Origin of the sequence: Tissierella simiarum (assembly GCF_018917865.1) — a bacterium.
Lineage (GTDB): Bacteria > Bacillota > Clostridia > Tissierellales > Tissierellaceae > Tissierella_C > Tissierella_C simiarum.
Map to the genome: position 1 here is coordinate 115,344 of NZ_JAHLPM010000005.1, position 97,342 is coordinate 212,685.

Genomic DNA, 97,342 nt, shown 5'->3' on the forward strand with positions numbered 1-97,342 from the left:
GGCTATTTAATTACGTCAGTAAGTGAAATTGCTCAATTTACAAAGGCTAGTGTTCATGACGTTGAAAACGTTTTAGCTGTTATTCATAGTTTTGAACCCTTAGGAGTAGGCGCAAGAGATTTAAGAGAATGTCTATTGATACAAATAGATGAACTTAGAATTAGAAATCCACATATTAAAAAAGTTATAGAAGATTATCTTGAAGATGTAGCCCATAATAGGATGCAAAAAATAGCCAAGGAATTAAATATTGATTTAATAGAAGTACAGGAAATTTGCGATTATATAAGGAAATTGGAGCCAAAACCTGGGAGATGTTATAGTGGTAACTATGATGAAGTAAAATATATAACTCCTGATGCAGCTATTCAATTGATAGATGGAGAATTTATTATAATATTAAATGATATAACAGGCCCAAGATTAAATATTAATAGCTTTTATCGTGAATTAATGAGGCATGGTGGTGACCAAAGTACAACGGATTTTCTTACAGAAAAACTTAACTCGGCTATGTGGATTATTAGAAGTATAGAACAGAGAAGGATGACTATATACAAAGTAATAGAATCTATCTTGAAATTTCAACTAGACTTTTTCAAACAAGGGGATAAGGCTTTAAGACCCTTAACCTTAAAAGATGTGGCTGACGATATTGGAGTTCATGAATCTACTGTAAGTCGTGCAACTAATGGAAAATATGTTCAAACACCTAGGGGATTATTTGAATTGAAGTATTTTTTCTCCAGTGGCATATCTGGAAATGACGGAGATATATCTGCAATAAGTATTAAATCAACAATAAAGGATTTGATTGATAGAGAAGATTCAAAGAAACCTTATAGTGATCAGCAAATAGCCGATTTACTTAAAAAGAAGGGAATAATTATATCTAGGAGAACTGTTGCAAAATATAGAGATGAATTAAATATACCATCGTCATCTATGAGAAGACGATATTAATAGCCCAAATTAATAGGGCTATTTTTTTTGCAGGTATTGTAAAAGAAATTTTATTGGTATATAATATTATTAGGCAGTGAATTCACTCCTAATTTTTTTAATAAATGTGGGATGGATTATGCACATGTGGGACGCAATGAGTCCCTGGGCTATTTTTCTGAAATTAGGATAGCATAATAGGTAAGAGGTGGTTTACTATGAATTTGCTTGAGTTAGAAAAGAAAATTGTTCCAGAGATATTAGAAATAATGGAAAAGAGATACATCATTTTAAGGACCATATATTATAACCAGCCTATAGGAAGAAGAACTTTAGCCAATAACTTAGGTTTAGGAGAAAGAACCATAAGGACAGAAGTAAATTTTCTTAAAAATCAGGGACTATTAAATGTGGAAACTATGGGTATGTATGTTACTAAAGAAGGAAAAGATGTATTGGCTAATTTAGGTAGTGTCATTCATGAATTTAAAGGTATTTCACAGCTTGAAAAAACCTTGGAGAAGATGCTAAATGTAGAGAAGGTAATTATTCTACCAGGAAATTCTGCTGAAGATGGATTAGTATTAAAGGATATGGGTAAAATTACATCAGCAAGTTTAAAAAAAATTATTAAAGATAATTGCATTATTGGAATTACTGGTGGAAATACTATGGCAAGTGTAGCAGAAGAAATGATACCAGGTAAAATAGCAGATAATGTATTAGTGATACCTGCTAGAGGCGGTTTAGGCAAAGACGTAGAAACTCAAGCAAATAGTATTGCTGCTAAATTAGCTCAAAAACTAGGAGGCAATTATAAACTTCTTCATGTACCCGATAGCCTAGAAAAAGAGGCTTTGGAAGTTATTAGAAAAATAGAAGATGTAAAAGAATCCATAGATTTTATAAATAAAATGAATATTTTAGTATTTGGCATTGGTAGAGCAGATACTATGGCTGAAAGAAGAAATTTGCCAAAAGAAAAAATAGATGCCCTTACAAAAGATGGAGCTGTTGCAGAAGCTTTTGGTCATTATTTTGATATAAAGGGTAGAGAAATATGGGAATACTTAACTGTAGGATTGACTATAGAAAAATACAAAGAAATAGATCATGTTATAGGAGTAGCAGGAGGAGAAGAAAAAGCAGAAGCTATAATTGCAGTTTCTTCTTTAAGGAAAAAGATGACTATTGTTACTGATGAAGAAGCTGCTAAAAAAATAATTGAAATAGTGAGTAAAGCTACATAGTAGCTATAATAATTAATAAATATTAAGGAGGAATATTTATGGCAATGAAAGTTGGATTAAGTGGATTTGGAAGAATTGGTAGAGACGTTTTAAGAATCTATGCAGAAAAAGGAATAGAGGACTTTGAAATAGTAGCATTAAATGCATCAGGTGATTTACATGACTTAGCCCATCTATTTAAATATGATACACTTTATGGAAGATTTAAAGGAACCGTAGAAGTAGAAGAAGATGGCTTTGTAATTAATGGCAAGAAAATTAAGGTAGTTGCACACAGAGATCCTGAGCAAATTCCATGGAAAGAATTAGGCGTAGAATTAGTAATAGACTCTACAGGAGCTTTCAGGGACAAGGAAGGATTATCAAAACATATTACTGCTGGAGCTAAAAAAGTTATGATTACTGCACCAGCTAAGAATGAAGATATTACAATAGTAATGGGAGTAAATGAAAAAGACTATGATCCAGCAAATCATCACATTATTTCAAATGCTTCATGTACAACTAACTGTTTAGCACCAGTTGCTAAAGTAATATTAGATAACTTTGGAATTAAAAAAGGTTTAATGACAACAGTTCATGCTTATACAAATGACCAACAAATTCTTGATAAGAGACATAAAGATCTTCGTCGTGCTAGGGCAGCTGCAGAATCTATAATACCAACTACTACAGGTGCTGCTAAAGCTGTAGCATTAGTAATTCCTGAGTTAAAAGGAAAATTAAATGGATTTGCTATGAGAGTACCAACTCCTACTGTTTCAGTAGTAGACGTGGTATTTGAAGTAGAAAAATCCACTACAGCAGAAGAAGTAAACAAAGCATTAAAAGAAGCTAGTGAAGGAGCAATGAATGGCGTATTAGGATTCTCTGATGAACCATTAGTATCTATTGATTATAGAGGAGATTCACATTCTTCAATCGTTGATGGACTTTCAACTATGGTTATAGATAATATGGTTAAAGTTGTATCTTGGTATGATAACGAATGGGGATATTCAGAAAGAGTTGTTGACCTAGCAAGCTATATTGCTAATAAATAATTATAAAGCCCGGTCTTGATATCAAGACCGGCTTTTAAAAACTATATTAAGTAAAAAGGTGGGTTTAGTATGTTGAATAAAAAATCATTAAAAGATTTAAATGTAGAAGGCAAAAAAGTATTAGTAAGATGCGATTTTAATGTGCCTATGGATGAAGACAGAAACATAACAGATGATATAAGAATAACAAGTTCCTTGCCAACAATAAATTATTTAATTGAAAATGGAGCAAGAGTAATACTTATGTCTCATTTAGGAAGACCAAAAGGAGAACCTAACCCAAAATATAGTTTAGGACCAGTAGCAAAAAGATTATCAGAGCTTTTAAATAAAGATGTTGTATTTGCACAAGATGATATGGTGGTTAGTGATAAAGTAAAAGAAATAGTTAATAATATGAAAAATAGTGATGTTGTGCTTTTAGAAAATACTAGATATAGAAAAGAAGAAGAAAAGAAGGAAGAGAATTTTTCTAAAGAGTTAGCTTCTTTAGGAGAACTTTATATTAATGATGCTTTTGGAACGTCTCATAGAGCTCATGCTTCTAACGTTGGTATATCAACTTATCTACCATCAGCTGTAGGTTATTTAGTACAAAAGGAAATAGAAATTATGGGTAAAGCTTTAGAAAATCCAGAAAGACCTTTTGTTGCTATTTTAGGTGGAGCTAAGGTATCGGATAAGATTGGAGTAATTGAAAATTTGTTAAATAAAGTAGATACCATATTAGTTGGTGGAGGAATGGCATATACATTCCTAAAAGCTCAAGGATATGAAATTGGTACTTCAATATTAGAAGAAGATAAAATAGATTTAGCAAAAGGATTACTTAAAAAAGCTGAAGAAAAGAAAGTTAAGCTTTTATTACCAGTAGATGTAGTTGTAGCAAAGGAATTTAAAAATGATACAGAATTTAAAACTGTTAAAATCAATGAAATACCATCAGATATGATGGGATTAGATATGGGAGAAGAAAGTATAAAATTATTCTCAGAAGAAATTAAAAAAGCTAAAACTGTAGTTTGGAATGGACCAATGGGTGTTTTTGAAATGGAAAACTTTAAAAAGGGTACTGATGCAATAGCTAAGGCTATGGCAGAATCTAGTGCTATAACTATAGTTGGTGGTGGAGATAGTGCATCTGCTGTAGAAAAAGCAGGCTATGAAGCTGAAATGACTCATATTTCAACAGGAGGAGGAGCTTCTTTAGAACTGTTAGAAGGAAAAGTTCTACCAGGAATTGCAGCTATTACAGATAAATAAGGGGGAAGATAAATGAGAACTCCGATTATTGCAGGGAATTGGAAAATGAATAATACTATAAGTCAATCCCTACAATTAGTTGAAGAAATAAAATCCTATGACCTAAACGAAAGGGTAGAAGTTGTCCTTTGTGTTCCTTTTACTAATCTTCAAGAAGTTAAAAAATCTATAGAAGGTACTAGTATTAAGCTTGGAGCACAAAATATGCATTGGGAAGAAAGTGGAGCATATACAGGGGAAATTTCACCTTTAATGTTAAAGGAATTGGGAGTAACCTATGTAATAATAGGTCATTCAGAGAGGCGCCAATATTTTAATGAAACTGACGAAACGGTTAATAAAAAAATAAAGGCAGCTTTAAATCATGAATTGAAACCTATTGTATGTGTAGGTGAAACTCTAGAAGAAAGAGAAGCAAATATTGAAAAAGATATAGTAAGAAAACAAGTATTAAAAGCTTTTGATGATATAGAAGGAAAAGAAATCAAAGACATTGTGATTGCCTATGAACCAATATGGGCAATAGGTACAGGAAAGACAGCATCTAGTGAAGATGCTAATGATATGATTGGTTTTATTCGTAAAATAATTGGAGAGAAATATGGTGAAGAAGAAAAGAACATCATAAGAATTCAATATGGAGGTAGTGTAAAACCAAGTAGTATAAAAGAATTAATGGAGAAATCTGAAATAGATGGTGCATTAGTTGGTGGTGCCAGCTTAAAGGCAGAAGATTTCCATAAGTTAATAAACTATTAATTGGAGGAATAACTATGACTAAAAAACCAGTTATGCTAATAATACTAGATGGTTGGGGCATAGGGAAAGACTATCCAGGTAATGCAATAAAACTAGCTAAAACACCTATATTTGACAGGCTAATGAATGAATATCCTAATACTACCTTAGAAGCTAGTGAATTGGCAGTAGGACTTCCTAAAGGGCAAATGGGAAACTCTGAAGTAGGTCATTTAAATATTGGTTCTGGTAGAATTATATATCAAGAGTTAACTAGAATTAGTAAAGCCATAGATGATGGAGATTTCTTTGAAAAGAAGGAATTTTTAGATGCTATAGAAAATGTAAAGAAAAATAATTCTAAAATGCATTTAATGGGTTTAGTATCTGATGGTGGTGTTCATAGTCATAATACTCATTTATATGGATTGCTAGAATTATGTAAGAAGCAAGGTTTAAATGATGTATATGTTCATGTAATTTTAGATGGTAGAGATGTTCCACCTACTATAGGTAGGGAGCATGTAAAAAAATTGGAAGCTAAAATGGAAGAATTAGGTGTAGGTAAGATTGCTACAGTATCAGGTAGATATTATTCCATGGATAGGGATAAAAGATGGGAAAGAATTAAATTAGCTTACGATGCCATGACTTTAGGAGTAGGTAATGAAAACAGTTCACCAGATTTAGCTATTGAAAAATCTTATGATGAAGGTGTAACAGATGAATTTATTATACCAACGGTTATAAAAGAAAACAATTTACCTGTTGCAACTGTAGATAGTAGAGATTCAATAATATTTTTTAACTTTAGACCAGATAGAGCTAGACAAATCACTAGGGCTTTTGTAGATGAAAATTTTGATGGTTTTGCCAGAGAAAAGAAAGTTAATCCTTTCTTTGTAACTATGACAGAATATGATAAGACTATTGAAAATGTTCATGTGGCTTATAAAAATCAGCCTCCTGTAAATACTTTAGGAGAATATATAAGTAAGAAAGGTCTTAATCAGTTAAGAATTGCTGAAACTGAAAAATATGCTCATGTAACTTTCTTCTTTAATGGAGGAGTTGAACAACCTTTTGTTAATGAAGATAGGGCATTAATACCGTCACCAAAAGTAGCAACTTATGATTTAAAACCAGAAATGAGTGCTGTTGAAGTAAAAGAAGAAGTGCTAAACAGACTTAGAATGGATAAATATGATTTAATAATTTTAAACTTTGCTAATCCAGATATGGTAGGTCATACTGGAGTAGTTTCTGCAACAATAAAAGCTATTGAAACCGTAGATAGCTGTCTAGGTGAGATAATAAGTTTATTAGAAGAAAAAGGTGGCAATGCTTTAATAACAGCAGATCATGGAAATGCGGAGATGTTAATAGATGAATCTGATAGCAGTCCAATTACTGCTCATACAACTAATAGGGTCCCACTAATATTAGTAGGAGAAAAAGATGTTAAATTGAAAGAAGGAATTCTAGCAGATTTGGCACCTACTATATTAGAACTAATGAACTTAGAAAAACCTGAAGAAATGACTGGAAATTCATTAATAATCAAGGAATAAAGGAGGAGTAATATATGAGTATAATAACAGATGTATATGCAAGAGAGGTATTGGATTCAAGAGGTAATCCAACAGTTGAGGTAGAAGTATGGACAGAAAATGATGCTTTTGGTAGAGCTTTAGTACCATCAGGAGCCTCTACAGGTGCATTTGAAGCTGTAGAACTAAGAGATGGAGATAAATCTAGATATTTAGGAAAAGGTGTATTAAAAGCCGTAGATAATGTAAATAATATTATTGCAGACGAAATAATAGGTATGGATGTATTTGATCAAGTAGCTATAGATAATTATTTAATAGAGCTTGATGGAACAGAAAATAAAGGTAAATTAGGAGCTAATGCAATCTTAGGGGTATCTCTTGCAGTAGCTAGAGCAGCCGCTGATGAATTGGGTATGCCGCTATATCAATATATTGGTGGAGTTAATGCTAAAGTATTACCTGTTCCAATGATGAACATTTTAAATGGTGGAGAACATGCTGATAATAATGTAGATATACAAGAATTCATGGTTATGCCTGTGGGAGCAGCAAACTTTAGAGAAGCATTAAGAATGGGAGCAGAAATATTCCATAACTTAAGATCAGTTCTAAAAGCTAAAGGATTAAACACATCTGTTGGTGATGAAGGTGGATTTGCTCCAAACTTATCAAGCAACGAAGAAGCTTTAAAAACTATAGTAGAAGCTATAGAAAAAGCTGGTTATAAACCAGGGGTAGATGTATTCTTAGCTTTAGACGTAGCTGCTACAGAAATGTATGATGAAGCGAGAAAAGTTTATAAACTTGAAGGTGAAGGAAGAGAATTATCAGTTGAGCAAATGATAGATTATTATGCAGAAATGGTAGAAAAATATCCAATTATTTCTATAGAAGATGGTTTAGCTGAAGATGATTGGGATGGTTGGAAAGCTTTAACAGAAAGATTAGGTGATAAAATTCAACTTGTTGGAGATGACCTATTCGTTACTAATACAAAGAGATTAGAAAAAGGTATAGACTTAGGAGTATCTAATTCAGTATTAGTAAAGCTGAACCAAATTGGTACTTTAACTGAAACTTTAAATACTATTGAAATGGCTAAAGTAAATGGATATACAGCAGTAGTATCCCATAGATCTGGAGAAACAGAAGATACAACTATTGCAGACTTAGTAGTAGCAACTAATGCTGGCCAAATAAAGACTGGTGCACCATCAAGAACAGATAGAGTTGCAAAATACAATCAATTATTAAGAATAGAAGATCAATTAGGAGATATTAGCGAATATAGAGGGAAAAAAGCATTCTATAACATAAAGAAATAAAAAATTAAACTCAAATAAGGAGATAATAAGACATTTTATTATTTCCTTATTTTTATTTATAAATTTATATTATTGTAATATATAAGATTAAAACTACATAAAGAACTTTTAAAGTTGATTTTTATTAAAATAACAAATATAATAAGATTAATGGAAAATTTATCTTTTTAAATAACAATTTTTGCTTTTATTCATTTTTTAGAAATTACAACCAAATACATAAATAGGTGTCAATTATGTTTTAAACATAAACATGAATTGGTGAAAAGGGAAGATGGGTGAAACTCCCACGCGGTCACGCCACTGTATAAGAAGAGTCTTTCAAGTGATACCACTGATTTTTTAATCGGGAAGGTTTGGAAGATGATGATACTTAAGCCAGGAGACCTGCCTATTTGTTACACCATTATACTCTGCGAGGGATAGGGAGGTGTTATTATTGTATATAAATAATTGTTTTTATAATACTTAAAAACCTTTTAACTATCTTAGTTGAAAGGTTTTTTCTATTAATTAAAATAAAGTAAGGAGGTGCTACATTGAAATCTGATAATGGAATTAAGTTGAACGAACAAGAAGAAAACCTGATAGATTTAATTAGAGAAACAGAATTTGGAGAAATTAAAATTATTATTCAAAATAGTATTCCTATAAGAGTAGAAGAGGTTAAGAAGTCTATAAAACTTTAATAATATACTGACCAGAAAACTGGAGGTAGCCCAAGATTTAAAAGAGCTTCCTGTAGTTTTTTTTATTTCTATAACTAAATATTACATAGTAAAGGAGAGATGGTATATGAAAAGGTACAATAAGATATTATCAATACTGCTTATATTAAGTATTCTAATGTCACCTATTTCAGGTTTATTTAACAGTTACATCGTTAATGCAGAGAGTCAAGTTCCAGCAGAAATGCCAACCAATTTGATAGATGAAATAGGTGATTTAGAAAAGTTGGATGTTCAGGAGATAACAGATAAAACAGGGTCTCAAGAATTAGTTGATGAAGTAAGTATGTCAGAAGAAACAGATGAAAAAAAAGAAAATATATCAGAAAGTATAGATGAAAATGTACCAGTAATCGACCATATTACACTTGATTCTAGTGAAGATAAAGAACCAAGAATCGAAACTAACTTAGAAGATATGGCAACAAAATCAGATAAACTGACATTTGATTTATGGGTAAAAGATAGCAATGGAAATAAAATAGATGATTCTTATGTTAAGGTCACAAATAATGGAGAACCTGTTAGCGCCACTTGGGACGATCTAGAAAAGACCAGCTATACTTTAGATTTAAGAGTAGGTACAAATAATATTGAAATTAATGTAACTTATAATGAAAAAAACTACTTAGCAGAATACACAATAATTCGTGAAGAGGCAGAGGATGAAGAAGTAATTGGTACTATTACCTTTACTATGGAAGCTTTCACAATAGGTATAGGATATTTAATAGAGCCTATTCAAGTTGATATTCACAAAGGGCGAAATGCAGCTCAGGAATTAGTTCAAATATTAAAAGACAATGGATATGACTATGATCATAGTGGAAACCTCGAAAGTGGTTTTTATTTATCATATCTTTTGGATGATACAAATACAATTTATAAGACAACCCCTAGTATTCCAGAAGTACTGAAAGAAAAGTTAGAAGGAGTTTATGATGAAGAGGATTACTCATATGGAGAGTTAGGAGAGTTTAACTTTAACTCTATGTCAGGCTGGATGTATGCTGTAAATAACGTGTTTCCAAATGTTGGTTTTTCTGATAAATATCTTCAAGATGGAGATATAGTGCGTGTACAATTCACATTAGCCTATGGTAACGATATTGGTGGTTCCGATGCTTTAGGCGGAGGAAGTGGAAGTGAATTTTTCCCTAAGGTAAATAAAGGTGAATTGATTAAAAAAATAGCTGAAATTAATAGTAGTGGCGATAAAGAAGAGTACTTATCAAGCAGCAGAGTAAAAGAGGCTTATGACAATGGGATGTATATTCTTCAAAAAATAGATGCTACTCAACAAGAAATTGATGATGCATATCAAAAGTTAACTAATTCATTATCAACTCCAAAAGACATAGAGCCACCAGTAATGACAGTGAAAGGATTAAATAATGGAGAAACAGTAACAGAGAAAGAATTAACTTTCATAACAACTGCAATAGATGATGTAGATGGAAAGATAACTCCAGTAATTAAACATAATGGAAGTATTGTAACGGGAACAGATGGAAAATATTATGTTTTATTAACAGATGGTGAAAATACTATAACAATAGAAGCAACAGATTCATCAGGAAATAGGTCTGATTACATATATAAATTAATATATAAACCTTTGATTAAAGTAGATTCAATAATTCTAGATAAATTAGATATTGAACTATTAGAAGGAGAAGCCTTAGAATTAAATCCAACTATAATCCCTAATAATGCAACAAATAAAAATATTATCTGGGAAAGTAACAATGAAGAAATAGTAAAAGTAAATAGTAATGGAAAAGTATCAGGAATAAAAAAAGGAACAGCGACAATTATAGCAACAACGGAAGATGGAAATAAGAAAGCAACTTGTTCTGTAACTGTAAATAGAAAAGATAATAAAGTATTAACACCAAAAGAACAAGTTCAAAAGAATCTTAAATATATTTTAAAAAACACCCAAGATCCAATTTTTGGAACAGGTGGGGGAGAATGGTCTATCCTTTCATTAGCAAGAGGTGAATATCCAGTACCTAAAGGATACTATGATACTTACTATAATAATGTGGTTAATGAAGTAAAAAGATTAATGGAACAAAATAAAGGTAAACTTCATAGAGCAAAAGGAACTGAACATTCTAGATTAATATTAGGACTTAGTTCTATAGGAAAAGACATAACTAATGTAGGTGGCTATGATATAAGAGAAGCTTTAGCGGATTATAATTATGTGATTAAACAAGGAATAAATGGACCTATATTTGCTTTAATAGGATTCGACACAAATAATTATGAAATACCCATAGTAGAAGGAGTGAAGGTTCAAACTACAAGAGATAATCTTATTAAGTATATCTTAGATGAAGAAATAAATAAAGGAACTGAAAATGCAGGTGGATGGGCATTGGGAGGAAATACACCTGATCCAGATATAACTGCAATGGCAATACAAGGACTTACTCCGTATTATAAGTCTAATCCAAAGGTAAAAGCAGCAGTAGATAGAGCAATTACTTGGCTATCAAAAGCTCAAAAAAATGACGGTGGATACTCTAGCTGGGGAAGTATAAATTCTGAGAGTATAGCTCAAGTAGTTGTAGCTTTAACAGGATTGGAAATTGATCCTCATACAGATCCAAGGTTTGTTAAGAATGGTAATTCAGCTATAGATGCTTTAATGACTTTTGCATTGCCGGATGGTGGATTTATGCATGTAAAAGCAGGTCAAAATACTGGAGGAGGACCATCTATAGGGGGACAAGTAGATGGCATGGCTACAGATCAAGGGACATATGCTCTTATTGCATATGATAGATTTATAGAAGGTAAGAATCGTCTATATGATATGAGCGATGCAAAAGAGGCAAAGCCAGAACAGCCAAAGCCAGAACAGCCAAAGCCAGAACAGCCAAAGCCAGAACAGCCAGCACCAGGGGCAACAAAAAAATATGTTACTCTATCAATAGATAAATTAACTATTAATAAAGGTCATGTTCTTAAACCTACAAAAGTAGAGCTTAAAACAGGTGATACAGTTTGGACACTATTGAAAAGAGAGATGGATAAGCGTGGTATAGAATATACCTATGTTTGGACTCCAAAGTATAATAGTGTGTATATAGAATGGATAGATGGAGATGGAGAATTTGACCATGGTAGTGGTAGTGGCTGGATGTATAATGTAGATGGCTGGTATCCTAACTATGGGGCAAGTGCATATAAATTAAAAGATGGAGAAGTTGTACAGTGGAGATATACTACTAATTTAGGAGAAGATCTTGGAGAAGATATTACTAAATGGGATCAGCCAACTATAACTGTTGAAGGTATAAAAGATGGAAAAGAAGTAACAGAAAAGGAATTAACATTTAAGGTTATAGGGAGGGCAACATATGGACCTATAAAAGGTGAAAATACAACTTTAATAGTTAAGTTAAATGGAGTAGAAGTAAGAGGAACAAATGGGAGCTATAAGATTATATTAAAAGATGGAGAGAATATAGTAGAAATAACAGCTATAGATTCAGAAGGAAATAGAAGGGATGAGACATATAAGGTAACATATAAAATACTAGGTTCAGTAAATTCCAATAACTCAGCATATCCAAATAATTCAGTAGATACGAATAAATCAACAAATTTAGAATGGAAAGCTGGAAACAAAAGTCTAACGGATGTTAGCATAAACAAACTATACTCAGATTCAAAATCTATTTCATCATGGGCTTTCGAGTATGTTAAAAAAGCTACACAAAAAGGATTTATAGAAGGTAGCAATGGTAAATTTAATCCAAAAGCTAATATTACAAGGGTAGAATTTATAAAGGTAATGACGTCTATATTAGGCCTCGATCTTAAAATTGATAATGTTATTAACTTTATAGATGTTAATCAGAAAGATTGGTTTTATCCTTATATAAATGCCGCATATAAAGCAGGTATTGTAGAAGGGAACGAAAATAAATTTAATCCAAAGGATAATATTACTCGTGAACAAATGGCAGCTATAATTGTAAGGGCATTGGATTTAAAGTATGTCAAGCCAAATATCATAATTAAAGATATAGATAAAGTATCTGATTGGGCAAAAAAAGATGTAGAAACAGTTGTGGTTCTGGGATTAATGACTGGAGATAATGGAAAATTTGATCCAAAATCTTTTGCTACAAGAGAAATGGCAACTGTAGTAGCCATGAGAGGGTATAATTACAAGCATTTAAACAAACTAGAGGATAAAAAAATAGATGTAGATAAAGTAGAGCATTTAGATGTCAAGGAACAGATTAATAAAACAGCAGAATTTATGCAAAAAACAATTACTGATCCAATTATAGCCAGTGTTGGTGGAGAGTGGACAGTCTTTGGACTGGCTCGTTCTGGTGTTGAAGTTCCTAATAGCTACTACAGCAAATATTATTCAACTGTAGAAAAAACTTTAAAGGAAAAAGAAGGAAAGCTACATCATATAAAATATACAGAATACGACAGAGTTATTTTAGCACTAACATCAATAGGGAAAGATGTTACAAATGTAGCTGGATATGATTTAACAAAACCTCTTGCAGATTTTGACACTTTAATAAAACAAGGCATCAATGGACCAATATTTGCTTTAATAGCGCTTGATAGCAATAACTATGAAATACCTATAGACAGAGAAGTAAAAACCCAGACTACAAGAGATATGCTTGTGAAATTTATCTTAGGTAGAGAGATAAAAGGTGGAGGATGGGCATTAGGAGAGAAACCTTCTGAGGCAGATCCAGATATAACAGCAATGGCTATACAAGGACTTACTCCATATTATAATAGACCTGAAGTTAAAGCAGCAGTAGATAGAGGACTTGAATGGTTATCAAAAGCTCAACATGAAGATGGTGGGTATTTTAGCTGGGGATCTATTAACTCCGAAAGTATAGCTCAAGTTGTTGTAGCTTTAACAGGATTGGGCATTGATCCACATAATGATCCAAGATTTATTAAAAATGGTAATTCAGCTATGGATGCACTACTAGGATTTGCTGTATCGGAAGGAGGATTCTACCATGTAAAACCAGGTGGAAAAGGTAATGGTGGAGCAAAACCAGGAGATGTTGACCCTATGGCTACAGATCAAGCAATGTATGCTATTGTAGCATATAATAGGTTTGTTAATGGACAAAATCATTTATATAATATGACAGATGTAAAAAAATAGTATTTTAAAGAAGGGTAAAGTTTCTTTACCCTTCTTTAAAAATTAAGGTGGTAATTAAATGAGAAAGAAGAAAATTCAATTAACACTATTTATAATGGCTATATTGACCATAGCATTTTTTGGGGGAGGAAATAAAGAAGTAGTTCCCCTAAGTATGGAGCAAATGGAAAAAGATGCGGGAATTGTTGAAGATACATCTCCTTCTAATAATGATATTAGTATAGAAGCTAATGAGAAAAATGAAGATATCAGAGACATAGAAAATAGTGAAAAAGAAGAAAGCAAATTACAAGGGGATTTAGTAAAAGAATCAGAAGAAGAATCTCTAGGTTTAGAAATAGATTCAGAGAAAAAATACATAGATAAAAAGGATAATGATAAGAAAGCAGATAAGCAAAAAGAAATTAAAAGAGAACAAACTAATAAAATAGAAACCAAAGAAGAAAATGCTAAAAAGGGGAAGAATGAAAAAGCAAAGATAATAGCACAAGATAAAAAAAATATAGATGAAAAAGATAAGTATCTAACAGACCCAGTTCCAGAAGGGAAACCTGAACCAGTTGAATGGCAAGACATAACAATAAATAAAGAAAATACATTAACTGCTACATTATCAGTAACCTGCAAAACCATATTAAATAATATGCATTTATTTAATATGGATAAACTTGAAGTATTGCCTGAAGATGGTATTATTTATGCTACGAAAAAGGTTGTTTTCTATGAAGGAGAGTCTGTATTTGATGTTTTGCTAAGAGAAATGCAAGAAAATAAAATCCATATGGAATTTGTAATGACACCTATATATAACAGTAATTATATTGCAGGAATTAACAATATATATGAATTTGATTGTGGAGAGCTTAGTGGTTGGATGTATAGAGTAAATGGTTGGTTTCCAAACTATGGTGCCAGCAGATATCAATTACAAGATGGTGATAAAATTGAGTGGATTTATACATGTGACTTAGGGCGTGATATAGGTGGAGATTGGGCAGTTACGGGAGGAGAAGAATGATGAGAGATAGTTTCTCTACTTTCCATCCTATTATAAATTTTACTTATTTTATAGCTGTAATAGTCTTTAGTATGTTTTTTATGCACCCAGCATTTCAGGGTATAGCATTTATAAGTGCTTTTACTTATTCTCTTATGATAAAGGGGAAAAGTGGGCTTAAGTTTAATATTTTATATATGTTACCTATGCTCCTATTTATGGCTATGATAAATCCTGCCTTTAATCATGCTGGAGTAACTATTTTATTCTATTTAAAAAGTGGAAACCCAATTACATTTGAATCTATAATTTATGGCATATCAGCAGCTTTTATGTTTATAACAGTAATTTTATGGTTTTCTTGTTATAATTCAGTAATGACATCAGATAAATTTATTTACTTATTTGGAAGGGTTATACCAGCGTTATCATTAATTTTTTCAATGGTACTTCGTTTTGTTCCTAGGTATATAGAACAAATAAAAGTAATTTCTAATGCTCAAAAATGCATAGGGAGAGATATATCTCAAGGTAATATAATTAAAAGAGCTAAGAATGGTATTAAAATCTTATCAATCATGGCTACATGGGCTTTGGAAAATGCTATTGAAACAGCAGACTCTATGAAATCTAGAGGCTACGGATTGCCAGGAAGGACTAGCTTTTCAATATTTCGTTTTGATAATAGGGACAAAGTAATTTTTGGAGTTATGATAGGATTAATCGGCATTGTCTTAGTTGGGGCTGCAATGGGACAAAATACAATTCGTTTTTTCCCTTCTATAAAAATTGTAAATATTACAGTATTTAGCGTGTTGATATATATATCTTATTTTATATTATGTATGATACCAGTCATTATTAATATTCAGGAGGCAATCAAATGGAAGCATATAGAATCGAGGATCTAAGTTTTTCATACCCTGAAAGCTCTAAGAAAGCTCTTTCCAATATAAATCTTAGTATAGATAGTGGGGAATTTATAATCATATGTGGGAAATCTGGTTCTGGGAAGAGTACATTATTAAAACAATTTAAAACTATTCTTACACCTCATGGAAAAAGTGAAGGAGAAATATATTTTTATGGACAACCTCTATCAGAAGTTAAAAGTTCTAAACAAGTTTCTGAAATTGGTTATGTACTTCAGAGTCCTGACAATCAAATTGTTACAGATAAAGTATGGCATGAACTTGCATTTGGATTAGAGAGCTTGGGCTATGACAATAGTACAATTCGTCTTCGCGTAGCTGAAATGGCAAGTTTTTTTGGAATACATACTTGGTTTCATAAAAAAGTTACGGAGCTTTCAGGAGGACAAAAACAAATTTTGAATTTGGCAGGGATTATGGCTATGCAACCTAAGGTTCTAATACTTGATGAACCCACATCTCAGCTAGATCCTATTGCAGCTTTAGATTTTCTAGAAACAATAAAAAAAATAAATAGGGAACTAGGTATAACAATTATCATGAGTGAGCATCGATTAGAAGAAATAATTCCTATGGCAGACCGTCTAATAGTCATAGATGAAGGCATGATTATTGCCAATGATTTGCCACAAGTTGTAGGAGATAAATTAAGTAAAATGAAACACCCTATGTTTTCTGCTATGACATCAGCTATGCAAATTTATAAAGGGGTAGAAGATGATAAAAACTGTCCTATTACTATAAAGGAAGGAAGAAAATGGATTAGTAAATTTATGGACGGAAAGACTATTAAAGAGGAATTATGTATAGTGGAAAATTTAAATAAATCAAGAAATATAGCAATAAAATTGAAAGATATATGGTTTAGATATGAAAGAAATATGCCTGATACTATAAAAGATCTATCCTTAGAAGTTAGGGAAGGAGAATTTTATTGTATTGTAGGAGGTAATGGAACAGGTAAGACGACGGCGTTATCCATAATTAGTGGTATAAATATTCCTTATAGAGGCAAAGTTTTAATAAATGGTAAAGATATTAGAAAGATGAGTACTAAAGAACTTTTTAAAAATAATTTGGGAATACTTCCTCAGAATCCTCAAAATTTATTTGTAAAAAAGACAGTAGAATTAGATTTATATGAGATACTATCTGATACAAAATTGAATAAAGAAGAAAAGTCATATAAAGTAAAGAAAATAGTAGAAATTATGGAGTTAAATAATTTACTAGATATGCATCCCTATGATTTAAGCGGAGGGGAGCAGCAAAGGGCTGCTCTTGCTAAGGTTCTTTTATTAGAACCTAAAATATTATTATTAGATGAACCAACTAAAGGATTGGATAATTTCTTTAAGGAAAAATTAGCAGAAATTTTAAAATCTCTAATTAGACAAGGAGTAACTATAGTTATGGTATCTCATGATATTGAATTTTGTGGGAAATATGCAGATGTTTGTGCAATGTTTTTTGATGGAAGTATAATCACTGTTAATAATACAAGAGAGTTTTTTTCAGGAAATAGCTTTTATACTACTTCAGCTAATCGTATAGCTAGGCACATATGTAGAGAGGTAGTAACTATAGAGGATGTGATTAAACTATGCAGGAAGAACGATTAAAAAATAATTCTTTAAGTCGTAGAACTTTAATATCATCAATTCTTATTTTATTTATAATTCCTGTTACTATTTTATTTGGTATATTTTTCTTAAATGATAGAAAATATTATTTTATTAGCCTTTTAATTATAATTTATACTATGATTCCTTTTGCTATGATTTTTGAGAAGAGAGAACCTCAAGCACGAGAATTAATTATTATTGCAGTATTATCAGCCGTTGCTGTTGCAGGAAGAGGAGCTTTTTTTATGCTGCACCAGTTTAAGCCTGTTGTGGCTATTGTAATTATATCAGGTGTTTGTTTAGGAGCAGAATCTGGTTTTCTTGTAGGTGCAATTACAGGATTTGTTTCTAATTTTTTCTTTGGACAGGGACCATGGACACCATGGCAGATGTTTTGTTTTGGAATTATTGGATTCTTGGCTGGCATTTTATTTAAGAAAGGAATTCTTAAAAAAAAAGATTATCTTTATGTATTTATGGTGGATTATCGACATTTTTCATATATGGAGGAATTATTAATATAGGAAGTCTATTAATATTTACATCTCAATTTTCATGGAAGGCTTTGTTAGCAACTTATATTTCAGGATTTTGGTTTGATATGGTTCATTCTATTGCTACAGTTTTTTTCTTGTTTTTTATTTCTGAGCCTATGATTGAAAAATTGGACCGAATTAAAATTAAGTATGGCCTTATTGATATAGAGTAGATATGTAGGGGTATATTATTTATGAACTTGGCTTAAGATATAATGTGTAAAAATAGTAAGGCATCTCCCTTACTATTTCTTACCTTATAGAATTAATCTGTCTATTGATTTTATAGTGTCACTATGTTAAAATATTGTTGTTTATGGCAATGATGAAGTTAATATTCATTTCACATATAGGAGGTGTAAATATGACAATTTTATTTTCAATTTTAATTCTTTTATCAAGTTTAGCATTAATCATTAGTGTACTATTACAGGAAAGCAAGTCAGAAGGATTAGGAGCTATAGGTGGTGGATCTACTAATTCTTTGTGGGGTAAAAATAGAGGAACAAGCTATGAAGATATGCTTAAAAGAATTACTACAGTTTCGGCCGTTATTTTTATAATATCTGCTTTAGTTTTAGCGGCAGTGAAATAAATAGAAATAAATAAAAAGGAGGTATGTTAAATGGAGTTCGCAGTAACAGCTGCACCAATAGTCGGTATAATAGCCCTGTTATTTGCTTTTTATAAAGCGAGTACAATCGATAAAGTTAGTCCTGGCAATGATAGAATGAAAGAAATTTCGACTTATATCCAAGAAGGTGCTATGGCTTTTCTAAGGAGAGAATATAGATCCTTAGCTATTTTTGTTGTTGCACTATTTATTATTTTAACATTTGTAATTAATCTTAGCACAGCAATTTGTTTCGTACTAGGAGCACTATTCTCAATTTTAGCAGGATATTTTGGAATGAAGGTAGCTACAAAGGCTAACGTAAGAACTGCTAATGCAGCAATGGAAAGTGGAATGACAAAAGCTTTAAATGTAGCATTTTCAGGTGGAGCAGTAATGGGAATGTGTGTTGTAGGTTTAGGTATTTTAGGTGTTGGGGAGCTATACATAATATTTAGGGACCCTAACATTATAACAGGATTTGGTTTAGGAGCTTCATCAATAGCTTTATTTGCTCGTGTTGGTGGAGGAATTTATACTAAAGCAGCAGACGTTGGTGCTGACTTAGTAGGTAAAGTAGAAGCAGGAATACCTGAAGATGACCCAAGAAACCCAGCTGTTATAGCTGATAACGTTGGAGATAATGTAGGAGACGTAGCTGGTATGGGTGCCGACTTATTTGAATCTTATGTAGGAGCAATAATATCAGCGATCACTTTAGGATTAGTAGCTTATGGAGAAAATGGAGTTACTTTTGCATTAGCTTTATCAGCATGTGGAATAATTGCTTCAATAATAGGCGTTTATTTTGTTAGAGGGGACAAAGATCCTCAAAAAGCTTTAAATAATGGTACTTTAGTAAGTTCAGCTATTACTTTAATAGCAGCATTTTTCTTAAGTAATTCTATTTTAGGATCATACAAGCCATTTATAGCTATATTATCAGGATTAGCAGTAGGACTTATAATTGCAAGAATAACAGAATATTATACATCTGGAGATTACAAACCAGTTAAGAGAATTGCAAAAGAATCAGAAACTGGAGCATCTACTAATATTATAGGTGGACTATCTATAGGTATGATGTCTACAGCTGGACCAATAGTTGTAATTGCAATAGGTATATTAGTAGCTTTCTATGTATCTGGTGGAGCAGCTGAGACAGCTGTTGGATTGTATGGAATTGCTTTAGCAGCAGTTGGAATGCTTTCTACAGCAGGTATGACTATAGCAGTAGATGCTTATGGTCCAATCGCAGATAATGCTGGTGGAATTGCTGAAATGTGTGAATTACCATCAGACGTTAGAAAAATTACAGATAAATTAGACTCTGTTGGAAATACGACAGCAGCAGTAGGTAAAGGATTTGCTATAGGTTCAGCAGCTTTAACTGCTTTAGCTTTATTTGCATCCTATACACAAGCTGTACAACTTAGTGGAATTAACTTAACAGAACCATCTGTTATAGCAGGATTATTCATTGGAGGAATGCTTCCGTTCCTATTCTCGGCTATGACTATGGATGCTGTAGGAAAAGCAGCATTTAGTATGATTGAAGAAGTAAGAAGACAATTTAGAGAAATTCCAGGTATTATGGAAGGTAAAGCTACTCCTGAATATAGTACTTGTGTTGATATCAGTACAAAAGCAGCATTAAGAGAGATGATTATACCAGGTGTGCTAGCAGTAATAGTACCAATAGCTGTTGGTTTATTATTAGGACCAGAAGCTTTAGGTGGATTATTAGCTGGTGGTTTAGTAACAGGAGTATTAATGGCTATATTCATGGCTAATGCTGGTGGAGCGTGGGACAACGCTAAGAAGTATATTGAAGAAGGACATCACGGTGGAAAGGGCAGTGAAGCTCATAAAGCAGCTGTTACTGGAGATACTGTAGGAGATCCATTTAAAGATACATCAGGACCATCATTAAACATATTGATAAAATTAATGACTATAGTAGCTTTAGTATTTGCCCAATTGTTTGTAAATTATGGTGGAATATTATTTTAATTAAATAGAATAAATTTAGCCCATATCTTTATAAAGATATGGGCTTTTTAAGTAAAGTTTTATTTTATTTATAAATGACTAACATATTATATCAACTTTTTTCTGCTTTTTTATAATACCTTGTCCGTTAGTTTTGTATGCCAAAAGATTTTCTTTAGCATTTTCTACTGATAAAGAATCTTCTTCTGTATTATTGTACTTTATTTTCTTATATTTATTGGCTTCAGATTTCAATTCTAATTCCTTTTTAACAGTTTCATTTAAGTCTTTCTGGATATCTAAAGATTTATTTACAATCTTATCTTCAACTTCTTTAGCTGCTTCATAAAAACGCTTTGCTCTTAACTCTAATTGACGTTTTCTAAGGGGATTACATTGGGCAAGATTATTAGTAGCTGAGATTAAAGTTTTGGCTCTTGAAGAAAAAATAACTTCATCTTCATCTTTATATTTTAATTCATCCTTTTCCAATTTTTCTTCCATCTGTTTTTGTGCTTCTTCTATTTCCTTCTGTCTTTCTTGTAAAATAGCTTGTTGTATTTGACCTTGAAGACCCTTTATCTGTTCTTCAATCTCTTTTATTTTCTCCATTTTTATTTTAGGATCTTCATTGCTTTCTCTAATAGTGTCAATTTGTTTTTGTAAGGCTTGAATTTGTTTTTCCATATGACTAGCAACATTATTGACCTTTGGAGCAATAGCTTTGTTATAAGGCATATTTTGAATTTTCATATCTTATCTTCATCCCCTCTCTTTAGCTAGATATATATTGTTATCGACTCTAAGAGGTTACACCTTTAATATTTGTCTAGGATTTTTGCAGGGTACAGTTGAAAAACCCAGATAACATAAAAATGAATCTATGATATAATATATATTAATAGGCAAAGTAGATTATTGACTATATAAATATTATTAAAATTCTTAAGCAACGGTATGTTAATTACACTATAAAACCTAACATTTATATGATATAATCTTATAGTCATTGGCTATAAACAAAAAAATAGCTATATATGTTATATTACTACATAGATAGTTAATAATATTTAATATAATAGTTTGTGAGGAAGGTTTTTATGAAAATAAACATAGATAGATTAGAATTAAATTATATATGTGAAGGTAATGGGGATAATGTTCTACTTTTGCATGGTTGGGGTGCAAATATTAATACAGTAGTTCCTATTTTAAATGTATTAAAAAATAACTTTAAAGTATATGCTTTAGATTTACCAGGTTTTGGTGAAAGCCAAGAACCTTATGAGGTATTTGATTCTTTTCAATATGCTGAAATAGTTAAAAAATTTATAGATGAAATGGAAATGCAAAAACTTGTTTTAATAGGTCATTCCTTTGGTGGAAAACTATCTATTATATTAGGGACAAAATATCCAGAAATAGTAGATAAAATAGTTTTAGTAGATAGTGCTGGATTGATACCAAAAAGAGGCTTAAAATATTATCTTAAAGTTTATAGTTTTAAATCTGCAAGATTTATCTATAAAAACCTTTTTTTCTGGATGAGTAACGAAAATAAAATGGAAAGATTTTATAAAAAATTTGGCTCTACAGACTATAAAAATGCTTCTGGTATAATGCGGAGGATATTAGTCAAAGTGGTGAATGAGAACTTAAAACCTATTTTAAAGGATATTAAAGCACCAACTCTTCTTATTTGGGGAGATAAGGATACTGACACACCTTTATATATGGGCAAGATAATGGAAAAGGAAATACCTGATAGTGGCCTGGTAGTACTAGAAGGTACAGGACACTATTCTTACTTAGATAACTATCAAAGATTTGCAACAATATTGAAAGCTTTTTTATTGCCTTAAAAGAAGTAGTTAAAAATTATGGAGTAGTAGATTTATATGTTGATTGTGGAGGTTGATAAAGTGAATTGGTTTGGTATAGGGATATTCCTTTTACTTAGTTTAATAGGCTTATTACTCATATTGAAAAGAGCTAAATATTTTTTACATATGATTCAATTAGAAGGTTATAAAAATGAACAATATATAAAATGGATGGAAAATAACAGTAGAGTTTACTCTAAAAAGATGAAGAATACTCTTTTACTTGGGACTATAGCAACATTTATATACCTAATTGTAGGTATAATACTTATTAATACAAAGTTAAGTGTTTATTTGGCTTATATATATTTTATTATTTGGATGGCAATTATGCTTATGTCTATAGAAAAGAATATAGATGAACCCAAGAAGCCTTTAGTCTTAACTAATAGGGCAAAAAGATTATATTACACAAATATAGCTTTAAATATTATTACTACAGTTGTTATATATTTTATCTATAGTTTATTTACCTCTCATTTTATGCTATTTTTACCTATAGTTATATTTATGGAAATGCTATTATATTATTTCCAACCTTTAATCATGCTTTTATCAAATATTATAATAAAACCGGTAGAAAAAAGTATAAATATGCATTTTTATACAATGGCTCAAGAGAAAGTAAAATCTATGGGAAACTTAAATGTAGTAGGTATTACAGGAAGCTTTGGAAAGACTAGTACAAAATTTATTATAGGTACTATATTAAGTGAGAAGTTTAAGGTTTTAAATACGCCAGAGAGTTATAATACCCCTATGGGATTAAGTAAGATAATAAACAATGATTTAAAAGAGGACCATGAAATATTTGTTGCAGAAATGGGAGCAAGAAATATTGGAGATATAAGGGAATTGGCAGAACTAGTGTCTCCTAAAATAGGAGTTATAACGTCTATAGGACCTGCACATATAGAAACCTTTAAAAATATTGATAACATTATGAAAACTAAATATGAGTTGATTGAGGAATTACCTACAGATGGAGTAGCGATTTTTAATTATGATAATGAATATATCAAAAAGTTAGCAGATAAGACCTTCAAGGAAAAAATTCTTTACGGATTAGAGGATAAAGAGAGTTTAGATATTTATGCAGAAGATATACAAGTTTCAGAAATAGGATCAACTTTTATGGTAAAGGATAAAGAAGGAAATAGTATTAGATGCACAACTAAATTATTAGGCAAACATAATATTTATAATGTATTGGCAGGAGTAAGTGTTGCACGATCCATGGGAATGTCTTTCGAAGAAATAAAGAAAGGCATAGAAAAAATTGAACCAATACCTCATAGATTGAATATGATAAACCCTGGAACTGGTGTAGTTATAATAGATGATGCTTTTAACTCTAATCCTATAGGAGCAAAGGCAGCTTTAGAGGTATTAAGTCAATTTAAAGAAGGTAGAAAAATTATAGTTACTCCAGGAATGATTGAATTAGGATCTATGGAAGCCGATGCAAATAGAGAGTTTGGAGTTAATATTGGTAAAGTTTGCGATTATGTTATACTTGTAGGAGAAAAGAGAACTACTCCTATATATGAGGGATTAATGGAAGTCAACTATAATAAGGACAATGTATTTATTGTCAACAATTTAGATGAAGCTTCAGCTCAAATTCAAAAAATAGTTAAACCAAAAGATGTAGTTTTATTTGAAAATGATTTACCGGATAACTACAATGAATAAGTTTATATGAAGGAGGTCTTTTATGTGAAAAAAAAGGTTGCCGTGATCTTTGGTGGACGGAGTGTAGAACATGAAGTATCAGTAATCACTGGTATGCAGGTTATTGAAAATATTGATAAGACAAAATATGAAGTAGTACCAATCTATATAAACAAAGATGGAAAATGGCTAACTGGAAATAGCTTAATGGAATTCAAGAGTTTTAAAGAAAATAATCTTAAAGATTTAAAGGAAATTATTTTATCACCAAATCATGGAGATAAAAATATTTATGCTCATCCAGAAAGTCTTGGACTTTTTGGAAAGAAAATAATAGATAAAATAGACATAGTATTTCCAACTATTCATGGTACCAATGGAGAAGATGGAACTATTCAAGGTTTATTTGAGTTAATGAACATCCCTTATGTAGGTGGAGGAGTTTTAGCATCTAGTGTAGGGATGGATAAGATTCTTATGAAAGATGTTTTTAAAGCTAACAATCTTCCAATCGTTGATTATACATGGTTCTATAGATCAAGATGGGAGAATAATAAAGATGATATTATAAAAAATATTGAGGAAAAATTAGAATATCCTTTATTTGTGAAGCCGGCTAATTTAGGATCTAGTATTGGTATATCTAAAGCTAAGGATAGGGAAAGTCTTATAAAAGCTAGTGAAGTTGCTATAGAATATGATAGGAAGATTATAGTAGAAAAATCAGTAGAAAACCCTAGGGAAATAAATTGTGCTGTAATGGGTTATGATGAAGAGATAATTACTTCTTTATGTGAAGAACCTTTAGGCTGGGAAGAAATTCTTACTTTTGAAGATAAATATGTAAAGAGTAATGCAAAAGGTGGAAAAAGCAGTGGTGAAAGGAGAATAATTCCTGCAGATATTGAAGAAAATATCAGAATACAGATAGAGACTATAGCTAAAGAAGCATTTATATCTATAGATGGTAGAGGAACATCGAGAATAGATTTTTTATTAGATGAGAATAATAAAGTTTACATTAATGAAATAAATACACTTCCTGGATCTGTAGCTTTTTATCTTTGGGAAGGTAAAGGATATCCATTTAAAAAATTAATTAATGAACTAATAGATATCGCTATTAAAATTCATGAAGAGAAAAATGAAAACATGTATTCTTATGATGCAAATTTATTTAACAGAATCCAATATGGTGGTAAAGTCAGAGCTAAATAAATCAGCAGCAAAGTAAAAGTGTAAGATATTAAAAGTATCTTACATTATTTTTATAATCTATAAGATTAATTTTAACAAAAAATCTAATGATATTAGAACTAAAAGGTCATAATAATACTAAGATAAAAACCCTTTGAAGGGAGGACAAAGATGAATATTAGATCAACTATAATAGATTTTATGGAAGAAAAGATATATAAACCTATGTTAAAGGAAGAGTTAGCTGTTCAATTTGACATAGATCTTAAAGATTTAGAAGATTTCTATAAAGTTATAGAAGGCATGGAAAAAGAAGGCATAATTATAAAGACTAGAAATGAGAGGTATGGACTAGCAGACAAGATGAATCTGCTAGTAGGAGTACTTGAAGGAAATGAAAAGGGCTTTGGTTTTGTAGTTCCAGACGACAAAACTAAGGGGGATGCATTTATTTCTCCAGAAAATATGAATGGTGCTCTTCATGGAGACCGTGTAGTGGCTAGAATTATAAAGAGACAAGAAGTTGGAAAAAGAGAAGAAGGAGAAATAATAAGGATTTTAGAAAGAGTAAACAAAACTATTGTTGGTACCTTTGAAAGTAATAAAAGTTTTGGTTTTGTAGTTCCCGATGATCATAAGATAAGTTATGATATATTTATACCAAAAGCCTATATGAAGGATGCTAAAACTAATCAAAAAGTAGTAGTAGAAATAATGAAATGGCCAGATCAAAGGCGAAATCCCGAAGGAAAGGTAGTTGAAATATTAGGATTTTTAGATGAAAAGGGAACAGATATTTTATCTATAATTAAACAATTTAAATTACCTGAAGAATTTCCAAAGAAAGTTCAAGAACAAGTATTAAGCATTGAACAAACTGTAGAAGAGAAAGAAATTGAAAGAAGAGTAGATCTAAGACATCTAAATACTTTTACTATAGATGGTATAGATGCTAAAGATATAGATGATGCTGTGTCTATTGAAGTCTTAAAAAACGGAAACTATAAATTAGGAGTTCATATAGCTGATGTGGCTCATTATGTAAAGGAGAAATCTGCTCTTGATAAAGAAGCATTAAAGAGAGGTAACAGTGTTTATTTAATAGATAGAGTAATACCAATGCTGCCTAAAGAATTATCCAATGGTATATGTAGCTTAAACCCCAATGTAGATAGATTAACTTTAAGTGTAATTATGGAAATAGATAAAAATGGCAGTGTAATAGATCACGAAATAGTAGAAGGAGTTATAAATAGTAAGCAACGACTTGTTTATGATGATGTGTCTAATTTATTGGAAAATGATGATGAACAGGCAAAAGAAAAATTATCAAAGGTGAAAGATGATCTGAAATTAATGGAAGAGCTATGTCATATACTATATGCAAAAAGAGAAAGAAGAGGAAGTATAGACTTTGATTTTCCAGAAGCTAAAATAATATTAGATGATAAGGGTGTTCCTGTAGAAATCAGAAAAGATGATAGAAGAATTTCTAATAGAATGATAGAGGAGTTTATGCTAGTATGTAATGAAACTGTAGCAGAGCACTTTCATTGGGCAGATGTTCCATTTTTATATAGAATCCATGAAGAACCTTCTGAAGAAAAGATAAGTGATTTTAATAAACTTATTCATAATTTTGGATATATTTTAAAAGGGAAACAAGAAATTCATCCAAAAGAATTACAGCTTTTAACTAAAGAAATAAAAGGAAAAAAAGAAGAAACACTAATTAGCACCCTTTTATTAAGGTCATTGAAAAAAGCTAGGTATAGTAGTGAATTAGATATTCACTTCGGTTTAGCGGCAAAATATTATTCTCATTTTACAGCACCTATTAGAAGATATCCAGACTTAGTAATCCACAGAATAATTAAAGCATATATTAATGGAAAACTTACACCAGATAAACAAGATAGATTGGAAGTTTTACTTCCAGAAATAGCAGACCATACTTCTAAGACAGAAAGAAAAGCTGAAGAAGCAGAAAGAGAAGTTGAGGATTTAAAGAAAGCTCAATATATGAGTGAAAGAATTGGAGAAGTATATGAAGGAATAGTATCTTCCTTAACTCATTTTGGGATGTTTGTTCAACTAGATAATACAGTAGAAGGACTAGTACATTTTAGCAATATGATAGATGATTATTATCATTTTGATGAAGATAAATATTATATAATTGGAGAAAGAACCAATAAACAATATAGACTTGGAGATACAGTAAAAATTCAAGTTATAGATGCAGATGTAATGAAGAGAAATGTTGATTTCCAAATTGTTCCTTAGAACATTGACAACTGTGAGAAAATTTGTTAAACTACAATATAGATTAAAAATTATAATGTGGTGATTGTATGAAAAAAATAGGTACAAAAGTGGTGGCTACCAATCGAAAAGCAAGATATGAGTATTTTATAGAGGATACTTTTGAAGCTGGCTTGGTTCTCACAGGAACGGAAGTAAAATCAGTAAGGCAGGGAAAATTAAATATTAAGGATAGCTATGCCATCATTGAAAATGGAGAGGCCTATATTAACAATATGCACATTAGTCCTTATGAACAAGGAAATATATACAATGTAGATCCTTTAAGGAAAAGGAAACTCTTACTTCATAAAAGGGAGATAAGAAAACTTTTATCTTCTATAATGCAAGATGGATATACCTTAGTTCCTTTATCTGTATATTTAAAAGACGGATTAGTTAAATTAGAGTTAGCAATAGCAAAAGGTAAAAAATTATATGATAAAAGAGAAAGTATTGCTAAAAAGGATGCAGAAAGAAGGATACAGAAGCAAGTTAAAGAAAGATATTAATTATCTTATAAAACAACATGAAACTATTCATTTTAATTTTTTAAATATTAATATGGATAGTTTTTTATATTAATGAATAGGCAACTTAAAATTGACATAATATTGTTATTTTGTTATAATATAAAATAGACTAAAATTCAAATGATTGATCAAACTAATCATATTGAGAAATAAAATTAAATATGGGGGCGAATTTGGTTTCGACGGGGATGCGGAATCAGGAGTAGCGAGTCGTTGATGCCAAACAACGTTAAAAGTGGCAACATAAAATAAACGCAAACGATAATTACGCATTAGCTGCTTAGTAAAGTAGCTCGTTCTACCTAAGAATCCCACGCCTTGGGATAGAACGTCAATATAGTGGGGAACCGAGCCTTACAAAGCTTTGAGTAGGGAACGGAAATTATGAAGCTACTGAAACTTGAACCTTGTCAGTAAGGGTCAAGTAGAGGGAATGTTAAACTACTGAATGCACTCGGAGAAGCTCTTGTGGAAGTGTTTTCGGACGTGGGTTCGATTCAATAAGGAGTCGCCCTATAGAGTGATCTATAGGTGAAAATCTGGCTTTATCGGTGAAGGCTTAGGCTTTTTTTAAAGGTTATGCTGATACCGAGGGGTATGAGGAGAAATCTTACAGCCCTGTATCGACTTATAGGCTGCTAAGTTCAATTTGAATATGCAGTACTAGGATGGAAGGTTTTAAAACTATAATATACTTCCATAATACGCCAGGAAAGTTAAGTAGTAAGTCTACTAAACTTTAAGATATAGTCAGTGCCATTAGGAAACTATTGGATAACATGTCCCACCGCCTCCACCATACATAAGTATAAAAGCCTTGATTATTATAATTAATCAAGGCTTTTATAATGCCATAAAATCCATATAAAATTGCTCTTTTTTCTCTCTTAATTCATCAGAATATTTCCCGTTCCTAGGGGTCACTTCTTTATATTTCTTTAAAATATGATATAGGAAGTATTTATGAGTTATTATCCAAATTTAGTAGGTAATCTGCATTTTTATTAATTTAGTGCATTAAGTAAATCAAAAATAAATGATGTTTATATGAATAAATCAATCTTACAGCTTTGTTAAGAGAGCAAAATAAGGTATAATTTTAAGTGGGGACAAATATTTTAAAATGAAATATTATATTAAAAATGTTATTTTAACTAGTAATATCACTCAAACATATTAAGGAGGAAACTATGGAGATAGCAGTAATTGGTATAAATCACAATACAGCACCTATTGAAATTAGGGAAAGAGTTTCTTTCACTGAATCTATGAAAATTGAAAGTGCCAATAGAATATTGGATAAATCTACAGAAGAAATAATTATTATTTCAACTTGTAATAGAAGTGAAATATATATATCAACTAATGATATCGATAAGGCCGTAGAAGAGATTAAAGAATTTTATAGGGAGTTTTTTGAGTTTGATGAAGTAAAAGATTATATCTTTACTAAAAAAGGAAGGGATGTAGTAGTTCATCTTTATATGGTGGCTTCAGGATTGGATTCTATCATATTAGGAGAAGATCAAATACTAGGTCAAATAAGGAAAGCTATGATGTTTTCTATGAACTTAGGATTTAGTAAAAAGGTTTTAAGCAGATTGTTTATGGATGCAATATGTGAAGGTAAGAAAATAAGGAACAGTATAAAAATATCGGAAATTCCTTTATCTACTAGTTATATTGGGATAAACTTACTTAAAGAAAAAATGGGAGGATTAAGAGGGAAAAAAGCTTTAGTTATTGGAGCTGGAGAGATAAGTACTTTAGCCATTAGGTATTTATATGAAGAAGAATTAGAAAAAATATATGTTACCAATAGAACTCATGGTAAAATAAAGGAATTATTTAAGGAATTTGATGGGTTAAATCCTGTAGAATATAATAATAGATATGACGTTTTAAGGGAAGTAGATATTTTAATTACTGCAACGGGAGCACCTCATACAATTATATCTTATAATAATGTAGTGGATTTAAATAATCAACTATATATATTAGACTTAGGTCTTCCTAGAGATGTAGATTCACAAATTGGTGAAAAAGAAAATATAGTTTTATATCATAATGATGATTTAAAGAAAGTGTCAGAAGAAAACTTATTGAAGAGAAAAAGACTTTCAGATGAAGCTATGGAGATTATTAATGAAGATGTGGACAAGTATATGAAATGGATTAGGAATATAAGTGTTGATCCCGTTTTAGAATCTCTAAATAAAAGATGTTCTTCTATAAAAAGTGAAACTATGGACTACATTAATCGGAAGATTGATTTAGATAAAAGAGAGGAAAAAATAATAGACAAAATGATTATGTCTGCATTAAAAAAAGTTATACGAGAGCCTATAAAGGCATTAAAGAAATTAGATGAAGAAAATATAGAAGAATATATAGAGGTTATTGAAAAACTATTTGAAATTTAGGGGTGACCTATGTTTTATCCTATAATGTTAAATATTCATGAGAAAAAAATATTAGTAGTAGGTGGAGGAGAAATAGCCTATAGAAAATCTGAGAAACTATTAGAATTTGGTGGAAACTTATTAGTCCTAAGTCCGAAGATCAATAATAAGTTTAAAATGTTAAAAGAAAAATATAAAGATAATTTAAATTTTAGATATGATTTTTACAATAAATTATATCTTCAAGACGTCTTCTTAGTGGTAGCTGCCACATCTTCAAAAGAAATAAATAAGCAGATTTCAATCGATTGCAAGGACTTAGGTATTTTGGCCAATATTGTAGATAGCAAGGAAGATTCTGATTTTATATTTCCTTCTATTATAAATAACGATAATTTAACTATAGCCATTTCTACAATGGGAAGTTTTCCTTATTTAAGCAAAACTATTAGAATGGATATGGAAAAAAAGTATAAAAAATTTAATAAAGAATATATAGATACTTTGGAAAAAATAAGATATTTAGTTCTTGATCAGCATAAAGATAAAATGAAAGAAATAATGGACTATGCTTTAAAATTAGATATAGATGAATTAAAGAATTTCCTTATAAAACTAGAAGTTAATGATTTAAAATAAAGGGGGATCAGAAATGAAAATAGTAGTAGGTACCAGAGGAAGTAATCTAGCCTTGACTCAAACAAATATGGTTATAAATGAATTGAAAGAAAATCACCCAAATATAGAATTTGAAGTAAAGATAATAAAGACAAAAGGAGATATTTTAAATAACATTCCCATAGATAAAATTGGTGGAAAAGAAATATTTATAAAAGAAATAGAGAAAGAATTATTAGATGGAACTATAGATATGGCTGTACATAGTATGAAGGATATGCCCGGGGAGCTTCCAGAAGGGTTAAAATTATCTTTTACGCCAAAAAGAGAAGATTGTAGAGATGTATTAATATTAAAAGAAGGAATAACAAATATAGATGATATTCCTATAGGAGGTAGAATAGGTACAGGCAGTAAAAGAAGGAAATATCAAATACTAAAATATAGACAAGACCTAGAAATAGTAGGAATAAGAGGAAATATAGAAACTAGAATAAAAAAGATAGAAACAGAGGATTTAGATGGAGTAATACTTGCTGCTGCTGGAGTTAATAGATTAGGGTTGGAATTAGGTGATAGGATATTTTATTTAGATAAGGAAGTAGTATTGCCTTCACCAACTCAAGGAATACTTGCTATTGAAATTAGAGAAAATGATATTAAGCTTCACAATATATTAGAATCTATATCTCATACGGAAACAGAAATTCAATCGAGAGCTGAAAGAGCGTTTCTTAAAGGAGTAGGGGGGAGCTGTCATATTCCGGTAGGAGCTTATTGTAATGTTATGGATAAAAAAATATATTTAGAAGGACTCTTAGGTACAGAAGATGGATCTATTTTAATAAGAAAGTCTGTAGAAGGAAATTTAGATTCACCAGAGGAATTAGGATATAATTTAGCTAAATATATGGTTAAGGAGATAGATAGAATATGAATGGAAAAGTATATCTTATAGGAGCAGGACCAGGAGATCCGGGGTTAATAACATTAAAGGGATATGAATATTTAAAAATTGCAGATGTAGTAGTCTATGATAGATTGGCTAATCCTAGATTACTAGAAAACATTAAAGAAGGATGTAAACTTATTTATGTAGGTAAAGCGTCAAAAGAACATACAAAAACACAAGATGAAATAAATGAAATAATATTTCAAGAGGCTAAAAAAGGGAACATAGTTGTAAGACTCAAAGGTGGAGATCCTTATGTATTTGGAAGAGGTGGAGAAGAGGCAGAATATTTATACGATAGAGGTATTGATTTTGAAGTAGTACCAGGTGTTACTTCTGCTATTGGTGGACTTGCCTATGCAGGAATACCTATTACTCATAGAGGTATATCTACATCTTTTCATGTAATTACTGGACATTTAAAAGATGAAGGTCAAGAGTTGAACTGGAATGCTTTAGCAGGGCTAGATGGAACAATGGTTTTTTTAATGGGTGTTTCAAACTTAGAAGATATATCAGCGAATTTAATAAAACATGGGAAAGATAAAGAAACACCAGCAGCTATTATAAATTGGGCTACTACCAATCAACAAAGAGTTGTAGAAGGAAATTTATCTAATATATATGAAAAAGCTCTTGAAGAAGATATACAACCTCCTAGCCTAATAGTAATAGGTGATGTAATAAACTTAAGGGAAAAATTAAATTTTTATGATAACAAGCCTTTATTGGGAACCAATATAGTAGTTACTAGAGAAAAACGTTATGCGAAGGAGACTGTAAGGAAATTAGAAGAATTGGGAGGAAACGTTATATCTTTTCCTACTATAAAAATAGAAGAGATAACTCCTAATAAAAAATTAGATGAATCCATTATAAATATTGATAGATATTCTCATATAGTATTTACTAGTGTTAATGGAGTTGAAATATTTTTCAAAAGATTTTTTGAGTTAGAGAAAGATATACGAAGTATTTCTGGAATAAAAATTTCTGCAGTAGGGCCTAAAACGGCAGCAGTTATTAAGAAATATGGCATTAATGCTGATTTAGTTCCAAAAGAATTTGTAGGGGAAGGTTTAGTCGAAGAACTTAAGAAAGTGCTCTCTAAAGAGGATAGGATATTAATACCAAGAGCTGAGATAGCTCGCAAGGAATTGGTAGACGAATTATCTAAAGTTTGTTTAGTAGACGAAGTAAAAATTTATCGTACTTCTAAAAGTATAGAAAGTAGAAATGAGATAATAAATTCTTTAAAAGACTTAGAATCATATTATTTAATATTTACATCTTCCTCAACTTTTATAAACTTTATTGAAATACTTGATCAAGACACTAGATGGGTGTTAGATAAAGGAAAAGTAATATCTATTGGACCCATTACTACAAAGACTATTGAAGAAAAGGGATATTCTATATATAAACAATCTGAAATCTATACCATAGATGGAATACTAGAATTACTCATAAAGGAGAGTAGATAAAATGAATATTATAAATAGGACTAGAAGACTTAGAAAGAATCCTACAATAAGGAGCATGGTAAGGGAAACTAAATTATCAATAGATGATTTTATTTATCCTTTATTTATTGTAGAAGGAGAAAATATAAAAAAAGAAATCTCTTCTATGAAAGGTGTTTATCATTTTTCAGTAGATATGGTTTTAGATGAAGTCAAAGAACTTTTAGAATTAGGAATAAAATCTATATTGCTATTTGGTATACCAGGTAGTAAAGATGAAATAGGATCAGAGGCTTATTCAAGTCAAGGTATTGTTCAGAAAGCAACGAGAGAAATCAAAAAAGCATTCCCCGAAATCTATATAATTACAGATATATGTATGTGTGAGTACACATCACACGGTCATTGTGGAATATTAACGGATAAAGGTGAAGTAGATAACGATATGACTTTAACATATTTAGGGAAAATTGCTCTTAGCCATGTAGAAGCAGGAGCAGATATGGTAGCACCTTCAGATATGATGGATGGTAGAATCGGATATATAAGGAAGGTTTTAGATGAAGATGGATATGAGACTATTCCTATAATGTCATATAGTGCTAAATATTCATCAGCATTTTATGGACCGTTTAGAGAAGCAGCTGATTCTGCTCCAGCTTGTGGTGATAGGAAAGCCTATCAAATGGATTGTGCCAATTCTGATGAAGCTATGAGAGAAATAATGTATGATATAGAAGAGGGTGCAGATATTGTAATGGTAAAACCTGCTCTTTCTTATCTTGACATAATAAGAAGAGTTAATGATAACTTTAATATGCCTATTGCAGCCTATAATGTAAGTGGAGAATATTCAATGATAAAAGTGGCTATAGAAAATGGGATTTTAGGAGAAGAAGTAATAATGGAAGTTTTAACTTCTATAAAAAGAGCTGGTGCTGACATTATTATTTCATATTTTGCTAAGGATGTGGCGAAATTTCTAAAATAGAATCTAAGTATAATTTGAAAGGAGTTTTGGAATTGAATCTTGAAAAGTCAAAGAAGGTATATAAAGAGGGTATAAAATATATTCCTGGTGGTGTGAATAGTCCTGTAAGAGCTTTTAAATCAGTATGTACAGATCCTGTTTTTATATCAAAGGGATATGGTAGCAAAATAGAAGATGAAGATGGGAATACTTATATAGATTATATTTGCTCTTGGGGACCAGCAATTTTAGGTCATTCAAATCAAGAGTTAATGGAAGGAATCGAAGATATAATTAAAGATGGACTAAGTTTTGGACTACCTACTAAAGTTGAAGTAGATATGGCAAAGCTGATGGTAGAGTCCTACCCAGCTATAGATATGGTGAGAATGGTTAATTCAGGTACAGAAGCTACTATGAGTGCTATAAGGGTTGCAAGAGGATATACCAATAAAAATAAAATAGTAAAATTTGAAGGGTGTTATCATGGACATAGCGACTCCCTTTTAGTAAAATCCGGATCTGGAACTATAACTTATGGTGTACCCACAAGTTTAGGTGTACCTGAAGAAATCGTAAAAAATACTTTAGTATGTAGATATAATGATATAAAGGATTTAAAGGAGACATTTGAAAAGCATGGTTCTGATATAGCAGGAGTTATAATAGAACCTGTAGCTGGTAATATGGGTTTAGTTCCAGCAGATAAAAAATTTTTAGAAGAACTAAGGAAGATAACAAAAGAATATAACTCCCTTCTTATATTTGATGAAGTAATTACTGGATTTAGAATTGATTATGGTGGAGCTAGTGAAGTATACGGAATTAAACCTGACATGGCTTGTTTTGGAAAAATAATAGGTGGAGGGTTTCCAGTAGGAGCTTATGGTGGAAAAAAAGAGATTATGGAAATGGTATCTCCTCTTGGTGGAGTATATCAAGCTGGAACGCTTTCAGGAAATCCTCTTGCTATGCATATGGGATATAAGAATTTAAAGATTTTACAAAGAAATAAAACCGTGTATAAAGATATGGAAGAAATGGCTATAACTTTAGAAAAAGGTATTGCTGAAAATATTAAAAACATAGGAATAAAAGCTACTATAGTTAGATTTAAAAATATGCTTACATTGTTTTTTGGAGAAGGACCTTTTAGAAATTATGATGATGTACAAAAATGTGATACTAATGTTTATGCAAAATATTTTAAAGAAATGTTAAATAGAGGAATTATGCTTCCACCTGCACAATTTGAATGTATGTTTTTATCAGCAGCTCATACAAAGGAAGATTTAGAGTATACTATAAAAGCAAATTATGAATCTTTAAAGGCAATTAAGGAACTATAAAATAAGACCTGAGAAACAATTGTTTCTCAGGTCTTATTTTATAGTTATTTTTTAAAATTATCCAACATAGTTAGCGAATAGTGTGATAAACAATAAAGTAGATAAAGCAACGGCAGCCCAAGTACATCCTCCAAGAATAATAGGTTTAGCTCCTTTTGTAAAAAGATCTTTAAATTGAATTTTAAATCCAACTCCAGCTAAGGCTGCTGTAATTAAGAATTTATAGCCATTTTTAAAGAATTTTCCTAATCCAGGAATAATATTAAATACTCCTAAAGTATTTAATATAGCCATTACTAAGAAAATAAGTATAAACCATGGAAAAACCTTCATAATAGTTTGACCTATGGATAGTTGTTCTTCATTATTTTTATTTAAATTAGATTCCTTTTTTACAGTTATAATAGTAAAGATAATTGAAACAAGAATTAACAAAGTAGTTCTGGTAAGTTTTATAGTAATTGCTAAACTTGAATCAAGATTATTTAAAACATTATATGTAGCTTCAGCCGCAGCAACACTAGAAGTATCATTTATGGCTGCACCCGCTAAGAATCCAAACTGATTAGGAGTTAATCCAATAGCTCCAGCTAAATAGGGATAAAGTAAAGCAGCTAAGATATCAAATAAAAATATGGCAGTCATTGCATAGGCAATTTCTGATTCCTTAGCTTTGACAATTGACGCTAGAGTTGCAATTGCAGTACCACCACAAATACAACTACCACCACCAACTAACGTACAAGTATTAGTAGATAATTCCAATTTTTTACCTACAAAATAGGCTACTGTAAATGATAAACAAATATTAAAGAGTAGTAATGGTAATGCTTTAGCTCCATAACCTAAGACCTGATTAAAGTTAAGAGTTGCACCTGCCAAGATGATTCCCCATGTTAAGAATTTTTTGCCAGCAAAAGATGTACCAGCTTTAAAATCTTTATCTATAGAAGGCATAATATTTAGGATAATCATACCGATGAATAAGCCGATCATAGGGGCGCCAACTAAATTTTGTAATCCTCCTAGAAATGTGGCTAGTATGGCAATTCCAATACAAAGAATAATACCAAGTAACTTTTTATTACTCATAATTTTCTCTCCTTTATAAAAATTAATGTTAAACTTTTATGTTCATTTGAAAATATTAAAAAGGGGGACAAACTATTTTAAAAAATATTATTCAATAGTGTTAAAAAAAAGACAAATAATTTTAAAAAATATTATTATCCAAAAGAAAGTTTTATTAAATACTTTCTTTTGGATAATTTTCTAGCTAATTAACAAGTAGCTCCACCAACTAAATGAAGTTCAGAGTTTAAGATTTCTTCTTTTCTATCTAAAATTTCATCTGATAACAATTGAGCCTCTACATCTTCAAAACCAATTCTTTCTATTGTTTCAGATAAACGCTCTCCAGTTATACCTTGTTCTCTAAATAGAAGTATAGTCTTTTCAATTATATCCATAACTTCTTCTTCAGTTGTAAAAATTTTATTTAAAGGAATTCCATGATTTACTAACTTACCCCATCTACCACCTATAAATACTCTATAACCTGTTTGTCCATCGGGTATAGCATCGAAATGACATTTATCAATACAACGTCCACAGTTATTACATTGTTCTTTATCAATTTCTAGGATACCATCTATAACTTTAGCTGCATGAATTGGACAAGTATTCTCTACACTACATACTCTACAACCATTACATAGCTCTTGATCATAATTAGGAATTCTTTGTCCAACAATTCCTAGATCATTTAAGCTAGGTTTCATACAGTTGTTAGGACATCCTCCTACACCAATTTTAAATTTATGTGGTAATTTAACATCAGAATAACCTTTAAAGAATATTTCATGAATTTTTTCAGATAAATCGAAAGTATCAATTAAGCCGTATTGGCAGGTTGTACCTTTACACGCAACTACTGGACGTACCTTAGAGCCAGTACCACCAGTTTCTAGACCTTCTTTTGCAATATAAGCTCTGAAATCTTCTATTTTATCATAAGGAATCCCTTGGCATTCTATTGTTAATCTTGATGTAAAAGTTACAATACCATTTCCAAAAAGTTCTGCAGCTTCTGATAGACACTTATTTTGAGCAGCGGTAATTTTGCCATTTACAGTGATGATTCTACCAGAGAAGTTGTCAGTACCTTTGTTAGCGAGAAACCCTAATGCCTTTACTTTTTTTTGATCTTCTGGACTAATAGTTAAACTTGCCATAATTGATTTACCTCCTATTTTTTATATTTATATTTGATTTAAAGTTAAACCACCTTCAAGAACTAATGTATTAGTATAACCAAAATGTTTTAAGCGATTTTGTAACATATAAGCTCTTTTACCTTTAGCGCATACTAATAATAATTTTTCATCTTTATTAAATTCAGGTAATTCTCCATTTACTTTAGAAAGGTCAATATAAGGAACACCTTTTAAAGAAGGAGCAATAGATGCATCGATTATTTTATATCCTTCTGCTTTTCCAGTTGCAAAATCATAAGGTGTAATTGTATTAAACTCTCCATTTATTTTATTTAATAAAACATTTACAGTATGTGTAAATGGATGAATTGCAGTTGAAAATGGAGGAGCATATGCTAAGTCCATATTTTCCATATCTTCTAAAGTTGCCCCCATAGTAATTCCTGTTACAGCAATATCTATCATCTTATCTACAGCACCTTGTCCTAGTACCTGTAAACCTAATAACTTTTTAGTCTTTCTGTCTGCCAACATTTTAACTATAAAGAAAGATGAATCTGGATAGTAATGAGCTTTATCATCTACAACTGTTACTACAGTCACTACATCATAGCCTTCATCTTTAGCAGCTGATTCTGTTAATCCAGTTCTACCAATGTTAAGTTCAGGTAGTTTGGCTACTCCTGTACCAAGAACTCCTTCATAATTAATTGTTTTACCATTGATATTTTTAGCTAGAATACGTCCTGTAATATTAGCAGTAGATCCCATTGGTGACCAAGTAGGTTTTTTTGTTATTCTATTTGTTACACTAGCACAATCACCAATAGCATAAATATTTTCATAATTAGTTTGGAAAAAATTATTTACTTCTATTGTTCTATTTGGCATTAATTTAATATCTGTATTAGATAAAAATTCTGTATTAGGTCTTATACCTATTGAAAGAATAACTGCATCTGTCTTCATAATACGTTTATCTGTTTTAATTTTTTCCACTTTGCCTTCACCAATAATGGCTTCTAATTTTGTTCCTGTAAAAACCATAATTCCATGTTGAGATAAATGATCTGCAATATATTCAGTAAATTCAGGTTCAAATCCTGGTGGTATCATTTCAGCCATGTCTATTACAGTAACCTTAACTCCTTGAAGTGCTAAGTTTTCAGCTACTTCAAGCCCTATGAATCCACCGCCAACTATAGTAGCCCGTTTGATTTTATTTGCTTCAATAGAATCACGTAAAGAAATAGCATCCTCTGGAGTTCTCATAAAAAATACGCCATCTAAATCTATTCCATCTATAGGAGGTTTTATTGGCTGAGCACCAGAAGCAATAATTAATTTATCGTATTCATATGTACAAGTTTCATTTGTTTTTAAACCTAAAGCTTCTATTGTATTTTCTTTAGGATTAACTTTAGTCACTTTAGTTTCTGTTAGTACATTGACTCCAGTTAATTCAAAGAAACTTTGTGGAGTGTTTACGATTAATTCCTCTTTATTATGAATCACATTACCTACATAATAGGGTAAACCACAACCTGCATAAGAGATATCCTTACTCTCTGTTAATATTGTAATGTTAGAATCTCGATTTTCACGTTTTAATTTTGCAGCAACTTTAGTTCCAGCCGCTACACCGCCAATAATAAGAACTCTCATACTTTCACTCCTTTGTATTATTTTTAACGATTCTTACTATATAAATATATCATTTGTTTAATTATTAATAAAGTGATATTATCTAATGATAATCATAGGTAAAACCTATAGCAGTTTTAGTTCTAAAATAATAATTCTTATAGGTAAAGGGAGGATGCATTTATGACAATAAGACATTTAAGAATTTTTATTGAAGTAGCAGATAGTGGCAAAATGAGTATTGCAGCATCAAAGCTTTTTATTTCTCAGCCTACAGTTAGTCAAGCTATTAGAGAATTAGAAGAACATTATAATGTAATTTTATTTGAACGCTTATGTAAAAGATTACATATAACCCCTGAAGGTAAGAAACTACTTTCCTATGCTAGAAATGTAGTAAAACAATATGATGATTTAGAAGAAAAAATGTTAGCAATAAATGATATTGATAAAATATATATTGGTGCAACGATAACCGTAGGTAATTGTTTACTCTCTAATATTATTAATAAAGTTAGGGAGAATAGTCCAAAACTTGAGCCTTATGCTTACATAAATAATACAAGTGTTATAGAAGAGAAACTACTAAGATCGGAATTAGACATCGCACTAGTGGAAGGCAAAATTACAAATTCTAATTTAATTTGTATTCCAGCAGTAGATGATTATTTGGTTCTCGTTTGCAGTAAAGACCATATTTTCAGCAAAAGAAAAGAAGTTAGTTTGGATGATTTAGCAGATATGGATTTTGTTATGAGGGAAAAAGGTAGTGGAACAAGAAAATTATTTGAAGACTATATGTTGGATAATGGTGTTAATATAAGAACTCGCTGGGAAACTAATTGTCCTGGAACCATGAAGAGTGCAGTAATAGAACACCAATGCTTGGGCGTTCTTTCTGTTCGGTTAGTAGAAGAAGAAATTAAAAATGGCATAATGCATGTAATTCGTAATCCTGAGTTTAAATGGGAGAGAAATTTTAGTATTGTATATCATAAAGACAAAATTATAGATGAAGGGATGAAGGACGTAATAGAAGTAATCAGCAATTATAAAGAGATAGATATTCTAGAAAAGTTGTATTAGAGAAAATAGATAATAATAAACTTGTTGTGCTAGTTAAAATCACAAATATAAAAGCTCTAGTTATTATATTGACATATCAAGAGAGCTATTTTTTCAGACGGTGAAATAATTACTATGAGTATTGTTGGAGAACTTTAACCATTGATTCAGAAAAAGCATGGTATTACTTTATAAATAAAACCCTTAAGGTTAAGTTATGTGATTAAGGGAATAATAATGAAAGAATTAAGGACACGCTAACACATATTGTAGAAAGTAATTATAAAATTGTAGAGGCCCTAGGCTATATATTCTAATAATTTAGGATTTAAAGAAAAGTTTAGATTTAATGGATAGATATCTTAAATATATATCTATTTATTGCTTTTATTAGTACCATAGATTATAATTTAAATTAACATAAACTTAAAACTTTCAATAGGAATATTTAGGGAGTGATTAAATGAACAAAGAAGATCAAATATTTGACCTATTAGAAAGACTGTATATAGAATTACAAGATACAAAAAAGGAATTAAAAGAAGATATTTCAAGTGTAAGAACAGAATTAAAAGAAGATATTTCAAGTGTAAGAACAGAATTAAAAGAAGATATTTCAAATGTGAGAACGGAATTAAAGGAAGATATCTCAAATGTAAGAGCGGAACTAAAGGAAGATATCTTAAATGTGAGAACAGAATTAAAAGAAGAGATATCCAATGTAAAAACAGAATTAAAGGAAGATATTAAAATTCTTAATGACAATCAGATGATTATATTCGATAAATTAGAGAGAATGGGTTCAGATATAGAAGAAATAAAAGAAGATATTTCAGAAGTTCAGATGATTACAGCCAAAAACTATAAAGATATAGTTAAGTTAAAATCAGTTAAATAAAAAAAGGCTCTAGTGAGTTATCTCCATTAGAGTCTTTTTTCTAGTTTTATGGTTAAATCTAATATCTCAACTCAATAAAATATCCCATTATATAAAGTATCCAAATATGAAGGGGATAAAAAATATAAAAGAAGTATTTAAGATTGAATCCTCTTTTGCCATTATACATTAGCATAAATGGTAGAGAAAAAACCATCATCCACTGGGGATTAAGGACAAAAAGATTATTATAAGTAAATCCACCTGTTAAAAATATAGAAGATAATAAGATATAAGCAATGGACATTTTTATTTTATCCTTTTTAAAATAAAAGAAAATTAAAACCATAGCGGTTCCAATAAAAGAACCTTCCGTAAAGAGAGAGATTAAACAGATGATAAATATTAATAAGATATTTTTTACTTTGTTTCTACCTTCCCTATTATTTAAGTTATCAATAGCAATAAGCAAGGCTATGCCCATAGCCATAGATAAAAATATATTATTTGTCACAAAATAATCTCTTCTAAAGGTAAAAGATACTAGGAAGTTTCCAATAAGCATTATTCCTCCCATTTAAAGAGTCTCATCATATAAGCATTTCTATTTCTCGTATGCTCATATCCTTCTACTAGAAGATAAAAGAAAATTGGTGCCACCAATCTGCCTAGCCAGTGAAACCAATAGGGTGTATTTGGTATAAATTGAGCAACATGATCAAAGACCATAAGCACTACCATTATCAATTTTAAAGTAAATCCATCAAAAAATTGCATATACTCCAACTCCATTCTTTATGGTAAAGGTTTTTAATTACCTAAAAAAGTATCAATTAAGTTTTCAGCTAATTTTTTTTGTATAGATGCTTGTGTAATAAGGAAGAAAATTATTGAAAAGAATATTAAGGCATCTGAATTTTTTTCTTCAGGATGAATTTGTTCTTCTAATTCATCAAATTTTTTTAATATTTCTTCAGAAAAAGTATTATATTCTATAGCTTGGATTTCTACAAAATTTTTATATAATTCTTCAATAGGAATAGACATATTTTTTTCTTTATCTTTTCTCTCAGAAATAGGAGATAATAAAGAATGAATATCACCTATAGATAAAACTTGTTTTAAATGATAAGTTAAAATCAATAACATCATATGTTTTTTAGAATATTTTTTCTTTACAGGAGCTGGAAGAATTTTATTTTTTGTATAATTATTAATCATAGTTTTGGTCAAGATTTTATCTTCTTCTGTTCTTTTAAACTCTTGAAGTTTATCTTCCATAAAGGTTGTTACTTGATCCATGTACAATTCAATATCGGGAATTTCAGAAACATCAATAGTCTTGAAATGTAAGCTTTCTTTGATTAAATTTAATAGTTGTTCTTTATCAAACTCCACAATTATCACCTCATTCTAATTATAGGGTATCTAATACTACATATCAACATAATGATATGAAAAGGTAAAGAAAAATAATAAAAACATATTGTTATGTTTTTAAAATAAGTATATAATATAATGTAGTAATAAAAACTATATAATAATACATGAGCAAGAGGAGAGGTGGTTCGATGAAGCGTAAAATTAAAGATCCAGTTAGTGCATTAACTCATTTATTAGGAGCTGTTTTATCCATATTAGGGGCATTAATTCTTATTCGACATGCTTACCAAGAAGCTACAACTTGGCATATTGTTTCTTTTATTATCTATAGTATTAGTCTTATTTCATTGTATACAGCTAGCACAGTATATCACTGGGTTCCGATTTCAGGGGAAAAAGGATTAATCTTTAGAAAAATAGACCATATGATGATTTATATTTTAATAGCTGGAACATATACCCCTATATGTTTAATTTCTCTTCGTGGTCCTTGGGGATGGAGTTTACTTATTAGTATTTGGATTCTTGCTATTGCAGGAATTATTTTAAAAAGTATTTCTATGGATATTCCTCGATGGCTGTCTACAGGAATATATATTGTAATGGGTTGGCTTGTGGTAATTGCATTTTATCCACTTAGAAGATCTCTTCCAACACAAGGTATTCTTTGGCTAATAGGAGGGGGAATTGTTTATACATTGGGAGCCGTTATCTATGCTTTAAAATGGCCTAAATTTACGAATAAATGGTTTGGATTTCACGAGTTATTTCATTTATTCGTTATAGGTGGTAGTGTATGTCACTTTTTGTTAATGTATAAATATATCTTGTATACAGTATAGAAATAAGATTTAGATGCTAGTGCTTATTTACACTAGCATTTTTATTGACAAAGACGGACTGTATTGATAATATGTAAGCATAATAGATACACTTCTAAAGTGTATTAGTACAAAGTATATTAATAGGGAGGTCTATAAATGAGAAGTCCATTATTAATGACACCTGGGCCAACTCAGATTCATGAAAGTGTAAGGTCGGCAATGGCAAAAAATATAACCAATCCAGATTTAGATGTAAGTTTTTTTGAATTTTATAAGGAAACTTGTAATAAATTAAAAAAACTTTTAAACACCAAAGAAGATATACTTATTCTAGGAGGGGAAGGGATACTTGGCTTAGAAGCAGCTTGTGCTTCCTTAATAGAGCCAGAGGATAGAGTACTTTGTATTGATAATGGAATATTTGGAAATGGGTTTGGTGATTTTGTAAAGATATATGGGGGAAAAGTAGAATATTTTAAGGGAGATTATAGAAAGGCCATTGATATAGAAGAATTAGAACAGTTTTTAGTAAAAGACCACAATTTTAAATTAGCCACTATGGTTCATTGTGAGACACCTTCAGGAATTACCAATCCTGTAGATAAAATATGTAATTTATTAAATAAATATAATATAATTAGTGTAGTAGATTCTGTTTCAGCAATTGGTGGAGAACTAGTAGAAGTAGATAAATGGGGAATAGATATAATTTTAGGTGGCAGCCAAAAATGTATATCTGCATCCCCTGGATTAACATTTTTAAGTATATCTAAAAGAGCTTGGAATACAATTCTTAACAGAAAAACACCTATAGCTTCCTTTTACTGTAATTTAGCATTATGGAAAAATTGGTATGAAGAAAAGTGGTTCCCTTATACCCAGCCAATAAGTGATATTTATGGATTAGATTGTGCCATTGATATAATACTAGAAGAAAATAATTACATAGAAAGACATAGAAGCCTTAGTGAAAAAGTAAGAAATGCTATAATTAAATCAGGTCTAGAATTATATCCTTTGGATGGATATTCTAATACTGTAACTACTATGGTAATCCCTAAAGGTATCACCTTTAACGAAATATATAATAATATGCTAAATGAACATAATATAATGGTAGCCGGAGCTTTTGATTATTTAAAAGATAAAGTAATAAGAATAGGACATATGGGGGAAAATTGCCATGAAGAAAAAATATATATTACATTAAAAGCATTAGATGAGACCTTGAAGAAATATGGAGTAAAGATAGATGGCAGCATACATAAGTATTTTGCTGAATGAAAATAAAGTATAAATAAAAAAAGCATTCAATTTCAAAGTTGAATGCTTTTTTTATTTTATCAAGAAATGGTGGGCGATATTGGAATCGAACCAACGACCTCCACGATGTCAACGTGGCACTCTAACCAGCTGAGCTAACCGCCCTTATATTTACTTACTTAGGTATAGTATCATATCTGCAAAGATTTTTCAATTGCTAAATAGTATTGTTTTTTATAATCATATAAGTTAAAATTGGATTAAATTATAAAGGAAAGAGGGTTTTTAGAATGAATAAAATTATTCCAAATAGAGAAAAAGCTTATGAATTATTGAAAAAATACAATAAAAGTGAAAGTCTTATAAGACATGCACTAACTGTAGAATCTGTTATGCTACACTTTGCAGAATTGTTTGAGGAAGAAGATGTAGATAAGTGGGGAATAATAGGATTGATTCACGATCTTGATTATGAACTGTATCCAGAAGAACATTGTAAAAAGACAAGAGAAATTTTAACAAAAGAAAACTGGCCTGAAGACTATATTCGAGCTATAGAAAGCCATGGATGGAATATTTGCACTGATGTTGAGCCTGTAGAGAAAATGGAAAAGGTATTATATACCATTGATGAGTTAACTGGACTAATAACTGCTACTGCTCTTATGCGTCCAAGTAAAAGTATTTTGGATATGAAAGTAAAATCAGTTAAGAAAAAGTGGAAGGATAAGGGATTTGCTGCAGGAGTTAATAGGGAAGTGATTGAAGAAGGAGCAAAAATGTTAGGAATGGAAATAGATGAAGTAATTAATGAAACTATAAAGGGAATGCAAAAAGCAGCAGAAGAAATTGGATTGAAAGGTGAATTATAGGGTAAAATTATTAAGAAGTATAATAAATGAATTTACCTATAGAAAGGAGAAAATATGAAATGGAAAAAAGAGAGGGTCTAGTCACTATGGGCGGGAATCCGATAACTCTTATAGGTAAGGAAATAAAAGTAGGAGATCAAGGACCTGATTTTACAGTATTAAGAAATGATTTATCAGCATATTCTTTAAAAGATGCAGGAGACAAGATAAAAATAATCAGCGTAGTTCCTTCCTTAGATACAGGTGTATGTGAACTTCAAACTATAAACTTTAATCAAACTGCATCTGACTTAGATGATGTTATTATTCTTACCATTTCTGTAGATTTACCTTTTGCACAAAAAAGATTTTGTTCAGCCAATGACATTAACAAAGTAATTACTTTATCTGACCATAGAGATTTATCTTTTGGAATGAACTACGGATTTGTCATAGAAGAATTAAGATTACTTAGTAGAGGAATTGTAGTTCTTGATAGGAATAATGTTGTTAGATATGTTGAGTATGTAAAAGAAGTTGGAGAGCAGCCAAACTATGATAAAGCCATAGAAGAAGTTAAAAAACTAATATAAATTTAGGAAAGAATCTCGTAAGAGGTTCTTTTTTTATGTATATTTTTTATGCAAATCCACAAAATACTTTTATATGAGTATATTTCATAAAAGGAGTGGTCGCAATTAAAGGAGTAATAATGTCGGGAGGAATGGGAACAAGGCTTAGACCTTTAACTTGTCATTTACCTAAGCCAATGGTACCTATTTTTAATAAACCAGTAATGGAATATGGAATAGACCTTTTAAAGGAATATGGAATTGATGATATAGCGGTTACACTATACTATTTACCTACTATGATTATGAATCATTTCGGAGATGGATCGAGTTACAATGCAAATATTAAATACTATATTGAAGAAAAACCATTAGGTACTGGTGGTAGTGTAAAAAATGCTCACGAATTTTTAAATAGCACCTTTGTTGTAATTAGTGGAGATGCTTTTACTAACATAGATTTAAAGAAAGCCTATAATTTTCATAAAGAGAAAGGCTCTAAGGCTACTTTAGTATTAAAAAGAGAACCGATTCCATTAGAATATGGTGTAGTTATAACTGATGATAACGGAAAGATAATAAGATTTCTAGAAAAACCTAGCTGGGGTGAAGTCTTTAGTGACACCATTAATACAGGCATATACATTTTAGAACCAGAAGTATTAGATTATTATAAACAAGGACAAAACTTTGATTTTAGTAAAGATTTATTTCCAAGACTTCTTAAAGACAACATACCTATGTATGGTTATATAACGGAGGAATATTGGTGTGATGTTGGGGATTTAGATACTTATATAGGAACGCATATAGACATACTTTCAGATGAAAAGAAACATTACTTATTAGGAAAACCGCAAAGTAAGGGAATATGGATAGGAGAAGGTACTGTTATCGAAAAAGATGCAAGAATACACCCACCTGTTTATATAGGAAGAAACTCTATAATAAGGGAAGGAGCTGTTATAGAACCTTATACAGTTATAGGAGATTATTGTGCAATATCTGAAGGAACTTCCATAAAAAGAAGTGTTATTTGGGATAAAGTTAATATTTCTAAAAACTGTGAAATTAGAAGATCTGTTATATGTAACAATGTAAATATTAGTGAACGTAGCAGGATGTTTGAAGGTGTAGTAGTAGGTTCTTATTCTAAAATTTTTTCAGACACTACAGTAAAGCCTAAAATAAAAATATGGCCTTATAAGACAATACAAGAAAATGTTACAGTAAAGGATAATTTAATATGGGAAGAGAAAACTTCAAAAAAACTATTTGGCTATAGAAATATTTCAGGAAGATTTAATGTAAACTTAACTCCTGAAATTGCTACTAGAATTGGAACTGCTTATGCTTCTGTTATTAAGCCTAAAGGAACTTACGTTGTAAGCAGTGACGAATATAATTTATCAAAATCTATTAAAAACTCCATTATTTCAGGGATACTATCAACAGGTTCTCAAGTAATCGATATAAAAAATAGTACTATACCTATATGTCGATTTGGAGTAAAACATTTTAAGGCAGATGGTGGTATTCATATAAGTACTGACAATCTTTACGAAGATATGCTACATATTGAATTTATCAATAAGGAAGGAGCCAATATCGACAAAAACACAGAAAGAAAAATTGAAAATTCTTTTACTATAGAGGATTTTAAACGCTGCTCTGGTAATGAAATTAAAGATGTAGTCAATACTTATAATTTTTCTTCCATTTATATAAAAGAGGGAGTAGAAAAGTTAAAAAACATTAACGAAATCAGAAATAAAAAACCAAAACTGATTATAGCATCTCCATCCAAGAATATATCTAACTTAGCAGAAAGATATCTTAAAGATATTGGATGTCAAGTGAAAATAGTAGAATACAACAGAGAAATGGAAGTAGAAAGCTTTCAAAATATTATATTTGAGGAAACCGGGGATTTAGGAATTGTTTATAGCGGAAATGGAGAAAAAATAGTAGTTATGGATAGTACAAATGTTATTCATGATGAAAAATATTATTTACTATCCTTACTAATAGGATTTAAGAGCGGAGAAATGAAAGAAGCAGTGGTTCCTTATAATTTTCCTAGGATTGTGGAAAAAATAATCTATGAATATGAGGGAAGTACAATCTATAGCAAATCTAATATTTCAGATGTTATTCAAGAGATTGTAAATAGAAATATAGATTTTCAATATACTCTAAACTTTGATGGTATTTGGGCTTCAGGGAAAATAATTGACTATTTAATAGGTAACAATACTACTTTAACTAGGATAGTAGAAGAATTACCTCAATATTTTTATATGAAAAGAGAGATTCCGTGTAAATGGGATGACAAAGGAAATATTATAAGGAGATTAACAGAAAATCGGCAGGAAGGAATTGAATTAAAAGAAGGTGTTAGGTTTATAGATGATGGAGGATGGGCATTAATTATTCCTGATGAAGAAAAACCTGTATTTAATCTCTATATAGAAGGTTACAATGAAGAATATGCAGAGGAGTTATGTACTCTTTATGATGAAAAAATCAAGAACTTAATGAAATCTTGATTTAAGAACGTTAAGGATGAAAGGAAGGACGATATGTGGCCAATTATTAAAGACGTAAATTTGAATGAAGATATGTTAGTCGAACATGGAGAAGAAATTGGAGCATTATATGAAATTGGTGGAAAAGCTAACGTAAAAGTCTTACTTTTAAAGAGATTAAATAGAAGCTTTAGAGATATAGAGAAAGCTTATTTAAAATTTAATAAAGAGGTTTCTAATGGAAAGAATCTACCTAAAGGAACAGAATGGTTATTAGATAATTACTATTTTATTGAATTAACCTATAAAGAATTGAAAGATAAATTAAAATCACAAAATAAAATAGAATTAGGCATAATAAAAAGTGGTCCACTAAAGGGATATCCTAGGGTATATGCACTTGCCCTAGAGATGGTATCCCATTCAGCAGCCAATATTACAGAAGATAATCTAGTAAGATTTACAAATGCTTTTCAAAAGGAAGAGATATTAACATTAGAGGAAATATACCATCTTTCCACATTCTTAACGTTAGGGTTAATGGAATATATTAGAGATATTTCGTTAAGCTTACTTAAAATAGGTGAAAAATGGGATGAAATAGAAAACATTGATCTTTCAATAGAAGAGAATATAATAAAACTAGTAGATAATATACATACTATGGATTCTACTAAAGTAGAAAGATTAGTAAGAAGAATAAGACAAGATAAAGAAGATTTTCAGCAGATATTAGAAATAATTGATAGAAAACTAGATTATGCAGACAGCAGTATAAAGGAAACCTTAGAAAAAGAGTACAGAGTTCAATCTAAATATAAAATATATCTTGGATACGGTATCACAAGCTTGAGAAATCTATCTTCTCTTTATTGGGAAGGTATTTTTGATTCTATATGCTTAGTAGAAGAGGTATTAAAAGAAGACCCCTTAAATGTATATGGAAATATGGACTTTCAATCCAAAAATTACTATAGATATGAAGTTAAAAAATTAGCAGAGAAATTTGGAGTTCAAGAAGTATATATTTCAAAGAAGGTTGTAGAATTTGCTAGAGAAGAATGGGATAAAGGAAGCCAGGATAAAAAAGCTCATGTGGGATTTTATTTAATAGATGAAGGAAGACAAAAACTATTTGAATTTTTTGGTTATGATAATAAGAATAGTAGTCTTATGTTAGAGAAATACAGCTATTATTATTTCCCTATCATTCTATTATCAATTGTATTATCATATATTTTCAGCAGCTACGGATACATTAAAGGTAATATTTATTGGAGTATGTTAATTTTTATTGTTGTTTTTATTCCTATGGTTACCGTTTCTGTAAACTTAGTTAATTACTGCTATACCAAAAGATTTAAGCCAAAAGTGTTGCCTAAAATTGATTATAAAGAAGGTATACCTAAAGAGTGTGCCACATTTATCGTTGTTCCTGCCCTTTTACCAAATGAAAGCAGAGTAGAAGAACTAGCAAAGAATTTAGAAACTTATTATCTATCTAATAAAGGAAAAAATATCTATTTGGGAATAGTGGGGGATTTTAAAGACGGAGATAAAAAAACTACAAAAGAAGATGAAGGAATAGTAAATAAAGGCTTAGAAATAATACAGGACTTAAATAAAAAATATAGTGATGAAGAAGATATATTTTACTTTCTTCATAGGGAAAGGGTATATTCTGAAACTCAACAAAAATGGATGGGGTGGGAAAGGAAAAGAGGAGCATTAGTAGAGTTTAATAATTTATTGTTAGGAGACGAGAAAACAACTTTTAATTTTATTTCAGGTGATGTATCAAAGCTTAAAGATAGAATAAAATATGTTATTACTTTAGATGCAGATACTAAATTAATTATAGATGGTGCTAAAAAGTTAATAAGTACTATATCCCATCCTTTAAATACAGCTGTATTGGATGAAGAAAAGAATATTGTAAAAGAAGGCTATGGTATTATTCAGCCAAGAATTCTTATAGATATTGAGAGTAGTAATAAATCATTATTCACAAGAATATTCGCAGGAGCTGGAGGGATAGATCCTTATAGTGGTGCCATTTCAGATATATATCAAGACTTATTTGGAGAAGGAATATTTACTGGTAAAGGAATATATGATTTAAGAGTATTTCAACGGTGTTTAAAAGAAAATATACCAGAAAACACTGTATTAAGTCATGACCTATTAGAAGGTAGCTATGTTAGAGTAGGATTGGCTACAGATATTGAGCTAATGGACGGATATCCTGAAAAGTATAATTCTTATATTATGAGACAGCATAGATGGGTAAGGGGAGATTGGCAATTAATTAAATGGTTAACTAGTAAATATGGTAATTCTATTTCTTCTCTTTCTAAGTGGAAAATCCTAGATAATATGAGAAGAAGTTTATTACCTATATCCTTATTTCTTATATTATTTTTTGGTATAGCATTTTTCCCTGGAAATGTTTTTGTTTGGTTAGGGGTTTTTATATTTCTAGAAGTTATACTATATAAAAATTTTAAAACTGAAAAGGTAAAATTAAATGGGAATATTATACTAGGGTATAAAACCTTTTTTTATCAGAGTATTTTATCTCTTTTATTTCTTCCTTATGAAGCTGTTATGATGTTAGATGCTATAATTAGAACCTTGTATAGGGTACTAATTTCACATAGAAATCTACTGGAGTGGACTACAGCCTTTGATATGGAGAAAAAGTTAGAGAATAATCTTTCCAGCTATTTTATTAGGATGAAAGAAAATATTATTTTTCCAATATTATTGGTAGGTTTAACCTATATCTTTAATCCTAGAAATTTGGCTCTTAGTAGTATTATTGGTTTGCTTTGGTTAGTTGGACCAGTAGCAGCTTATATAATTAGTAAAGAAGATAAAGAAACCATAGAGGTTCAAGAAGAAGATATAGAAATGCTAATGGAAATAGGAAGGAAAACTTGGGAGTATTATAAGACTTTTACCGATGCTAAAAATAATTATTTACCTCCAGATAACTTTCAAGAATATCCTTATAATGGAGCAGCCAATAGAACTTCTCCAACAAATATAGGTTTCTATCTTATATCTATACTTTCTAGTCGGGATCTTGGATTTATAACTACTGAAGAAATGGTAGATTTAGTTGACTTAACTATAACTACTATAGAGAAAATAGAAAAATGGGAAGGTCATCTATATAATTGGTATGATACGGAGACTTTAGAGCCATTAAAGCCTATATTTGTATCAACGGTAGATAGCGGTAACCTTGTATCTTATTTAATAGTATTAAAGGAAGGATTGAAAGAATATCTAACTTCCTATATCCATGGGAAAAGATTAGAAAGTTTGATTGAAAGAATAGAGAAATTAATAGATGACACGGAGTTCAAACCTTTATATGACTCTACTAAGGATCTATTCTATATTGGATATAATGTAGAAGAAAAGAAAGTATTAAATGTTTATTATGATTTATTAGCTTCTGAGGCTAGAACTACAAGTTATATTGCAATTTCAAGGAAAGAAGTACCATTAAAGCATTGGGAAAATTTAGGTAAGTCTTTAATTATGGAAAAAGGCTATATAAGTCTAGCATCCTGGACAGGTACAATGTTTGAATATTTAATGCCTTCTTTGGTTATGAAAAATTATAAAAATACTCTTCTAGATGAAACTTATCAAACCTCTATAAAAATACAAAAAGATTACAGTAGTTATAATAAAGTGCCTTGGGGGATTTCAGAATCGGGATTTTTTGCCTTTGATAGTCAGCTAAACTATCAGTATAAAGCTTTTGGTGTACCAGCTTTAGGTTTTAAGAGAGGATTAAAAGAAGAGTTAGTGGTATCTCCATACTCTACTTTTTTAGCTCTAAAATTTGATTATAATGGAGTATTAGAAAATATAAGGAGACTTAAAGAAGAAGGTTTAGAAGGCCCTTATGGATTTTATGAGGCTATTGATTATACAATAAGCAGATTACCAGCTCATTTAGACAAAGGCATAGTTAAAAGTTATATGAGTCATCATCAAGGTATGATATTTACTGCTATAAACAATTTTATAAACAAGGATATAATGGTTCATAGATTTCATAGGGATTCAAAAATGAAATGTGGGGAATTTCTTTTGCAAGAAAAAATTCCTTTAAAATTAATTATATCAAAAGAAAAAGAAATCTTAGAGGGAACTGGAATAGTTAGAAAAAGAGAAGGACTTTGGAATAAAAGAGTATATTCAAAAGAAGATTTATCAGATATAAAATGTCATATTTTATCATCTAGCTCCTATTCTTTAATGATAAATAATAGGGGGGAAGGGTTTTCAAAAAATGAAAATATGTTTATTAATAGATGGAGAAAAGATTTTTTGTCTACACCCTATGGACAGTTTATTTATATAAAAGATTTGAAGAATAATAAGCTATGGTCAACCACTTATGCTCCTACATATAAAGAATCAGATTTATATAAGGTGGAGTTTTCTACATATAAAGCTGTATTCCATAGAAATGACGGAAACATTGATACAAAAATGGATATATTTCTGCTACCAGAAGAATTAGGAGAAATTAGAAAAGTCACTTTAATAAATAATGGAGAAGAAGAAGCATTTCTTGAAACTATAAGTTATTTTGAAATAGTAGGTGCAACATTAGAATCTGATGTGGCTCATCCAGCTTTTAGCAACCTATTTATTAAAACTGAAGTGTTAGAAGAACAACAAGGATTAATAGCCCATAGGAGAAAAAGAGAAGAAGGATCAGTAGATAATTTGATTCTTCATGGCATTAAATCCTTTGGAGATAATGAAGATAAATTTCAATATGAAACAAATAGAACAAATTTTATAGGAAGAGGTAACTCTTTAAGAAAACCTAAAGGGGTAGAAAAGGGACTTACCAACACAGCTGGAATAGTTCTAGATCCTATAATGAGCATAGGAAAAAAGATAAAGCTACAACCTAATGAAAAAGTAGAAATATATTATATAACAGCTTTAATTCACAGCAGACAGGAAGCTATAGATATACTTAAAAAATATGACGATTTGAATAATATTAATATGGCTATGGATCTTATAAACACTAAAAGTCAGACTGAAATGGGATATTTAAATTTAAATCACTCAAATATCAAACTTTATGAAGAGCTAATTCCCTATCTGTTTTATTTAAATAAAAACATTAAGCTGCCTTATACTGAAACAATAAAGAAAAATATAAAAGGTAGGGAAGGTCTTTGGGCTTATGGTATTTCTGGAGATAATCCTATAGTATTAGTTACTATAAAATCCATGGAAGGTATAGAAACTTTAATTAAAATAATCCATGCCCATGAATATTGGTCTTATAAAGGCTTGAAAGTAGATATAGTGATTTTAAATGAAGATGATAGTATATATTATCAACCATTATTTGAAAGTATAAGAGAGACTATATATGAAAAAAGAGGAAATATAATAGATGTTTCTGGTGGTATATTTATTAAAAATGAAAATATCTTAGGTGATGAAGATAAAGCCTTACTGTATAAATGGGCTGCATTAATTATAAAGGCAGAAGAAGGCTTTATAGATAAAAATTCTATAGAAGACTCTATCCCTTATAAACAATTTAACCGTAGAGGAACAATAGAGTATCCAAAAATAGACAAAAATCTAGACATTGATAACTTTAATGGTTATGGAGGCTTTACTAAGGATGGTAAAGAATACATTATTAAACTTACAAAAAATTTAAATACTCCACTACCTTGGATAAATGTTATAGCAAATAGAAAATTCGGATTTATTGTTTCAGAATGGGGAACAAGTTTTACTTGGTCAGAAAATAGTAGGGAAAACAAGCTAACACCTTGGTATAATGACCCCATAATGGATTCTTCTGGTGAAATGGTTTATATAAGGGATGATGAATCAGGGGAAGTTTGGAGTATAACACCTAAACCTGTCAGAAAAGAAGAGGATTATACAATCACCCATGGACTAGGTTACAGCAGTTTCTATCATTATAGCCAAGGTATAGAGCAAAGCTTAACTATGTTCGCTCCTGTAGAAGATAAGATAAAAATAAATTTAATTAAGTTAAGAAATATCTCAGATACAGAGAGAAAGATAACATTGGTTTATTATATTAGACCTGTTCTAGGAGTAACTGATGAAGAAAATGAGAGTTTATTGGAAACAGGTATGAACGAAGGAGAAATATTTACAGTTAAAAATTCAGCCAATACTGAATTTAAAAACAGTACTATTTTTATTGGTACATCAGAAAAAATAAGAAGTTATACTGGAGATAGATTAGAATTTTTAGGACATTTTCCTAACTATGAAAAGCCAGAGGGATTAATGAAAGAAAGATTTTCAAATACAGTAGGATTAGGTTATAATCCCTGTAGTGTAATAGAGGTAGAAATCATTATTTCATCAAAAGGTGAGAAAGAAATAGTATTTTTATTAGGAGAAGAAAGAGATTTAGAAAAAGGATATACACTAATAGATAAATATAAGGATATTGAGTTTTCAAAAAATTCGTTAAAAGAGATAAAGGGATTTTGGAATAAAAACTTAACGAAAGTTCAAGTAAATACTAAGGATACTACTATGAACTATATGATGAATAATTGGCTGATGTATCAGACTATTGGGTGTAGGATATGGGGAAGAGCAGGATTTTATCAAGTAGGGGGAGCTTTTGGTGCAAGGGATCAAATGCAAGATGTAACCAATACCCTATATCACTTGCCAGAAGAGGCAAAGAGACAAATTATAGAAAATTGTTACCATCAATATGTAGAAGGAGATATCCAACACTGGTGGCATCCTGTGCCTAATAGTGAAGTGCATAAAGGGATTAGGAGTAAATGTTCTGATGACTTACTATGGTTACCTTTAGGAGTAGCTGAGTATATCTTAGTGACTGGAGACTATGAAATCCTACAACAAATAGCACCTTATATAGAAAGTCCAATATTAAAGGAAACTGAATATGAGAGATATGAAATTCCTAATAAATCCCAGGAGAATGGAACAGTATATGATCACTGTATAAGAGCTATCGAAAAATCGCTAAATTTTGGGGAAAATGGATTACCTCTTATGGGAACTGGAGACTGGAACGATGGCATGAATAAGGTAGGATATAAAGGGAAAGGTGAAAGTGTATGGCTAGGGTGGTTCTTAGCTACAGTATTAGGAAAGTTTATACCAATCTGCGAAAAGATGGGGGATTTAGATAAGGTAGAGAAATATAAAAATGTCATCTTAAAGTTAAAAGAAGCTATAGAAACTAATGGATGGGATGGAGAATGGTATTTAAGAGCTTTCTTTGATGATGGAACCCCTATAGGATCTAAAGAAAATCAGGAATGTACTATAGATTCTATTTCTCAATCTTGGTCCGTAATCTCTACGTTAGGAGATATAGAAAGGTCAAAGACTGCGTTAAGCTCTGTAGAAAAATATTTGGTTAATGAGGAAGAGGGAATAATATCCCTATTATCCCCTCCTTTTGATGATACAGATTTAGATCCTGGATATATAAAATCCTATGTTCCAGGAGTAAGAGAAAATGGGGGACAGTATACTCATGCAGCTATCTGGGTAATTAAGGCATTTGCTATGTTAGGAGAAGGAGATAAGGCCTATAATTTATTTAGGCTAATAAATCCAATTAATCATTCTAGTACATTAATAGAATGTGCAAAGTATAAGGTGGAACCCTATGTTATGGCTGCTGATGTATATACTAATCCACAACATTTAGGCAGAGGTGGATGGACCTGGTATACTGGCTCTTCTGGATGGATGTACAGAGTAGCATTAGAAGATATATTAGGATTCACAAAAGAAGGAGATAAAATTTTCATAAACCCTTGTATTCCTAAAGATTGGGAAGAGTATAGTATAAAATATACTCATGAAAATACTTTATATAATATAGAAGTAAAAAATCCAGATAAGGTGAATAGTGGTGTAAAACAAATATTAGTAGATGGAATAGCCATTGAAGAAAAATATGTTAAATTAATTAATGATGGAAAAGTTCATTTAGTAGAAGTGAAAATGGGAAATTAAAATGTTAAAAGGCTCTAATTAGACTTAAAATTTAATTAGAGCCTTTGATATATATTAAATTTTACTTAGATATTCTTTAAATAAATTTGATATTATAATAGTATGAAAAATACAAGTATAGCAAAGGTTTTATACTCTATCACATAATTAACACATTGGACATTTATAATGTGCTTATAAGAATTAAGTACAGTGGGAGGAGTCGTATGTTTAAGATTTTAGTTGTAGATGATGAGGAAAAGATTCGTGAGGTTATTAGAGAATATGGAGAATTTGAAGGTCATGGTGTTTGGGAAGCTAAAGATGGCATGGAAGCTATAGATATGTGTAAAGAGCAAGATTTTGATGTCATAGTAATGGACATAATGATGCCCAAATTAGATGGATTTTCTGCCTATAAAGAGATTAGAAAGATAAAAGATATACCAGTACTTATGCTTTCAGCAAGAGGAGAAGAATATGATAAATTATTTGGTTTTGAGATAGGAATTGATGACTATGTGGTCAAGCCTTTTTCACCTAAAGAGGTTATGGCTAGGTTGAATGTCATAGTGAGTCGTCATAATAAAATACATGGTAATACTGATTTAAATCAAAGATATAAATTTGAAGGTCTTGAAATAGATATGATTGGCAGAAATGTGTTTGTAGATGGTGTTAAAGTCGATATGACTCCAAAGGAATATGATTTATTATTCTATTTAGTTAAAAATAAAAATGTGGCTCTAACTAGAGATAAATTATTAGATGAAGTTTGGGGCTTTGACTTTGTTGGTGATGATAGAACTGTTGATACTCATATAAAAATGCTTAGAAGCAGTATTGGAATATATAGGGATTTTATTGTAACACTAAGAGGTTTAGGATATAAATTTGAAGATATTAAATAATCTAAAAAGTGGTGGTAAAATTGAAGAAACGACTTGATATAAAAAGTTTGAAATTTAAACTATGGAAGTATTTTGTTTTATTCGCTGCTACAATTATGATAATATTGTGGCTTCTTCAAATTGTATTTCTAAATACCTATTACAAATCTATGAAGGCTAATGAAATTAAAAAAATAGGAGATAATCTAGTTTTAGAATATGGAAATGATAATTTCGAAGATACTATTTATAAAATTTCATTTAGTAGAGGAATTATTATTCAGATTTTGAATAATGATGGAATTCCTATATTTCCTATGAACGTTTTTGGAGAAAATAGACCACCAAGAATTGACCCTATGGCTATGGAAATGTTTATAGATAAGTTAGTAAATGATGAACAAGGAAAAACATTATATACTACTGAAGATCCTAGACTTAGAAGACCGACTATAGTATATGGGGCTATATTAAAGGAAAAGAATGGTGAAAATTTATATCTTTATATTAATGGATTATTAGACCCAGTAGATTCTACTACTTCAGTTTTAAAAAATCAGCTTATAATAGTCACTATAATATCGTTAATATTGGCAATAGGATTGTCTTTTATTATTGCAACAAAAATATCTAGACCTATTACACAGGTAACTGAAGCAGCTTCAGTTTTAGCCAAAGGGGATTACAATGTTATATTTGAGAAAGGTGATTATACTGAAATAGACAATTTAGTAGCTACTCTAAACTATACTACTATCGAGCTTTCTAAAACCGAGGAATTAAGAAGAGATTTAATAGCAAATGTTTCTCATGATTTAAGAACACCACTTACCTTAATTAAATCCTATGCTGAAATGATAAGAGATATATCTGGCAATAACCCAGAAAAACGCCAATCCCATGTGAATGTAATTATTGAGGAATCAGATAGACTTACAGGACTTGTAAATGATATTTTAGATTTATCTAAGATGCAATCAGGTCTTAGTCAGATTGACTATATAGAATTTGATATAGTTAAAACTACAAAAGACATTTTAAAAAGGTTTTTAATTCTCACAGAAAGAGATGGTTTTACTTTTGAATTGAACTGTGATGATGAAATAAAAGTATTTGGCGATGAAAAGAAAATAGAACAAGTAATATATAATCTTCTTAGTAATGCTGTAAATTTTACTGGGGTTAATAAATTAGTATATATTGATATAAAAAACTTAGGAGATTACGTTCAGTTTGAAGTAAAAGATACAGGGAAAGGCATACCTAAAGAGGAATTAAATCATATATGGGATAGGTATTATATGGTAGGTAAATCTCATAAGAGAGCGGTAATTGGTACTGGTTTAGGGCTTTCTATTGTAAAAAGTATATTAATAGCTCATGATTCAAATTTTGGTGTAGATAGTTCTATAAATCAAGGAACTACATTTTGGTTCCAATTAAAAACTAAATAGTTGAGGTTAAGACAAGATTTATTCTTGTCTTTTTTATAACCCATAGGAAAGTCCTACTTTTCCTTAATTTAAACTTTCTGTGATGGGTTTCAAAAAAGGCTTCCTTGATGTATCAATGCTTCAATAGAAGCCTTTTTTATAACGAATAGGAAAGTTCTACTTTTTTCTTTTTTTAATGTATGAACTTGTTCTGACCTAAATGAGTTTCAAGAAAAGCTACCTTAATAACGTGTCGATAGACGCTTTTCTTATTTTTCACCTGTATTTCTATTAGTTATCATTTAGATTTCACAAAAGGAATGTATTCTTGAGATAAAAGTATAGATTGGAGGTGAAAAATATGAATGATATTAAATATAGACATGAGCACAAACTTTATATCAATATAGGAGATTATTATATTCTTAGATCTAAACTCAAAAATATAATGAATCTAGATAAAAACTCTAAGGAAAATGGAGGATATTTCATTAGAAGTATTTATTTTGATGATATAAATGATAAAGCTTTATTTGAAAAAATATCTGGAGTCAATCATAGAGAAAAATTTAGAATTAGGTTTTATAATAATGATCCTTCTTTTATAAAGTTAGAAAAAAAGCTTAAACATAATGGACTTACATCAAAATCTAGTATTCCAATTTCTTTGGAAGAATGCAAGAAAATCTTAGATGGAGATATTGATTGGATAAAATCTACTAATCGTGGGCTATTAAAAGAACTCTATGTCAAAATGAAGAATGAATTATTCAAGCCAAAGACCATAGTTGATTACACTCGTGAGGCATATATTTATCCTATAGGGAATGTCCGAATAACTTTTGATAAATCAATAAAATCAGGATTGTTTTCAAAGGATATGTTTAATGTAAAACTTCCCACTGTGGACTCACTAGACCCTAGGATAATTATTCTTGAAATAAAATATGATGAATTTCTACCTAGCATTATAGCTGATACTATACAAATTGGAGAAAGAAGGGTTACAGCAGTGTCAAAATATGCTCTTTGTAGAATATTAGGTTAGAATCAATAAAATAAGGAGATGAAAAAATGAATACTACAACAAAGACATTACATTTTAGTGATATCTTTAAATCTAGTTTTATAGAAAAAATAGGCTCTATATCAGCTCTTGATATGGTTATAGCTCTAGGACTAGCTTTTATACTAGGACTCTTTATAATGACGGTTTACAAGAAAACTTTTAAGGGAGTTATGTATTCTTCAAGCTTTGGAGTAGCTCTTATGTCGTTAACTCTTATTACAACTTTAATTATTTTGGCCGTTACTTCCAACGTTGTATTATCCCTTGGTATGGTTGGTGCATTGTCCATAGTTCGTTTTAGATCTGCAATAAAAGAACCAATTGAAATAGCCTTTTTATTCTGGGCAATTTCTGGTGGAATAGTCCTAGGTGCTGGTCTAATTCCTCTGGCTATATTTGGTTCAATATTTATAGGAATTGTAATGGTACTATTCGTAAATAAGAAATCTAATGAAACACCTTATATAATGGTTATAAATTATGAAGATGATAATAGTGAAAAGGATGTTTTAGCAGTTGTAAATAAAAAAGTACCAAAATATCTAATAAAATCTAAGACTGCATCAAGGCATAATGGAATTGAACTGACTGTTGAAATTAGATTAAAAGAAGCTACTACAGATTTTCTCAATGAATTATCGAAGATAGAGGGAGTTTCAAATGTAGTTATGGTTAGCTACAATGGTGATTATATGGGATAATGAAAGCTTCTTAAGGAAGAAGGTGTTTTACAATGATAAAAGAGAAATCTGTTACATCTATAAGTTTAATTTCTATTACTGTAGTTGCACTACTCTTAATAAGTTATATTATGAGTACATCAACAGATAAAGGTAATCAGAGTACAATTCAACAGCCAGAGTATGTAGATAAAATATTTAACAAAGATATAGTATCAGAAATAGATATTATAATAGATGAAAATTCATGGAAAGATTTATTAGAAAATGCCATAAAAGAAGAGTACTATAATTGTGATATTATAATCAATGGGGAGACATTTTCAAATGTAGGGATTAGAGCTAAAGGTAATTCTAGTTTAACTATGGTAGCTAATGATAGTACTACTGATCGTTATAGCTTCAAAGTCAATTTTGGTAAATATATAAAGGGACAGAGCTATTATGGTTTAGATAAGTTAGTCCTCAATAACAATATATCTGATGCCACAAGTATGAAAGAATACTTATCCTATGAGATGTTCGAAGAAATGGGTGTTCCAACACCAGGTTTTTCTTACACTAGTATTAAAGTGAATGGTGAAGTATGGGGATTATATTTAGCAGTTGAGGTGATGGAAGAAAGTTTCATTGAAAGATATTTTGGACGCGTTGATGGAAATCTATACAAGCCTGAAGGTATGGAAATGGGGGCTAAAGCTATGGGAATAGGTGGAAATAAAGACAACATGCCTAAAAACTTTAAAGGTGCAGATGAAGGGGAAAACAGAAACAATATGCCTGAAAACTTTAAAGATCCAGGTGAAGGAGAAGATAGAAATGAGAATCCTGAAGCATTTAAAGGTCCAGATGGAAGAGGAAATAAAGAGGCCAACTTAGTATATAATGGAGATGATATTTCTAATTACTCAAGTATTTTTGATAATTCAATATTTAAAACTACGGATAAAAAAGATTATAAAACTGTGATCGAAATGATGAAAAATTTAAGTGAAGGTACTAATTTAGAGGAATATCTTGATACGGATGAAATACTGAGATATTTTGCTGTGAATACATTTCTTGTAAACTTAGATAGTTATGCTGGAAATATGAAACATAATTATTATCTATATGAGAGAAATGGAGAATTTCAAATATTGCCTTGGGATTTTAATTTATCTTTTGCAGGGCATGAAATAAGAGATGCTTCATCTGCTATAAATTTCCCTATAGATAAACCTGTTAGCGATAGTATGGAAAATAGTCCTCTTATATCTAAGCTGTTAGAGAAAGAGGAATATAAGGAAATTTATCATCAATACCTTGAAGAATTAGTGGTAAACTATATTAAATCTGGAAAATATGAAGCTTCTATTAGCAAGGTTAATGAATTAATAAAAAAGTATATTAAAGAGGACCCTACAGCCTTTTTCACATACGAGCAGTATGAAAGCTCTTTACCAGTATTACTTAAATTTGGAAAGGATCGAAGTGAAAGTATCATAGCGCAGCTTAACGGTCAACAGCCAAGTACTACTTATGGAAACATTAGCACTAGTATTGATCTATCTGCATTAGGTTCTATGGGAAGAGGGGCTGGAGATAGAGCACAAGGGAATAGACAACCTAACATGGAAAACATGCCGAATCCTGAATTAATGGGACAAATAATGGAGATAATAGGAAATACAGACGCAGATGGAATTACAGAAGAACAAAAATCAAAATTAAAGGATCTGGGATTAACTGATAGCCAAATGGAAGAAATGATTCAAATGAAAAATCAAATGCCATTAAAAGGTAATGAACAGTTTCAAGAACAAGAGGAATTTAGACCAAGAAATAATCAACAAAACAAAGATTTTGAGAACAATAGACTATTACAAGATAATACAAACAATCAATGGATAATTCTTATAGTTGTAAGTGTCTTAACTTTGTTAATAGCTTTACTATTTGTATCAAAATTTGAACGAAGAAAGTATTATAAAAGTTAAAATAATTAAAGGCTCTGATTAAGCTTAATCAGAGCCTTTAATTATTTTATTTCTTGAAGTTCTTAAATTTCTTTATACTATTGTATAATTAGTGCATAGGTGAAAATAGAATAAACTTAAAATAAGACATCATTTTTCTTAAAATAGCTAGAATTTTTTTCTTCTATTGTTTATTAAAACATATAAACCAAAAACTATTAACGCTATGGGAGCAAATAATTTTATGAGTAAACCTAAAGTAATTGCAGAAGTTATAAAAAGTAGCAATAAACAAACAAAAAATAATACAAGGAATGTAATTAAGCAACCTAATATCATAAGAGACCTCCTTTATTATATTAGTAATGAAATAATATCTATTATTAGTGTCATCGGTGTCATCATTATACCATAGATTATTTTATCTTTTTATAGATAATATGATAATATAAAGATATAAAATACTAAGTTTACTACTTTTGTTAGGAGAGATTATTATGTCAAAAACAAATGCTATGAGAATATTAGATAAAAAGGGTATTACTTATAATATAATTACTTATGAAAATAAAGATGGAAAAATTGATGGAGTTTCTGTTGCTAATAAAATTGGAAGAGATCCCAAGACTGTGTTTAAAACTTTAGTAGGTCATGGGAAAGATAATATTTATGTATTTATTATTCCAGTACAAGATGAGTTAGATTATAAGAAAGCTGCTTTAGCCACAGAAGAAAAAAAGATAGAGCTTATAAATGTTAAAGATATTATAAAATACACAGGGTATATAAGAGGAGGATGTTCACCCATAGGTATGAAAAAAGCTTATCCCACTTTTATTCATGAGAGCAGCTTAAATTTAGAAAAGATAATAGTAAGTGGTGGTAAGATTGGTATGCAGATTGAATTAAATGTTGAAGATTTAAAAGTTGCTACAGAAGCAGATTTTAAAGATCTAATAAAATAATACATTTACACGTTTCACCTATAGAGATTGTTAAACATATTATATACCAAGTGAAAGTATATACTTTGGTGGTGAATATTATGAATGAGTATAATTGCTTAAAGTTAGGAATGAAAGCTCCTGATTTTACTGCTATGTCAACTTTTGGGCCTATAAGATTATCAGACTTTAAAGGTAGATGGATAGTATTGTTTTCTCATCCAGGAGATTTTACTCCTGTTTGTACTACAGAATTCATTGCTTTTGCAAAGGAGAATGATTCTTTTATAGAAAGAAATGCACAACTTTTAGGTTTAAGCATTGATAGTAACCCTTCACACCTCGCTTGGGTATATAATATCTATCAAAATACAGGTATTCAAATACCATTTCCCATAATATCAGATAGAGATATGAGTATTTCTAAATTATATGGTATGATAGCTCCTGACGTTAGCACTACAGAAACTATAAGAAGTGTTTTTATTATTGACGATAAACAGATAATTAGAGCTATTTTAACATATCCATTAACTAATGGTAGGTTTATTCCAGAAATACTAAGATTGTTAATTGCACTTCAAACTACAGATAGCGAAAAGGTAGCTACTCCAGCAGATTGGTTACCAGGCCAGCCAGTAGTTATTCCTCCTCCAAATACTTATGAAGAACTTTTAAATAGGATAGGTGGAGAAGAAGGATATTATTGCGTAGATTGGTATCTTTGCTTTAAGAACATATAGAGACTAAAACCCAGCTCTAATAACAAGAGCTGGGTTTTAGTCTTTAAATAAATTTTAAGCCATATGAATATGTCCACTTATTGTTAGTGTAATGTATTTATACTATAATTAAATAGTATCTAAATTAAAGAATATTCACCTAATAGGAGGTATGCAGAAGTGAATCAGTTATCAATGAAGATATCAGAAATTAAGAATTGGGTAATAGATATTCGAAGGGATTTTCATCAACATCCAGAGTTAGGTATGGAAGAGTATAGGACTAGGGATAAAATAATTGGGTATTTAAATGATATGGGAATAGAAAATAAAATTGTTGCAGGGACAGGAGTATTAGGTATAATAAAGGGCGCTAAAGAAGGAAAGACTGTAGCTTTAAGGGCAGATATAGATGCTTTGCCAATGGAAGATAAAAAAGAAGTTGCATATAGATCAAAAGTTCAAGGCAAAATGCACTGTTGTGGTCATGATGCTCATGCCTCTATATTATTAGGTACTGCTAAAATTTTAAATGATATGAGAGAGGATTTAAGAGGAACAGTAAAACTATTTTTTCAACCAGCAGAAGAAACTACAGGAGGAGCTAAGCCTATGATTGAAGAAGGGGTTATGGAGAATCCTCGTGTTGATGGAGTTTTTGGTCTTCATGTAGATAGTGAGCTAGAAGTGGGACATATTGGAATAAAGTATGGACAAATGAGTGCAGCTTCTGATATGATTAAAATTATAATTTATGGGAAAAATAGTCACGGGGCATATCCTCACGAAGGAGTAGATGCTATATCCATAGCAAGTCAAGTAGTAAACAGTATTCAAACTATAGTTAGTAGAAACATAGATCCTAGAAGTTCTGCTGTAGTAACTATAGGAACTATTAATGGTGGTTATGCAGGTAATATTATTGCAGATAAAGTAGAAATGATTGGTATAGTTAGAACATTAAATAAAGGAGCTAGAGAATTAGTATTAAATAAGCTAGAAGATATAGTAGAGAATCTTCCTAGAACCTTAGGCGGTAGAGGAGAGCTAATTAGAACTGAAGGTTATACTGCTTTGATAAATGATGATGAAATGGTTAAAATAGTACATACTAATGGTATGGAATTTCTAGGGGAAGAAAATGTCCATCAATTAAAGCATCCAAGCTTTGGTGTAGAAGATTTTTCATTTTTTTCAGAGGTAAGACCAGGAGCTTTTTTTCACTTGGGATCTGGAAATAAAGAAAAAGGAATAATTCATAAAGGGCATACTCCCTATTTTGACATAGATGAGGATGCATTATCTCTAGGGGTAGAGCTTCAAGTGATGAATGTATTAAAATTTTTAGATAAATAGGTTAATAAGAGGTGATATAATGGAGTTTTTAGAGAAATATAATTATTGGATAGAAAATGAATATTTTGATGAAGAAACAAAAAAAGAGTTAAAATCTATTACTGATGAAAAGGAAATAGAGGACAGATTTTATGCAGATTTAACTTTTGGTACTGCAGGATTAAGAGGAAAAATAGGTGCTGGTACAAATAGAATGAATAAATATACAATTTCTTTGGCAACTCAGGGGCTAGCTCAAGTTATAGTAAATAGAGGAAAAGAAGCTATGGACAGAGGCGTTGCTATAGCTTTTGATGTAAGACATTTTTCTGATAAGTTTGCAGAAATAGCGGCTCAAGTTTTAGCCGCCAATGGTGTAAAAGTATATTTATTTGAAGGAATTAGGCCTACACCAGAACTATCTTATACTATTAGAAGGTTAAACACTATTTCTGGAATAGTAGTTACAGCTAGCCATAATCCTAGAGACTATAATGGATATAAAGTATATTGGGAAGATGGATCTCAAATATTAGATGATGTGGCAGGAGAAATTTTAAGTGAAATAAATAAAATCCAAGATTTTTCAGAAATAAAATTGATGGATTTAAATGAAGCTATAGAAAGAAAATATATAAATTATGTTGGTAAGGAAATTGATGATGAATATATTGAAAAAGTAAAAAATCTAGCTTTAAATGAAGATATCGATAAGGGTATAAAAATCGTTTACACTCCTCTTAATGGTACAGGCAATAAACCTGTTAGAAGGGTTTTAAAGGAGAGGGGATTTAATAATATAATAGTGGTACCAGAACAAGAAAATCCTGATCCAGACTTTACTACAGTGGGTTATCCAAATCCAGAAGATGTAAAGGCTTTTAATTATGCAGTTAAACTAGGCAAAGAGAAAGAAGCCGATATACTTATAGCTACAGATCCAGATTGTGATAGGGTAGCCTGTATGGTAAAAAACGATAATGAAGAATATGTATTTATAAATGGCAACAAAACAGGAGCTTTACTGATTAATTATATTCTTACTACAAGAAATAGAGACAATACTATTCCTAAAGATGGTGTCATAGTTAAAAGTATAGTGACAGGAGACTTAAGTAAGGCTATAGCTGAAAGCTATGGAGTAGAGACAATAGAAACTCTTACTGGCTTTAAGCATATATGTGGAAAAGCCAATGAGTTTGATAAAACAAAAGAGCATACATTTATCTTTGGTTATGAAGAAAGTATTGGATATGTTTATGATACAATAGTTAGAGATAAAGATGCAGTTATTTCTTCTATGCTAATAGCTGAAATGGCAGCTTTCTATAAAAAACATGGAAAAACTTTATTAGATGAATTAGAAGCCATATATAAGCAATATGGCTATTATGATGAAAAACTTATTTCCATAGTATTAGAAGGCTTAGAGGGTAGCAGAAGGATTGGAAGGATGATGGATTCATTTAGGGAAAGTCCTATTGATAAAATAGAAGATATGAAGTTAATAAAAGTCATAGATTATTTAAATGATGAGACAGGAAATCCTAAATCTAATGTATTAAAATATTACTTTGATGATGGTTCATGGTATGCTATAAGACCTTCTGGAACGGAACCTAAAATAAAAATTTATATATATTCTAAAGGTGGCAATAAAGAAGAAGCAGAAAGTAAAATACAAAGTATTGAATCAACTGTAATAAGTAGAATAGATTCTATAAAATGAAATAAAACAACTCTCTTTTTGGATGTATAGCACTAAAAAAGAGAGTTGTTTTATTTCCATTGATTTATTAACTATATTGAGATAGAATTTTAATTAGAAAGACTTAATAAGGAGGTGTACAAAGATAGAACTGCTGAAAGAAAGAATTTTAAAAGATGGTACAATTGAAGAAGGAAATATATTAAAGGTAGATAGCTTTTTAAATCATCAATTGGATATAAGTTTATTAAACGAAATAGGAAAGGAGTTCAGAAGGAGGTTTCCTGAAAAAATTGACAAAATATTAACCATTGAAACTTCAGGAATAGGTATTGCGGCTATAGCTGCTCAATACTTTAATACACCAGTGGTATATGCTAGAAAAATAGACTCCAAAAACCTTGAAAAAGACGTTTATGAAACAAAGGTTTATTCTTATACTAAAGGAAAAGAATATACTGTAAAGGTTGGAAAAAAGTATTTAAATAAAGAGGAAAAGATTTTAGTAATAGATGATTTTTTAGCTAATGGCAAAGCTTTAGAAGGTCTAATAGATATAATTTCTCAAGCTGGAGCTAGTCTAGTAGGGGCAGGTATAGTTATAGAAAAAGGTTTTCAAGAAGGCGGACAAGACCTTAGAAATAAGGGAATAAAAATAGAATCTTTAGCAATTATAGAAAGTTTAAGTGATGGAAGAGTTATCTTTAAATAGTATTAAAAAGTAAAGTTCTTAATTAGTTACACATTTATATAGGTTGAATTAGCAAAATTATTGTGATAAAATTATCTATTGAAATGTGTTGAAACATATAAATAAATTGTATAACATAATTAGCATGTATAGATTAATTAAAATTATGTATTTGTAAGGGAGGAGTTGCAATTGTTTAAAATTGTAGAAAAAGAGATTCTTGCTCCAAATATTTTTTCAATGGATATTTTGGCGCCAAGAGTAGCAGCTTCAGCTAAACCAGGTCAATTTGTCATCGTTATTGCTGATGAAACAGGTGAAAGGGTGCCTCTAACAATTTGTGATTATGATGCTGAAAAAGGAACAGTACAAATTGTTGTTCAATCAATGGGATCTTCAACTAAAAAGATGGCTGTATATGAAAAAGGAGATTCTTTTAAAGATTTTGTTGGACCTCTTGGAGTTCCTTCAGAGTTTGTTAATGAAGATCTTGAAGAATTAAAGAAAAAGAAAATTTTATTTGTAGCTGGTGGAGTTGGTACAGCACCTGTTTATCCTCAAGTAAAATGGCTTCACGAGCGTGGCGTTAAAGTAGATGTGATTATGGGAGCTAAGACTAAAGACTTAGTCATTCTAGAGGATAAGTTGAGAAGTGTTGCTGATAATCTTTATGTGGCAACTGATGATGGAAGTTATGGCTTTCATGGTTTAGTTACTAACTATATCGAAGAGTTAGTTAACAATCAAGGAAAAGAATATGATGTTTGTATTGCTATAGGGCCTATGATAATGATGAAGTTCGTGGCATTAACTACAAAGAAGCTAAACATTAAAACTATTGTATCTCTTAATCCAATTATGGTAGATGGAACAGGTATGTGTGGAGCTTGCAGGGTTACTGTTGGTAATGAAACAAAATTTGCTTGTGTTGATGGACCAGAGTTTGATGGACATCTTGTTGATTTTGATGAAGCATTAAAGAGACAAGGACAATACAAAACTGAAGAAGTAAAAAAAGATCATAAACACCATGAAAATTGTGTTTTCAATGGGGGTGCTAAATAATGGATAGATTTAAAAGAATTCCAATATCTGAACAAGACCCTGAAGTAAGAAATCATAACTTTGAGGAAGTTTGTCTTGGTTATACTGAAGAAGAAGCTATAGCAGAAGCTAAAAGATGTCTTCAATGTAAAAAGCCTCTTTGTAGAGGAAATTGTCCAGTGTCCATAGATATACCAAGATTTATTGGGAAAATTGCTGAAGGAAACTTTGCAGAAGCAGCTCAAGTTTTAGCTGAATATAGTGCACTTCCTGCTGTTTGTGGAAGGGTTTGCCCACAAGAAGAACAATGTGAAATGAAATGTGTTTTAGGAAATAAAGGAGATGCTGTATCCATAGGAAAGCTTGAAAGATTTGCAGCTGATTGGGCTAGGGAAAATAATATAGAAGTTGGCAAGGCTAAAGAAAGTAATGGACATAAGGTAGCTGTAATTGGTTCAGGACCTGCGGGAATTACTTGTGCTGGAGAGTTAGCTAAGGAAGGATATGACGTAACTATCTTTGAAGCATTACATGAAGCAGGAGGAGTATTGGTATATGGTATTCCTGAGTTTAGACTTCCAAAAGAAACTGTTGTAAAACATGAAATCGAAAACCTAAAGAAACTTGGTGTAAAAATAGAAACTAATGTTATAGTTGGTAGAACTATTACTATAGATGAAATAATGGAAAAAGAAGGCTTTGAAGCTGTATTTATAGGATCTGGTGCAGGTCTTCCTAAATTTATGGGAATCCCTGGGGAAAACCTAAATGGAGTATTTTCTGCAAACGAATTCCTTACAAGAAATAATCTTATGAAAGCTTTTAAAGAAGACTATGATACCCCTATAAAGGTTGGTAAAAAAGTTGCAGTTGTAGGTGGGGGAAATGTTGCAATGGATGCTGCTAGAACTGCTAAAAGACTTGGAGCTGAAGTATATATAGTATATAGAAGAACTGAAGCAGAATTACCTGCAAGAGTTGAAGAAGTTCACCATGCTAAAGAAGAAGGTATTATATTTGAACTTCTAACCAATCCTGTAGAAATACTAGGAAATGAAGATGGATGGGTAAGAGGTATTAAATGTGTTAGAATGCAGCTTGGAGAACCAGATGCATCTGGAAGAAGGAGACCAGAAGTAATTGAAGGATCTGAGTTTGAATTTGAAGTAGACACTGTTATAATGTCTTTAGGTACTTCACCTAATCCACTTATTTCTTCGACAACAAAAGGTCTTGAAATTAATAATAAAAAATGTATAGTAGCAGATGAACATGGACAAACATCAAGAGAAGGTGTTTTTGCCGGAGGAGATGCTGTAACCGGTGCTGCTACTGTTATTCTTGCTATGGGTGCAGGAAAAGAGGCTGCTGCAGCTATTGATAGATATATAAAAGAAAAAGATAAATAGCACTTGTTAAAAGAACAAACTCTTTGTTAAGGAGTTTGTTTTTTTAATTTTTTATGTTATAATATTTAGAGTATCGAACTAAATAATTGAAAGCAAGGGTGATTTGTGAATGGAGTCTAGTATCAATGAGAAACATCTAAGGGATGAAATAGTGAAAGTAGCAGGACCTGTGTTTATAGAGTTACTAATGGGTACTCTCTTTGGAATGGTAGATATGATGATGCTAGGTAGATCAGGGGATGCTGCTACTACGGCCGCATCTATTGCAGCAGTTGGTGTGACTAATCAGTTGGTGTTTTTAGGACTATCTTTAGTACAATCTTTAAATATAGGAGCTACAACTATGGTAGCTCGTTATATCGGAGCAAAGAGAGAAGATAGGATTGAATCTGTAGTAAAGCATGTTATGATATTAACTCAACTGCTTTTAGTTATTCCTATATTGTTTATAGGGTTAGGTATGACGGATACTGCTATGAAGTTTTTTGGTGCACATGAAGATACCCTTTTAATAGGTAGAGGTTACTTTAGAGTGATTGCGTTAGGATTTATATTTCAAGCTTTTAATTTTTCTATTTTTGCTTCCTTAAGAGGCTCGGGGGACACAAAAACACCTATGAAAATAAATATTATAGCCAATTTATCAAATGTTGTTGGTAATGCTGTTTTGATTTATGGCCTATTTGGATTTCCAAGACTAGGTGTATTGGGAGCAGGAATATCAACATCTCTATCACAAGTAATAGCAAGTATAATGCTAGTTAGAGTTGTATTAAATGAGAAAAATATAGTTCATATAAAGATAAAGAAAAAATTTAAATTTGATAAAGATATAGTCTATAATTTAGTTAAAATTGGATTGCCAGCTTCTGGAGAACAACTTGCTATGAGGGCAGGATTATTAATGTTTACAAAGATTGTAGCTTCATTAGGTACAGTAGCCTATGCAACACACCAGATATGTATTAGTATACTTAATCTATCTTTTACTCCAGGACAGGCATTTGGTATATCGGCATCAACATTGGCAGGACGAAGCTTAGGAGAAGAAGAGCCAGATAAAGCAGAATCTTATATAAAAATGTGTGGTAAGATAGGAGCGGTAATAGCAGCTACCATGGGAATTTTATTTTTTTTCTTTGGGACATTTATAGCAGGTTTATATACTAATAATAGAGAGGTAGTAGTAGAAGCAGGAAAGGTACTAAAACTTATGGCATTTATTCAGCCATTCCAATGTTCTCAATTGATTATTGCAGGTGGACTAAGAGGGGCAGGAGATACTGTATGGACTCTAATATCTACTTTTTTAGGAATTCTAGTAATTAGATTAATATTTGCTCGTATTTTTGTTATGAAGATGGGGATGGGACTTAGAGGAGCTTGGTTAGCAGTGTTAGTTGATCAAGGAATTAGATGGTTACTTATTTTAATGAGATTTAGAACTAACAAATGGAAATATATTACTATAAGATAAAAAGCAGCCTACTAATAGGCTGCTTTTCTATATATTGTTCATCAAATTAATAGCATAATCTTTGGATATTTTTTTGATATCTTTTACTTTTTTAATAGCTCCCATATCATTAGCGGTAGCTCTTAGAGAGAAATAAGGAGGAAGCTTAAAAGTTTTGTTAATGTTTAAGCTGCTTATAAGCTGTTTAGCCAAAGCATCTCCACCAGAATAACCTGAAACAATTATAGAAAATAAGGTTTTATCATAAAATTTAGTTTTTCTATAAAGAGCAGTAAGTCTATTAATAGAAGCTACTAGGTTTGCTGTTATCATATCGTTATAGTTTGGACATATAAATATTATAGAATTTGTTTCTAAAACAGCAGGATAAACTTCCTCTATAATAATACCTCCGTAGAAACATTTATTCTGTTTTCCATAATATTTACAGGCTTTATAAGGACAGCCTTTACAGTCAAAAATATTTCCATTTCCCAGATTTATTTCAATTATATCTATTCCTTCTAAACTATCTTTAACCATATCCCAAAGAATTAAGGTATTAGATATTTGTCTGGTACTTGAATGAAGTACCAATAATTTTTTATCCTCATTAATGTTGATTTCTTTGTCTAAGTATAAAAATCGTTCTCCCAATTCTTTACACTGCATTAGGCATATATTTTCTAAAGAAAGATTATATACTTTTTCCATAGGAATAAAGTTATCTAAATTTTCATTAGCTTCCACTAGAGGTCTTCCAATAAAACTACAACCTAATTCGTTAGATAAAAAGATTATAGATTGAGCGGCAGTTTTAGTAAACATATTATACTTACTATGAATCAATAAAGCACCATGAGAGCCTAACAGAGAATCCTTGCCTCTTTTGTATAAGTTTAAGAATATATTGTTTAAATTATTACTGACACCTATTTTATTGATTTCTATAGCAAAAAGCAGATTTTTATTTTTTAAATCAGGTAAATTTTTATGATCTTTAATAATCTTATATGGTTTATCTTTAATAGTTGTATGTATCATATTTTCCAATAAAGTACTAGGAGTTTCTGGTAGAATTAAATATAAATCTTTCATCTTATGCTCACTAAACTTTCATATGTATTAGTTATTTTCTTTAGTAGGGAATAAGGAATATCTAATTGTTCTACTTCTATACCCGATGAAATAAGCCTACATTTTGAGCCAACATAAGCTCTTCCCATATAAGTTGAGCCATAGAACCAATGTCCTTTAATAGTGGAAATAATAGATAAAGCACCAGAAGAAAGGCTAGGAGCAACATAGGGTTTAAATCCAAAACTCCTCACTTCTTTGTTAGCATTTAAAGTTTTATATGTTAGATAATCTGAAATTTCTTCATTATAATTCTGTATACTATCTGCTACGATTAAACCTTCACCATGAGGGCCGAAAACTCTCCCTTCCTCTAGATAGTGAATAGTGTCTTTAGATTGTTCTGCATAGAAACAAGCTCTACCATTCATTACTCCTAGACCATAGCCTATTATTTGGTTAGAAGAAAGTCCTAAGAAGTCATATTCTTTTTTTGAGTTTTTGTTACTTTCTAGAAATGCCACTTTACATAGTAAGTCCACTGGATCTGAGACTACGGCAAAAATTCCATTAAATCTTTTTTCCCTAGCTTTTAAAGCGTATTCTTTTATAATTTCAGAATTAGATTCAAATTGAGCCATTCTAACATCTACTACATTACTTCCAACAGGAGGAATTCCTTTTGACGCACAAAATATAAACATATCACAGTTAAATAAATCTTCTTCATCAATAGGTTTAATGGGTGGAAAAGATTTCTCATTAAAGGGATATCTTACTTGATTTAATTCATATTCCCATCTCTTAAGTCTGTTTATATTTCTATCAAACATACCTATTTCTTCTATACAGTCTCCTCCTAGAAGCCTTAGACCTATAAGTAAGGTGCTTCCTACATCTCCTAAAGCAATTAAATTAACTTTCCATTTCTTCTTTTTCGGCTGAGATAAAATTTTCTCCCAATTTGGATATTCTGTATTTATAGAAACAATTTCTCTATTATTAATTTTTTCTAATATCCATGAAGGAAGGATATTAGAAAAACAATTCTCATTTGATTGCAATAGGTTAATTCCCTCAGATTCTAGAAACATAAGGGAAGGATGAGAAAGAGAGAAACTTTTTCTAGAGTATAATGGATCTAATTTATTCAAATAGTACAATATGCTATTTGAATTTTTTATTTCTTCTTGAGAAACTTTTTCTAGATTTTCATAATCAAAATATGAAAACAAGTGATCATTCTCATATTTATAAAATCTTAAAGTTTTATTAACCATTTTAATTCCTACTTTCTCAATAATTATTTACCTCTTAATAATATTTTCTAGTCTTTTTAGATATTCTAAGTCTATTTCAACATAGGTAGAAGGTTTTATATTTTTATTTAAGTTTATATTTTTATCCATATAAGGATGGCGAGGAGATAAAAAAACTTCTCTTAAACTTTTTAAATTTAAATTTTTTTCATTTATCTGTTGATATATATCTTCTATTGCCTTAAATATATTAAAGGTATTTATTAAACAAGTTTCAGATAAGTTATATATGGCCTCATTCGTAGTATTTTTTATGAATCTAGGGGACACATAAGGTAGTATTAAATTTACACTAGGAATTAAATAAGATTCCATAGTGTTTCTTTCTACCATATCTCCACCTATAAAAGGATATTGACTGCTTTCGTTAAACCATAACTTTAAGTTGGGAACAAAATAGGCTGAATCTACTGGAATATTTCTTATTTCACCTATTTCTTTGCCTCTACTAGATAAAATACCAACTATTATTTTCTTTATTTCTACGTGGTTGTTTTTAAGTATGGGTTCTACTACATTTATCCTGTATCCTTTATGAAGAAGATCATCTACAAGTATTATGGGTTTATCAAATGATTTTAAAACCCTGCTTTGATTTTCTAGAGATAAATAATAAGGGTAAGATCCTATAGTAAAGTTTAGAATATCTGGTTTAAATATTTTTTCTGTATGTAAAGTTTTAGTTATGGTGTTAGGTATTATACTGCTGTTTAATATAGAGCCAAATGGAACACACATATTTGGTCCTAACTGTCTTTTAGATAATTGACTGGTGGATACCTCATTATTGTCACATATTTTCTGAATTAACTTGCTATAGATCATATCACGATTATAGGTAATCAAAAGTTCTCCAGGGTAAAGACTAGAGATAGCTTTTTTTAAATTTTTTCTGGTACTGTGAACTACTTCTAAAATCTTTAGATTATTGTTAAATGGAGGTTTCAACATATTTTCTAAATCGAGGTTTAAAGTAGAAGGATTGTTCATATCTACTAAGAATAATGGGTTATCTTCATGCAAAAATTTAGTTTTTATAAACCCTTGAAGTAGCAATTGTTCTTCTACCAATAAGTTTTTCTTTTTAGTTAAAGTATTATTGTATAGTGCATAGTTATAATCTCTATTAATGGATATAGATAAGGTTTCATTTAATATTATCTCTATTAAATGTTCATCATCATTCATAGCATGGATTCCAGATATTAGAACGGTTCTACCCTTAGTATTCTTTCTAATATATTCGGTTATATCTGTATTTTTAAATTCATCAAATAGCATACTATTTCTAACCCAATAAAAAGTAGAAATACCTAATAGTTTTTTATTTTCAACATCTTTAAGTAGGAGAAGTCTATAACTAAGTTTTTTTCTTAAATTTTTAAGAGATTCTACATTAAGATTTTCACTAAAGTTACTATTTAAATATTCAATAATGTTATCATCAAAATTTCTTAATACTTCAACTTCAATAGTTTTAGTTTCAAATAGAGTTTTATATTGTGGTTCTTTTAAATATAGTCCATAATCATAAATATATTCTTGAGCTAATGGATCAATTAACCTAGATATATCTCTATTAGTATCAATATACTGTCTGATCTGAGAAGAACTAATATCTTCATATTGAGGTGGTAGTGAAAGTCTCAATACCTCTCCTTCAATATTATTTAGACTAACTTCTAACAGTTTCTCATCATCATTTTTAGATAGGTAACTTTTTCTGTCAAAGATAATATGAGAAAATTCTAATAAATAGCTATCTTTTTTATAAGCACTTGCATTTATCAAAACATCGGTACCTACAACTATATACACTTCTTTATTTGGGAAAATGCTTTTAAGCTTATATAAATCTTTAGGATTACTGATATTTATAGGTATTTCACTAGGGAAAAGATAAATGTTTTCTTCATTGGCAATGCTCATATTTATTATGTTTCTTCTCAGACTATGAGGCTCCGTTCTCTTAGACCAAGAAAATTCATCTACAGCTAAATAAACTTGGAAACCTTTATCTCTAATTTCAATAGCTATTTCCTTATGACTTAAAGAAAAAGGATCAAAGGTGCCCGGAAAAAAAGCAATGTTTTTATTTTTATCAAAGTTAATGCTATTGAAGTAAAATTCATAGTCAGAAATAAATCTGTATATATGATTTAGAGAAGCTGCATTATTGTAGAATAAAAACTCATCATCTTCTTTTCTAGTTATTAACATCAAGACTTTCTTGCTTATTTTTTTAAAGATAACGTATTTATTTTCTAAACTTAACTTATTAGAATTGAAGATTTTACTGCTAATGATCCTAAAAGATTCATTGTTTACTTCATGGTTATAAGATGACATTGCAATAAGCAAAAGTCCTAACAGTCTAGTTAATCTATTTTTATATACTGACTTTTTTTCCTTAAATCTATACATATAATCTGGATAGTTTTCTATACAGACTCCTATAGTGTTTAACAATAAAAATATAATTTGGGTAGTAGATACTTTTATTTTCATTTCAAAGTCGTCAATTATTTCATCCAATTCTGTAGGAGGAAGATATAAAAGAAGCTGTCCTAAATAGCTGGGTATAAATTTAGTAAACTGATAACTTTCCATTTCTAATGCTCTAAGGAGCTCTATAGCTACATCATTTCTTTCTTCTAAAGAAAGGAGAGGAAATATATTTAACAAAGTTTCTCCAGCATAATTTCTTACCCGTTCAACGGCACTGACTTTTAATAAATTGCAAAAATGCATAGATGTATGAAAACATTTAGTAGAAGGATTACTTACAACTTGATCATACAAAATATCTATGTTTACCTTTTTATTCATCCATTCAGTAGCAGTTTTTAGATTTTTTAAAAAAATGTCTGTTATATTATTCCTATCTTCTTTATAATTTTTTTCAAAGATTAATAGGTTTTCTTTTGATAAACCAACTTTTATTCCAATCATATACTTTAGATAATTTTCAGCAGGAGTTGAGGATTTATTTGTATTTGACAATAGCCAATTTTTAATAGAATCAATAAAAATGGAGTTATTATCGATTTTATTTAGAATTTCATTTATTGTATCTAAGGTACTTAATCTTATTTCTAGGTTATTTGAATTTAATAGACTGAGAATATAGAAATATAAGTTTAACAGCCTTTCTTCATTTAAATGATTTATAGGAATGTAGTTAATTGTTTGAGATAGATAGAATTGAGCTATTGAGGTGAATGTAGTATATTTACTATAGTATTTATATATAGTATCAAAATATTTAAGGTAATAGCTTTCATGTCCATTTTCAAAAAGAGATTTAATTATTATTTTTAGGTTATATAACCATTCTTTTTGAGAATCAGCTATTTTATGATTTGGATATAAAAGGTTGTTTAAGAACTTATCCAATAGTTTTTGACTAGTAGAATCTCCATTGTTTAATACTGCTGATTTTGGAATTTCTTTTCTATATTCTTCATCAAATTTACCTATTAAAAGACCTATCAGTTCAGCAGATTCTTTTCTAATATCTTCTTCTTTGTGAAGAAGTAAATCTGATAAAAAATAAAGAGTAGTAATTTTTTGTTTTTGTGTTAAATAGGTAGAATATTCTCTAAAAATTTGAAGATATAGTCTTAATTTTCTCCAATTATATTCTCCACGGGCCATTTCTAAAATATTATTAAAGGAAGTATTACCTACTAATTTAGCCATTAGATTAACATTATGGTTAATAGCTGAGTACTTAATATTATTAACTACTTCCTGACTATCCATTAAAGCATAAGGTTTTCTAGTTGTAGTCTTTGAAATGTTTTTTAGTGTAGTATCTACTCCTAAATTTTTCATGAAGTCCTCAAAATCTTTTAACTTTTTATAGACTTTTTTATATCTATTTTCTTTTTCTTCATCAACGTTATCGAGTTTACTAAGTACTACATCAAATGCTTCGTCTAATGTATATATGTGTATTTTATATTCATTGTTTATTAGATGATTTTTTACTCTAAAATCTGCATAAATCAGGATTAAAGATTCTATAGGGAGATTTTCAAGTTCAAGATCCCAAGTAGAATGATTAGTAGCAATATGACCTATTCTATCCATATTAAATTTTCTAAACCACTGTTCAGTATAATAATAGTGAAGATAGGGAACTCTTTCTATATCTTCTTTGAGCACTCCATATTTACCAATATCATGGCCTAAACTAGCTCCTACAATTACTCCTAAGTCTACAGGTAAACCAAGTTCATAAAGTTGTCTGCCTATGTAGAGGCTAAGGTAATTTACACCTACTATATGTAATAAGGTGTTATGTTTGGTAATAGCCATGTTTAAATACATAAGTTCATATATATAATATTCATCAAAGGTTTTTTTAAATGTAAAATACTCTTTAGGAAATTGTAGTTTATTTTCTTCTTCTTCAGTAAGAAAAGATAAAGGATGATTACTGATAAAGGTATCTTTTTTATATAGACTTTCATAAGAGATAAACGCTCTTAATAAGTTTAAATAAAGCTCATACAATGGTATAAGCTCTTTATTATAATTAAACTTATTTTTATGGGGAAAAGATTTAAAAACGATCCAGTTATATATGGTTTCCATCCAATCCTCATAAGAAATAGGATCAAATAGTTTAAAATAATCATAGAATAGATCCATTAAAGAGAATGCAGAAAAAAGTTTATCTTTAATTATGCCTTCTAATAGACTTTCAAACTGTTCACTATCTATATATTGGATAATAGAATCTTTAAATTGATATAAATAATCTTTATTTAATTCATCCATTAAAAATCGAATATCTCATCACGAACAAGCATCATAATATCCTCCTTTTGAGCTCCTCTCCAGTTGGAGTTGATGCAAGACCTCCCATGGCTGTTTCTCTTAAAGATTCAGGCAATAATTTACCTACTTTATACATAGCATCTACTACTTCGTCAAAAGGTACTAAAGAATTTACTCCAGCTAATGCTAAATCAGCAGAAATCAGTGCATTTACTACACCAGAAGCATTTCTTAAAGCACAAGGATATTCAACCAATCCTGCAATAGGATCACAGACTAAACCCATGATATTTATTAAAGAAAAACTAGCAGCATTTAAACAAGCTTCAGGAGTACCACCAGACATCTCTACAACAGCTGCTGCTGCCATAGCACTTGCTACACCACATTCTGCTTGACATCCACCTTCAGCTCCAGAAATTGTTGCATTCTTTGCTACTATTTCACCAACACCTGCTGCTGTAAAAAGACCCTTTATAACATCTTCATCTGTTAAATTTAATCGTTCTTTAGCAGTTAATACTGCACTAGGAAGTATACCTGATGCTCCTGCTGTAGGACAGGCTACAATTTTTCCCATAGAAGCGTTTACCTCTGAAGTAGATAAAGCTTTAGCCATAGCAGAGTTAATTAATCTTCCGCTTAATGTATTATCCATATTTTTATATGCCTCTACTTTTTTTGAATCTCCTCCTGTAAGGCGGCTTACAGATATAATTTCTTTATTTAAAGCTGAAGTAGCAGAGTTATTCATAACATCTAAGGTTTCTTTCATTTTATTCATTAATTCGTCGTAGGAAACACCAGTATCGTTTAATTCTTTTTCTATCACTATATCTGATATTTTCTTATTTTTTTCATTACAAAGTTTTAGTAACTCTTCACCTTTATTAAACATGCTCATCACCCCTTAATTGGATTAATTCCTTTAATATATATAACTTCTTCTAATTTAGATATTTCATTTAAAATAAAGTCACTAATTTCTGTATCTGCTTCTACTACCATAGATGCAATGTTGCTTTCTCTAGTAACTTTCATAGTTGCAATATTTATATCGTTAGTTGATAGTATAGAGCTGATGCGGCTTATGGTACCCTTAGTATCAATATATTTTGATAGTAAAGTTGGATAATCTCCACTAAATTTTAATTTAGTACCATTTATGTTGGTAATTATTATACTTCCCCCTCCAATAGAGGAGCCTATAACATAAAAATCTTCATTATCTATATATTTAAATACTATTTTAACAGTATTAGGATGCTCATAACCCAAATCTGTTTCAACGAATTCTATGTCTATTCCTTGATTTTTAGCTATGTTGAAAGAATCTTTAATGTTTTCATCAGAAGGTTCCATTCCAAGAATACCAGCTACTAAAGCTCTATCGGTGCCATGACCTTTATAGGTTTTTGCAAAGGAGCCATGAAGATAAAAAATAGCTTTATAAAAATTACCACCAGCTATTTCTTTAGCAATTTTGCCTAATCTAGCAGCCCCGGCGGTATGAGAACTCGACGGACCAATCATAACGGGTCCTAAAATATCAAACACTCTATAGTCTTTCATAAGTATGCCTCCTCGTCCCTTAGTTCTTTAATTTTAGCACTTTATTTATAATTAAGCAATAAAAAAAGAGGGATTCTACCCTCCTAAAGTCACGTCTTGTCGGTCATACCATTTTAAAGCATCATAAAAATGTTCTGGATTAAATTCTGGCCAATAATCTTCTATTATGTAAAAATCAGAATAAACGGATTGTAAAGGTAAAAAACCACTAAGTCTTCTTCTACCACCCCATCTAATTATTAAATCTACTCTTGATATATCTCTGGATTTTATTAAATTTAACACATCTTTTTTGTCTTCATTTTGAGAAAGATATTCTTTTAAATCCCACTGCCATCCATAGTTGACTAAAAAATTTACTTTAATTCCACCTTTTCCAAAAGTTTGCCTTTTTAAAGTGAAAGGTATTAAAGCATTAGGAAACATTGGAGATTCGGTATTTCCAACTACTAAAAGTTCTGCATTTTCTTTAGATAACATATTAACTGCATCAATACAAGCAGTGGTAAAAGCAAGTCGTTGAATAGTAGGTCTTTTAGTATTATCTACTGTAAAGCCATAGTAGGTTATTTCTTTTATACCTTCTTTTTCACAAAGTTTAAAAAGTTCTAGTCCAGGATCTAATCCTGCTCTATATCCTTTATCTTTAGTCATACCGTTGTCTACAGCCCAACGCCGATTACCATCAGGAATGACTCCTATATGATTTGGTAGCCTCATCTATAACCCCTCCCATTTTATACTATCCTATAGTGTTGCCATTAATAAAAATATAATGCATAATTAATATTAGAATTACATTTTAAGTTTTAGAATAAGTTTACCAAGAAGGGATGATGAAGATGAAATATAATTTTGACGAAATAATCAATAGGAAAGATTCTCATTCCATAAAATGGAGTAATTTAGAAAAAACTTATGGAGATAAAGATATTTTACCTATGTGGATAGCGGATATGGACTTTAAAGTAGCAGATGAGATATTAGAAGGGTTTATGGAAAGAGTAAATCATGGTGTATTTGGTTATGACTATAGACCAGCCTCTTATTATGAAGCAGTTATTAATTGGGTTAAGAAAAGACATGGATGGGATATTAAAAAAGAATGGATATTATTTACTCCAGGGGTAGTTATGGGGTTAAACTTAGCTGTAGTGACTTTAACTAAAAAACGTGAGAAAATAATCATTCAACCTCCTATATATCCTCCTTTTTCAGGAGTGATTAGTAGAAATGAACGAGCAATACTTACCAATCCACTGAGACATAATGGCGAAAAATACATAATGGACTACAATGATTTAGAAAAGAAAATAGATAATGATACTAAATTAATGTTACTCTGTAGTCCTCACAATCCAACAGGAAGAGTTTGGGCAAAAGACGAGCTGGAAAAGTTAGGAGAAATATGTTTAAAGAATAATATTATAATCGTTTCTGATGAAATCCATTCTGATTTGATATTTAAAGGCCATAAACATACTACTATAGCTTCTATTTCAGAAGAATTAGCTATGAATACCATTACACTAATGGCTCCAAGTAAAACTTTCAATATTGCTGGCTTATTTACTTCTGTTGCTATAATACCAAATAAAGAGATTAGGGATAAGTTTGTTAAAACTATTGAGATTTTAGGCATAGACCATAATTCTACATTTGGGGCAGTAGGACTAGAGGCAGCTTATAATCATGGAGAAACGTGGTTAGAAGAAGTTTTAGAATATATTGAAGATAATTTAGACTATACTATGGAATATGTAAAAAATAATATTCCTAAGATTACTATTGATAGACCAGAAGGAACTTTTCTAGTTTGGCTAAATTGCACAAAACTTGGATTAAGTCAAGAAGAATTAAATGAACTTATGATAAAGACAGGAAAAGTTTTACTAAATGATGGGATGACTTTTGGTAAAGAAGGGGAAGGTTTTTTAAGATTAAATATTGGATGTTCGAGATCTACTTTAGAAGAAGCCTTAAAGAGAATTGAAAAGGCAGTAAAAAGTTTAAAAAATTAGAAGGTGAAAAAATGGAACTGATTAAGTGCATTTCTACCATAGAAGATTTTAATATGGAAGAATTTATTAAAAATAAAATAGGAGTAGAAATTCAGGATTTTACTGAGCCAAGCTTATTAGATGAAGGATGGAATCAGCTAGTAGATGAATATAAAAAAATATTAACAAGCTTTAATAATACTGTTTCTATTCACGGACCTTTTTTAGATTTAAAGCCTGTTAGTCCAGATGAAAAAATCAGAGAAGTTAGCTATAATAGATATTTAACTACATTAAATATTGGTAAAGAATTAAAAGCTGATTATATTATATTTCATAGCCAAATTAATCCTTGGATCAATGAGCCATATATTAAGAATCTAAACAATGAATTAAATAAGGAATTTTTTAATAAAATATTGACTGATGTAGAAACTTTTAAAGGTAAGGTTTTATTGGAAAATATTTTTGAAGATAGTCCTTATCTATTAAAAGAGTTAATAGAAACTATAAATTTACCTAATGTAAAAGTTTGTTTAGATATTGGTCATGCAAAGTTAAGAGAAGAGATTCCTTTGTCTATATGGTTAGAAGTATTAAAAGACCATATTGAATATATTCATTTCCATTGGAATGGAGGAATTTATGATGAGCATAACTCTCCTCCTAAAGAAGCTATAGAAGAAATTACAGAATTACTATATAAATTAAATATTAAATGTAAATTAGCTTTAGAGTATAGAGTTGATAATTTAACAGAGGAAATTCATAGAGTAAGAAAAAGCTCCTTCCTAGTTTAGAGAAGGAGCTTTAGATTATTCTCTGCCATACATATCTAGATCAATAGTAACTCCATCTAATACCTTAAGTTCTATGTTAATTGAATTTAGATCATAAGATATTGAATTCACAAAACCAGCAGATATATCTAAACTTTTTGTATCAGTTCCAGCCATACTTGGAGTTGACATTGGGTTTAGAAATAAAACTCCAATAATTAAGAGTATAACACTTCTATTTTATAATTCCATCTTATGTTCTCACTTCTTTTATTTAAGAGAAATGTCATTTTTAGTCTAAAATTATATTATCATAAAAATTATACAAAGTCTTTACAAATTAGGCATATTAGGTTTGACAATAGGGTATTAAAAAAATATGATTAAAGTAATAGATATAGTTGAGGTGAAAAAATGGCAGAGAAGGTTTATGAAAATATATACAAAATAGAGATTCCCTTACCCAAGAATCCTTTAAAAGCTTTAAATTCCTATGTTGTTAAAGGAAAGGATAAAAATCTGTTAATAGATACTGGATTTAATACAAAGGAATGTATAGATGCTTTGATTCAAGGTATGGAGGAATTAGAAATTAATTTTAATAATACTGAATTATTTATTACTCATCTTCATGCAGATCATTCTGGATTAGCCACCTTTTTTCAAGAGAAGGGGGTTAGAATTTATGCTGGAGAAGTTGATGGTGAATTAATTAATCAAATGACTAAAATGGAGTATTGGAAAAGGTTTAATGAATTTAAGATTATTTTTGACTTGGAAAAAGATGAAGTAAGTTTTGAAGATCATCCCGGCTACAAATACTGTTTAAGAGAACCTATTTCTTATGTTCCTTTAAGAGAAGGTAAGGGGCTTCAAGTTGGAGAATACTTTTTTGAAGTTATATTTATTCCAGGTCATACACCAGGACATATAGGTCTTTATGAAAGAAACCACAAGCTTTTCTTTGGAGGAGATCATGTATTAGATAGAATTACTCCTAATATTGCATTTTGGGGCTTTGGTGAAGATATATTAGCTACTTATTTTAATAGTTTAGGAAAAATATTTGAATATGATATAGATTATTTATTTCCATCTCATAGAAATGTTATTAGGGATCATAGAAGAAGAATAGGAGAGTTATATCTACATCATAAAGAAAGATTAAATGAAATAATCAACATAATAAAAAAAGAAGAAACTAGCGTAAGAGATGTAGCGTCACAAATGCAGTGGAGTATTAGGGCAAAAAACTGGGAAGAGTTTCCTAGCCCTCAAAAATGGTTTGCTACAAGGGAGGCTATGTCTCATTTAGAGCATTTATATTATATTGGAAAAGCTGATAAAATCTTAAAAGAAGGAAAGTTATTTTATAAAGAAAAATAGCTTTCTCTATATAAAGTTAAATAATTAAAAAGGAGAGGATAAAATGCTAAATTTTAATTATTCCATACCAACTAGGATTTTATTTGGTGAAGGGAAGATAGAATTATTAGGCAAAGAAATAAAAAAATATGGATCAAGGGTACTTTTAGCCTATGGTGGAGGTAGTATCAAGAAGAATGGTATTTATCAGAACGTAGTTAAAATATTAAAAGAGAATGATATACCATTTTTTGAGTTAAGTGGCATAGAGCCAAATCCAAGAGTTGAGTCTGTTATTGAAGGTGTTAAAATATGTAGAGAAAATAATATTGACTTTATTTTAGCCGTAGGTGGAGGAAGTACAATAGATTGCTGTAAAGCTGTAGGTGCAGCTTATTATTATGATGGAAATCCTTGGGATTTAGTAATTGGAAAGGCAAAGATTGAAAAAGTTCTACCTATAGGATGTATACTAACTTTAGCTGCAACTGGCTCTGAAATGGATGCTGGTGGTGTAATAACCAATATGGAAACGAATCAAAAATACGGTGTTGGTCATCCAGACATGTCTCCTAAATTCTCCATATTAGATCCTACTTATACTTATACTGTATCTCCTTATCAAACGGCAGCAGGAGTTGCCGACATTATGAGCCATATTTTTGAATCCTATTTCAGCAAAGTGAAAGGAGCCTATCTTCAAGATCGATTGGCTGAAGGCTTACTAAAAACTTGTATTCACTATGGTAGAATTGCTATAGATGAGCCTGAAAATTATGAAGCAAGGGCTAATCTTATGTGGGCTTCTAGTTTAGCAATAAATGGATTGCTAGCATATGGGAAAGATTCGATTTGGAGTGTACATCCTTTAGAACATGAATTGAGTGCATATTATGATATTACTCATGGAGTTGGCTTAGCTATATTAACACCTCATTGGATGGAACATGTTTTAGATGAAACTACATTATATAAATTCGTAGAGTATGGTATAAATGTATGGAATATTGAAAGAGAAAAAAGTGATATGGAAATAGCAAAAGAATCTATTGAAAAGACTAGAGATTTCTTTATCTCTTTAGGAATACCTATGACTTTAAGAGAAGTAGGAATAGGAGAAGAGAAAATTGAAACTATGGCTAAAGCAGTAATTGAGTATAAAGGAGGTAAAGTAGGGAATTTCAAACCTTTAGATTATGAAGATGTATTAGATATTTATAGGAAAGCATTATAATCAAGAATCTCCTATTAGGATTTTAATTAATTTTACTATAAGATAGGCCATTCCTGCTCCACTCAACATTCCTACAGGGATTCCGCCTAAAAAAGCAACTCCTATTATAGAACCTAAAGTAATTCCAAGTAAAGAAGAAACATTATCATTTATAAAGCGACTACCTTTTGAAGCAATTATTACAATCATTAATCCACTAATAAAAGATACAAGGCCTTCCAGATTTAAATAGCTTTTTAAATGAAAAGAATTAATAGTAGCAGAGGTTTGAATAAGGGGAATTAACATCCAGATAATAAGGCTAGTCATTCCCAGTGTAAGAAATATCCCCTTATCCAATCTGTTTAAATATTCCTTATTTAGAAAAGATAAAAGAAATATAAAAAGTCCCCCGTAAGTCATAGGTCGATTCTTAGATAATAGGGATAGAAGTATTATCAATAATATAATAAGTTTATTCAACATAGTATTACCTCAAATTCATTAGAAATTTTGGATAGTATTAAATTTCGTTATATGTAAATTCTATTATTTAGGCTGTATATAAAAGAACATTATTTAAAATATTAAGTTAAGATAACTTTAATATTTTTTAATATCTAATAAAAATTATTATAAAGTGGAGTAAGTAAAAATAATAAGGAATGGGGGTGGAGTACTAAGACTAGAGAGTTTTAGTACGCTAATATTGATGTATAAGGATGAAGGCAAAGTTACCAAATGGGAAGTTGCAGGTATTTTCTGGATTGTTATTGTAGGTTCTCTTTTGCATTTTACTTATGATTGGTCAGGTAAATTGACCATAATTGGAATGTTTAGTCCGATAAATGAAAGTGTTTGGGAACATTTAAAATTAGGATACTGGTCTTTAGTTTTTTTTACAATAATAGAATATTGGTTTATTAGGAAACATACTACAGGATTTTTTTGGGCTAAATTTTTAGGTATCTTTACTATGGAACTGTTTATAATTTTGTTTTTTTATACATATACTTTTTTTACTAAAAAAGAAATTTTATTTCTAGATATTCTTTCCTTTATTATAGGGGCAATACTTTGTCAGTTCATAAGCATGAAGATAATGAAAAAGAGAGTTTCTTATAGATTAAATATTATTGGGTTGTTGTTATTTACTTTGCTTGGATTATCTCTTATATATTTCACCTTTTATCCCTTAAAATTACCAATATTTATGGATTCTAATAATGGTAGTTATGGAATAGACTAGGCATAAATAGGGAAAGGAGATAGTTATGGAAGGTTGTTCTGGGATAGAGTATAAAAGGAGTATAAATAAATCTCCTAAGTATATTGTAGAAAAAGGAAAATTTAAATTCGGAAATTATAATAAAGCTATAGAAAATGTAAATATGCTAGACGCATTAAATCCTTTAGGGAAAAAATATCCTGTTTGGTTTAATAACATTAGATTAAAAGAATGGGAAGCTTTTCAGGCAGGTAATGATAAAGTATTTATATTTGGAGCCATATATAATGCTAAATTATCTTCCATAGTTTGTTTAATGATATATGATAGAATCAAGAAACTACTAATTAAAATACAAAAATTTACACTACCTAGAAAGACTTCTATCGGGAAAGGAATGCTGAACAGTCAAACTAGTTATATTTCAAATAATTTTTTAATGAAGATAAAAAATAGAGTAAAAGAAGGAAATATAGAAATACAATGTACGATTCATGGTTATAGAAGTGTTCCTTACTTAAATTTAAAATTATTAGCTCATCACAGCACAGAACCTATGGTAACATGTATGCCTTTAGGAGAAAATAGGGCTATTTATTCACATAAGAATTTCATGCCGATGGAAGGATTTCTTTGTATTGATGAAGAAAAGATTACCTTTAATACTTTAGATTCTCGTATGATTATAGATGATCATAAAGGATTTTATCCATATAAATTAGAATATGATTGGGTCACCGGATGGGGTATGTCAGATGATGGTAGTGTAATTGGGTTTAATCTAACAGACAACCAAGTAACAGATAAGGAAAACTATAATGAGAATTGCCTATGGCATGAAGGCAAAGCCCATCCATTACCGCCTGTTAAGGTAGAGAGGATATATATTCCTAAGGAAGTTTGGTATATTAAAGATAACTATGAAAAAGTGAACATAGTTTTTTATCCAGAGGAAAAAATGGAAGTCAAATTTAATTACATATTGATATATTCAGACTATGAAGCTCCAATAGGAGCATTTGAAGGATTTTTTATAAGTGACAATAAAAAAATTGAGTTAGTAGAATGTTTTGGTATGGGAGAAAAGAAAAAATATAGGTTTTAAATAGAGGAGGATATATTTTGAAAGCACTTCTTATAATCGATATGTTAAATGACTTTATTAGAGAAGATGGCTCTCTTTATGTGGGGAGAAAAGGAGAAGAACTAGTCCCTTTTATAAAGGAGAAAATAGAAGAATTTAGAAAAGAAAATAATCCTATTATCTATGTATGTGATAATCATGAAACTGATGATAGTGAATTTCAAATGTTTCCATGTCACTGTGTAGCAAATACAGAAGGAGCCTTAATAATAGAAGAATTACCTGTGGAAAAAAGAGATAAGATTATTAAAAAAAGAAGGTATAGTTCCTTCTATGGAACTGATCTAGATTTATATTTAAGAGAAAAGGGAGTCGACGAAATCTATTTAGTAGGAGTCTGCACAAATATATGTATATTATATACAGCTGCTGATGGAAGAAACATTTCATATAAAGTAAATATATATAGGGATGGAGTTACATCTTTTGATGAAGCAGCCCATGAATTTGCATTAAAAGAAGCAGAAAAAACTTTAGGATGTAGAATTATCTAAAATTCTAAATTTATAATTGACATTATTAAGAAAGTATTGTACTATTATGATAACTGGTAATTACCAGTTATCATAATAACTAAAGGTGGTAGAAATGAAAATAATAGATAAACAAGGAAGAATTCCATTAGATTATCAACTTATGGATGCCATTATTGAAATGATACAAACAAATAATCTAGATGAAAATGATCAGCTGCCTTCTGAAAGAGAGCTTTGTGATATTTTTGATGTAAGTAGAGCAACTGTAAGACAGGCAATTCAAGAATTAGAAAAGGATGACTATATTTATAAAGTTCACGGAAAAGGTACCTTTGTTTCGCCTAAGAAATTTAAGCAAAATCTATTAAAGTTTTATAGTTTTACTGAAGAGATGAAGAAAATAGGAAAAAAGCCTACTTCTAATGTAATGGATTTTCAAATAATTGAATCTGATGAAAAATTAGCTAAGAAAATGAAAATAAATTCTGGAGATAAAGTGTATATGTTTACCAGATTAAGATTAGCTGACGGGGAGCCGATGATGCTTGAAACAAGTTATGTTTTATATGATAGGTTTCCAGGAATAACAAAAAAGGATCTACAGGAAAATGCTATGTACGATATTCTAACACAAAGATATAATACGGTATTTACTTGTGCAGAGGAAATATTTCAACCAGTTCTTACTAGAAAAGATGAAGCAAAGCTTTTAAATTATCATGAAGGATTATCAAGTATGATGATAGAAAGAATAACTCATGAAGGTAATTTAATTATTGAGTATACTAAGAGTATAGCTAGAGGAGATAGGTTTAAATATCGTGTTCTGTTAGAAAAATAAATTTTTTTAGAATAACTGGTAATGACAACATGACATCATTTCGATAATTAAGCAAAGGGGGCATCAAATTGTTTGGACTAGATAAAAAACAATGGGATGATTTAAATGGCTTATATACTGCTAATGAGATTGTTCAACAGCCTGAATTGTGGCTAGAAACTATTAAAATTGTTGAAAAAGATTTTGATAAAATAGATATTTTTTTAAAAGAAAAACTAAAAAAGAAAAGTGTTCGCGTTATATTTACGGGAGCAGGAACTTCAGCATATATAGGTGACATTATTACACCCTATTTTAATAAAAGAAAATTTATATACGAATCAATACCTACTACAGATATTGTAGCCAATCCCACATCATATTTTAAAAAGGAAGTTCCCACTATTTTAGTTTCTTTTGCCCGCTCTGGTAACAGTCCAGAAAGTTTAGCATCATACAATTTAGCTAATCAATTAATAGATGATGTAAATCATATCTTTATTACTTGCAATAAAGATGGACATCTAGCTGATATAGCTAAAAATAAAGATAATATATTACTGATTTTAATGCCTGAAGAATCAAATGATAGAGGATTTGCTATGACTAGCAGCTTTTCCTGTATGACTTTAACCTCTCTGTTAATATTTGATCTAGAAAATTTCAGTAAGAATAAAAAAGAAGTCATTAAGATGATAGGTATAGGCAGAAATATATTAGAATCAGGATATAAGCAGTTAGAAGAAATTATTAGTTATGGATATGAGCGAGTAGCGTACTTAGGAACTGGAAGTTTACATGGTATAGCTAAAGAAAGTGCTTTAAAACTTCTAGAATTAACAAGAGGTCAGATAGTATCTTATAGCGAGTCTATACTAGGATTTAGACATGGACCTAAATCTATAGTGAATGATAAGACATTGGTATTCATGTATTTATCTATGGACCCTTATAGTAGAAAATACGATATGGACTTGCTAAAAGAAATATATAGGGATTCAGGAGATCATAAAATTATAGCAATTTCAAGTATTAGGTGTAATGAAGTAGATATAAATTCTCATAATCAACTATATCTGACTGAAGAAGATGACGGTATAACCAATGAAGGATTTATATCTCTACTTTATGTATTATTTGCTCAAATTTTTGCTTTAAAGTATTCCATAAGAACTGATGTAGAGCCAGACAATCCCAATCCAAATGGGTTAGTCAATAGAGTTGTTAAAGGAGTAAAAATTTATAAATATCAAATTTAAGGGAGGTAATTTGATGTCAAATATTTTATTAACGAGAATAGACAATCGTCTAATTCATGGTCAAGTAGGTCTAACTTGGATTAATCATATTGGAGCAAATTTAATCTTGGTAGCGGATGATGAAGTAGCTTATGATGATATACAGCAAAACTTAATGGATATGGCAGCTCCTAGTACTGTTGATACAAGATATTTTACTATCCAAGAAACCATTGATAAAATCCATAAGGCGGCAGATGATCAATTAATATTTTTAGTAACCAGAACTCCAGAAAATGTTCTTAAAATGGTGGAAGGAGGGGTGCCAATTAAAAAAGTGAATATCAGTAATATGCATTTTAAAGAAGGTAAAAAACAAATTAGTAGTACAGTTTCAATAGATGAAAAAGATGCTGAAGCCTTTAGAAAATTACATAAATTAGGAGTAGAGTTAGAAATTCGTAGAGTACCTGATGAAAGAAAAAAAGATATTCTTGAATTTATTTAAGATGTTATCCTTGTTTAAAGTTTAAATAAGGTTAATAAATAAAGTTTAAGGGGGAAAAGAATATGTTTTTGAAGTCTTTACTGGTTGCAGTCTGGGCTGGAATAGCAGGTATAGATTTATTTGACGGTTTAACACATATTCATAGACCAGTATTTACGGGTATGATTGTAGGTTTAATACTAGGAGATTTAAAAACGGGACTAATAACAGGAGCTACTTTGGAATTTGTATGGATGGGGGCAGTGCCATTAGCAGGAGCTCAACCTCCTAATGTAGTTATTGGAGGTATTATAGGTAGTGCATTTGCTATACTTACCAAACAGGATCCACAAGTAGCTGTTGGAATTGCAGTACCTTTCGCTGTAGCAGTACAAGGGGCAATTACTTTAATATTTACAATCTTTTCACCAGTAATGCATAAAGCAGATAAATATGCACAAGAAGCCGATACAAAAGGAATAGAAAGAATAAACTATTTAGGCATGTTAACATTATTTATATTTTATGCAATAATAGCTTTCTTACCAATATATTTTGGAGCGGAGTCGGCTCAAAAAGTTGTAGAAATAATGCCTGCATGGTTGATTAAAGGATTAGAAGTTGCAGGAGGCATGATGCCTGCTATAGGATTCGCAATGCTATTAAAGATTATGCTAAAGAAAGAATATGTAGCATTTTTAATAGTAGGTTTTATACTGGCTGCTTATCTTCATTTACCAATATTGGCTATAGCATTAGTTGGAGTTTCAATAGCACTATATGATTATTTTACGAATAAATCAAGAGAGGGCCAAGTAATTAGAAGGGGGGCAAGGACAGATGGAATCTAGTTATAGCTATACAGATACTAACATTGATAAGGTTATTTCAAAGAGAGACTTAAATAAAATGACTTGGAGGTCATTATTTTTGCAAGCATCTTTTAATTATGAAAGAATGCAAGGATGTGGATGGCTATATGGCTTAATTCCTGGACTAAAGAAAATCCATAAGAATAAAGAGGATTTATCTAATTCTATGTCTATGCATATGGAATTTTTCAATACCCACCCATTTTTAGTGACTTTCATTATGGGAATAGTGATAGCAATGGAGGAAAGAAAAGAAAGTCCAGATACTATTAGGGCAATAAAAGTTGCTACTATGGGACCCTTAGGTGGCATAGGAGATGCTTTGTTTTGGATGACACTATTGCCAATTAGTGCAGGGATAGGAGCATCTATGGCTATGCAGGGAAATATTGCTGGTCCTTTTGTATTTCTAATTATGTTTAATGTTGTTCATTTTGCACTTAGATTTGGATTAATGAATTATGGATATAACACAGGTGTTAAAGCTACAGAATCGCTTAAGACAAATACCCAAAGTATTTCTAGAGCAGCTTCTATATTAGGATTAACTGTAGTTGGCGGTTTAATTGCTTCATTTATTAATTTAAGTACGAAGATAGTTATAAGAACGGAAGGTAATGAAGTAATACTTCAAGAGTTGTTAGACTCTCAAGTAATGCCAAAGCTATTACCTCTGGCTTACGCACTACTGATGTATAGACTGCTGAAAAAAGATTTTTCACCAGTTATGTTGATATTTATTACAGTAGTTATAGGAGTATTAGGTCATCTAATCGGAATGCTTTAAAAATTAGATATATGAAGGAGATAAAAAAATGTATGGAATAATTGTAGTAGGTCATGGGAGGTTCGCTCAAGGATTAATAAGTTCAATTAACTTAATTTTAGGTGAACAGCCTTGTCTAGAAGGAATAGAGTTTAATGAAAAGGATTCTAGTTGGATTTTAGAAGAAAAAATAATTGAGACAATGAATAATATGAAAGAAACCAGCGGAATAATTTTTCTGACAGATTTAATAGGTGGCACACCTTTTAAAATTTGTGCTATTTTGTCAGAAAATATTAAGAAATCTAAGGTTATTGCAGGGACTAATCTACCTTTATTGATAGAAATATTAATGAACAGAGAATTAGAACTGATTAATAAAATAATTGAAAAAGGATTATATACTGGAAAAGAAGGAATAGCATCTTTTAATAATGCAATCAGTAATAAAAAGAATATTAAAAGGGAAGATGGTATTTAAAAATCTAAATAGCCGCGATTTATCGCGGCTACATTTTATAAAACATAGTAAATATATACTCTTAAGAGATTTCATTATTAATAAGGAGGCTGTTTTATGGATATAGTTTCAACAAAGAAAATTTTATTAGATGCAAAGAGAAAAAAATATGCTGTACCAGCATTTAATATACACAATTTAGAAACTCTACAAGCCGTATTAGAAGGTGCTTGGGAAATGAAATCTCCTGTTATAATAGCCACTACTCCTGGCACTATAAAATATGCGGGTATGGATTATATGATAGCTATGGCTAAGGTAGGAGCAAAGAAGTATAATATACCTATAGCACTACATCTAGATCATTGCGAAGATATAGAATTTTTGAAAGAATGTATATATGCAGGATATAAGTCTGTTATGATAGATGCTTCTAAGTTAGAATTTGAAGAAAATATAAAGATATCAAAAGAAGCTTCTAAATTTGCTTATAAAAATGAAGCCACAGTAGAAGGAGAATTAGGTAAGTTATGTGGACAAGAAGATGATATAATTGTTGATAGAAAGGATGCAATGCTAACCAACCCAGATGCAGCTTTGGAGTTTGTAAAAAGAACAGGAGTGGATTCTTTGGCAGTAGCCATTGGAACAGCTCATGGTATATATAAATTTGAACCCAAATTAGATTTTGATAGATTACTAAAAATAAGTAGAATTGTAGAGATACCTTTAGTCTTACATGGAGCTTCAGGGATTTCAGACAATAGTATAAAAAGATCCATAGAATTAGGAATTTGTAAAGTTAATATTGCTACTGAATTAAAAATTCCTTTTTCAGATGAAATTAAGACATACTTTAGTGAGAATCCAAAAGAAAATGATCCAAGAAAATATTTTAATCCAGCAAAGGAAAGGGTAAAGAATATAGTAAAGAAAAAGATATTAGTATGTGGTAGTGCCAACAGAAAATAAAGGGGGTGAAATCATTTGATTTTAACTGTGACCTTAAACCCGTCTATTGATAGGAGATATTCAGTACATGGATTTGATAAAGGAAAAATACACAGAGCAAAAGAGTTTCAATATACTCCTGGAGGAAAAGGCCTTAATGTAACTAAGGTAATTAATATATTTGGCGAAGAAGTATTTGCTACAGGATTTTTAGGTGGCAAAAGTGGTGAATATATACACGATAGATTTGTAGATATGGGAATTATGCATGAATTTATACAAATTAAAGAGGAAACTAGGAGCTGTTTAGCTATAATTTCAGATGATGGGATTCAAACAGAAATTTTAGAAGAAGGTCCTAGGATTACTAGGGAAGAACTTATTAAATTTTATGAATTATATACTTATTTAATAAATAAATCAGAGATTATATGTATTTCTGGTAGTTTACCTTTGGGAGTCCCTAAAGATATATATAGAGATTTAATAGCTATAGCCAATAGAAATAATAAAATAGTTATATTGGATACCAGTGGGGAAGCTTTAAAATATGGGATAGATGCTATTCCATATATGGTTAAACCGAATAAAGAAGAATTAGAAAATTTACTTGGTATAAGGCTTCAAACACAGGGAGAAATAGTTAAAGCAGGTAACTATTTAATTGAAAAAGGTATAAAAATAGTAATAATATCTTTAGGTAACGAAGGTGCTATTGTATTAAGTGAAGATCAAGTATATAGAATAAATATTCCAGAAGTAGAAGCTATAAATCCTGTAGGCTCGGGAGACTCAATGGTAGCAGGTTTTGCTGTTGCTATGAAGAGAAATTATGATTATGATATGATGCTTAAACTTGGAGTAGCCTGTGGAATTGCTAATGCTATGGAAGCTGAGACGGGAAAAGTTGAAATGAATAATGTAAAAAGGTTAATGGGAGAAATAAAATTATCATCTATATATTATTAAAACTGTGCTAAAAGCACAGTGTTTTGTATAATAAAGATGATAAATATTAATCGGAGGTGGTATTATGAAATGGGGAATCATTGCTACATGGAGAATGGCTTTAGATGGTGTTGTTGAGGGAAGTAAGTTGTTAAGAAAAGAGGAATTATCAGGTAATGCCATAGAAAAAGCTATACAATGTGTAGAGAACAACCCTTATTATACTTCTGTAGGTTACGGAGGCTTACCTAATGAGCAGGGAGAGGTAGAATTAGATGCAGCTTATATGGATGGAGATAATTTATCTATAGGTGCTGTTGCAGGAATTAAGGATTTTGAAAATCCAATTTCTATTGCTAAAGATTTAAGTAAAAATAGATTTAATATTTTTTTAGTAGGTAAAGGAGCAGAGGAATATGCAACTAGCAATGGGTTTAAGAGAAAAAATATGCTAACAGAGGAATCCAAAAGAAAGTGGGAAGAAAGAAAAAAGGAGGTTTATAGAAATAATTTAACTCCTTATGATGGGCATGATACAGTTGGAATGGTGGCTCTAGACACAAAAGGGTCAATGGTTTCTGCTACCTCTACAAGTGGGCTGTTTATGAAAAAGAGAGGTAGAGTAGGAGATTCTCCTATACCTGGTTCTGGATTTTATGTAAATAGTGAAATAGGTGGAGCAACTGCTACGGGATTAGGAGAAGATCTTATGAAAGGATGTATATCCTATGAAGTAGTAAGACTTATGAAGGAAGATTATACTCCACAACAGGCAGCAGAAATGGCGTTATATGAACTACATAATAATCTAGAGAAAAAAAGAGGAAAAGCTGGAGCCATGTCTATAGTATGTATGAATAATAAAGGGGAGTGGGGTGTAGCAACTAACGTAAAATTTTCCTTTGTAGTATCTACTTCCAAGATAGAACCTACAGTTTTTATAGCTTATATGGAAGATGGAAAAACAGTTTATAAAGAAGCTGAGAAGGAATGGGTAAACTTAAATATAAATGATTAGGATAAAAAAGTTGTTAAAAATATTTTTAACAACTTTTCTTTGTATTATGAATACCACCCGCTATGCGGGTGGTTCTAAAGAGCTTTTAGCGGTGAGTAAAAAAACAAAACCTCCTTTGATATAATAAAGTTAGGTCTAGCCAACCATAACTAAAAATC

At 30.3% G+C, this 97,342-nt stretch carries 76 protein-coding genes, 1 tRNA gene, 1 other RNA gene, 1 pseudogene and 1 riboswitch (1 of these 80 running past the window's edge); of the genes and pseudogenes, 63 read left to right on the top strand and 16 right to left on the bottom strand.

The features are described from left to right. The 15 genes from rpoN to KQI42_RS07730 all read left to right on the top strand — a co-directional run. Positions 1-963 carry the 3' portion of an RNA polymerase factor sigma-54 gene (gene rpoN / locus KQI42_RS07660; RefSeq protein WP_216518458.1) on the top strand. Its footprint begins 414 nt before the window's first position, so 963 of the gene's 1,377 nt are visible here — the last part of the coding sequence; its start codon lies beyond the left edge, outside the window; its stop codon occupies positions 961-963. 197 nt (positions 964-1,160) lie between these two features. Next, entirely contained in the window at positions 1,161-2,192 is a 1,032-nt protein-coding gene (locus KQI42_RS07665) for a sugar-binding transcriptional regulator (protein ID WP_216518460.1), read from the top strand. 38 nt (positions 2,193-2,230) lie between these two features. Then, positions 2,231-3,235 carry a type I glyceraldehyde-3-phosphate dehydrogenase gene (gene gap, locus KQI42_RS07670; RefSeq protein ID WP_216518461.1) on the top strand — a complete coding sequence of 335 codons (1,005 nt, stop codon included), beginning with the start codon at positions 2,231-2,233 and terminating at the stop codon, positions 3,233-3,235. 72 nt (positions 3,236-3,307) lie between these two features. Beyond that, complete coding sequence (locus KQI42_RS07675; protein WP_216518624.1) at positions 3,308-4,498, top strand: phosphoglycerate kinase; 1,191 nt, start codon at positions 3,308-3,310, stop codon at positions 4,496-4,498. Positions 4,499-4,510: 12 nt separating this feature from the next. Then, positions 4,511-5,257 (top strand): triose-phosphate isomerase, encoded by a 747-nt coding sequence (gene tpiA, locus KQI42_RS07680; protein WP_216518463.1) that lies wholly within the window; start codon positions 4,511-4,513, stop codon positions 5,255-5,257. Between the two features lie 14 nt (positions 5,258-5,271). Then, on the top strand, positions 5,272-6,807 hold the full coding sequence (gene gpmI / locus KQI42_RS07685; RefSeq protein ID WP_216518465.1) for a 2,3-bisphosphoglycerate-independent phosphoglycerate mutase: 1,536 nt from the start codon (positions 5,272-5,274) through the stop codon (positions 6,805-6,807). Between the two features lie 14 nt (positions 6,808-6,821). Further along, positions 6,822-8,114, top strand: a complete 1,293-nt coding sequence (eno, locus tag KQI42_RS07690; protein WP_216518467.1) for a phosphopyruvate hydratase — start codon at positions 6,822-6,824, stop codon at positions 8,112-8,114. Positions 8,115-8,322: 208 nt separating this feature from the next. After that, positions 8,323-8,523, top strand: a riboswitch (cobalamin riboswitch). Between the two features lie 130 nt (positions 8,524-8,653). Beyond that, positions 8,654-8,803 carry a DUF2292 domain-containing protein gene (locus KQI42_RS07695; RefSeq protein ID WP_246566246.1) on the top strand — a complete coding sequence of 50 codons (150 nt, stop codon included), beginning with the start codon at positions 8,654-8,656 and terminating at the stop codon, positions 8,801-8,803. Between the two features lie 106 nt (positions 8,804-8,909). Continuing rightward, entirely contained in the window at positions 8,910-14,021 is a 5,112-nt protein-coding gene (locus KQI42_RS07700) for an S-layer homology domain-containing protein (protein WP_216518469.1), read from the top strand. Between the two features lie 58 nt (positions 14,022-14,079). After that, positions 14,080-15,039, top strand: a complete 960-nt coding sequence (locus KQI42_RS07705; RefSeq protein ID WP_216518471.1) for a DUF4430 domain-containing protein — start codon at positions 14,080-14,082, stop codon at positions 15,037-15,039. After that, complete coding sequence (locus KQI42_RS07710) at positions 15,036-15,929, top strand: energy-coupling factor transporter transmembrane component T (RefSeq protein ID WP_216518473.1); 894 nt, start codon at positions 15,036-15,038, stop codon at positions 15,927-15,929. Before KQI42_RS07705 ends, KQI42_RS07710 begins: the two co-directional genes overlap by 4 nt. After that, positions 15,902-17,572, top strand: coding sequence for an ABC transporter ATP-binding protein (locus tag KQI42_RS07715; RefSeq protein ID WP_216518476.1), 1,671 nt, complete (start codon positions 15,902-15,904; stop codon positions 17,570-17,572). The genes KQI42_RS07710 and KQI42_RS07715 overlap by 28 nt, the downstream gene beginning before the upstream one ends. Then, a complete protein-coding gene (locus KQI42_RS07720) occupies positions 17,554-18,099 on the top strand; it encodes an ECF transporter S component (RefSeq protein WP_216518478.1) in 546 nt (181 codons plus the stop codon). The genes KQI42_RS07715 and KQI42_RS07720 overlap by 19 nt, the downstream gene beginning before the upstream one ends. A gap of 376 nt (positions 18,100-18,475) precedes the next feature. Then, complete coding sequence (gene secG / locus KQI42_RS07725) at positions 18,476-18,706, top strand: preprotein translocase subunit SecG (protein ID WP_216518480.1); 231 nt, start codon at positions 18,476-18,478, stop codon at positions 18,704-18,706. Between the two features lie 30 nt (positions 18,707-18,736). Continuing rightward, positions 18,737-20,737: a sodium-translocating pyrophosphatase gene (locus KQI42_RS07730; protein WP_216518482.1), complete on the top strand. Its 2,001-nt coding sequence runs from the start codon at positions 18,737-18,739 to the stop codon at positions 20,735-20,737. A 78-nt stretch (positions 20,738-20,815) separates the two neighbouring features. Here the strand turns inward: KQI42_RS07730 and KQI42_RS07735 are convergent, their stop codons facing one another. Beyond that, positions 20,816-21,469, bottom strand: a complete 654-nt coding sequence (locus KQI42_RS07735) for a FlxA-like family protein (protein ID WP_216518484.1) — start codon at positions 21,467-21,469, stop codon at positions 20,816-20,818. A gap of 347 nt (positions 21,470-21,816) precedes the next feature. Here KQI42_RS07735 and KQI42_RS07740 point away from each other — a divergent pair, with 347 nt between their 5' ends. The 12 genes from KQI42_RS07740 to hemL all read left to right on the top strand — a co-directional run bounded on the left by KQI42_RS07740 (position 21,817) and on the right by hemL (position 36,061). Further along, positions 21,817-22,578 (top strand): alpha/beta fold hydrolase, encoded by a 762-nt coding sequence (locus KQI42_RS07740; protein WP_216518486.1) that lies wholly within the window; start codon positions 21,817-21,819, stop codon positions 22,576-22,578. A gap of 60 nt (positions 22,579-22,638) precedes the next feature. Further along, positions 22,639-24,294 carry a UDP-N-acetylmuramoyl-tripeptide--D-alanyl-D-alanine ligase gene (locus tag KQI42_RS07745; protein WP_343231668.1) on the top strand — a complete coding sequence of 552 codons (1,656 nt, stop codon included), beginning with the start codon at positions 22,639-22,641 and terminating at the stop codon, positions 24,292-24,294. A 24-nt stretch (positions 24,295-24,318) separates the two neighbouring features. Beyond that, positions 24,319-25,491, top strand: a complete 1,173-nt coding sequence (locus tag KQI42_RS07750; RefSeq protein WP_343231669.1) for a D-alanine--D-alanine ligase family protein — start codon at positions 24,319-24,321, stop codon at positions 25,489-25,491. 150 nt (positions 25,492-25,641) lie between these two features. Further along, positions 25,642-27,756: a ribonuclease R gene (rnr, locus tag KQI42_RS07755; RefSeq protein WP_216518493.1), complete on the top strand. Its 2,115-nt coding sequence runs from the start codon at positions 25,642-25,644 to the stop codon at positions 27,754-27,756. Positions 27,757-27,824: 68 nt separating this feature from the next. Further along, positions 27,825-28,286 (top strand): SsrA-binding protein SmpB, encoded by a 462-nt coding sequence (smpB, locus tag KQI42_RS07760; RefSeq protein WP_216518495.1) that lies wholly within the window; start codon positions 27,825-27,827, stop codon positions 28,284-28,286. A 193-nt stretch (positions 28,287-28,479) separates the two neighbouring features. Further along, positions 28,480-28,807: a transfer-messenger RNA gene (gene ssrA, locus KQI42_RS07765) on the top strand. A 690-nt stretch (positions 28,808-29,497) separates the two neighbouring features. After that, positions 29,498-30,730: a glutamyl-tRNA reductase gene (gene hemA, locus KQI42_RS07770; RefSeq protein ID WP_216518497.1), complete on the top strand. Its 1,233-nt coding sequence runs from the start codon at positions 29,498-29,500 to the stop codon at positions 30,728-30,730. Positions 30,731-30,739: 9 nt separating this feature from the next. Then, entirely contained in the window at positions 30,740-31,348 is a 609-nt protein-coding gene (locus tag KQI42_RS07775) for a precorrin-2 dehydrogenase/sirohydrochlorin ferrochelatase family protein (RefSeq protein WP_216518499.1), read from the top strand. Between the two features lie 13 nt (positions 31,349-31,361). After that, positions 31,362-32,264: a hydroxymethylbilane synthase gene (gene hemC / locus KQI42_RS07780; RefSeq protein WP_216518501.1), complete on the top strand. Its 903-nt coding sequence runs from the start codon at positions 31,362-31,364 to the stop codon at positions 32,262-32,264. Beyond that, the gene (gene cobA, locus KQI42_RS07785; protein WP_216518504.1) at positions 32,261-33,763 is read left to right on the top strand and encodes a uroporphyrinogen-III C-methyltransferase; all 1,503 of its coding nucleotides are present in this window, start codon (positions 32,261-32,263) and stop codon (positions 33,761-33,763) included. Before hemC ends, cobA begins: the two co-directional genes overlap by 4 nt. Position 33,764: 1 nt before the next feature. Then, entirely contained in the window at positions 33,765-34,733 is a 969-nt protein-coding gene (gene hemB, locus KQI42_RS07790) for a porphobilinogen synthase (RefSeq protein WP_216518506.1), read from the top strand. A gap of 32 nt (positions 34,734-34,765) precedes the next feature. Further along, positions 34,766-36,061 (top strand): glutamate-1-semialdehyde 2,1-aminomutase, encoded by a 1,296-nt coding sequence (hemL, locus tag KQI42_RS07795; protein WP_216518508.1) that lies wholly within the window; start codon positions 34,766-34,768, stop codon positions 36,059-36,061. A gap of 57 nt (positions 36,062-36,118) precedes the next feature. Here the strand turns inward: hemL and KQI42_RS07800 are convergent, their stop codons facing one another. The 3 genes from KQI42_RS07800 to KQI42_RS07810 form a co-directional block, all read right to left on the bottom strand. Further along, positions 36,119-37,153: a YeiH family protein gene (locus tag KQI42_RS07800; RefSeq protein WP_216518510.1), complete on the bottom strand. Its 1,035-nt coding sequence runs from the start codon at positions 37,151-37,153 to the stop codon at positions 36,119-36,121. Positions 37,154-37,341: 188 nt separating this feature from the next. After that, positions 37,342-38,295: a hypothetical protein gene (locus KQI42_RS07805; protein ID WP_216518512.1), complete on the bottom strand. Its 954-nt coding sequence runs from the start codon at positions 38,293-38,295 to the stop codon at positions 37,342-37,344. Positions 38,296-38,322: 27 nt separating this feature from the next. Then, complete coding sequence (locus KQI42_RS07810) at positions 38,323-39,942, bottom strand: FAD-dependent oxidoreductase (protein WP_216518514.1); 1,620 nt, start codon at positions 39,940-39,942, stop codon at positions 38,323-38,325. A 162-nt stretch (positions 39,943-40,104) separates the two neighbouring features. On the opposite strand from KQI42_RS07810, the gene KQI42_RS07815 reads away from it, so the two are divergent. Then, a complete protein-coding gene (locus KQI42_RS07815; protein ID WP_216518516.1) occupies positions 40,105-41,007 on the top strand; it encodes a LysR family transcriptional regulator in 903 nt (300 codons plus the stop codon). A gap of 442 nt (positions 41,008-41,449) precedes the next feature. Then, positions 41,450-41,884 (top strand): hypothetical protein, encoded by a 435-nt coding sequence (locus KQI42_RS07820; protein WP_216518518.1) that lies wholly within the window; start codon positions 41,450-41,452, stop codon positions 41,882-41,884. 58 nt (positions 41,885-41,942) lie between these two features. Here KQI42_RS07820 and KQI42_RS07825 read toward each other — a convergent pair whose 3' ends face one another. Genes KQI42_RS07825 through KQI42_RS07835 form a run of 3 tightly spaced genes read right to left on the bottom strand, consistent with a single transcriptional unit; the run spans position 41,943 to position 43,261 of the window. After that, positions 41,943-42,428: a TraX family protein gene (locus tag KQI42_RS07825; protein WP_216518520.1), complete on the bottom strand. Its 486-nt coding sequence runs from the start codon at positions 42,426-42,428 to the stop codon at positions 41,943-41,945. Continuing rightward, a complete protein-coding gene (locus tag KQI42_RS21315) occupies positions 42,428-42,640 on the bottom strand; it encodes a TraX family protein (protein WP_216518523.1) in 213 nt (70 codons plus the stop codon). The genes KQI42_RS07825 and KQI42_RS21315 overlap by 1 nt, the downstream gene beginning before the upstream one ends. Before the next feature lie 33 nt (positions 42,641-42,673). Continuing rightward, positions 42,674-43,261: a DUF1836 domain-containing protein gene (locus KQI42_RS07835; RefSeq protein ID WP_216518524.1), complete on the bottom strand. Its 588-nt coding sequence runs from the start codon at positions 43,259-43,261 to the stop codon at positions 42,674-42,676. Between the two features lie 173 nt (positions 43,262-43,434). Between KQI42_RS07835 and trhA the strand changes: the two genes are divergently transcribed. Next, a complete protein-coding gene (trhA, locus tag KQI42_RS07840) occupies positions 43,435-44,088 on the top strand; it encodes a PAQR family membrane homeostasis protein TrhA (protein ID WP_216518526.1) in 654 nt (217 codons plus the stop codon). A 138-nt stretch (positions 44,089-44,226) separates the two neighbouring features. Beyond that, entirely contained in the window at positions 44,227-45,354 is a 1,128-nt protein-coding gene (locus tag KQI42_RS07845) for a pyridoxal-phosphate-dependent aminotransferase family protein (RefSeq protein ID WP_216518528.1), read from the top strand. Between the two features lie 67 nt (positions 45,355-45,421). Here KQI42_RS07845 and KQI42_RS07850 read toward each other — a convergent pair. After that, positions 45,422-45,498 (bottom strand) — tRNA-Val (locus KQI42_RS07850). A gap of 125 nt (positions 45,499-45,623) precedes the next feature. Between KQI42_RS07850 and KQI42_RS07855 the strand changes: the two genes are divergently transcribed. The 16 genes and pseudogenes from KQI42_RS07855 (at position 45,624) to KQI42_RS07935 (ending at position 72,684) form a co-directional block, all read left to right on the top strand. Further along, a complete protein-coding gene (locus tag KQI42_RS07855) occupies positions 45,624-46,205 on the top strand; it encodes an HDIG domain-containing metalloprotein (protein ID WP_216518530.1) in 582 nt (193 codons plus the stop codon). A 59-nt stretch (positions 46,206-46,264) separates the two neighbouring features. Beyond that, positions 46,265-46,777, top strand: coding sequence for a thiol peroxidase (gene tpx, locus KQI42_RS07860; protein WP_216518532.1), 513 nt, complete (start codon positions 46,265-46,267; stop codon positions 46,775-46,777). Positions 46,778-46,896: 119 nt separating this feature from the next. Then, complete coding sequence (locus tag KQI42_RS07865; RefSeq protein WP_281420376.1) at positions 46,897-49,305, top strand: sugar phosphate nucleotidyltransferase; 2,409 nt, start codon at positions 46,897-46,899, stop codon at positions 49,303-49,305. 33 nt (positions 49,306-49,338) lie between these two features. After that, entirely contained in the window at positions 49,339-57,345 is an 8,007-nt protein-coding gene (locus KQI42_RS07870) for a glycoside hydrolase family 94 protein (protein ID WP_216518536.1), read from the top strand. Positions 57,346-57,551: 206 nt separating this feature from the next. Next, complete coding sequence (locus KQI42_RS07875) at positions 57,552-58,235, top strand: response regulator transcription factor (RefSeq protein ID WP_216518538.1); 684 nt, start codon at positions 57,552-57,554, stop codon at positions 58,233-58,235. 20 nt (positions 58,236-58,255) lie between these two features. Beyond that, complete coding sequence (locus KQI42_RS07880) at positions 58,256-59,668, top strand: sensor histidine kinase (protein ID WP_216518540.1); 1,413 nt, start codon at positions 58,256-58,258, stop codon at positions 59,666-59,668. Between the two features lie 340 nt (positions 59,669-60,008). Then, complete coding sequence (locus KQI42_RS07885) at positions 60,009-60,695, top strand: polyphosphate polymerase domain-containing protein (protein WP_216518542.1); 687 nt, start codon at positions 60,009-60,011, stop codon at positions 60,693-60,695. A 26-nt stretch (positions 60,696-60,721) separates the two neighbouring features. Then, the gene (locus KQI42_RS07890) at positions 60,722-61,417 is read left to right on the top strand and encodes a DUF4956 domain-containing protein (RefSeq protein WP_216518544.1); all 696 of its coding nucleotides are present in this window, start codon (positions 60,722-60,724) and stop codon (positions 61,415-61,417) included. 32 nt (positions 61,418-61,449) lie between these two features. Continuing rightward, positions 61,450-63,375: a CotH kinase family protein gene (locus tag KQI42_RS07895; RefSeq protein WP_216518546.1), complete on the top strand. Its 1,926-nt coding sequence runs from the start codon at positions 61,450-61,452 to the stop codon at positions 63,373-63,375. A gap of 476 nt (positions 63,376-63,851) precedes the next feature. Further along, positions 63,852-64,319 (top strand): Cys-tRNA(Pro) deacylase, encoded by a 468-nt coding sequence (ybaK, locus tag KQI42_RS07900; RefSeq protein ID WP_216518548.1) that lies wholly within the window; start codon positions 63,852-63,854, stop codon positions 64,317-64,319. An 80-nt stretch (positions 64,320-64,399) separates the two neighbouring features. Then, on the top strand, positions 64,400-65,041 hold the full coding sequence (locus tag KQI42_RS07905) for a peroxiredoxin (protein ID WP_216518550.1): 642 nt from the start codon (positions 64,400-64,402) through the stop codon (positions 65,039-65,041). Positions 65,042-65,200: 159 nt separating this feature from the next. Continuing rightward, positions 65,201-66,376 (top strand): M20 metallopeptidase family protein, encoded by a 1,176-nt coding sequence (locus tag KQI42_RS07910; RefSeq protein WP_343231670.1) that lies wholly within the window; start codon positions 65,201-65,203, stop codon positions 66,374-66,376. 19 nt (positions 66,377-66,395) lie between these two features. After that, complete coding sequence (locus KQI42_RS07915; RefSeq protein WP_216518552.1) at positions 66,396-68,084, top strand: phospho-sugar mutase; 1,689 nt, start codon at positions 66,396-66,398, stop codon at positions 68,082-68,084. 133 nt (positions 68,085-68,217) lie between these two features. Beyond that, entirely contained in the window at positions 68,218-68,775 is a 558-nt protein-coding gene (locus KQI42_RS07920; RefSeq protein ID WP_425519758.1) for a xanthine phosphoribosyltransferase, read from the top strand. 171 nt (positions 68,776-68,946) lie between these two features. Next, positions 68,947-71,207, top strand: a pseudogene (locus tag KQI42_RS21785) (bifunctional dihydroorotate dehydrogenase B NAD binding subunit/NADPH-dependent glutamate synthase). 109 nt (positions 71,208-71,316) lie between these two features. Further along, positions 71,317-72,684 (top strand): MATE family efflux transporter, encoded by a 1,368-nt coding sequence (locus tag KQI42_RS07935; protein WP_216518558.1) that lies wholly within the window; start codon positions 71,317-71,319, stop codon positions 72,682-72,684. 27 nt (positions 72,685-72,711) lie between these two features. Here KQI42_RS07935 and KQI42_RS07940 read toward each other — a convergent pair whose 3' ends face one another. The 6 genes from KQI42_RS07940 to KQI42_RS07965 all read right to left on the bottom strand — a co-directional run bounded on the left by KQI42_RS07940 (position 72,712) and on the right by KQI42_RS07965 (position 82,139). Further along, entirely contained in the window at positions 72,712-73,761 is a 1,050-nt protein-coding gene (locus tag KQI42_RS07940; RefSeq protein ID WP_216518560.1) for a flavodoxin family protein, read from the bottom strand. After that, positions 73,758-75,020 carry a lactate/malate family dehydrogenase gene (locus tag KQI42_RS07945; RefSeq protein WP_216518562.1) on the bottom strand — a complete coding sequence of 421 codons (1,263 nt, stop codon included), beginning with the start codon at positions 75,018-75,020 and terminating at the stop codon, positions 73,758-73,760. The genes KQI42_RS07940 and KQI42_RS07945 overlap by 4 nt, the downstream gene beginning before the upstream one ends. A gap of 27 nt (positions 75,021-75,047) precedes the next feature. Then, on the bottom strand, positions 75,048-79,847 hold the full coding sequence (locus tag KQI42_RS07950; protein WP_216518564.1) for a cytidyltransferase: 4,800 nt from the start codon (positions 79,845-79,847) through the stop codon (positions 75,048-75,050). 31 nt (positions 79,848-79,878) lie between these two features. Next, entirely contained in the window at positions 79,879-80,745 is an 867-nt protein-coding gene (sdaAA, locus tag KQI42_RS07955) for an L-serine ammonia-lyase, iron-sulfur-dependent, subunit alpha (RefSeq protein WP_216518566.1), read from the bottom strand. Between the two features lie 5 nt (positions 80,746-80,750). After that, positions 80,751-81,419 (bottom strand): L-serine ammonia-lyase, iron-sulfur-dependent subunit beta, encoded by a 669-nt coding sequence (sdaAB, locus tag KQI42_RS07960; protein ID WP_216518568.1) that lies wholly within the window; start codon positions 81,417-81,419, stop codon positions 80,751-80,753. 75 nt (positions 81,420-81,494) lie between these two features. Beyond that, positions 81,495-82,139 (bottom strand): undecaprenyl diphosphate synthase family protein, encoded by a 645-nt coding sequence (locus KQI42_RS07965; protein WP_216518570.1) that lies wholly within the window; start codon positions 82,137-82,139, stop codon positions 81,495-81,497. 122 nt (positions 82,140-82,261) lie between these two features. Here KQI42_RS07965 and KQI42_RS07970 point away from each other — a divergent pair, with 122 nt between their 5' ends. Together KQI42_RS07970 and KQI42_RS07975 are read left to right on the top strand one after the other, a co-directional pair. After that, entirely contained in the window at positions 82,262-83,440 is a 1,179-nt protein-coding gene (locus KQI42_RS07970) for a MalY/PatB family protein (protein ID WP_216518572.1), read from the top strand. An 11-nt stretch (positions 83,441-83,451) separates the two neighbouring features. Continuing rightward, a complete protein-coding gene (locus KQI42_RS07975; protein WP_216518574.1) occupies positions 83,452-84,219 on the top strand; it encodes a sugar phosphate isomerase/epimerase family protein in 768 nt (255 codons plus the stop codon). Positions 84,220-84,234: 15 nt separating this feature from the next. Here the strand turns inward: KQI42_RS07975 and KQI42_RS07980 are convergent, their stop codons facing one another. After that, positions 84,235-84,390, bottom strand: coding sequence for a hypothetical protein (locus tag KQI42_RS07980; protein ID WP_216518575.1), 156 nt, complete (start codon positions 84,388-84,390; stop codon positions 84,235-84,237). 222 nt (positions 84,391-84,612) lie between these two features. Here KQI42_RS07980 and KQI42_RS07985 point away from each other — a divergent pair, with 222 nt between their 5' ends. After that, positions 84,613-85,584 carry an MBL fold metallo-hydrolase gene (locus tag KQI42_RS07985; RefSeq protein WP_216518577.1) on the top strand — a complete coding sequence of 324 codons (972 nt, stop codon included), beginning with the start codon at positions 84,613-84,615 and terminating at the stop codon, positions 85,582-85,584. A 43-nt stretch (positions 85,585-85,627) separates the two neighbouring features. After that, positions 85,628-86,797, top strand: a complete 1,170-nt coding sequence (locus KQI42_RS07990) for an iron-containing alcohol dehydrogenase (protein ID WP_216518579.1) — start codon at positions 85,628-85,630, stop codon at positions 86,795-86,797. Here the strand turns inward: KQI42_RS07990 and KQI42_RS07995 are convergent, their stop codons facing one another. After that, positions 86,798-87,262, bottom strand: a complete 465-nt coding sequence (locus KQI42_RS07995; protein WP_216518581.1) for a DUF441 family protein — start codon at positions 87,260-87,262, stop codon at positions 86,798-86,800. 226 nt (positions 87,263-87,488) lie between these two features. On the opposite strand from KQI42_RS07995, the gene KQI42_RS08000 reads away from it, so the two are divergent. From KQI42_RS08000 to KQI42_RS08055, 12 genes are all read left to right on the top strand, one after another. Continuing rightward, positions 87,489-88,025: a DUF6512 family protein gene (locus tag KQI42_RS08000; RefSeq protein ID WP_216518583.1), complete on the top strand. Its 537-nt coding sequence runs from the start codon at positions 87,489-87,491 to the stop codon at positions 88,023-88,025. Between the two features lie 25 nt (positions 88,026-88,050). Beyond that, positions 88,051-89,109, top strand: a complete 1,059-nt coding sequence (locus KQI42_RS08005) for a DUF2804 family protein (protein ID WP_216518585.1) — start codon at positions 88,051-88,053, stop codon at positions 89,107-89,109. A gap of 17 nt (positions 89,110-89,126) precedes the next feature. Next, positions 89,127-89,642, top strand: coding sequence for a cysteine hydrolase family protein (locus KQI42_RS08010; protein WP_216518587.1), 516 nt, complete (start codon positions 89,127-89,129; stop codon positions 89,640-89,642). 94 nt (positions 89,643-89,736) lie between these two features. Then, positions 89,737-90,465, top strand: a complete 729-nt coding sequence (locus KQI42_RS08015) for a GntR family transcriptional regulator (RefSeq protein ID WP_216518590.1) — start codon at positions 89,737-89,739, stop codon at positions 90,463-90,465. A gap of 68 nt (positions 90,466-90,533) precedes the next feature. Beyond that, the gene (locus KQI42_RS08020) at positions 90,534-91,703 is read left to right on the top strand and encodes an SIS domain-containing protein (protein WP_216518592.1); all 1,170 of its coding nucleotides are present in this window, start codon (positions 90,534-90,536) and stop codon (positions 91,701-91,703) included. A gap of 13 nt (positions 91,704-91,716) precedes the next feature. Continuing rightward, complete coding sequence (gene agaB / locus KQI42_RS08025) at positions 91,717-92,190, top strand: PTS galactosamine transporter subunit IIB (protein ID WP_216518594.1); 474 nt, start codon at positions 91,717-91,719, stop codon at positions 92,188-92,190. 62 nt (positions 92,191-92,252) lie between these two features. Continuing rightward, positions 92,253-93,020 (top strand): PTS N-acetylgalactosamine transporter subunit IIC, encoded by a 768-nt coding sequence (gene agaW / locus KQI42_RS08030; RefSeq protein ID WP_216518596.1) that lies wholly within the window; start codon positions 92,253-92,255, stop codon positions 93,018-93,020. Further along, the gene (locus KQI42_RS08035) at positions 93,010-93,828 is read left to right on the top strand and encodes a PTS system mannose/fructose/sorbose family transporter subunit IID (RefSeq protein ID WP_216518598.1); all 819 of its coding nucleotides are present in this window, start codon (positions 93,010-93,012) and stop codon (positions 93,826-93,828) included. Before agaW ends, KQI42_RS08035 begins: the two co-directional genes overlap by 11 nt. Before the next feature lie 28 nt (positions 93,829-93,856). Further along, on the top strand, positions 93,857-94,288 hold the full coding sequence (agaF, locus tag KQI42_RS08040) for a PTS galactosamine/N-acetylgalactosamine transporter subunit IIA (protein ID WP_216518600.1): 432 nt from the start codon (positions 93,857-93,859) through the stop codon (positions 94,286-94,288). 96 nt (positions 94,289-94,384) lie between these two features. Continuing rightward, positions 94,385-95,239, top strand: coding sequence for a class II fructose-1,6-bisphosphate aldolase (fba, locus tag KQI42_RS08045; RefSeq protein WP_216518602.1), 855 nt, complete (start codon positions 94,385-94,387; stop codon positions 95,237-95,239). A gap of 15 nt (positions 95,240-95,254) precedes the next feature. Further along, on the top strand, positions 95,255-96,187 hold the full coding sequence (gene pfkB / locus KQI42_RS08050; RefSeq protein WP_216518604.1) for a 1-phosphofructokinase: 933 nt from the start codon (positions 95,255-95,257) through the stop codon (positions 96,185-96,187). Between the two features lie 64 nt (positions 96,188-96,251). Next, positions 96,252-97,184: a glycosylasparaginase gene (locus KQI42_RS08055; RefSeq protein WP_216518606.1), complete on the top strand. Its 933-nt coding sequence runs from the start codon at positions 96,252-96,254 to the stop codon at positions 97,182-97,184. The last annotated feature ends 158 nt before the right edge of the window (positions 97,185-97,342 follow it).

Bases quoted from the DNA above. Each gene is read 5' to 3' on its own strand.
- KQI42_RS07665 (WP_216518460.1), top strand. From the start codon at position 1,161: ATGAATTTGCTTGAGTTAGAAAAGAAAATTGTTCCAGAGATATTAGAA.
- gap (WP_216518461.1), top strand. From the start codon at position 2,231: ATGGCAATGAAAGTTGGATTAAGTGGATTTGGAAGAATTGGTAGAGAC.
- tpiA (WP_216518463.1), top strand. From the start codon at position 4,511: ATGAGAACTCCGATTATTGCAGGGAATTGGAAAATGAATAATACTATA.
- gpmI (WP_216518465.1), top strand. From the start codon at position 5,272: ATGACTAAAAAACCAGTTATGCTAATAATACTAGATGGTTGGGGCATA.
- eno (WP_216518467.1), top strand. From the start codon at position 6,822: ATGAGTATAATAACAGATGTATATGCAAGAGAGGTATTGGATTCAAGA.
- KQI42_RS07700 (WP_216518469.1), top strand. From the start codon at position 8,910: ATGAAAAGGTACAATAAGATATTATCAATACTGCTTATATTAAGTATT.
- KQI42_RS07705 (WP_216518471.1), top strand. From the start codon at position 14,080: ATGAGAAAGAAGAAAATTCAATTAACACTATTTATAATGGCTATATTG.
- KQI42_RS07710 (WP_216518473.1), top strand. From the start codon at position 15,036: ATGATGAGAGATAGTTTCTCTACTTTCCATCCTATTATAAATTTTACT.
- KQI42_RS07715 (WP_216518476.1), top strand. From the start codon at position 15,902: ATGGAAGCATATAGAATCGAGGATCTAAGTTTTTCATACCCTGAAAGC.
- KQI42_RS07720 (WP_216518478.1), top strand. From the start codon at position 17,554: ATGCAGGAAGAACGATTAAAAAATAATTCTTTAAGTCGTAGAACTTTA.
- secG (WP_216518480.1), top strand. From the start codon at position 18,476: ATGACAATTTTATTTTCAATTTTAATTCTTTTATCAAGTTTAGCATTA.
- KQI42_RS07730 (WP_216518482.1), top strand. From the start codon at position 18,737: ATGGAGTTCGCAGTAACAGCTGCACCAATAGTCGGTATAATAGCCCTG.
- KQI42_RS07735 (WP_216518484.1), bottom strand. From the start codon at position 21,469: ATGAAAATTCAAAATATGCCTTATAACAAAGCTATTGCTCCAAAGGTC.
- KQI42_RS07740 (WP_216518486.1), top strand. From the start codon at position 21,817: ATGAAAATAAACATAGATAGATTAGAATTAAATTATATATGTGAAGGT.
- rnr (WP_216518493.1), top strand. From the start codon at position 25,642: ATGAATATTAGATCAACTATAATAGATTTTATGGAAGAAAAGATATAT.
- smpB (WP_216518495.1), top strand. From the start codon at position 27,825: ATGAAAAAAATAGGTACAAAAGTGGTGGCTACCAATCGAAAAGCAAGA.
- hemA (WP_216518497.1), top strand. From the start codon at position 29,498: ATGGAGATAGCAGTAATTGGTATAAATCACAATACAGCACCTATTGAA.
- KQI42_RS07775 (WP_216518499.1), top strand. From the start codon at position 30,740: ATGTTTTATCCTATAATGTTAAATATTCATGAGAAAAAAATATTAGTA.
- hemC (WP_216518501.1), top strand. From the start codon at position 31,362: ATGAAAATAGTAGTAGGTACCAGAGGAAGTAATCTAGCCTTGACTCAA.
- cobA (WP_216518504.1), top strand. From the start codon at position 32,261: ATGAATGGAAAAGTATATCTTATAGGAGCAGGACCAGGAGATCCGGGG.
- hemB (WP_216518506.1), top strand. From the start codon at position 33,765: ATGAATATTATAAATAGGACTAGAAGACTTAGAAAGAATCCTACAATA.
- KQI42_RS07800 (WP_216518510.1), bottom strand. From the start codon at position 37,153: ATGAGTAATAAAAAGTTACTTGGTATTATTCTTTGTATTGGAATTGCC.
- KQI42_RS07805 (WP_216518512.1), bottom strand. From the start codon at position 38,295: ATGGCAAGTTTAACTATTAGTCCAGAAGATCAAAAAAAAGTAAAGGCA.
- KQI42_RS07810 (WP_216518514.1), bottom strand. From the start codon at position 39,942: ATGAGAGTTCTTATTATTGGCGGTGTAGCGGCTGGAACTAAAGTTGCT.
- KQI42_RS07815 (WP_216518516.1), top strand. From the start codon at position 40,105: ATGACAATAAGACATTTAAGAATTTTTATTGAAGTAGCAGATAGTGGC.
- KQI42_RS07820 (WP_216518518.1), top strand. From the start codon at position 41,450: ATGAACAAAGAAGATCAAATATTTGACCTATTAGAAAGACTGTATATA.
- KQI42_RS07825 (WP_216518520.1), bottom strand. From the start codon at position 42,428: ATGCTTATTGGAAACTTCCTAGTATCTTTTACCTTTAGAAGAGATTAT.
- KQI42_RS21315 (WP_216518523.1), bottom strand. From the start codon at position 42,640: ATGCAATTTTTTGATGGATTTACTTTAAAATTGATAATGGTAGTGCTT.
- trhA (WP_216518526.1), top strand. From the start codon at position 43,435: ATGAAGCGTAAAATTAAAGATCCAGTTAGTGCATTAACTCATTTATTA.
- KQI42_RS07845 (WP_216518528.1), top strand. From the start codon at position 44,227: ATGAGAAGTCCATTATTAATGACACCTGGGCCAACTCAGATTCATGAA.
- KQI42_RS07855 (WP_216518530.1), top strand. From the start codon at position 45,624: ATGAATAAAATTATTCCAAATAGAGAAAAAGCTTATGAATTATTGAAA.
- tpx (WP_216518532.1), top strand. From the start codon at position 46,265: ATGGAAAAAAGAGAGGGTCTAGTCACTATGGGCGGGAATCCGATAACT.
- KQI42_RS07865 (WP_281420376.1), top strand. From the start codon at position 46,897: ATGTCGGGAGGAATGGGAACAAGGCTTAGACCTTTAACTTGTCATTTA.
- KQI42_RS07870 (WP_216518536.1), top strand. From the start codon at position 49,339: ATGTGGCCAATTATTAAAGACGTAAATTTGAATGAAGATATGTTAGTC.
- KQI42_RS07875 (WP_216518538.1), top strand. From the start codon at position 57,552: ATGTTTAAGATTTTAGTTGTAGATGATGAGGAAAAGATTCGTGAGGTT.
- KQI42_RS07885 (WP_216518542.1), top strand. From the start codon at position 60,009: ATGAATGATATTAAATATAGACATGAGCACAAACTTTATATCAATATA.
- KQI42_RS07890 (WP_216518544.1), top strand. From the start codon at position 60,722: ATGAATACTACAACAAAGACATTACATTTTAGTGATATCTTTAAATCT.
- KQI42_RS07895 (WP_216518546.1), top strand. From the start codon at position 61,450: ATGATAAAAGAGAAATCTGTTACATCTATAAGTTTAATTTCTATTACT.
- ybaK (WP_216518548.1), top strand. From the start codon at position 63,852: ATGTCAAAAACAAATGCTATGAGAATATTAGATAAAAAGGGTATTACT.
- KQI42_RS07905 (WP_216518550.1), top strand. From the start codon at position 64,400: ATGAATGAGTATAATTGCTTAAAGTTAGGAATGAAAGCTCCTGATTTT.
- KQI42_RS07915 (WP_216518552.1), top strand. From the start codon at position 66,396: ATGGAGTTTTTAGAGAAATATAATTATTGGATAGAAAATGAATATTTT.
- KQI42_RS07935 (WP_216518558.1), top strand. From the start codon at position 71,317: ATGGAGTCTAGTATCAATGAGAAACATCTAAGGGATGAAATAGTGAAA.
- KQI42_RS07940 (WP_216518560.1), bottom strand. From the start codon at position 73,761: ATGAAAGATTTATATTTAATTCTACCAGAAACTCCTAGTACTTTATTG.
- KQI42_RS07945 (WP_216518562.1), bottom strand. From the start codon at position 75,020: ATGGTTAATAAAACTTTAAGATTTTATAAATATGAGAATGATCACTTG.
- KQI42_RS07950 (WP_216518564.1), bottom strand. From the start codon at position 79,847: ATGGATGAATTAAATAAAGATTATTTATATCAATTTAAAGATTCTATT.
- sdaAA (WP_216518566.1), bottom strand. From the start codon at position 80,745: ATGTTTAATAAAGGTGAAGAGTTACTAAAACTTTGTAATGAAAAAAAT.
- sdaAB (WP_216518568.1), bottom strand. From the start codon at position 81,419: ATGAAAGACTATAGAGTGTTTGATATTTTAGGACCCGTTATGATTGGT.
- KQI42_RS07965 (WP_216518570.1), bottom strand. From the start codon at position 82,139: ATGAGGCTACCAAATCATATAGGAGTCATTCCTGATGGTAATCGGCGT.
- KQI42_RS07970 (WP_216518572.1), top strand. From the start codon at position 82,262: ATGAAATATAATTTTGACGAAATAATCAATAGGAAAGATTCTCATTCC.
- KQI42_RS07975 (WP_216518574.1), top strand. From the start codon at position 83,452: ATGGAACTGATTAAGTGCATTTCTACCATAGAAGATTTTAATATGGAA.
- KQI42_RS07980 (WP_216518575.1), bottom strand. From the start codon at position 84,390: ATGTCAACTCCAAGTATGGCTGGAACTGATACAAAAAGTTTAGATATA.
- KQI42_RS07985 (WP_216518577.1), top strand. From the start codon at position 84,613: ATGGCAGAGAAGGTTTATGAAAATATATACAAAATAGAGATTCCCTTA.
- KQI42_RS07990 (WP_216518579.1), top strand. From the start codon at position 85,628: ATGCTAAATTTTAATTATTCCATACCAACTAGGATTTTATTTGGTGAA.
- KQI42_RS07995 (WP_216518581.1), bottom strand. From the start codon at position 87,262: ATGTTGAATAAACTTATTATATTATTGATAATACTTCTATCCCTATTA.
- KQI42_RS08000 (WP_216518583.1), top strand. From the start codon at position 87,489: ATGTATAAGGATGAAGGCAAAGTTACCAAATGGGAAGTTGCAGGTATT.
- KQI42_RS08005 (WP_216518585.1), top strand. From the start codon at position 88,051: ATGGAAGGTTGTTCTGGGATAGAGTATAAAAGGAGTATAAATAAATCT.
- KQI42_RS08015 (WP_216518590.1), top strand. From the start codon at position 89,737: ATGAAAATAATAGATAAACAAGGAAGAATTCCATTAGATTATCAACTT.
- agaB (WP_216518594.1), top strand. From the start codon at position 91,717: ATGTCAAATATTTTATTAACGAGAATAGACAATCGTCTAATTCATGGT.
- agaW (WP_216518596.1), top strand. From the start codon at position 92,253: ATGTTTTTGAAGTCTTTACTGGTTGCAGTCTGGGCTGGAATAGCAGGT.
- KQI42_RS08035 (WP_216518598.1), top strand. From the start codon at position 93,010: ATGGAATCTAGTTATAGCTATACAGATACTAACATTGATAAGGTTATT.
- agaF (WP_216518600.1), top strand. From the start codon at position 93,857: ATGTATGGAATAATTGTAGTAGGTCATGGGAGGTTCGCTCAAGGATTA.
- fba (WP_216518602.1), top strand. From the start codon at position 94,385: ATGGATATAGTTTCAACAAAGAAAATTTTATTAGATGCAAAGAGAAAA.
- KQI42_RS08055 (WP_216518606.1), top strand. From the start codon at position 96,252: ATGAAATGGGGAATCATTGCTACATGGAGAATGGCTTTAGATGGTGTT.